The sequence below is a fragment of the Ruegeria sp. AL3 genome (genome assembly GCF_056536065.1).
In genome coordinates this window covers 2289653-2403145 of sequence record NZ_JBQFJG010000001.1, presented here as the reverse complement: position 1 = coordinate 2403145, position 113493 = coordinate 2289653, and the positions used below count along the sequence as shown (strand labels likewise).

108 protein-coding genes and 1 tRNA gene (2 of these 109 only partly in view) are annotated in these 113493 nt (G+C 56.9%); 54 read left to right on the top strand and 55 right to left on the bottom strand.

The features are described from left to right. A protein-coding gene (locus tag ACR3E6_RS12155; protein ID WP_171633005.1) for an HlyD family secretion protein crosses the window boundary here: on the top strand, positions 1-922 show its 3' portion. Its footprint begins 224 nt before the window's first position; only the last 922 of its 1146 coding nucleotides appear in the window; its start codon lies beyond the left edge, outside the window; it ends in the stop codon at positions 920-922. A gap of 11 nt (positions 923-933) precedes the next feature. Further along, entirely contained in the window at positions 934-2484 is a 1551-nt protein-coding gene (locus ACR3E6_RS12150; protein WP_245217982.1) for an efflux transporter outer membrane subunit, read from the top strand. Positions 2485-2487: 3 nt separating this feature from the next. Here ACR3E6_RS12150 and mprF read toward each other — a convergent pair whose 3' ends face one another. Together mprF and ACR3E6_RS12140 are read right to left on the bottom strand one after the other, a co-directional pair. Continuing rightward, entirely contained in the window at positions 2488-5097 is a 2610-nt protein-coding gene (gene mprF, locus ACR3E6_RS12145) for a bifunctional lysylphosphatidylglycerol flippase/synthetase MprF (protein ID WP_480487319.1), read from the bottom strand. A 117-nt stretch (positions 5098-5214) separates the two neighbouring features. After that, positions 5215-5643, bottom strand: a complete 429-nt coding sequence (locus ACR3E6_RS12140; RefSeq protein WP_171633011.1) for an Lrp/AsnC family transcriptional regulator — start codon at positions 5641-5643, stop codon at positions 5215-5217. Between the two features lie 86 nt (positions 5644-5729). On the opposite strand from ACR3E6_RS12140, the gene rocF reads away from it, so the two are divergent. Genes rocF through ACR3E6_RS12125 form a run of 3 tightly spaced genes read left to right on the top strand, consistent with a single transcriptional unit; the run spans position 5730 to position 8620 of the window. Continuing rightward, complete coding sequence (rocF, locus tag ACR3E6_RS12135; protein ID WP_171633014.1) at positions 5730-6650, top strand: arginase; 921 nt, start codon at positions 5730-5732, stop codon at positions 6648-6650. Continuing rightward, complete coding sequence (ctlX, locus tag ACR3E6_RS12130; protein WP_171633016.1) at positions 6650-7570, top strand: citrulline utilization hydrolase CtlX; 921 nt, start codon at positions 6650-6652, stop codon at positions 7568-7570. Before rocF ends, ctlX begins: the two co-directional genes overlap by 1 nt. A gap of 9 nt (positions 7571-7579) precedes the next feature. Beyond that, positions 7580-8620 (top strand): ornithine cyclodeaminase, encoded by a 1041-nt coding sequence (locus tag ACR3E6_RS12125; protein WP_480487317.1) that lies wholly within the window; start codon positions 7580-7582, stop codon positions 8618-8620. A gap of 137 nt (positions 8621-8757) precedes the next feature. On the opposite strand, the gene ACR3E6_RS12120 is transcribed toward ACR3E6_RS12125, so the two are convergent. The 3 genes from ACR3E6_RS12120 to ACR3E6_RS12110 are packed head-to-tail and all read right to left on the bottom strand — an operon-like array spanning position 8758 to position 11868. Further along, positions 8758-10161, bottom strand: a complete 1404-nt coding sequence (locus ACR3E6_RS12120) for a TRAP transporter large permease (RefSeq protein ID WP_171723428.1) — start codon at positions 10159-10161, stop codon at positions 8758-8760. A gap of 3 nt (positions 10162-10164) precedes the next feature. Next, positions 10165-10794, bottom strand: a complete 630-nt coding sequence (locus ACR3E6_RS12115; RefSeq protein WP_152457727.1) for a TRAP transporter small permease — start codon at positions 10792-10794, stop codon at positions 10165-10167. A gap of 57 nt (positions 10795-10851) precedes the next feature. Next, positions 10852-11868 carry a C4-dicarboxylate TRAP transporter substrate-binding protein gene (locus ACR3E6_RS12110; RefSeq protein ID WP_171723430.1) on the bottom strand — a complete coding sequence of 339 codons (1017 nt, stop codon included), beginning with the start codon at positions 11866-11868 and terminating at the stop codon, positions 10852-10854. A gap of 428 nt (positions 11869-12296) precedes the next feature. Between ACR3E6_RS12110 and acs the strand changes: the two genes are divergently transcribed. The 8 genes from acs to ACR3E6_RS12070 all read left to right on the top strand — a co-directional run bounded on the left by acs (position 12297) and on the right by ACR3E6_RS12070 (position 21687). Then, positions 12297-14261 (top strand): acetate--CoA ligase, encoded by a 1965-nt coding sequence (gene acs / locus ACR3E6_RS12105; RefSeq protein ID WP_171723431.1) that lies wholly within the window; start codon positions 12297-12299, stop codon positions 14259-14261. A gap of 7 nt (positions 14262-14268) precedes the next feature. Beyond that, positions 14269-14952 (top strand): adenylate kinase, encoded by a 684-nt coding sequence (locus tag ACR3E6_RS12100; protein ID WP_210092234.1) that lies wholly within the window; start codon positions 14269-14271, stop codon positions 14950-14952. A gap of 181 nt (positions 14953-15133) precedes the next feature. Further along, on the top strand, positions 15134-15415 hold the full coding sequence (locus tag ACR3E6_RS12095) for a DUF4212 domain-containing protein (RefSeq protein ID WP_170344753.1): 282 nt from the start codon (positions 15134-15136) through the stop codon (positions 15413-15415). Between the two features lie 5 nt (positions 15416-15420). After that, positions 15421-17205 (top strand): sodium:solute symporter family protein, encoded by a 1785-nt coding sequence (locus tag ACR3E6_RS12090; protein ID WP_171633032.1) that lies wholly within the window; start codon positions 15421-15423, stop codon positions 17203-17205. A gap of 108 nt (positions 17206-17313) precedes the next feature. Continuing rightward, on the top strand, positions 17314-19137 hold the full coding sequence (locus ACR3E6_RS12085) for a DUF294 nucleotidyltransferase-like domain-containing protein (protein ID WP_480487314.1): 1824 nt from the start codon (positions 17314-17316) through the stop codon (positions 19135-19137). 27 nt (positions 19138-19164) lie between these two features. Further along, positions 19165-19683 (top strand): hypothetical protein, encoded by a 519-nt coding sequence (locus ACR3E6_RS12080; RefSeq protein WP_171633037.1) that lies wholly within the window; start codon positions 19165-19167, stop codon positions 19681-19683. A gap of 2 nt (positions 19684-19685) precedes the next feature. Next, the gene (locus ACR3E6_RS12075; RefSeq protein ID WP_171633039.1) at positions 19686-21098 is read left to right on the top strand and encodes a 3'-5' exonuclease; all 1413 of its coding nucleotides are present in this window, start codon (positions 19686-19688) and stop codon (positions 21096-21098) included. Between the two features lie 88 nt (positions 21099-21186). After that, positions 21187-21687, top strand: coding sequence for a flavin reductase family protein (locus ACR3E6_RS12070; RefSeq protein WP_152457720.1), 501 nt, complete (start codon positions 21187-21189; stop codon positions 21685-21687). Here ACR3E6_RS12070 and ACR3E6_RS12065 read toward each other — a convergent pair. From ACR3E6_RS12065 to ACR3E6_RS12055, 3 genes are read right to left on the bottom strand one after another with little or no spacing between them, the layout of a single operon-like run. Beyond that, complete coding sequence (locus ACR3E6_RS12065; protein ID WP_171633041.1) at positions 21684-22163, bottom strand: DUF6505 family protein; 480 nt, start codon at positions 22161-22163, stop codon at positions 21684-21686. The genes ACR3E6_RS12070 and ACR3E6_RS12065 overlap by 4 nt on opposite strands. Continuing rightward, a complete protein-coding gene (locus ACR3E6_RS12060; RefSeq protein ID WP_171633043.1) occupies positions 22160-22858 on the bottom strand; it encodes a biotin/lipoate--protein ligase family protein in 699 nt (232 codons plus the stop codon). Before ACR3E6_RS12060 ends, ACR3E6_RS12065 begins: the two co-directional genes overlap by 4 nt. Next, positions 22855-23916, bottom strand: a complete 1062-nt coding sequence (locus tag ACR3E6_RS12055; protein WP_152457717.1) for an Mrp/NBP35 family ATP-binding protein — start codon at positions 23914-23916, stop codon at positions 22855-22857. Before ACR3E6_RS12055 ends, ACR3E6_RS12060 begins: the two co-directional genes overlap by 4 nt. A 122-nt stretch (positions 23917-24038) precedes the next feature. Between ACR3E6_RS12055 and ACR3E6_RS12050 the strand changes: the two genes are divergently transcribed. After that, positions 24039-24767, top strand: coding sequence for a c-type cytochrome (locus ACR3E6_RS12050; RefSeq protein ID WP_480487311.1), 729 nt, complete (start codon positions 24039-24041; stop codon positions 24765-24767). Here ACR3E6_RS12050 and ACR3E6_RS12045 read toward each other — a convergent pair. Beyond that, a complete protein-coding gene (locus tag ACR3E6_RS12045; protein WP_480487309.1) occupies positions 24761-26713 on the bottom strand; it encodes a 4Fe-4S binding protein in 1953 nt (650 codons plus the stop codon). The two genes, ACR3E6_RS12050 and ACR3E6_RS12045, sit on opposite strands and share 7 nt — an antisense overlap. 263 nt (positions 26714-26976) lie before the next feature. Here ACR3E6_RS12045 and ACR3E6_RS12040 point away from each other — a divergent pair, with 263 nt between their 5' ends. From ACR3E6_RS12040 to ACR3E6_RS11990, 11 genes are all read left to right on the top strand, one after another. Then, on the top strand, positions 26977-27531 hold the full coding sequence (locus ACR3E6_RS12040) for a DUF3305 domain-containing protein (protein ID WP_171723437.1): 555 nt from the start codon (positions 26977-26979) through the stop codon (positions 27529-27531). Then, the gene (locus tag ACR3E6_RS12035; protein ID WP_480487307.1) at positions 27528-28109 is read left to right on the top strand and encodes a DUF3306 domain-containing protein; all 582 of its coding nucleotides are present in this window, start codon (positions 27528-27530) and stop codon (positions 28107-28109) included. Before ACR3E6_RS12040 ends, ACR3E6_RS12035 begins: the two co-directional genes overlap by 4 nt. Positions 28110-28113: 4 nt before the next feature. Next, a complete protein-coding gene (locus tag ACR3E6_RS12030) occupies positions 28114-28725 on the top strand; it encodes a TorD/DmsD family molecular chaperone (RefSeq protein WP_480487305.1) in 612 nt (203 codons plus the stop codon). Positions 28726-28782: 57 nt separating this feature from the next. After that, entirely contained in the window at positions 28783-28971 is a 189-nt protein-coding gene (locus ACR3E6_RS12025) for a ubiquinol-cytochrome c reductase iron-sulfur subunit N-terminal domain-containing protein (protein WP_171633057.1), read from the top strand. Between the two features lie 105 nt (positions 28972-29076). Further along, positions 29077-31971: a formate dehydrogenase subunit alpha gene (locus ACR3E6_RS12020; RefSeq protein ID WP_171633060.1), complete on the top strand. Its 2895-nt coding sequence runs from the start codon at positions 29077-29079 to the stop codon at positions 31969-31971. Between the two features lie 12 nt (positions 31972-31983). Further along, positions 31984-32577, top strand: a complete 594-nt coding sequence (fdh3B, locus tag ACR3E6_RS12015; RefSeq protein WP_010439472.1) for a formate dehydrogenase FDH3 subunit beta — start codon at positions 31984-31986, stop codon at positions 32575-32577. Between the two features lie 111 nt (positions 32578-32688). Then, entirely contained in the window at positions 32689-33039 is a 351-nt protein-coding gene (locus ACR3E6_RS12010) for a putative quinol monooxygenase (protein ID WP_171633062.1), read from the top strand. 27 nt (positions 33040-33066) lie between these two features. Continuing rightward, positions 33067-34263, top strand: coding sequence for a formate dehydrogenase subunit gamma (locus tag ACR3E6_RS12005; RefSeq protein WP_171633065.1), 1197 nt, complete (start codon positions 33067-33069; stop codon positions 34261-34263). After that, positions 34264-35526 carry a c-type cytochrome gene (locus tag ACR3E6_RS12000; protein WP_171723440.1) on the top strand — a complete coding sequence of 421 codons (1263 nt, stop codon included), beginning with the start codon at positions 34264-34266 and terminating at the stop codon, positions 35524-35526. A 13-nt stretch (positions 35527-35539) separates the two neighbouring features. Then, a complete protein-coding gene (locus tag ACR3E6_RS11995) occupies positions 35540-35665 on the top strand; it encodes a hypothetical protein (RefSeq protein WP_256367747.1) in 126 nt (41 codons plus the stop codon). Next, positions 35666-36538: a helix-turn-helix transcriptional regulator gene (locus tag ACR3E6_RS11990; RefSeq protein WP_171633070.1), complete on the top strand. Its 873-nt coding sequence runs from the start codon at positions 35666-35668 to the stop codon at positions 36536-36538. 49 nt (positions 36539-36587) lie between these two features. On the opposite strand, the gene ACR3E6_RS11985 is transcribed toward ACR3E6_RS11990, so the two are convergent. The 10 genes from ACR3E6_RS11985 to ACR3E6_RS11940 form a co-directional block, all read right to left on the bottom strand. After that, positions 36588-37403: an ABC transporter substrate-binding protein gene (locus ACR3E6_RS11985; protein WP_480487302.1), complete on the bottom strand. Its 816-nt coding sequence runs from the start codon at positions 37401-37403 to the stop codon at positions 36588-36590. A gap of 22 nt (positions 37404-37425) precedes the next feature. Continuing rightward, positions 37426-38160, bottom strand: coding sequence for an ATP-binding cassette domain-containing protein (locus ACR3E6_RS11980; RefSeq protein WP_209833355.1), 735 nt, complete (start codon positions 38158-38160; stop codon positions 37426-37428). Beyond that, a complete protein-coding gene (locus ACR3E6_RS11975) occupies positions 38153-38866 on the bottom strand; it encodes an ABC transporter permease (protein WP_480487300.1) in 714 nt (237 codons plus the stop codon). The genes ACR3E6_RS11980 and ACR3E6_RS11975 overlap by 8 nt, the downstream gene beginning before the upstream one ends. A gap of 156 nt (positions 38867-39022) precedes the next feature. Continuing rightward, positions 39023-40012 (bottom strand): ABC transporter substrate-binding protein, encoded by a 990-nt coding sequence (locus ACR3E6_RS11970; RefSeq protein ID WP_152457702.1) that lies wholly within the window; start codon positions 40010-40012, stop codon positions 39023-39025. Positions 40013-40071: 59 nt separating this feature from the next. Continuing rightward, a complete protein-coding gene (locus ACR3E6_RS11965; RefSeq protein ID WP_171231810.1) occupies positions 40072-40917 on the bottom strand; it encodes an ABC transporter permease in 846 nt (281 codons plus the stop codon). Then, the gene (locus ACR3E6_RS11960) at positions 40914-41831 is read right to left on the bottom strand and encodes an ABC transporter permease (RefSeq protein ID WP_170344671.1); all 918 of its coding nucleotides are present in this window, start codon (positions 41829-41831) and stop codon (positions 40914-40916) included. The genes ACR3E6_RS11965 and ACR3E6_RS11960 overlap by 4 nt, the downstream gene beginning before the upstream one ends. Then, on the bottom strand, positions 41828-42169 hold the full coding sequence (locus ACR3E6_RS11955; protein WP_480487297.1) for a GNAT family N-acetyltransferase: 342 nt from the start codon (positions 42167-42169) through the stop codon (positions 41828-41830). Before ACR3E6_RS11955 ends, ACR3E6_RS11960 begins: the two co-directional genes overlap by 4 nt. 91 nt (positions 42170-42260) lie before the next feature. Next, positions 42261-43058 carry an ABC transporter ATP-binding protein gene (locus ACR3E6_RS11950; protein ID WP_480487295.1) on the bottom strand — a complete coding sequence of 266 codons (798 nt, stop codon included), beginning with the start codon at positions 43056-43058 and terminating at the stop codon, positions 42261-42263. Between the two features lie 55 nt (positions 43059-43113). Next, the gene (gene hydA / locus ACR3E6_RS11945) at positions 43114-44568 is read right to left on the bottom strand and encodes a dihydropyrimidinase (RefSeq protein ID WP_152457698.1); all 1455 of its coding nucleotides are present in this window, start codon (positions 44566-44568) and stop codon (positions 43114-43116) included. 92 nt (positions 44569-44660) lie between these two features. Next, entirely contained in the window at positions 44661-45911 is a 1251-nt protein-coding gene (locus tag ACR3E6_RS11940; protein WP_171633086.1) for a Zn-dependent hydrolase, read from the bottom strand. Between the two features lie 172 nt (positions 45912-46083). On the opposite strand from ACR3E6_RS11940, the gene ACR3E6_RS11935 reads away from it, so the two are divergent. Then, complete coding sequence (locus tag ACR3E6_RS11935) at positions 46084-46692, top strand: TetR family transcriptional regulator C-terminal domain-containing protein (protein WP_171723449.1); 609 nt, start codon at positions 46084-46086, stop codon at positions 46690-46692. Between the two features lie 47 nt (positions 46693-46739). Here the strand turns inward: ACR3E6_RS11935 and preA are convergent, their stop codons facing one another. Genes preA through ACR3E6_RS11920 form a run of 3 tightly spaced genes read right to left on the bottom strand, consistent with a single transcriptional unit; the run spans position 46740 to position 50280 of the window. Then, positions 46740-48044 (bottom strand): NAD-dependent dihydropyrimidine dehydrogenase subunit PreA, encoded by a 1305-nt coding sequence (gene preA / locus ACR3E6_RS11930; RefSeq protein WP_171633091.1) that lies wholly within the window; start codon positions 48042-48044, stop codon positions 46740-46742. Between the two features lie 18 nt (positions 48045-48062). Beyond that, the gene (locus tag ACR3E6_RS11925) at positions 48063-48899 is read right to left on the bottom strand and encodes a methyltransferase domain-containing protein (RefSeq protein ID WP_480487292.1); all 837 of its coding nucleotides are present in this window, start codon (positions 48897-48899) and stop codon (positions 48063-48065) included. 46 nt (positions 48900-48945) lie between these two features. Further along, positions 48946-50280, bottom strand: coding sequence for an NAD(P)-dependent oxidoreductase (locus ACR3E6_RS11920; RefSeq protein WP_171723451.1), 1335 nt, complete (start codon positions 50278-50280; stop codon positions 48946-48948). A 442-nt stretch (positions 50281-50722) separates the two neighbouring features. Between ACR3E6_RS11920 and ACR3E6_RS11915 the strand changes: the two genes are divergently transcribed. From ACR3E6_RS11915 to ACR3E6_RS11905, 3 genes are all read left to right on the top strand, one after another. Then, entirely contained in the window at positions 50723-51718 is a 996-nt protein-coding gene (locus tag ACR3E6_RS11915) for a hypothetical protein (protein ID WP_480487290.1), read from the top strand. A gap of 71 nt (positions 51719-51789) precedes the next feature. Then, positions 51790-53082: an O-acetylhomoserine aminocarboxypropyltransferase/cysteine synthase family protein gene (locus tag ACR3E6_RS11910; protein ID WP_171633102.1), complete on the top strand. Its 1293-nt coding sequence runs from the start codon at positions 51790-51792 to the stop codon at positions 53080-53082. 2 nt (positions 53083-53084) lie between these two features. Continuing rightward, positions 53085-53795, top strand: a complete 711-nt coding sequence (locus ACR3E6_RS11905; RefSeq protein ID WP_171633105.1) for a GNAT family N-acetyltransferase — start codon at positions 53085-53087, stop codon at positions 53793-53795. Positions 53796-53797: 2 nt separating this feature from the next. Here the strand turns inward: ACR3E6_RS11905 and ACR3E6_RS11900 are convergent, their stop codons facing one another. Continuing rightward, complete coding sequence (locus ACR3E6_RS11900) at positions 53798-54502, bottom strand: SIMPL domain-containing protein (RefSeq protein ID WP_480487287.1); 705 nt, start codon at positions 54500-54502, stop codon at positions 53798-53800. 155 nt (positions 54503-54657) lie between these two features. Between ACR3E6_RS11900 and ACR3E6_RS11895 the strand changes: the two genes are divergently transcribed. Beyond that, positions 54658-56607, top strand: a complete 1950-nt coding sequence (locus ACR3E6_RS11895) for a hypothetical protein (protein ID WP_480487285.1) — start codon at positions 54658-54660, stop codon at positions 56605-56607. A gap of 89 nt (positions 56608-56696) precedes the next feature. On the opposite strand, the gene hppD is transcribed toward ACR3E6_RS11895, so the two are convergent. Then, positions 56697-57794 carry a 4-hydroxyphenylpyruvate dioxygenase gene (hppD, locus tag ACR3E6_RS11890; protein ID WP_480487283.1) on the bottom strand — a complete coding sequence of 366 codons (1098 nt, stop codon included), beginning with the start codon at positions 57792-57794 and terminating at the stop codon, positions 56697-56699. A 147-nt stretch (positions 57795-57941) separates the two neighbouring features. Between hppD and ACR3E6_RS11885 the strand changes: the two genes are divergently transcribed. Together ACR3E6_RS11885 and ACR3E6_RS11880 are read left to right on the top strand one after the other, a co-directional pair. Further along, positions 57942-58397 (top strand): Lrp/AsnC family transcriptional regulator, encoded by a 456-nt coding sequence (locus ACR3E6_RS11885; RefSeq protein ID WP_171633115.1) that lies wholly within the window; start codon positions 57942-57944, stop codon positions 58395-58397. 20 nt (positions 58398-58417) lie between these two features. Beyond that, positions 58418-60298 carry a monovalent cation:proton antiporter-2 (CPA2) family protein gene (locus ACR3E6_RS11880; protein WP_209833366.1) on the top strand — a complete coding sequence of 627 codons (1881 nt, stop codon included), beginning with the start codon at positions 58418-58420 and terminating at the stop codon, positions 60296-60298. Positions 60299-60328: 30 nt separating this feature from the next. Here ACR3E6_RS11880 and cobT read toward each other — a convergent pair whose 3' ends face one another. Beyond that, positions 60329-61339, bottom strand: a complete 1011-nt coding sequence (cobT, locus tag ACR3E6_RS11875) for a nicotinate-nucleotide--dimethylbenzimidazole phosphoribosyltransferase (RefSeq protein WP_210092215.1) — start codon at positions 61337-61339, stop codon at positions 60329-60331. A 78-nt stretch (positions 61340-61417) separates the two neighbouring features. Here cobT and cobS point away from each other — a divergent pair, with 78 nt between their 5' ends. Beyond that, on the top strand, positions 61418-62182 hold the full coding sequence (gene cobS, locus ACR3E6_RS11870) for an adenosylcobinamide-GDP ribazoletransferase (protein WP_480487281.1): 765 nt from the start codon (positions 61418-61420) through the stop codon (positions 62180-62182). Here the strand turns inward: cobS and ACR3E6_RS11865 are convergent. The 6 genes from ACR3E6_RS11865 to ACR3E6_RS11840 all read right to left on the bottom strand — a co-directional run bounded on the left by ACR3E6_RS11865 (position 62179) and on the right by ACR3E6_RS11840 (position 68082). After that, entirely contained in the window at positions 62179-62940 is a 762-nt protein-coding gene (locus ACR3E6_RS11865) for an ion channel (protein ID WP_171633123.1), read from the bottom strand. The two genes, cobS and ACR3E6_RS11865, sit on opposite strands and share 4 nt — an antisense overlap. A gap of 117 nt (positions 62941-63057) precedes the next feature. Continuing rightward, the gene (locus ACR3E6_RS11860) at positions 63058-63567 is read right to left on the bottom strand and encodes a CarD family transcriptional regulator (protein WP_171116428.1); all 510 of its coding nucleotides are present in this window, start codon (positions 63565-63567) and stop codon (positions 63058-63060) included. A 282-nt stretch (positions 63568-63849) separates the two neighbouring features. After that, positions 63850-64188: a ferredoxin FdxA gene (fdxA, locus tag ACR3E6_RS11855; protein ID WP_152457680.1), complete on the bottom strand. Its 339-nt coding sequence runs from the start codon at positions 64186-64188 to the stop codon at positions 63850-63852. A 66-nt stretch (positions 64189-64254) separates the two neighbouring features. Beyond that, positions 64255-64620, bottom strand: coding sequence for an RNA-binding S4 domain-containing protein (locus ACR3E6_RS11850; RefSeq protein WP_171633125.1), 366 nt, complete (start codon positions 64618-64620; stop codon positions 64255-64257). Positions 64621-64626: 6 nt separating this feature from the next. Then, on the bottom strand, positions 64627-67452 hold the full coding sequence (locus ACR3E6_RS11845; RefSeq protein ID WP_480487278.1) for a helicase-related protein: 2826 nt from the start codon (positions 67450-67452) through the stop codon (positions 64627-64629). Positions 67453-67473: 21 nt separating this feature from the next. After that, positions 67474-68082 (bottom strand): tetratricopeptide repeat protein, encoded by a 609-nt coding sequence (locus ACR3E6_RS11840; RefSeq protein ID WP_480487276.1) that lies wholly within the window; start codon positions 68080-68082, stop codon positions 67474-67476. Positions 68083-68112: 30 nt separating this feature from the next. On the opposite strand from ACR3E6_RS11840, the gene ACR3E6_RS11835 reads away from it, so the two are divergent. The 4 genes from ACR3E6_RS11835 to ACR3E6_RS11820 all read left to right on the top strand — a co-directional run bounded on the left by ACR3E6_RS11835 (position 68113) and on the right by ACR3E6_RS11820 (position 71516). Then, positions 68113-68403, top strand: coding sequence for an SCP2 sterol-binding domain-containing protein (locus ACR3E6_RS11835; protein ID WP_170344693.1), 291 nt, complete (start codon positions 68113-68115; stop codon positions 68401-68403). Continuing rightward, on the top strand, positions 68403-69377 hold the full coding sequence (locus tag ACR3E6_RS11830; protein WP_480487273.1) for an alpha/beta fold hydrolase: 975 nt from the start codon (positions 68403-68405) through the stop codon (positions 69375-69377). Before ACR3E6_RS11835 ends, ACR3E6_RS11830 begins: the two co-directional genes overlap by 1 nt. A gap of 85 nt (positions 69378-69462) precedes the next feature. After that, positions 69463-71283: a M3 family oligoendopeptidase gene (locus tag ACR3E6_RS11825; RefSeq protein WP_480487271.1), complete on the top strand. Its 1821-nt coding sequence runs from the start codon at positions 69463-69465 to the stop codon at positions 71281-71283. Next, positions 71280-71516, top strand: a complete 237-nt coding sequence (locus tag ACR3E6_RS11820; protein WP_171633140.1) for a hypothetical protein — start codon at positions 71280-71282, stop codon at positions 71514-71516. The genes ACR3E6_RS11825 and ACR3E6_RS11820 overlap by 4 nt, the downstream gene beginning before the upstream one ends. 405 nt (positions 71517-71921) lie before the next feature. Here ACR3E6_RS11820 and ACR3E6_RS11815 read toward each other — a convergent pair whose 3' ends face one another. From ACR3E6_RS11815 to ACR3E6_RS11800, 4 genes are all read right to left on the bottom strand, one after another. Then, a complete protein-coding gene (locus ACR3E6_RS11815) occupies positions 71922-72191 on the bottom strand; it encodes a DksA/TraR family C4-type zinc finger protein (RefSeq protein ID WP_170346639.1) in 270 nt (89 codons plus the stop codon). Between the two features lie 58 nt (positions 72192-72249). Continuing rightward, positions 72250-73224: a Gfo/Idh/MocA family protein gene (locus tag ACR3E6_RS11810; RefSeq protein ID WP_480487269.1), complete on the bottom strand. Its 975-nt coding sequence runs from the start codon at positions 73222-73224 to the stop codon at positions 72250-72252. A gap of 249 nt (positions 73225-73473) precedes the next feature. Then, complete coding sequence (gene rpoH, locus ACR3E6_RS11805; protein ID WP_171116444.1) at positions 73474-74370, bottom strand: RNA polymerase sigma factor RpoH; 897 nt, start codon at positions 74368-74370, stop codon at positions 73474-73476. A gap of 145 nt (positions 74371-74515) precedes the next feature. After that, positions 74516-75550, bottom strand: coding sequence for an RluA family pseudouridine synthase (locus ACR3E6_RS11800; protein ID WP_480487267.1), 1035 nt, complete (start codon positions 75548-75550; stop codon positions 74516-74518). On the opposite strand from ACR3E6_RS11800, the gene ACR3E6_RS11795 reads away from it, so the two are divergent. After that, positions 75549-75851: a DUF6476 family protein gene (locus tag ACR3E6_RS11795; protein ID WP_480487265.1), complete on the top strand. Its 303-nt coding sequence runs from the start codon at positions 75549-75551 to the stop codon at positions 75849-75851. The genes ACR3E6_RS11800 and ACR3E6_RS11795 overlap by 2 nt on opposite strands. Positions 75852-75900: 49 nt before the next feature. Here ACR3E6_RS11795 and ACR3E6_RS11790 read toward each other — a convergent pair whose 3' ends face one another. The 4 genes from ACR3E6_RS11790 to ACR3E6_RS11775 all read right to left on the bottom strand — a co-directional run bounded on the left by ACR3E6_RS11790 (position 75901) and on the right by ACR3E6_RS11775 (position 81548). Further along, the gene (locus tag ACR3E6_RS11790) at positions 75901-77796 is read right to left on the bottom strand and encodes an ATP-grasp fold amidoligase family protein (RefSeq protein ID WP_480487263.1); all 1896 of its coding nucleotides are present in this window, start codon (positions 77794-77796) and stop codon (positions 75901-75903) included. Between the two features lie 27 nt (positions 77797-77823). Beyond that, positions 77824-78876 carry a glycosyltransferase family 2 protein gene (locus tag ACR3E6_RS11785; RefSeq protein WP_171723464.1) on the bottom strand — a complete coding sequence of 351 codons (1053 nt, stop codon included), beginning with the start codon at positions 78874-78876 and terminating at the stop codon, positions 77824-77826. 22 nt (positions 78877-78898) lie between these two features. Further along, positions 78899-79570, bottom strand: coding sequence for a class I SAM-dependent methyltransferase (locus ACR3E6_RS11780; protein WP_171723465.1), 672 nt, complete (start codon positions 79568-79570; stop codon positions 78899-78901). A 94-nt stretch (positions 79571-79664) separates the two neighbouring features. Next, entirely contained in the window at positions 79665-81548 is a 1884-nt protein-coding gene (locus ACR3E6_RS11775; protein WP_480487261.1) for a glycosyltransferase family 2 protein, read from the bottom strand. A gap of 387 nt (positions 81549-81935) precedes the next feature. On the opposite strand from ACR3E6_RS11775, the gene ACR3E6_RS11770 reads away from it, so the two are divergent. Genes ACR3E6_RS11770 through ACR3E6_RS11760 form a run of 3 tightly spaced genes read left to right on the top strand, consistent with a single transcriptional unit; the run spans position 81936 to position 82959 of the window. Further along, positions 81936-82346, top strand: a complete 411-nt coding sequence (locus ACR3E6_RS11770; protein WP_480488134.1) for a hypothetical protein — start codon at positions 81936-81938, stop codon at positions 82344-82346. After that, positions 82262-82735: an acyltransferase family protein gene (locus ACR3E6_RS11765; RefSeq protein ID WP_480488132.1), complete on the top strand. Its 474-nt coding sequence runs from the start codon at positions 82262-82264 to the stop codon at positions 82733-82735. The genes ACR3E6_RS11770 and ACR3E6_RS11765 overlap by 85 nt, the downstream gene beginning before the upstream one ends. Then, complete coding sequence (locus ACR3E6_RS11760) at positions 82735-82959, top strand: hypothetical protein (RefSeq protein WP_480487259.1); 225 nt, start codon at positions 82735-82737, stop codon at positions 82957-82959. Before ACR3E6_RS11765 ends, ACR3E6_RS11760 begins: the two co-directional genes overlap by 1 nt. 32 nt (positions 82960-82991) lie before the next feature. On the opposite strand, the gene ACR3E6_RS11755 is transcribed toward ACR3E6_RS11760, so the two are convergent. Then, a complete protein-coding gene (locus ACR3E6_RS11755) occupies positions 82992-83822 on the bottom strand; it encodes a class I SAM-dependent methyltransferase (protein WP_209833387.1) in 831 nt (276 codons plus the stop codon). Between the two features lie 377 nt (positions 83823-84199). Between ACR3E6_RS11755 and ACR3E6_RS11750 the strand changes: the two genes are divergently transcribed. Beyond that, the gene (locus ACR3E6_RS11750) at positions 84200-84952 is read left to right on the top strand and encodes a TylF/MycF/NovP-related O-methyltransferase (protein WP_209833389.1); all 753 of its coding nucleotides are present in this window, start codon (positions 84200-84202) and stop codon (positions 84950-84952) included. 103 nt (positions 84953-85055) lie between these two features. Further along, entirely contained in the window at positions 85056-85265 is a 210-nt protein-coding gene (locus ACR3E6_RS11745) for a hypothetical protein (RefSeq protein WP_480487257.1), read from the top strand. Positions 85266-85560: 295 nt separating this feature from the next. On the opposite strand, the gene ACR3E6_RS11740 is transcribed toward ACR3E6_RS11745, so the two are convergent. Then, entirely contained in the window at positions 85561-86145 is a 585-nt protein-coding gene (locus tag ACR3E6_RS11740; protein WP_480487255.1) for a transposase domain-containing protein, read from the bottom strand. Between the two features lie 782 nt (positions 86146-86927). Here ACR3E6_RS11740 and ACR3E6_RS11735 point away from each other — a divergent pair. Further along, complete coding sequence (locus tag ACR3E6_RS11735; RefSeq protein ID WP_480487254.1) at positions 86928-87638, top strand: eCIS core domain-containing protein; 711 nt, start codon at positions 86928-86930, stop codon at positions 87636-87638. Between the two features lie 38 nt (positions 87639-87676). Here ACR3E6_RS11735 and ACR3E6_RS11730 read toward each other — a convergent pair whose 3' ends face one another. The 7 genes from ACR3E6_RS11730 to ACR3E6_RS11700 all read right to left on the bottom strand — a co-directional run bounded on the left by ACR3E6_RS11730 (position 87677) and on the right by ACR3E6_RS11700 (position 99230). Further along, complete coding sequence (locus tag ACR3E6_RS11730; RefSeq protein ID WP_480487252.1) at positions 87677-87940, bottom strand: hypothetical protein; 264 nt, start codon at positions 87938-87940, stop codon at positions 87677-87679. Further along, positions 87933-88709 carry a hypothetical protein gene (locus tag ACR3E6_RS11725; protein WP_480487250.1) on the bottom strand — a complete coding sequence of 259 codons (777 nt, stop codon included), beginning with the start codon at positions 88707-88709 and terminating at the stop codon, positions 87933-87935. The genes ACR3E6_RS11730 and ACR3E6_RS11725 overlap by 8 nt, the downstream gene beginning before the upstream one ends. Next, positions 88699-89340, bottom strand: a complete 642-nt coding sequence (locus ACR3E6_RS11720; RefSeq protein ID WP_480487248.1) for a hypothetical protein — start codon at positions 89338-89340, stop codon at positions 88699-88701. The genes ACR3E6_RS11725 and ACR3E6_RS11720 overlap by 11 nt, the downstream gene beginning before the upstream one ends. Before the next feature lie 253 nt (positions 89341-89593). After that, the gene (locus tag ACR3E6_RS11715; protein ID WP_480487246.1) at positions 89594-89881 is read right to left on the bottom strand and encodes a hypothetical protein; all 288 of its coding nucleotides are present in this window, start codon (positions 89879-89881) and stop codon (positions 89594-89596) included. Positions 89882-89943: 62 nt separating this feature from the next. Continuing rightward, complete coding sequence (locus ACR3E6_RS11710; protein WP_480487244.1) at positions 89944-91323, bottom strand: hypothetical protein; 1380 nt, start codon at positions 91321-91323, stop codon at positions 89944-89946. 823 nt (positions 91324-92146) lie between these two features. After that, positions 92147-95149 carry an SIR2 family protein gene (locus tag ACR3E6_RS11705; RefSeq protein ID WP_480487242.1) on the bottom strand — a complete coding sequence of 1001 codons (3003 nt, stop codon included), beginning with the start codon at positions 95147-95149 and terminating at the stop codon, positions 92147-92149. 88 nt (positions 95150-95237) lie between these two features. Further along, positions 95238-99230, bottom strand: a complete 3993-nt coding sequence (locus ACR3E6_RS11700; RefSeq protein WP_480487241.1) for a hypothetical protein — start codon at positions 99228-99230, stop codon at positions 95238-95240. 747 nt (positions 99231-99977) lie between these two features. On the opposite strand from ACR3E6_RS11700, the gene ACR3E6_RS11695 reads away from it, so the two are divergent. Further along, entirely contained in the window at positions 99978-100208 is a 231-nt protein-coding gene (locus tag ACR3E6_RS11695) for a hypothetical protein (RefSeq protein WP_480487239.1), read from the top strand. A 60-nt stretch (positions 100209-100268) separates the two neighbouring features. Here ACR3E6_RS11695 and ACR3E6_RS11690 read toward each other — a convergent pair whose 3' ends face one another. From ACR3E6_RS11690 to ACR3E6_RS11680, 3 genes are all read right to left on the bottom strand, one after another. After that, positions 100269-100520 carry a hypothetical protein gene (locus ACR3E6_RS11690; RefSeq protein ID WP_480487237.1) on the bottom strand — a complete coding sequence of 84 codons (252 nt, stop codon included), beginning with the start codon at positions 100518-100520 and terminating at the stop codon, positions 100269-100271. A gap of 32 nt (positions 100521-100552) precedes the next feature. Next, on the bottom strand, positions 100553-101836 hold the full coding sequence (locus ACR3E6_RS11685) for a DUF6538 domain-containing protein (protein WP_480487236.1): 1284 nt from the start codon (positions 101834-101836) through the stop codon (positions 100553-100555). A gap of 44 nt (positions 101837-101880) precedes the next feature. Further along, positions 101881-101967: transfer RNA gene (locus tag ACR3E6_RS11680), tRNA-Leu, on the bottom strand. A gap of 141 nt (positions 101968-102108) precedes the next feature. Between ACR3E6_RS11680 and ACR3E6_RS11675 the strand changes: the two genes are divergently transcribed. Then, entirely contained in the window at positions 102109-102768 is a 660-nt protein-coding gene (locus tag ACR3E6_RS11675; protein WP_171723470.1) for a DsbA family oxidoreductase, read from the top strand. 39 nt (positions 102769-102807) lie between these two features. Beyond that, positions 102808-103464 carry a lipoyl(octanoyl) transferase LipB gene (gene lipB, locus ACR3E6_RS11670; RefSeq protein WP_171633236.1) on the top strand — a complete coding sequence of 219 codons (657 nt, stop codon included), beginning with the start codon at positions 102808-102810 and terminating at the stop codon, positions 103462-103464. Positions 103465-103779: 315 nt separating this feature from the next. On the opposite strand, the gene ACR3E6_RS11665 is transcribed toward lipB, so the two are convergent. Further along, on the bottom strand, positions 103780-104721 hold the full coding sequence (locus ACR3E6_RS11665; protein ID WP_480487233.1) for a cation diffusion facilitator family transporter: 942 nt from the start codon (positions 104719-104721) through the stop codon (positions 103780-103782). 82 nt (positions 104722-104803) lie between these two features. On the opposite strand from ACR3E6_RS11665, the gene ACR3E6_RS11660 reads away from it, so the two are divergent. After that, positions 104804-105226, top strand: coding sequence for a MerR family transcriptional regulator (locus ACR3E6_RS11660; protein WP_425078056.1), 423 nt, complete (start codon positions 104804-104806; stop codon positions 105224-105226). Here the strand turns inward: ACR3E6_RS11660 and ACR3E6_RS11655 are convergent, their stop codons facing one another. Beyond that, positions 105227-105646, bottom strand: coding sequence for an HIT family protein (locus tag ACR3E6_RS11655; protein ID WP_480487231.1), 420 nt, complete (start codon positions 105644-105646; stop codon positions 105227-105229). A 305-nt stretch (positions 105647-105951) separates the two neighbouring features. Between ACR3E6_RS11655 and ctaD the strand changes: the two genes are divergently transcribed. The 3 genes from ctaD (at position 105952) to ACR3E6_RS11640 (ending at position 108868) form a co-directional block, all read left to right on the top strand. Then, positions 105952-107610: a cytochrome c oxidase subunit I gene (gene ctaD / locus ACR3E6_RS11650; RefSeq protein WP_257600497.1), complete on the top strand. Its 1659-nt coding sequence runs from the start codon at positions 105952-105954 to the stop codon at positions 107608-107610. A gap of 122 nt (positions 107611-107732) precedes the next feature. Continuing rightward, the gene (locus ACR3E6_RS11645) at positions 107733-108332 is read left to right on the top strand and encodes a 2-hydroxychromene-2-carboxylate isomerase (RefSeq protein ID WP_171723474.1); all 600 of its coding nucleotides are present in this window, start codon (positions 107733-107735) and stop codon (positions 108330-108332) included. Positions 108333-108376: 44 nt separating this feature from the next. Beyond that, positions 108377-108868, top strand: a complete 492-nt coding sequence (locus ACR3E6_RS11640) for a DUF2244 domain-containing protein (RefSeq protein ID WP_171633245.1) — start codon at positions 108377-108379, stop codon at positions 108866-108868. Positions 108869-108873: 5 nt separating this feature from the next. On the opposite strand, the gene ACR3E6_RS11635 is transcribed toward ACR3E6_RS11640, so the two are convergent. Further along, positions 108874-109359: a GatB/YqeY domain-containing protein gene (locus tag ACR3E6_RS11635; RefSeq protein WP_171633249.1), complete on the bottom strand. Its 486-nt coding sequence runs from the start codon at positions 109357-109359 to the stop codon at positions 108874-108876. A gap of 183 nt (positions 109360-109542) precedes the next feature. On the opposite strand from ACR3E6_RS11635, the gene carA reads away from it, so the two are divergent. Both carA and ACR3E6_RS11625 read left to right on the top strand, forming a co-directional pair. Next, the gene (gene carA / locus ACR3E6_RS11630; protein WP_171633252.1) at positions 109543-110709 is read left to right on the top strand and encodes a glutamine-hydrolyzing carbamoyl-phosphate synthase small subunit; all 1167 of its coding nucleotides are present in this window, start codon (positions 109543-109545) and stop codon (positions 110707-110709) included. Between the two features lie 81 nt (positions 110710-110790). Further along, positions 110791-112668, top strand: coding sequence for a glycosyltransferase (locus ACR3E6_RS11625; protein ID WP_171723476.1), 1878 nt, complete (start codon positions 110791-110793; stop codon positions 112666-112668). Positions 112669-112671: 3 nt separating this feature from the next. On the opposite strand, the gene ACR3E6_RS11620 is transcribed toward ACR3E6_RS11625, so the two are convergent. Then, a complete protein-coding gene (locus tag ACR3E6_RS11620; RefSeq protein WP_171633258.1) occupies positions 112672-113319 on the bottom strand; it encodes a GntR family transcriptional regulator in 648 nt (215 codons plus the stop codon). A 100-nt stretch (positions 113320-113419) separates the two neighbouring features. Between ACR3E6_RS11620 and ACR3E6_RS11615 the strand changes: the two genes are divergently transcribed. Beyond that, positions 113420-113493, top strand: partial view of a pyrimidine 5'-nucleotidase gene (locus ACR3E6_RS11615; RefSeq protein ID WP_171723477.1) — the 5' end (the start) only. It continues 571 nt past the right edge of the window; 74 of the gene's 645 nt are visible here — the first part of the coding sequence; its start codon is at positions 113420-113422; its stop codon lies beyond the right edge, outside the window.

The window sequence follows — 113493 nt, the reverse complement described above, 5'->3', positions numbered from 1 at the left end:
ACCGACGATCCTGACCGAAGTTCTTGTGGAACCGAACACACCTGTCACCAAGGGCGATCCACTCTACCGCTTTGATGACACGGTGTTTTCACTGGCGGTGGACAATGCGCAGGCGCAATTGGTCGCCGCTGAACAGAATTCCAAGATTCTGGAACAGGATGTGATCGCGTCGACCGAAGCTGTTGAACGCGCAAACGCGCAGCTGGCCTATGCGCAGACTCAGCAAGCCCGGTATGAAACTCTTGTGCCCGCCGGTGGAGCGCGGCAAGACGAACTGGACCGCTGGAACGAGCAGGTGACCGAAGACCTTGCTGCCGTCAAACAGGCCGAAGCAAATCTGGAAAAGGCGCAACTGGCTGTGGAGTCCCAGATAGACGGTGTTAACACGGGTATTCTCCAGGCAAGGGCGCAGTTGGCCGAGGCTGAGTATTTTCTTGAAAACACAACGATCTACGCGCCTGAAAACGGCATGATCGTATCGCAGCAAGCCCGCCCCGGGCTGGTCGTCGGCGATGTTCGACTGGGCGCGATAGCCAGTTTCGTGACCGAGGACAGCCCCTATCTTCTTGCGACCTTTCGCCAGCAGAATCTGAAATTCGTGGAACCGGGGCAAGAGGTCGAAGTGGCGCTGGATCTTTACCCGGGCGAAATCCTGACGGGCAAGGTCGAGGCGATCTGGTGGGCCACACGCCAAGGGCAACTGATCCCTTCAGGCCGCCTGCCCGGCTTTGAACTGCCGAAACTGCCCGGTCGAATTGCCGTGCAGATCACCGTCGATATCCCGGAAGGGCACACTTTCCCGGCTGGCGGCCACGCCGCAGTGGCGATCTACACCGGCATGGGCAAAAGCTTTGAGTTCCTGAGACGCATCAACATCCGTCTCTATTCCTTCGCCAACTTCATTCGACCGCTGGATATCTGAGGATGCGCGCCATGACACTTAGCCGGTTGATGGGAACTGCACTTTGCGCCGCCACTTTCGCGGCCTGCACGCCCGTGGGGCCCGATTTCGTGCGCCCGAACTCTCCGGTCGTCAAGCAGTGGATCGAGGTAAACAGCCCCAGCGTCGGTCAAAGCGGCCTAACATCGCGCAGCGCACCCGTGGTCAAATGGTGGGAGACATTCAATGACCCGACCCTCAACCGGCTGATTGCCGAAGCTTATGCCCAGAACCTGACGCTTCAGGTCGCGGGCGCGCGCGTGCTGCAAGCGCGGGCACAGCTGGGGATCGCTTTCGGCGAATTGTACCCGCAATCCCAGGCCATAGGCGCGTCTTTGCAGCGGCGGCAAATCAGCGACAATCTTGGGCCTGTTGCCGATATCAACCGGATCATCCCCCTGGATACCGAATTCTCGACGTCTCAGGTTGGGTTCGATGCCCAATGGGAGCTGGATGTCTGGGGCGCACAACGGCGCGGTGTGCAGGCGGCGCGGTCGAATCTGGCTTTGCAGGTCGCAAATTATGATGACGCATTGGTGACACTGACCGGCGACGTGGCCGCGCTCTATGTCAATATCCGCGCGTTGCAGGAATCGTTGGCGGTCGCCCGGGAAAACATCAAATTGCAGCAGGAATCGGCGGACCTGACCCAGCTGCGGTTCAACAATGGGGTCACGACCGAACTGGACGTTCAGGAATCCACTGCCCTGCTCAACAATACCAAGGCCTTGGTGCCCGAGTTGGAAAGCGACCTGCAACAGACCAAGAATGCGCTGGCCGTGCTGCTGGGGGCCACGCCGTCCCGGATGACCAACCTGCTGGGGAATTCCGGCCGTATCCCGTCAGCGCGAACAAATGTGGCCGTTGGAGTGCCGGCAGAATTGCTGCGCCGTCGCCCGGATGTCCGCGCGGCGGAACTGGCCGCTGCGACTCAATCGGCGCAGGTGGGCATCGCAATGGCTGACCTGTATCCTCAGTTCGTGCTGTCGGGCGCGATCGGTTTGCAGGCATCGGGCGGGCGCGATTTGTTCAGCGGCAACAGCACCACCGGTCTGGCCAGTGCCGGCGTGGTCTGGAACGTGCTCAACTATGGCCGCATCAAAAACAATGTCCGCGCGCAGGATGCGGCATATCAAGCGCTGATTGCCAACTATCAGAACACCGTTCTGACCGCGTATTCCGAGGTGGAAAGCGCAATGGTCGCCTATGCGCAAGCGCGAAAACAGGTTGGGTTCTATCAGAAAAGCGTCGAAGCTTCGCGCAAGGCCGCAGATATCGCCGTAAGCCAGTACAGGGATGGCATCGCCAGCTATTCTCGCATTTTGAACACGCAGACCGCGCTTTTGCGGTCGCAGGCAAATCTGATCGAAGCGCGGCAGCAGGTGTCCAGCAATCTTGTTGCCGTTTACAAGGGTCTGGGCGGCGGATGGCAGATCCGGCAAAACCAGGAATTCCTGCCTGAAACCGTGCTGGCGGAAATGGCCTATCGCACCGATTGGGGCGATCTGCTTGAAAAAACCCCGACCCGGGCCAGCCTGAACTAGGCGCTACTTGGTCAACCCGCGCAGACCGCCCGAGATCAAAATATTGACCTCGTAAAGGATGCGGGGCGCGGCCAGCCCGCCGGGGCTGGCCAGATAGTTGGGGCTCCATTCCGGATCGAATTTCTGTTTGAAGGCGCGCAAACCTTCAAAATGATAGAACTGCTCGCCATGCTCATAGACAAAGCCGCCGATGCGGTTCCAAAGCGATGCAAGCTGACGGTTTTCGATGCCTGAGAACGGCGCCGCACCCAATGAGAACCAGTGGAAACCCTGCTGCGATCCCCAGTTCATCATCTCGGCAAAAAGCGCATCCATGACAAAGCTCGGGCTGTCAGGCTCATAGCGCATCAGATCCAGCGACAGCTCGGATTTGTTGCCGCCCTGAAACAGGTTGGCAAAGGCCATGATCTTGCCTGTTTTACCGTCACGCAGAACCGCATGATCGAAATATGACAGGTACTGATCGTCAAAGCCCCCCAGCGCAAAGCCCTTTTCGGCACCCGCCTTTTGTGCCAGCCAATGATCTGAAATCGCGCGCAGTTCCGGCAATACCGGGGCCAGGTTTTCTTTCGGGATGATCTCGAAAACATAGCCCTCCCGCTCGGCCCGGTTCCTGGCCTGCCTGAACCGCTTGCGCGACTTTCCGTCCAGCGAGAAATCCCTGAGCGGAACCCGCGCGACCTCGCCGATCTTCAGGATCGACAGGCCCAGATCCAGAAATGTCGGCAGGTATTTGGTTGAAACACTGTAGAAGGCACACAGTTTTCCTTCTCGGTCCGCCATTTCCCTGAGTTGCCAGATCAATTGCCGCCCCGCCGATTCATCGCCGACCGGCTCTCCCTTCGAGATCAGAGCGTTGCCCGTGTCTGCATATGCAATGAATGCGGTCTCATCCGGTGAGATGAGGAACTGCTTGTCACCGGTAAGCGAGATTTGGGATTCGGTGTCCTCGCACTCCATCACAAGCCGTTCAACGACCTCGGGGATTTCCGTGCGCACAGGCGTCGGAATATCTCGCCCGAACAGAGAGTTCACGGCCACGACGCCCACGATCACCGCCACGATGAGGCTGGAGCGCAAAAAGCGCGAAGCGTCACCGTTCCAGGCAAATTCCCACCACAGGGCGTTCTGGTACTCGACATGGGAATAGGCGAACAATCCGATCCAGAATATCACCGCCAGCAGCGCCACGACACTGACCAACCAAGGAATATTCAGCCTGAAGATCGACGCGCCACTGACCCGGTAAAACGCCCCGCGGAACATCGCCAGAAGGCCAATCGTGCCCAGCATCGACAGCGCTTCGTGAGTGTCCAGCCCCTTTGCCAGCGAGGCAAAGAACCCGGCCACCATCAACAGCATGGCCACCACCCATGCGCGGTAGAGCTTTCGAAACAAACCGCGGGACACCAGCAAAAGCAGCACGCCGACAGCACTGCCGGCAAGGTGCGATGCCTCGACAAACGACAGCGGCAAGACCTCTCTCAGAACGCCAAGGTTCTGCGTGCCCACTGGCAATGCGCCGGATATCAGCAGGACCACCCCTGCCACGGCCGCAACCCCGGCTGCCACCATCGGAACAATGGGGCGGATAACCCGATAGACCCATGTCGCGGCGCCGCCGATCCTGTGCCTTTGCGTCAGTGCGGACGCGATCGCAATGGACACGCTGGCGATACCGAACGGCAAGAAGGTGTAAACGACGCGATACAGCAACAAGGCTGCGATCACATCCGAACGTCCCGACGCTCCAAGCCCCGCGATCAGCGTGGCTTCGAATACCCCAAGCCCGCCCGGCGCGTGGCTGAGGATTCCAACGGCGATGGCGGCGATGTAGATCGTGAAGAAATAGGGATAGCCAACGCCCAGATCGTCCGGCATCAGGACATAGAGCGCCATGGACGCGCCAACCAGATCTCCGATGGCGGCCAGTGTCAGAAGGCTGGCCAGTTTGCCACCCGGCAAGTCGAACCCGATACCGGCGACGGCCAACCGCCTGCCGCCGCTGGACAACCATATGAACATCGCGACCAATGCCCCCAAAAGGCTCAGCCCGATGGCGGTTTCCACCGTTTCGCTGACAGGCATCACTTTCGAGATCCCATCCGGATGCACGGTCAGCAACACACCCAGAACCAGAACAAGCCCCATCCAGAACGCGACCCAGGACGTTGCGATAACCCCGGCCACCCGCCCCAGATCCAAGCCCAGCGACGCATATATCCGATACCGGATCGCCGTTCCGGTAATGTAGGAAAAACCCAGACAGTTCGACACGGCATAGCCGCTGGCTCCTGCCATTCCGGCAACAGGCAATGGCACTTTGCCGCCCGCCACGCTTTGCACGGCAAACACATCATAGAGCGACAGCGACAGGAAACTGAACGCGGTCCAGCACAATGCGAAAAACATCAGTTTCCACGACGTCGTTGCGATATCGGTCTGGACATCTGACCATTTCACATGCGCCGACAAATCATGCAGAACCGTCAGCGCGATCCCGGTCACGAGAACCGGTATTGCAATCCGCAGCCACGGTTTTTCCAACATGGCCGTAAGCTTTTCGGCCCAGTGTACGGCCAGAGGTTCACCGTCACTTTCCGCATTGGTCATGCTGCACGTCCCCGCCAGTTTCTGATCGCAGATACCACGCGCGGCTCACCCGCCCGTCGACGATTCAGACATCATCTGCCAACGGACTCTGGCACATTTTGGTTTTATCTCAAAGCGCTAGAGCCGCCCCTTGCGTGTTGACAGCAAAAGGTTCGTTTCCGAACGCGTCACGCCGTCGATCCGTCGGATCTGAAACAGAACCTCATCCAGTTCGGCCAGGGTTTCCGCGCTGATCTCGGCGATCAGATCCCAACTGCCATTTGTCGAATGAACTGCCGTCACCTGACGCATGGCACCGATCCGGGCCATGACGCGTTCCGTCCCGCGCCCCTCAATCTCGAGCATCATCAACCCGCGCACCGGGCTTTGCGCCAGGTCGCGACGCGTCAGGACGGTGAAGCCGACGATTTCACCGGACTGTTTCAGCCGCTGCAACCTGCTGCGGACCGTGGTGCGTGTCACGCCCAGTGTTTCCGACAGCTCTGACAGGCTTGCCCGTGCATCCCGTTGCAACGCATTGAGCAGCCGATTGTCCAATTCGTCCATAGCATCTTCTCATAAAGGAACTTCCAAGACCATTTTGAGCATTTTGCCGACTTCACGCAAGACAGTCCGACGGCCTAAATGAACACATGGAAATCAAGGATATCATACTGGTCGGCGCCCCCATGGACGCCGGGAAACGTCGTCAGGGATGCCGGATGGGACCTGATGCGTATCGCGTGGCAGGGTTGGATGAGGCGCTGTCTGATCTTGGTCACACCGTCCAAGATTGGGGCGACGTGCAGGCCGAAAACGTCGACATTCCCCGACACCCGCACCTATTCGCCCTGCCCGAATGCGTGGGGTGGACGCACGCTCTCAGCAAAGCTGCGCAAGACGCGGCGGGTCAGGGCATTCCGATTTTCATGGGGGGTGATCACGCCCTGTCCATGGGTACGGTGGCCGGGATGGCCGCCCATGCTGCTCGGATCGACCGCCCTCTTTTTGTGCTATGGCTTGACGCCCACAGCGACTTTCACACTCCGGACAGTACCGGCAGCGGCAACCTGCACGGAACGCCGGTGGCGTATTTCACCGGCAGACCCGGATTCGAGGATTTCCCCCCTTTGCCGGCCGTCATACCGACGGATCGCGTCGGCATGATCGGATTGCGCTCTGTCGACCCGGCTGAACGGGCAGCGCTGGAGCAAGACCGTGCCATGCTGGCGGATATGCGCAGCATTGATGAAAACGGAATCAAAGCCCCCCTTTTGGCCTTTCTTGATCGCGTGAAGGCAGAAAACGCTCTGCTACATGTATCTTTGGATGTCGATTTCCTCGACCCGGCAGTGGCGCCCGCAGTCGGCACGACCGTGCCCGGCGGTGCAACCGAGCGCGAAGCCCACCTGGTAATGGAACTGCTCCATGAAAGCGGGCTTGTCTGCTCGCTGGACCTGGTCGAACTGAACCCGTTTCTGGATGAGAGGGGCCGAACCGCAAAACTGATGGTCGATCTGGCCGCCTCGTTGATGGGTCGCCGTATCTTCGACCGTCCCACCCGGAGTTTTTGATGCTGTCTCTGCAAGCGCCATCTGCCGCCGTCATGATCCGGCCGCACGCTTTTGCGTCCAACCCGGAAACACGCGATGACAATGCCTTTCAAACGCTGAGCACCGCATCCGCCCAGGCCACGTCGGAAGCGGCCAGGGATGAACATGATCGGGCGGTACAGCAATTGCGCGACGCCGGTGTCACTGTTCATGTGTTTGACGATTTCGGGGACCTCAACACACCTGACAGCGTTTTTCCAAACAACTGGTTCTCGACGCATCCCGGCGGCCATGTGGCGATCTACCCGATGTACGTGCCATCGCGCAGACGCGAACGCCGGACCGATGTAATCGAACTGCTCAAACAGGAATACCGTGTGCAGGATGTCATCGACTATTCCGGGCTGGAACAAGACAACCTGGCCCTCGAAGGAACCGGCGCGATGGTGTTGGATCATGTGGCCCGTATCGCTTACACGGTGACGTCCAATCGCGCCGATCCGGTCCTGTTGGAACGGTTCTGCACACATTTCAACTATGAACCAATCGCCTTCGAAGCCCGCGATGCCAAGGGCCGAGACGTTTATCACACCAACGTTTTGATGGGTATCGGAACGCATTACGCCCTGATTTGCCTCGACATGATTTCGGACCCGGCCCGCCGCATGACCGTTCGCAATCGGCTGGAAGAATCCGGTCGAACGGTCATTGACCTGACGCACGACCAAATTGCCGAGTTCGCAGGTAACGCCATTGAACTGACCGGACGGGATGGGTTGGGTCTGGCCCTGTCCAGCAGGGCACTTGCCGCCCTCACACCAGACCAAATCGCAACAATCCAGGACAGTGCAACACCGTTGCCGCTGTCCGTTCCTACAATTGAAACCGCCGGTGGGTCCGTGCGCTGCATGATTGCAGGCGTTCACCTTGCCCGCCGATAGGAGAGCACCATGCAACCTTCAGACAAGGCCCTGGTACCATTCGTTTCCGTCGACAACATGATGCGACTGGTACACCACATTGGCGTCGAACAGATGATCACGCAGATTGCCGCTCAGATCGAGGCCGATTTCAAACGATGGGAAAGCTTCGACAAGACACCTCGCATTCCGGCGCATTCTCCTCATGGCGTTATTGAGTTGATGCCAACTTCGGATGGTGAGGCGTACGGGTTCAAATACGTAAACGGCCATCCCAAGAATACCTCCGAGGGGCTGCAAACAGTAACTGCATTCGGTCTGTTGGCAGACGTCTATACAGGATATCCGACGCTGTTGACCGAAATGACAATGCTGACCGCGCTGCGCACGGCTGCGACTTCGGCATTGGTCGGGCGCTATCTGGCCCCGAAAAATGCCAGGACAATGGCCATGATCGGCAATGGCGCACAGTCCGAATTCCAGTGCCTTGCCTTCAAGGCAATGTGCGGAATCGACACCGTTCGGCTTTATGACATCGACCCGAATGCCACGTCGAAATGCGCTGCGAACTTGCAGGGCAAGGGCCTGACAGTCATCCCTTGCAAGACGCCGGAAGACGCCATTGAATGTGCCCAGATCATAACCACCTGCACGGCAGACAAGAAATACGCAACGATCCTGACCGACAACATGGTCGGGCCCGGCGTGCACATCAACGCCATCGGAGGCGATTGCCCCGGCAAGACCGAGCTGCATCGCGACATCCTGTTGCGTTCGGACATCTTCGTCGAGTACCCTGAACAAACCCGGATCGAAGGCGAAATTCAGGCGCTGGACGCGGATCACCCTGTGACCGAGATGTGGCAGGTCATCACCGGCGCCGCCAAGGGGCGCATCGATGAGCGGCAGATCACTTTATTCGACAGTGTCGGCTTTGCCATCGAGGATTTCTCGGCCCTGCGCTATGTGAAACAGGCGATTGAAGGCACAACCTTCTTTGAACCTCTGGACATGTTGGCCGACCCGGACGATCCGCGCGATCTGTTCGGAATGTTGATGCGAGCTGGATAACACGCGATCTTGGGGGCTCTGCCCCCGCCGCGCTGCGCGCGCCTCCCCCGGGATATTTTCAGCCAGATGAAGCAGGGGATCCGAACTTCATCTGGCCACAAACATCCCGGAGCGCGAGGCAGAGCCTCGCTTCCGAGCTATCCCGCAAGCGATGGCAGGTAGAGGACAATACCCGGGAATGCCACAAGCATTGCGATGGTCAGGGCGTCCGCGATGAAAAAGGGCGTGACGCCTTTGAACACATCTTGAACACTTAGGTCCGGGCGCACACCGGCAACGACAAAGCAGTTCAGCCCGATGGGCGGTGTAATCAGGCAAAACTCGGCCATTTTGACGACCAGAATGCCAAACCAGATCGCGCACATCGGGCCGGACATTCCAAACGCGCTGTCGGCGGCACTGACGGTTTCACCACCATTCAAGGCCATTACCGCCGGATAGACGACGGGCAAAGTCAAAAGCAGCATCCCGATCGCGTCCATGAACATGCCCAACACCGCATATGCCAGCAGAATGCAGATCAGGATCATCATGGGCGACATCTCGAGCCCCGTGATCCAATCCGAGAAGGCACCCGGCAGGTCGGCGAACCCAAGAAAGCGCACATAGATCAGAACGCCCCAGATGATCGAAAAGATCATCGCCGTCAGTTTGGCGGTTTCCAAAAGCGCGGATTTGAGCTCGGCCCAGCGCATTCCGTGGAACAAGGCGAAACAGAATACGATGAAGGCGCCAATGGCACCGCCTTCCGTCGGAGTGCCCCATGCTTTTTCTCCAAACGGATTGTAGACAAAGCAAATGATGATCAGGATGACGGCGACAATCGGAATAGCACCGGGAAGAGCGGCAAAGCGCTGTTTCCAGGAAAACCCCGTGACAGGCGGACCAACGGATTTGAATATCACTGCAATCCCGACGATCAGAAGGCCGTATACAATTGCGGAAAACGCACCCGGAATGAACCCCGCCAACAGCAGCTTCCCGACATCCTGCTCGACGATGATCGCGTAGATCACTAGAATGGCCGAAGGCGGGATCAGGGAGGCCAGCGTCCCGCCCGCGGCAACCACACCTGCTGCAAAGCGTTTGTTATAGCCCACCTTCAGCATTTCCGGAATCGCGATACGGGCGAAGACGGCGGACGTCGCAACCGAAGCTCCGGACACCGCGGCGAACCCGGCTGTGGCGAAAACGGTCGAAACCGCCAACCCTCCGGGCACCCATGCGACCCAACGTTTTGCGGCCTCGAACAAAGCGCGGGTAAGCCCCGCGTAATAAGCCAGATACCCGATCAGGATAAAGGTCGGAATCAGGCTGAGAGTGTGGGACGCGACCTTGGAATGTGGCACCTGCCCCGCGGTCTTGACTGCCACTGTCAGCGCCTTGCCAAACCGTTCCGGATCGTAACCGAACTTGGCCCAGAAAATCCAAACCAGTCCGACAAGCCCTGCCAAACCCGCTGCGAAGGCAACCCGCATGCCCGCCACGACAAGGACCAGAAGGCCGCCAGTGACCCAAAGGCCAATCTCAATCGTGTCCATGTATCAGTCCTGCCCTTCGAACTGTTCGGCCTCGGCCGCCGCCTGCGCCGCTGCATCCTGTATCAACGGAACGGCCGCCGGCGCGTCCAGCCCCAGCCAGAACGCCCGACCATACCCCCAGACTTGCAGCGCAAGGCGCAGGCAGAGAACGGAAAATGCAACGGGTGCCAGCAGCTTGGCCGGCCACAAGGGTATGCCGATGTCGATCGAACTGTCCCGGCTCCACATTGGGGCGCCAAAATCAAAGGACCGGTCGAAATGAGACCAACTGCCCCAAACCAGAGCCAGCATCAGGATCAGGATCAGAACCACCGAGAGCAATTCGAACAGCCACAAAGCCCGACCGTGCAAGCGGGATATGACTATATCCATCCGGATATGCCCCCCATCACGCTGAACATATGAAATGCCCAGAAAAGCGATGAGAGGCATCGCCTGTTCGATCCAGTCCACATAGCCCGGCAAAGGAGCATTCAGTGCATTTCGACCACTGACCGATACAACGGCCAATACCATCAGTGAAAAAACCGCCAATCCGCTGATCAGTGCCAGAAACCGTTCGAGCACGAGCAAACGCTGATCCAACTGGCTCAGACGGCTGCCGTCTACCAGAACCGTGGCTTGTCCTGCCATTCCGGTGTTTCCTTGTTGTTTGTTGCCGGGCGCCTTGAAAGCACCCGGCCTTGTGGATCAGTTGCCGCCGCGCTGTTGCTTCAGCGTCGTCTGGACAAGATCGTAAAGGTCCTGCGCCGGCAGGCCCTGTGCGGTCATGTCCGCAATCCATTTTTCACGGATCGGATCAGCGGCCTTCGTGCGGAACTCTTCGATTACCGCGTCGTCGATCATGACCTTCTGGACACCCTTTTCTTCCAGGACACTGTCCCATTGTTCGAGCAAGCCGCCGTAATTCGCAAGGTAGTGATCGATCGCCTCGTCAATCGAGCTGTCCAGAGCCTCACGATGTTCGGCTGGCAGCGCCTCGTAGGCATCGATGTTGACGACAACCGGGCAGTTCACCGTTCCTGGATTCAGGTTCGCGGTCCACCAGTCCGCTTCGTTGATCGTTCCGAATGACAGGTGCGCGTGCTGGGCAAAGGCCACGGTGTCGACGACGCCCGATTCCATCGCATTGAAGGCTTCGGTCGCCGGAACCGATGTCGGCACCCCTCCGACCGCCTCGAAGGCCTGACCAAGGCCACCGGTCGCCCGGACCCGCATTCCGTCAAATTCAGCAAGTTCATCCCGCGGCTCGCCCGTGCCGACAAGGTTATACTGCGGCATTGGCGAAGTCATGATGATGCGGGCGTTCCATTGCGCCATCTCTTCCTTGACCGCTGGATGGTCGTATACTGCATGGCTTACCGCAACTTCTTCCTGCAGGTTGTTCACACCCAGAAATGGCAGTTCCAAAACGGTAATCGCCCGGTTCTTGTCGCGGTGATAGCCGGCACAGAACTGCGCCATCTCAAAGGCGCCGATTTCGATCCCGTCCAGGTTTTCCTTAGGTTTGGACAACCCGCCATAGCTGACATTGATGGTGAATTCGCCACCGGTTTTCTCGCTGACCAGTTCGGCCAGTTTTTCAACATGTTCCGTAAAGGCGCGGCGCTTGCCCCAGACGGATGCGTTCCATTCTGTCGCCGCGGCTTCGGTCACAAAAGCAACGCCAAGGGCGGCGACTGCGGCACCGCTCAACATCTTTTTCATAGTTTTGTCTCCCATAGGTGCGCCCCCTACCGAGGCGCTTGCCGATCAAGCTAGCGCCAACAATCGGTTGTGCCAACCCTAACCGGGATTTGCGTATTTTGCAGAATAAGCCCCAGAAATGACTCAAAACGACAGAAGCCTTGAGGTCACATGTCGTTGCAACCACAATTGACACACAGCGCCCTCAATTCTCGTTACTTTTAAGTGACTGTTTTTGTTTTATTTTAGCGATTCTTTTGCCAATTTTTTTACTAATATGGCCGTATTGTTAAAATTTCTTTACAAAGAAATTCAAGGATTACACCAATTTATTTATTTATTTTCAGAACGCGGTAATATTCAAACTTGGGGAGGAACAGGATCGACATTGCCTGAATGACAGGCAAAGAATCCACAAGCAATCCAGTCCAGAGGGAGGAGCCTCAAAGATGACCACCGCTGCCCAGGCAGATGCCAAGACTTATCCGCCATCCGCAGAAACCGTCGCTCGTGCGCATGTCGATGCGGCAAAGTATGCTGACATGTACGCAGCCTCAATCAGCGACCCCGACGCGTTCTGGGGCGAGCAAGGCAAGCGCATCGACTGGATCAAGCCCTTCACCCAGATCAAGGACGTCAGTTACGAGTTTGGCTCGGTCAAGATCAACTGGTATGCCGATGGCACGTTGAATGTGTCGGCCAACTGCCTGGATCGTCATCTGAAAACCCGCGGCGACCAGACCGCGATCATCTGGGAGCCGGATGATCCGAATGACCCGGCCCAGCATATCTCTTACGCAGAATTGCACCGCCGCACCTGCCGGATGGCCAACATTCTGGAATCCCTGGGCGTGCGCAAGGGCGATCGCGTGGTCATCTATCTGCCGATGATCCCCGAAGCTGCTTACGCCATGCTGGCCTGTGCGCGGATCGGCGCAATTCATTCGATCGTTTTCGCGGGCTTCTCGCCCGACGCTCTGGCAGCGCGGATCAATGGGTGCGACGCCAAGGTCGTGATTACGGCAGATGAGGCCCCGCGTGGCGGCCGCAAAACGCCGCTGAAATCCAACGCAGACGCCGCCCTGCTGCACTGCAAAGACACGGTAAAATGCCTTGTGGTCAAGCGCACCGGCGGTCAGACCACCTGGATCGACGGTCGCGACTTTGACTACAACGAAATGGCGCTTGAGGCGGACGACTACTGCGCCCCTGCCGAAATGAACGCCGAAGATCCTCTGTTCATTCTTTACACGTCGGGTTCGACCGGTCAGCCCAAGGGCGTTGTGCACACCACAGGGGGGTATCTTGTTTACGCCTCGATGACGCACGAGATCACATTCGATTATCACGAAGGTGACGTGTACTGGTGCACCGCTGACGTGGGCTGGGTCACCGGGCACAGCTATATCGTCTATGGCCCGCTGGCCAATGGCGCAACCACGCTGATGTTCGAAGGCGTGCCCACTTATCCCGACGCCTCGCGCTTCTGGCAGGTCTGCGAAAAGCACAAGGTCAACCAGTTCTACACCGCACCGACCGCGATCCGCGCGCTGATGGGTCAGGGCAATGAGTTTGTCGAAAAATGCGACCTCAGCGATCTGCGCATTCTGGGCACCGTGGGTGAACCGATCAACCCCGAGGCCTGGACCTGGTACAACGACGTTGTCGGCAAAGGCAAATGCCCCATCGTCGACACCTGGTGGCAGACAGAAACCGGCGGCCACCTGATGACGCCGCTGCCCGGTGCACATGCGATGAAGCCCGGATCGGCGATGAAGCCGTTTTTTGGCATCGAACCGGTGGTTCTGGACCCGCAATCCGGTGTTGAAATCGAAGGCAACGGTGTCGAGGGCGTTCTGTGTATCAAAGACAGCTGGCCCGGCCAGATGCGCACCGTCTGGGGCGATCATGAGCGGTTCGAGAAAACCTATTTCTCGGATTACAAAGGCTATTACTTCACGGGTGACGGCTGCCGTCGCGACGAAGATGGCGACTATTGGATCACCGGTCGTGTAGACGACGTGATCAACGTGTCCGGTCACCGCATGGGCACGGCCGAGGTGGAAAGCGCGCTGGTTGCGCATGCTGCTGTGGCCGAGGCTGCCGTGGTTGGATACCCTCATGAAATCAAAGGGCAAGGCATCTATTGCTACGTCACGTTGATGAATGATCGCGAGCCGTCGGACGAGTTGATGAAAGAGCTGCGCACATGGGTCCGCACCGAAATCGGCCCGATTGCATCTCCGGATGTGATACAGTGGGCACCTGGCCTGCCGAAAACGCGCTCGGGCAAGATCATGCGCCGTATCCTGCGCAAGATCGCCGAGAACGATTTCGGATCGTTGGGCGATACTTCGACACTGGCCGATCCGTCGGTGGTCGAAGACCTGATCGAAAACCGTGCGAATAAGTGAGGGTGTGATGGACGCTGCCACGATCACCACGCCCGCCGTTCTCATCCTTCTCGGCCCTCCGGGTGCCGGGAAGGGCACGCAAGCCCGGATGTTGGAAGAGAAATTCGGACTTGTACAACTCAGCACCGGTGACCTGCTGCGCGAAGCCGTCGCGGCCGGAACCGACGCCGGCAAAGCGGCAAAAGCCGTTATGGAAGCCGGCGATCTGGTCAGCGACGAGATCGTCATCGCCATCCTGCGCGACCGCATGGCACAGCCGGATTGCGCCAAGGGCGTCATTCTGGACGGTTTCCCGCGCACGACGGTTCAGGCCGAAGCGCTGGACAGTCTGCTGGCATCGAACAACCAGAAGATCAACGCCGCGATAAGCCTTGAAGTGGAAGACGCGGAAATGGTGACCCGTATTTCGGGCCGCTACACCTGCGCCGGCTGTGGTGAAGGGTACCACGACCAGTTCAAGAAACCTGCCGAAGAAGGCAAATGCGACAAGTGTGGCCATACCGAATTCAAGCGCCGCGCGGATGACAATGCCGAAACGGTGGCCTCGCGCCTTGCGGCGTACCACGCGCAGACGGCACCACTGATCGCCTACTATGACAGTCAGGGCGTGCTGCAGCGCACAAACGCCATGGGCAGGATCGAAGACATTGCCAATGACCTTGAAGGAATCGTTGGCGAAGTCATGAATTAGGGGGTGGATTTAGGGCCGCAAGGCTCTGATCCCAAACAGAATACTTCAAAAGACCGCTTTGGCGGACTGGAGGAGTTTTGCCTGACGTCACATGGCGTCCGGCACAAGTGAGAAGCGGCCCGACGCACTGGAGGATGTGGGCATCGGGCCGTCCAACGAGGAAGCGAAGGAGGAACCCGCGATGGCGGATCATTCAACAAACTCCGCGCAGACTGCCGAGTCCGACAAGGGCTATTGGCAGGCCAACCTGCGCCTCATCTACATCAGCCTCGCGATTTGGGCGCTGGTGTCGTTTGGATTCGGCATTCTGCTGCGTCCGATGTTGTCGGGGATCGCCGTCGGCGGAACCGATCTGGGCTTTTGGTTCGCACAACAGGGATCGATCCTGGTCTTTTTGGTGCTGATCTTCAACTACGCCTGGCGCATGAACAAGCTAGACGCCGAATACGGTGTTGAGGAGTAAACCCCATGGATCAGTTTACCATCAACCTGCTGTTTGTTGGCGCGTCCTTTGCGCTATACATTGGCATCGCGATCTGGGCCCGGGCTGGGTCCACATCTGAATTCTACGCCGCTGGTCGCGGCATCCATCCGGTCACCAACGGCATGGCAACGGCGGCGGACTGGATGTCTGCGGCTTCGTTCATCTCGATGGCGGGTCTGATTGCCTTCACCGGCTACGACAACAGCTCGTTCCTGATGGGTTGGACTGGCGGCTATGTGCTGTTGGCACTGCTGCTTGCGCCTTACCTGCGCAAGTTTGGTAAATACACCGTGTCGGAATTCATCGGCGACCGCTTTTACAGCCAGACTGCGCGTATCGTTGCCGTGATCTGCCTGATCGTGGCCTCGGTGACCTACGTGATCGGTCAGATGACCGGCGTCGGCGTGGCCTTTGGCCGCTTCCTCGAAGTGTCCAACACCTCGGGCCTGTTGATCGGTGCAGCGGTTGTATTTGCCTATGCGGTATTTGGTGGGATGAAAGGCGTGACCTATACTCAGGTCGCTCAGTACTGCGTGCTGATCACTGCCTACACCATCCCGGCTATTTTCATCTCGCTGCAGCTGACCGGCACGCCGGTTCCGGCGCTGGGTCTGTTTGGTGACACCGCCAGCGGTGAACCCCTGCTGACCAAGCTGGATGCCATCGTGACCGAGCTGGGCTTCAATGAATACACGGCCCACCACTCGAACACGCTGAACATGGTACTGTTCACCCTGTCGCTGATGATCGGTACTGCGGGTCTGCCGCACGTCATCATGCGCTTCTTCACCGTTCCCAAAGTGGCTGACGCACGTTGGTCGGCTGGCTGGGCGCTGGTCTTCATCGCTCTGCTGTATCTTACCGCGCCTGCGGTTGGTGCCATGGCGCGTCTGAACATCAGTGACATGATGTGGCCCAATGGCGGCATCGAAGGCGGTGCTGTGACTGTTGAACAAATCGACAATGACGCACGCTATGACTGGATGGCCACGTGGCAAAAAACCGGTCTGCTGGATTGGGAAGACAAAAACGGCGACGGCAAGATCCAGTACTACAACGACAAGAATGCCGACATGCAGGCACTTGCCGAAGAAAAAGGCTGGGTTGGAAACGAGCTGACCAAGTTCAACCGTGACATCCTGGTTCTGGCCAACCCCGAGATTGCCAACCTGCCGGGTTGGGTGATCGGTCTGGTCGCAGCCGGCGGTCTTGCGGCTGCTCTGTCCACCGCTGCGGGCCTGCTGCTTGCAATCTCGTCGGCTGTGTCCCACGACCTGATCAAGGGTGCCATCAACCCGCAAATCTCGGAAAAGGGCGAGCTTCTGTCAGCGCGTATCGCAATGGCCGTGGCGATTGTGGTTGCGACCTATCTAGGTCTGAACCCACCGGGCTTTGCGGCACAAACCGTGGCGCTTGCGTTCGGTCTGGCGGCAGCTTCGATCTTCCCGGCGCTGATGATGGGGATCTTCTCGACCCGCATCAACAACACCGGCGCGGTCGCAGGCATGCTGGCTGGTCTGGTCGTCACTCTGGTCTACATTTTCCTGCACAAGGGCTGGCTGTTCATTCCGGGCACCAACTCGTTCACTGATGCAGATCCGCTGCTGGGTCCGATCAAGTCGACCTCGTTCGGTGCGATCGGTGCCATGGTCAACTTTGCAACGGCCTACATCGTTGCCGGTATGACCAAGGAGACTCCGCAGGAGATCAAGGATCTGGTCGAAAGCGTACGCATTCCCCGTGGTGCGGGCGCAGCTCAGGATCACTGAGTATGATGCGGTTGTCGGCACTTGCCTTCGGCCGCGTCTTTCGATCCACTGTTCCCGCCCGGCACACCACCGGGCGGGATTTTTTCACCAGAATACCGGAGACATCAGATGCCCCTATCCCACGATGAAATTACCCGGTTTCTGAAATCCGTTCATCCCTATGACGCGCTGCCGTCGGACACCCTCGATCAGATCGTAAAGCAGATCGAGGTCTGGGAGGTTGAGGAAGACGCCTCGGTCTATGAGCTCGGCCATTCCCTGCCCGGGGTCTTTGTGATTTATGAAGGACAGGTTGAGATCACCGACGAGAACGGCGCAGTCGTTTCTCATCTGGGGTTGCGAAATTCCTTCGGTGAACGCGGCCTGTTGAAGGACGGCAAGGCTGCGACCAAGGCCCGCGCCCATACACCATCTGTCCTGATGGTTCTGCCTCCGGATTTGGTCCGGACTTTGATCGACAACCACGACGTTGTCGCCAAATTCTTCAATCGAACCCGCGGTAATCGCAGCGGCCCTCAAAGCCTTGCGACCAGTTCGATTGACGTTCTGATGGCGCGCGATCCCGCCACCTGCCCTGCGGACACGACAGTTCAGGAAGCGGCACGCATCATGCGTGACAAACACATCTCGTCACTATGCGTGACAGATGGAGAGACGTTGCAGGGTATCGCCACCCTGCGGGACATTTCGGGCAAATTTGTTGCCGACGGGTTGCCCGTAACAACACGGATATCCGAAATCATGACTGAAAATCCCGTAACCCTCTCGCCCAGCGATATCGGCTCGGACGTTCTGCATATCATGATGGAGCGCGGCATTGGCCACATCCCGGTTTCCGAAGGCGGTCGTCTGGTCGGGATCGTGACGCAGACCGATCTGACCCACTATCAGGCCGTCAACTCGGCCGAGTTGGTTGGTCGGATCGCAAAGGCCGACAGCGCAGAAGAGATGGCGAGGGTGACGGCGGAAATTCCGCAGTTGCTGGTTCAGTTGGTTGCCGGCGGGAACCGGCACGAGATCGTCACGCGGCTGATCACCGATATTGCCGACACGGTTACCCGTCGCCTGCTGAAATTGGCCGAAACTGAACTGGGCCCGCCGCCTGTACCCTATTTGTGGCTGGCCTGCGGCTCACAGGGACGGCAAGAACAAACCGGCGTATCGGATCAGGACAATTGCCTGATGCTGGATGACAGCGCCACCGACGCCGATATGTCCTATTTTACCAAACTGGCCAAATTCGTCTCTGACGGGCTGGATGTCTGCGGGTACTTTTACTGCCCCGGCGACATGATGGCGACCAATCCGCGCTGGTGTCAGCCGGTTCGTGTCTGGCGCGACTATTTCAAGGGCTGGATTGCCAAGCCAAACCCCGAGGCGCAAATGCTGGCCTCGGTCATGTTCGACCTGCGCCCCATCGGCGGCGCATTTGAGTTGTTTGCCGACCTGCAAGCCCACACTCTGGCAGCGGCCAGGGCAAACTCGATCTTCGTCGCACACATGATTTCGAACTCGCTGAAGCATACGCCCCCACTGGGCCTGCTGCGCGGTTTCGCGACGATCCGCTCGGGTGAGCATCGCAATACGCTGGACCTGAAACACAACGGAGTTGTGCCCGTCGTCGATCTGGCGCGCATCTACGCGCTGCAAGGCGAGCTGACCGAGGCCAACACCCGCGCCCGCCTGAAAGCCGCCGAGGCCAGCGGCGTGCTCAGCCCTTCTGGTGCGCGTGACCTGCTGGACGCCTATGATCTGATCGCGGAAACCCGGCTCGAACATCAGGTTCGGCTGGTTAAGTCCGGAGCGATGCCCGACAACTATCTGCCACCGTCTGAATTGTCGGACTTTGAGCGAAGTCATCTGCGTGATGCTTTTGTGGTGGTAAAAACGATGCAATCGGCAGTTGGCCACGGCAAGGGAATGCTGGGCTGACATGCGACTGACCAACGGAGAGACCACATGTTTCTGGAACTGATCGGCACGGTTTTTGCGGGGATCGCATTTGCCGGAATCGTTCTTCTGCTGAACAAGCTGACCGGAGGGCGCCTGCCGAAATGGACAACGCCGGTTGCGGCCGGTCTTGGAATGATCGCGATGACCATCACCAGCGAATATTCCTGGTACGATCGCACGCGCGACCAACTGCCTGAAGAGATGACCATCGTGCAAGAGGTCGAAAGCCGCGCGTTTTATCGCCCCTGGACCTACGCGGTGCCGTTCGTTGACCGGTTTGCCGCAATCGACACCGTATCGGTGCGCACAAACGAAAACGTTCCGGAACAACGGCTTGTCGATCTTTACTTCTTCGGCCGCTGGGCTCCGGTTTCGAAACTGCCGGTGGCCGTGAATTGTGCAGAAGGCCGCCGCGCCAACCTGGCGGATGGTGCCGAATTTGCCGAGGACGGGCGTCTGGTGAACGCTGACTGGATTGCAGCCGGAACCAATGACCCCGTCATCGCAGCCACTTGCGGGGTTTGATCATGCTGACCGGATTGAGTTTGAGGCTCAGGATTTTTCTGTTTTTCTGCCTCCTCGCCCTGGGCGGGGTTGCCATCAGCGCCACCGCTCTCTGGATCACCTATTCCCGTGCGGGAAACCCCGGTCTGCTGAATGATTTCGTCTTCGCCGAAATCCTGATCGGATTTGGATTTCTGGCACTGGTCGCGGGTGTTTGGCTGCTGTTCGACGACAACGTCGCCAAACCGATCGAACGGCTTTCCGCCCAGTTGCGTGCCCGTGCACATGCCGGTGTAAGCACCGACCTGGACATGCAGGCCGCGCGGTATCTGGGCGATCTTGCCCCGGCTGCGGCGGGATTGGCGGAACAACTGGCCTCGAACGCCATGCGCACAGCCGAGGCCGTGGCCGCCGAAACCGCGCATCTGGCCGCAGAAAAACAGCGCCTGACCGCGCTGCTGACGGAAATTCCGGTGGCCATGCTGCTGGCCAGTCCGAAACATCAGATCGTTCTGTACGACGGGCAGGCCGCCGAGGTTCTTGCCCAGATCGCGCATCCTCGTCTGAACGCATCTCTTTTCGAATACCTCGAAGCCACCGGCCTGACAGACGCATATGCCAAGATGTGCAAAACCGGAAAGGACGTCTATTGCACCCTGTCCAGCGTGGACGGGCGGCAGACATATTCCGCCCGGATGAAACCCTTGGGCGATGCACCCGGATATATGCTTGTCTTCGAAGACAGCGCGACACATATGTCGCCGGACGATGCCCGCCCGCTGGTCTATGATTTCGAACTTCTCAATAAACCGGGGGATGATGCGTTCGAGAACCGCCCCCTGACGGATCTGTGTTTCGTGGTTTTCGACACGGAAACAACCGGTTTGCTGCCTCACAAGGATGAGATCGTACAGATCGGCGCAGTGCGCGTTCTGAATGGTAAAATCGTTCAGGGTGAGCATCTGGACATGCTGGTTGATCCCGGCATTCCGATTCCCCCGGCCTCGACCAAAGTACACAAGATCAGCGATCGTATGGTTCAGGGGGCGCCCGATATCGCCGAAGCCGGACGCGTATTCCATCAGTTTTCGCGCGACGCCGTGATCGTGGCGCATAATGCCCCGTTCGACATGGCGTTTCTGCGCCGCCATGCCAAACGGATGGGTGTCGAGTGGGATCATCCGATACTCGACACGGTCTTGCTGTCTGCGGTGCTGTTCGGGGCAAGCGACACGCACACACTGGACGCCTTGTGTGAACGGTTGGAAATCACGATCCCCGAAGCGTTGCGCCATACCGCACTTGGCGATGCGATTGCCACGGCCGAGGCATTGATCAAGGTGCTGCCGATCCTGCAAGCACGCGGCCTGACGACTTTTGGCGAGGTGATTATGGAAACCCGCAAACACGGTCGTTTGCTGGAAGATCTGAACTGACGGTATAAATTGCACCCGGCAGTCAGCTTTTCATGGACAATCCGGGCCACGCATGGCACCTGATGCGCGGCCAAGGATTAAGCGCGCAATGACCGAAAAGACCTTTAGACCGACCCCGGATCAAAGCCCCGCCTTTCGGGAAGCGCTGGGATGCTTTGGCACCGGTGTCACGGTGATTACCGCGCAATCCGACAATGGCCCGCGTGCCATTACGGTGAATTCATTTGCCTCAGTCTCATTGGACCCGCCACTGGTCCTGTGGTGTCTGGCCAAGGAATCATTTCGATTCGATACGTTCAGTACCTGTGATCTCTATTCGATCCACGTCATGGCACAGGATCAGCAGGATCAGGCGTTGCGGTTTGCACGCGATGGGGCGGATTTCTCACATGCAGACTGGACCGAGGATGAGGCCGGGCGCCCACATCTGGCCCAGTGTCTGGCCCGGTTCGATTGCCGCCTTCATGCCCGTCATGACGCCGGGGATCATCTGATCATCGTGGGTCAGGTAGATCAGGTCATGTATCGCACCGGCAAAGGGCTGATCTTCAAACGCGGGCAGTTCGGCGGGTTTGTCGACCTGATCTAATCGTCCAGCGACCCGTGAACCGCCAACGCCTCCAACTCCGCGTCCTGCGGAGTGATCACGCGAAAGGCTTCGTGCACGCCTGTCTCTGTCAATTCCCTTGCGACGGTCAACAGCGTGTTGGCCGGATGGTCTTCACACAACTCTGACATGTGGTCGATTTCAGCTTGCGCAACGCCCAATGCGGCCTCGACCGAGGGTGCGCCATAGAACTGCACAAAATGTTCGGCCAGATTACGCGTAATCTGATCTTTCTCTGCGGCTTCGATCTGCGTCACGGCGACAAAAGTCACCCGGCCAAAGGTTTCCAACCCCAGCCAGCCATTCGCAAATGCCTGTCGTGCCTTGCCTTCAAGATCGCCCTGCCCCCAGTTGGAAAACTCAAACCCACCCGAAACGCACCACTCTCCGGTGCGCGCCGGCGAATGAAACACGTTCATGTCGCTTTCGTCGAAATGGATCGCTCGGGCCAGTTTCATTCTCGGTTCTCCAACATGTCAGTCAGGGGGCGCAGATGTGTATCGACCCCATCGCGGATCAGCATCCCGAAACGTTCATCCGTTCCAAGGAATACGCCACCAGCGATCAGCGGTTCGCCCACGCCGCGCAGCAGGCCCATCCATTCGGCGTGCAAGGACGCGTTGCCATCCTCTTGCCAACGGTTGAGCCAGGTCAACATGTGTCGTGACCAGCTTTCCACCAGCTGCGTTGCAGAAACCTCGGCACAGCCTTCATCGTACAGCGCTGTGATATCAGGGGTTTCACCCGGCGCATCACTTGTTTGCAACAGCGTCAGCTCCCAACCGACGACCAGCCAGTCCGGCTCTTCCTCGGGCATTGATGTTGACGCAGCCGCGCGGAACCGGCCGCACCGCGCCCCGTTCACGCAAATCAGACCATCCCAACCCAGATGCACCGCAACCTCTGGCGGGGCCAAAGCGCCCAGCGCGTTCTGGAATCCCACAGCACAAAGCGGCAGCATCGCCACCGCATCTTGCAACGGTACCTCGGGGGCAAAAACAATTGCCACGCGCAGGAAATCCGCCTGAATATTGTAGACAACCGTACCCGCATCACAGCCCAGCGCAGCCATGGCCTGCGCGCGCTCGAACGGGTCTTCCCCACCCTGAACCGGGTGGCCCGTCAGCAAGGGTGGGAAAACCGGCTGGCTCATGCGTTGCCTTTGGCGATCATGTCGCGGGCGATCTTGCGGAATGCCTCGGCCTGCGGGCTGTCAGGTTTGCTGACCACGATGGGCGCGCCTCCGTCAGCGGCGACACGGATGTCCAGATGCAAGGGGATTTCACCCAACAATGGCACGCCCAGCGCCTCTGCCTCGGACTTGACACCACCATGACCGAAAACATGTTCTTCGTGCCCACAGTTCGAACAGATATGCGTGGACATGTTTTCGATCATCCCGACAATGGGTGTCTTGAGCTGGTTGAACATGTCGATCCCCTTGCGGGCATCAATCAGGGCCACGTCCTGCGGCGTTGAAACGACAATGGCACCATCCACCTGGAACTTCTGGCTCAGCGTCAGTTGCACATCACCGGTGCCGGGCGGCAGATCGACGATCAGAACATCCAGCGCGCCCCATTGCACCTGGCTCATCATCTGTTGCAGCGCACCCATCAGCATCGGCCCGCGCCAGACAACCGCCTGACCTTCGTTGGTCATCAAACCCATCGACATCATGGTGACGCCGTGGTTGCGCAGCGGCAGGATTGTCTTGCCGTCAGGGCTGGCCGGACGGCCCGAGACACCCAACATCCGGGGTTGCGACGGCCCGTAAACATCTGCATCCAGCAGACCTACACGCCGGCCTTCCGCAGCCAATGCGCAGGCAAGGTTGGCCGAAACGGTGGATTTGCCAACCCCACCCTTGCCGGAGGCAACGGCGATGATCCGATCCACACCCGGCACTGCCTGCGGCCCGGTTTGCGATGGCTTGGGTTTCGGTTTCAGATCCGGCGGTGCCTTGTCGGAATGCGCGGTCATCAAGGCCGAAACATTTGCCACGCCTTCCACCATCTGAGCGGCCTTTTCAGCCGTGGCGCGGACGGGTTCCATCTTTTCCGCATATTTCGGGTCGACCTCAAGCACGAAGCGTACCGTGTCGCCTTCCACATTCAAGGCGCGCACGATGCCTGCGCTTACGATGTCCTGCCCGGAAACCGGGTCGGTGATCTTTTTCAGGTTCGCCAGAACCGCGTCACGAACACTCATGCTTGTTCCCCTTGATCCGCCCTGCTGACAGGGGCGTGCGTATCGACTCGCCGCTCATTGCACGTGTCTCCGTCTTTGTCTGTACATTTGACGCATCCCGCCCCGCGAAGTTACGTTGAGCCATGCGCTTTGTCCTCTTGTGCCTGAGCCTGACGCTCTCTGCCACCCCCTCTTGGTCACAAGAGGCGATTGGCCTTGCGGCCCCGGCAGAGGTTAAAGACTCTGGCCTGTTGCAACATATCCTTCCTCGCTTCTCTCTCAAGACCGGGATCCGTGTTATTGCAGACGACGCCGGGGTCATGGCGCTGGAAACCGCGCCGCCCGGTGATCCGGTCTTTGCCCGCGACGGTGTGATCTATCACCTGCGTATCGAAGACAGTGACCGCCAGGCCCGTTTTCTTGAATGGCTGAAGTCGGATATCGGCAAGCGCACGGTGGAAAGCTTTGCCCCGGCAGACGGAGGGCCCTACTCTGCCAATTTTGATATTGTCGAGGTCGAGTCCGGTGACATCGTCGAGGGCGACACCCAACTTGGCGAAGAACTTTCGATGACTCATTGCGGGCGCTGTCATGTCATCGGGCCAAGGAACCGCATGAATGGCCTGGGGTCGACGCCCTCTTTCGCCGTTCTGCGCGCAATGCCCGACTGGTCGCAGCGATTCGAAGCGTTTTTCGCCCTGAACCCCCACCCCGCATTCACACAGATCGACGGTTTGACACCGCCTTTCGATCCCGAACGCCCATCTCCTATTCACCCGGTTGAGATGACATTGGACGATCTTGACGCGATCCTGGCGTTCGTATCGCGCATCGACGCTGCGAATCTGGGTGCACCCTTGAAACTTCAGTGATCCTTTCTGTCTGAATAGTAATCCTCGGTCGTGACGACCCGGGGCTTGGGTTTTGATTGGAAAGGATTGTCTTGCTGTTGGAACTGCACGTTCACCCGACAATTGTCACACATCTGGATCATCCGCGCCTGATCCGACGTCGCGAACATCGGATGTGTGCCCGACAGCTTCTCCATGATCCGCTCAACCGTGGATTTCACGCCGAACAATGCCCCGCATTCCACGCAGGCAAAAGGTTCTTCTTCGTTCAGAACCTGTTGTGACAGGGCCGCATCGCTGAGATCAAGTTGTGGAACAAGCGTGATCGCATCCTCGGGGCATATGGTTTTGCACATCCCGCATTGCAGACAGGCATCTTGCTGGAAGTTCAATTGCGGCTTGTCCGGATTGTCGATCAACGCACCGGATGGGCACAGCGACACACAGCTGAGACACAGGGTGCAGCTGTCGGTATTCACTGCAACCGCCCCGTAAGGCGCATTTTCGGGCAGCGGCAAAGGCGATTCAGCCTGCGGGTTCAGCGCCTGTGCTGCCAGCCGTGCGATTTGCCGGCGATTGCCCATAGGCAAGACCGGATCGGACAAAGGCCGGGGCACCGCTTGCCCGTACAGCAGATCGGACATCGCATCGGGGTCCGCTTCGTCAATCAGGCCTATACCCTCGGGGCCTGCAATGGCATGTGCCAATTCAAGCTCGCGGTTCAGCGCCTCGCGTTCAGTCGTCGGCGCCAACAGCACATCCACCCGAGCAAACCCATGCGCCAGAGCAGCCAGCATCTCGGCATGGCCAAAGCCAGATATCACGTTCAATTCCAATGGGATCACGTCCGAAGGTAATCCACGCCCGAAACGCGCCGCCAACCGGATCATTTCGGCCCCGTGGGCGTCATGTACAAGCAGCCGAGGCGCGGTGCCGCCGGCCCGTCGATAGGTACGGGCCAGAATATGCATCCGCGACAGCAGCGCCGAAACAGGCGGGTCTTCATAGGTTATGGCCGTTGAAGGGCACAGCGCGGCGCAAGCACCACAGCCTGCACATACCATCGGGTCAATCGCCACATGCTCGCCCGCCGGGGAAATCGCACCGGTTGGGCAGATATCCAGACAGTTGGTACAGCCCACCTGCTCGGCCCGGGAATGGGCACAGAGGGTTTCTTCCACGCGCACATAAAGTGGCTTTTCGAATGTCCCCACCAATTGCGCGGCTTCAAAAGCCAGGCGTTCAACGGAAACCGCATCCCTGGGATCAGCCCGCAGATAGCCTTCACGCTTGGCCGGGGCCTGAACAAAGGGCGTTTCTCCTGCCAGATCGATGACAATGTCACACGATGAAAGCGCACCGTCCTTTGGATCGGTCCAAGCAAACGCGCCGCGCCCACCGGGCACGACCTGCTGAAGCGCGTCCAGACGCAACGAAAACCCACCAAGCGCACCGGAAACCGATCGAAGCTGCCCCCGTACCACGTCATAGGCGCGCGAGAGGGGCTCTGACAAATCGGTCGTCATGACGGTCACTGCCAACGAATCCGCCAAACGCTCTGCCAGATCAAAGGCCACCGCACCGGGCCCGATGATGAAACAGGTGCCTTCACTGAAGACATCCACGCTGGGTGTGACCGGTTGCGCCAGAACGGCCTCGGCCGCCAATGCCGCCATCTTGGGGGTCGCATCCGCACCTTGGTCAGACCACCCGGCCCGATCGCGCAGATCGACAAATCCGGGCACGTCGATATTCAGGTCTTCGGCCAGTGACCTGAAAACGTCATCCTCTTGCGCACAAGCGATGACGGTATCACCTTCTTTCATCAAGGCAGCGGCGGACTGCAACTCATCGGTACAAAGCGCGGTATGCAACCTGGAACAGGCAACGCCGCAGGCGCTTTCGATCTTGTCCGGATCGATTGCCTGTGTTCCGGCGCAATCACATAGCAGTAGTTTCGTGGCCATATCCTCTCCTCGGGCAACCGCCCCGGTTCCATGCACACTAGGCTGTACCCCTGGGAAAGCAACTTCAACCCCTTGCCACGTTTCCTGCACAGGGTTGAATTTCGGCAATAAATGCCACGAAACACAAGCATTCGCAGGACCTGCTCACGCAGTTGCTACCCTGGACTACGACCAAAGTCGTAGAGCTTAGGCTTGGCACACAGCTAGTTTGTGTACCATAGTGGACTTGGAAAGGCAGGGGAGAGCCTTTCGGGGAGGAGCCAGTGGCGAAGGCCGCAAGCCAGACTGAAATGCCGGTTGGCGTCATCGTGCGCAAGACACCCGGGGTCACACGGTGGGCCCGGTGGAACTGGAGCGCTGTGGCCCTTTTACCCGGCGCAGGGCCGGCCGACTGGCAGGAACTGCGCCGCGAAGGCGATGCCGTCGAGTATCACGCGGCCACCCTGCCCCTGACGCTCTGGGCAGATGAAACCGAAGCCTACATGGTTAACTTGTCGGATGGGCAGCCTTCGCTGTACCTTGTGCTGCGGGACGAACTGAAAGGCGAAACTCCCCTGAATGCAGTTTTGATCACCGCCTCTCCGTTCGAGGGGCAGGATTACGCGGATACCGGTGAAGAAATTGTCGAGAAGATCCCGATGACCGAAGGGCTGATTGCCTGGGTTCGCGATTTTACTCTGAAACATCATCAGCACGAAGTGTTCGTCAAGCGCCGCCGCGACAAGAAGCGGACAGATCTGGTTGAAGACGGCAAGGGTGATGCTCGTATCCGGCAGACGTCGGACGTGTATCGCGCCCCGAGAAAGGCGCTGCAATGAACCGGCCCGATGATTTCTGGTCTCGCCGAAAGGCCGCCGTTCAGGCCGAAGCCAAGGCCGAGGCACTGGCCCTTGAAGAACAGGTGATCGCAGAACGGCAAGCGGAGCTGGAAGAAAAGGATGACGCCGAGATCCTCGCCGAGTTCAACCTTCCTGACCCAGAGACCCTGCAACCCGGCGACGATGTTTCGGGCTTCATGGCCAAGGCCGTGCCTGATCGCCTGCGTCGTCGTGCTTTGCGTCGGCTGTGGCGGCTGAACCCGGTTCTGGCCAATGTCGACGGGCTGGTTGATTACGGCGAGGACTACACCGATGCGGCCTGCGTGATCGAAAACATGCAAACCGCCTATCAGGTTGGGAAAGGTATGCTGGCACATATCGAAGCACTGGCGGCCGACGCGGAAGAGGCCAAAGACGATGCTGCTGAAAGCGAAGCCGATACGCGCGCTGAACCCGAGGCCGCGCCGGTCGAACCCGATCCCCGGCCCGAACCGGTTTCCGTCGCCCGCGCGGACGAGCCGGAAGAAATCGACCTTCCCCCGGCGCCACGTCGAATGACATTTGAATTTGAAGGATGACCGAATGACCGCAAGTGACGCGCACGCTCTGGACGTTTCAGCCGAGGATCGCCTGCGCGCGGATTTCTACAACTTTCTGGGCTTGCTGCTGGCCGGTCCACCCGACCAGATGCTGTTGGATCAAATGGCGGGCCTCAGCGGTGATGACACTGATCTTGGTCAGGCCATCCAAGCCATGGCGCGGGTTGCAAAGGTCACTAAGCCCGCCGCCGCTGAACGGGAATTCAATGCATTGTTCATCGGTTTGGGTCGGGGCGAACTGCTGCCCTATGCCAGCTTCTACCTCACTGGTTTTCTGAACGAGAAACCTCTTGCGCAGCTCCGCAATGACATGGCCGTGCGTGGGATCACACGCGCCCAGAACGTGTTTGAGCCCGAGGACAACATCGCCTCATTGATGGAGATGATGGCAGGCATGATCGTTGGGCGTTTTGGCAGCCCGGCATCGCTTGAAGACCAGAAAGCGTTCTGGAGCAAACATATCGGCCCATGGGCCGCACATTTCTATTCGGATTTGGAAGCTGCTGAAAACTCGGTTCTCTATGCATCCGTCGGCACCGCCGGTCGGGTATTCATGGAGATCGAGCGCGAAGCGTTCCGGATGACAGCGGGGTAGCCCGCAAATCGCCGGTGCCCCGTGGGCACCAAACCGCAATTGGGACAGGAGGAGCCCATGAGCAAGACCAAGGAAGAAGGCGCCACACGCCGCGACTTCCTCAAACTGGCCGGAACCGCAGCACCTGCTGCCGTTGCCGCCGCCAGCCTGACCGGAAAAGCCGAAGCGGCCGAAACGCCGACAGACGACACCCGCATCCAGGATACCGCGCATACACGCGCCTACATCGAAAGCACCCGGTTCTAGGATCGGACGTTTTCACACCCGACTGACGGTTGCGATTGGCCCCGACGTCGGCTTCAGCAGTACCAAGCCAGCCGTGGCATACACGGCGCGCAAGGGAGGAAACAAATGCTTAGGAAAAAGACCAACGGGGTTGCGAGACGCCCCCAGCGGACAAGTATCCTGTCCCAAATCGGCGAGAATACCGTCGATCGCCGCGCATTCCTGCGTGGCTCGGGCCTGACGATCGGCGGCCTTGCCGCGATCAGCGCCACGGGTGGAACCGTGACGCCAGCCAACGCCCAGACCGCAGCCAACACGGCAGTCGAGAACATCAAATCCGTCTGCACGCATTGTTCGGTCGGTTGCACCGTGGTTGCCGAAGTTCAGAACGGCGTCTGGATCGGGCAGGAACCCGGCTGGGACAGCCCGTTCAACCTGGGCGCTCATTGCGCCAAAGGGGCCTCGGTTCGCGAGCACGCCCATGGCGAGCGCCGCCTGAAATACCCGATGAAAAAGGAGGGCGGAGAGTGGAAGCGCATCAGCTGGGAAGAGGCGATCAACGAGATCGGCGACGGCATGATGAGCATCCGCGAAGAAAGCGGGCCTGACAGCGTCTACTGGCTGGGTTCCGCCAAGCACAACAACGAACAGGCTTATCTGTTCCGCAAGTTCGCCGCCTACTGGGGCACGAACAACGTGGACCATCAGGCCCGGATCTGCCACTCGACCACTGTTGCGGGCGTTGCGAATACATGGGGCTACGGCGCCATGACCAACAGCTACAACGACATGCACAACAGCAAGGCGATCTTCATCATCGGCGGCAACCCTGCCGAGGCGCATCCCGTCTCGCTGCTGCATATTCTGCGCGCAAAAGAGCAGAACAACGCCCCGCTGATCGTCTGCGACCCGCGCTTTACGCGCACTGCGGCGCACGCGGATGAATATGTCCGTTTCCGCCCCGGCACGGACGTTGCGCTGATCTGGGGTATCCTCTGGCACATCTTCGACAACGGTTGGGAAGACAAAGAGTTCATCCGCACCCGTGTCTGGGGCATGGATCAGATCCGCGAAGAAGTTGCCAAGTGGAACCCGGATGAGGTGGAACGTGTCACCGGCACTCCGGGGTCGCAGTTGAAGCGGGTTGCCCGCACGATGGCCAACAACCGTCCCGGAACGGTTGTCTGGTGCATGGGCGGAACGCAGCACACCAACGGCAACAACAACACCCGCGCGTATTGCGTACTTCAGCTTGCACTGGGCAACATGGGCACCTCGGGTGGTGGCACCAACATCTTCCGTGGTCATGACAACGTTCAGGGCGCAACGGACCTTGGTGTTCTTTCCCATACCCTGCCCGGGTATTATGGCCTGTCCGCAGGCGCATGGGGTCACTGGGCCCGTGTCTGGGGCGAAGAACCTGAATGGCTGGCCGGTCAGTTCGCCACGATCAAGGACAAGGACGGCAAGGACAAACCGCTGCAGAACGAGCGCGGCATTCCCGTTTCCCGCTGGATTGACGGTGTTCTGGAAGACCCGGCCAACATGGATCAGGACAACAATGTCCGCGCCATGGTTCTGTGGGGCCACGCGCCCAACTCGCAGACCCGGATGACGGAAATGAAGACGGCGATGGAAAAGCTGGACATGCTGGTCGTTATCGACCCGTATCCCACCGTTTCCGCCGTTTTGCATGACCGGACCGATGGCGTTTACCTGTTGCCGGCCTGTACGCAGTTCGAAACCCGTGGCTCGGTCACGGCCTCGAACCGGTCGTTGCAGTGGCGCGACAAGGTGGTCGATCCGTTATTCGAAAGTCTGCCGGACGAGGTCATCATGGCCAAGTTCGCCAACAAGTTCGGCTGGGCGGATCGGTTCTTCCGCAATATCGAGATGGAAGACCCCGAAACCCCGAATGTTGAAAGCATCACGCGTGAATTCAACTCGGGCCTCTGGACCATCGGCTATACCGGTCAGTCGCCGGAACGTCTGAAAAGCCATATGGCCAACCAGCACACGTTCGACAGAACCACGCTGCAAGCCATTGGTGGACCAAACGACGGCGAATATTACGGTCTACCGTGGCCCTGCTGGGGCACACCGGAAATGGGCCATACGGGGACACCAAACCTCTATGACATGTCCAAACCGGTGGCCGAAGGCGGCCTGACCTTCCGCGCCCGTTTTGGCGTGGAACGCGACGGCGACAACCTGCTGGCCGAAGGGGTCTATAGCGTTGGGTCGGAAATTCAGGATGGCTATCCAGAGTTTACGATGCAGATGCTGATGGATCTTGGCTGGGACGGTGATCTGACGGCCGAGGAACGCGCGGCCATCGACGCCGTGGCCGGACCAAAGACCAACTGGAAAACCGACCTGTCCGGCGGCATCCAGCGGGTCGCGATCGCACATGGCTGTGCGCCCTTCGGGAACGCCAAGGCCCGCGCGGTTGTCTGGACCTTCCCGGATCCGATCCCGCTGCATCGCGAGCCGCTCTACACGCCGCGGCGCGATCTGGTGGCCGACTATCCCACCTATGAGGACCGGCATGCCTATCGCCTTCCGACCTTGTATGCCTCGATCCAGAAGAACGACTTTTCAAAGGATTACCCGATAATCCTAACGTCTGGTCGTCTGGTCGAATATGAAGGCGGCGGTGATGAGACACGGTCCAATCCGTGGTTGGCTGAGCTTCAGCAGGACATGTTCGTCGAGATCAATCCGCGCGATGCCAACAACCTTGGCATTCGGGACGGATCACAGGTCTGGGTCGAAGGCCCCGAGGGCGGCAAGGTCAAGGTGATGGCGATGCTGACCAACAGGGTCGGTGCCGGCGTGGCCTTCATGCCGTTCCACTTCGGCGGCCATTTCCAGGGCGAGGACCTCAGGGAGAAATACCCCAAAGGTGCAGACCCCTATGTGCTGGGTGAAAGTACCAACACCGCCCAGACCTATGGCTATGATTCAGTGACCCAGATGCAGGAGACCAAGGCGACTCTCTGCAAGATCTGGGCAGCGTAAGGAGGACGATTAATGGCTAGAGCAAAGTTTCTCTGCGACGCTGAACGCTGCATCGAGTGCAACGCCTGCGTAACCGCGTGTAAGAACGAACACGAGGTGCCGTGGGGCATCAACCGCCGCAGGGTGGTGACGATCAATGACGGCAACCCGGGCGAACGCTCGATCTCGGTCGCCTGTATGCATTGTTCGGATGCGCCCTGCATGGCGGTGTGCCCGGTCGACTGCTTCTATCAGAACGAAGAGGGGGTCGTGCTGCACTCCAAGGACCTGTGCATTGGCTGCGGCTATTGCTTCTATGCGTGCCCCTTCGGTGCGCCGCAATACCCGCAGGCGGGCAACTTTGGATCGCGCGGCAAGATGGACAAGTGCACCTTCTGCGCCGGCGGCCCCGAGGAAACGCACTCGACCGCAGAGTTCGCCAAATACGGTCGCAACCGGATCGCCGAGGGCAAGCTGCCCATCTGCGCCGAAATGTGTTCCACAAAGGCCCTGCTCGCCGGTGACGGCGACGTGGTTTCCGCAGTTTACCGTGAACGCGTCGTGGCGCGCGGTTTCGGCTCGGGCGCCTGGGGTTGGGGCACGGCCTACGACCAGAAAGACGGTTGAAATCCGGCTTTTGACAAAACAGCCTCCCGCCCTTTGCGGGGGGCTTTTCAGGTGATGTGATCGGGGATCCGTTTCCTGTAACGTCACAGCAAACAAATTTGAGAGGCGCGCATGACCAATGATGTTTACTGGCTGCTGAAGCTTGACCTCGATCTGGATAAAAAGGATGAGTTCGAAGCGCTTATGGCGGAAATGGTCGCGGCCACACTGCAAGAAACCGGCGCCAGAAGCTATGAATGGCACATGACCGGTTCGGCCGTTCATATCTATGAACGCTATGCCAGTTCCGAAGATGCCATGATACATATGCAAAATTTTGGTGCTAATTTTGCGGAACGGTTTCTGGCGCTTCTGACGCCAGTGGGGTTGGACGTGTATGGTCCGGCCAAGGATGATCTTCGCGAAGCGCTCGCACCGGTCGGCGCCGTTTTTCACCAGCAAATCGGTGGATTTGACCGCTGATATGAAAATGCACAGGAGGATATCCCTATGCGTCTGATTCAGTTTCTGCTCGTTTCGATTTTTCTGACCGGAGCCGCATGGGCGCAAGAGACCTCTGAACCCACGACGGATGAGCGCACCTCGACCGGCGGAGCGACAACGCTGGAAGACATTCTCGCCCGGCAGCGTGGTGAAACCGTCGACAACAGCTATCGTTCCGAGAACACTGGTCAGGGCAACGCCGAGGGGTTGCTGGGTCAGCTTGGCACGCGTGGTGTGGCCTCGGACAGTGACGTGTATCGCGCTTTGCGCTATGGCTCGGCTGATGTGACGGTGTCTTCTCATGGTCCGGCAGACAGCGTGCTGATTCAGGATGGCGGCATGTGGTGGCTGACCTTCCGCACCGGACCGCTGCGCGAATACGGCACCTATATCATTGCCGGGATGCTGGGCATCATCCTGTTATTTTTCTTGATCCGAGGCAAAATTCGCATCGATGGTGAGAAAACCGGCCGTACGGTCACGCGTTTCAACGGGTTCGAGCGGTTCGGGCACTGGTTGTTTGCCGGGTCATTCCTGATCCTTGGCGTCACGGGCCTGCTGACGCTTTATGGGCGCGACTTCCTGATCCCGGTTTTCGGGAAAGAGGGCTTTGCAGCCCTCGCACAGGGCTGCAAGTGGTTGCACAACAATCTGGCCTGGGCCTTCATGCTGGGCCTGATCATCGTCACGGTAAACTGGATTGCCCATAATATCCCCAACCGCGTCGATCTGAAATGGCTGGCCGCGGGTGGCGGGTTGTTTACCAAGAACAGCCATCCACCGGCAAAGAAATTCAACGCTGGTCAAAAGATCATATTCTGGGCCTGCATCCTGCTGGGCGCCTCCATCAGCCTGTCGGGTCTGTCGCTGTTGTTCCCGTTCGAGATGCCCTTGTTTGCCAAAACCTTCCAGATCGCCAATGCGACCGGTATTCCGCAAATGATGGGCCTGAACCTGCCGGTGCAGATGTCGCCGCAGGAAGAAATGCAATATGCCCAGGTCTGGCACGTGATGGTTGCTTATGTGTTCATTGCGATCATCGTGGCGCATATCTATCTCGGCTCTGTCGGAATGGAGGGCGCCTTTGACGCCATGGGCACCGGCGAGGTCGAAGAACAATGGGCCCGTGAACACCACTCTTTGTGGCTGGAAGAAGTTCAGGAAAAAGAGGCAGGCAAAACCGCCGCCTCGCCCGCTGAATAGATGCGGGGGCTGGTACTGGCCCTGGCGCTGATCCCTCTGCCCGCCTTGGCCGAATTCTTCACACTCAAGGGACACGGCGGCCCAATCATGGGGATCGCCACAGCCCCGGACGGGCGTATCGCAACAGCCAGTTTCGACAATTCCGTCGGGCTGTGGGATGATCGGACCCCCGAATGGCTGGAAGGTCATGAAGCCGCCGTGAACGCCGTTGCCTTCAATGGCACGGCCATCTACTCGGCGGGAGATGACTTCACCCTGCGCAAGTGGCCCGGTGGCGACGTGGTTGGGCGACATCAGGGCAAGATCGTGGGTCTGGCAGCGTCCAAGACCCACGTCGCAACCGCCAGTTGGGACGGAATGATTGGGCTTTGGCCCGTGAACGGAGCCGCGCCCACAACTCTTGGACCGACGGGAAGCGGTGTGAACGCCGTAGTTTTTTCTTCTGACGGCACACGGCTTTATTCAGCAAGCATGGATGGGTCGCTGCGCATTTGGGATATCTCGACTGGGCAAGAGATCAACCGGCTCATCGAACACGGGTTCGGTATCAACGAGCTGGTCCTGAATGAACAGGACAACTGGATCGCTTACGGTGCCGTCGACGGAGTGACCCGAATACTGGACCTTTCCACCGGTGAAGAGCGCGATTTCACTCTGGATCGTCGCCCGATCCTGGCCATGGCGCTCAGCCCGGATCGTCGGTTTCTGGCCGTGGGCGACGGCGAAGGCTATATAATGGTCATCGATACCTCGGACTGGCGCATCGCGCAGGACTTTCGCGCAACGTTGCGGGGGCCAGTCTGGGCCCTGGCCTTCTCGGTCGATGGTGAAAACATCCATGCTGGCGGGATCGACGAGGCCATGTACAGTTGGCCGGTCACCGCCCTGTCCGATCGGCAACAGATGGCTTTTGCCGAGCCAAGTTTTCTGCAAAACCCCGACGAGATGGACAATGGTGAGCGTCAGTTCGCGCGGAAATGCTCGATCTGTCACAGCCTCACCCCCAACAGCCAGCGCCGCGCAGGCCCCTCCTTGCACGGGGTTTTCGGCAGGCGCGCGGGCACGTTACCGGGATATTTGTACTCGGATACGCTGCAAGGCTCTGATATCATTTGGAATGACGAAACGATAAATGCTCTTTTCGACGAAGGGCCAGACCATTACATTCCGGGGTCCAAGATGCCGATGCAGCGAATTACACAAGCTCAGGATCGTCAGGATCTTATTGTTTTTCTGCGCCGCGCAACGGGTGCCCGGAACTGAACTGGAGGAGACCATGAAAGCCTTTCTTGCCGCGGTCGCCGCAATGGTCGTCATTGCAGTGGCAGCCCCTGTCGTGCTGGATCGGATCGGGTTCACCGCCGCCGACGCCACGTCCGGCTCTGCCGTGCGCCTCGACTGAATGTCGCAATACCTGACCACCCGCGAACTGGCCGATCTGCTGCGCATCGGCGAGCGCAAAGCCTATGATCTTGCCTCCTCGGGCGAGGTGCCCTGTGTTCGCGCCATGGGCAAGCTGTTGTTCCCGCGGGCCGAAATCATTGCCTGGCTCAACGCGTCGCGATCCGGCCCGCAGGTGGCCGAACCGCCTCTGCCTCCGATTGTAGCAGGCAGCCATGATCCTCTGTTGGACTGGGCGCTGCGTGAAAGCGGATCGGGACTTGCCACCTATTACGACGGCTCCTTTGACGGGCTGACACGGCTGAGCGAACGCAGCGCACAGGCGGCCGTGTTGCATATCCACGAAGACGGAGGGTTCAACGAAAAATCCCTGCGTGACGCCTTGGGCGAAGGGCCGGTGGTGTTGTACGAAATCGCCCGACGCAAGCGCGGGCTGCTTCTTGCCCCGGGCATATCGGATATCAAAACGTTTAAGGATCTCAAATCGCGCCGCGTGATCATGCGTCAGGACAGTGCGGCCAGCCAACACCTGTTCGATAGCCAGCTGGAAGCCCATGGCATGAGCCGAGACGATCTGGACGCAACCCCCGGCTGCGCACGCACCGAAGAGGAACTGGCCATCGCCCTTCACGGCGAAAAGGCCGAGGCCGGCTTTGGGCTGGGGGCTTTGGCAGGGCTTTACAACCTGGGTTTCGTCCCCACCCATTCCGAGAGGCTGGATCTGGCGATTTGGCGCAGGTCATATTTTGATCCGCCAATGCAGAAACTGATAACGCTGCTGCGCTCGGATCAATTTGCGCAAAGGGCCCGTGAATTCGGTGGCTACGACCTGTCGGGCCTGGGCACGATACACCACAACGGTGCCAGCGGGTGAGCCCTCACCCGCCTTTTACCTTGTCAGGATGCGCCCGCCGCAGGCCGGCTTAGTCGGCGTTCGGAAAGAACACCTGCTGTCCGTCCAGCCTGAACGACGCAATCGCTTCCTGCCCGTCCGGCCCCGTCAGCCAGTCGATGAAACGTTGGCCGGCTGCCGCCCGCACATGCGCGTGCTTGTCAGGGTTCACAAGAATCACACCGTATTGATTGAACAGGCGCGGATCCCCTTCGACCAATACCTCAAGATTCCCCCGGTTTCCAAAAGACAGCCACGTGGCTCGATCCGTCAGCGTATAGGCATCCATTCCACTGGCCACGTTCAGCGTCGCGCCCATACCAGATCCGGTCTCGCGATACCAAGCACCCGAAGCCTCGGCAGGGTCCAGCCCGGCTGCGGACCAATAGCCCAGCTCGGCCTTGTGTGTTCCGCTGTCGTCACCGCGTGATGCAAACGGCGCTTCCACCTCGGCGATTTTCGACAGCGCGGCCAACACATCGACGCCGCGGCGAATTCCGGCAGAGTCAGACTTGGGGCCGACCAGAACGAAATCATTGTACATCAGATCCTTCCGCTCTACGCCCCAACCATCAGCAACGAATTTCTCCTCGGCCGGTTTGGAGTGAACCAAAAGAACATCCCCGTCCCCGTTGACGGCGTTCCGAATGGCTTGACCGGTTCCAACCGCCACGACACGGACATCGATACCTGAATCGGCTTCGAACCACGGCAGGATGTAATCCAACAGTCCCGAGTTCTGTGTAGATGTGGTCGACTGCACCACAATAAACGGTTCTTCCGCCGAAACCGCGCTGGTCAACAGGCCCACAGCCACCACCGCTGCCCGAATTGATTTCCGGAACATCACACTCTCCGCTTTCTGTATTTCATGTAACCAACCCGCCCGCCAAATAGCGGCGCGACGCATCGCTTTCGGGTGAATTCAAAACCTGTTTTGCCACACCGTGTTCCACGACATGCCCGCCCTGCATCATGACCACGTCCGAGGCCAAACGACGGGCCTGACCGATATCATGCGTCACCATCACGATCCGCACGGCCCGAGCCGATGCCCGCAATATCATTCGTTCGATCATCTGGGTCGCGCTGGGATCCAGAGCGCTGGTGGGCTCGTCCAGAAACAAGGTCTCGGGGTCCAGCGCCAGCGCACGGAGAATCGCCAATCGCTGCGCTTCTCCCCCGGACAATGACCGCGCGGGTTGTCTGGCCTTGCCGTCCAGCCCGCCTTCGGTCAGCAATTCGGCGATACGGGCCTTACGGGCCCTTCGCCCCATGCCTTGACGCTTGAGAACGAAGTCAAGGTTTGCCGCAACAGATCGGCGCAGCAGAACCGGTTTCTGAAACACCATGGCCTGGCGGGCTTTCTGTGCCGCGCCCAGCGGTTTTCCACCCTGGACGACCTGCCCCCGATCCGGCGTGATCAGCCCGTGCAGACAGCGCAGCAACAGGCTTTTGCCTGCACCGTTGGGGCCAAGAATCAAGGTTGGCCCCGGCCCATCCAAAACCAATGACGAGACGTCCAATAACGCCTTGCCGTTACTGCGGATTTGCAGGTTCTCGACCTTGAGGCAGTTCACCCTGTCGCAGAGCAGGTCACGCATGACGCACCCCTTCCCGTTCGGCCCGCAGGCTGATCGCGCTGACCATCGCGTTCACGGCCACCGCGATCCCGATCAGGATTGCCCCCAGCGCCAGAGCCAACGCCAGATTTCCCTTCGACGTCTCCAACGCGATCGTCGTCGTCATTACGCGGGTCACATGGTTGATGTTGCCGCCCACGATGATCACCGCGCCGACCTCGGCAATGGCGCGCCCAAACCCCGCAAGCAAGGCGGTAACCAGTGCCAGCCGCGCATCCCAGAGAAGCACGGGAACCGATGCCAGCCGCGACACGCCCAGTGATCGCAGCTGTTCGGAATATTCCTCGGCCAGCATTTCGACCACCTGCCGGGTCAATGCCGCGATAATGGGAGTGACCAACACGACCTGCGCAATGATCATGGCCGTCGGGGTATACAAAAGCTCTAGCACACCCAACGGGCCGGAACGGGACAGCATCAGATAGACCAGCAGCCCCACGACCACGGGCGGGAACCCCATCAGGGCATTCATCAGAACGATCAGCATCCGCCGCCCCGGAAACCTGGCCACAGCCAGAGCGGCACCGACGGGCATGCCGATCAGGGCGGAAATCAGAACCGCAAACACGGATACTTTCAGGGACAACAGCACAATCGCCCACAGCTCTGAGTTTCCCTCAAAGATCAGCGCGATGGCAGAGCTGAATTCTGATGCAAATGCCTGCATTTTATCCCGTGAGGTTCACAATTCGTATGAAATGCGTTCGTTTACAGGTAAATACTACTCTGATTTCAGGTCGAGTACAGACACATATCCGGCATTTAGAATGAAAAACGCGGCCCCGATTGGGACCGCGCCTCAATTCCCAAGGAAAGGCTGAGATCAATTCAGTGCAGCATCGGTGATCTGATGTGTCCAGGCCCCTTCGGGCTTTTTGGTAATAACCGGATCGGACCCGCCTGCCAGCAATGTGTTGACGGTGCGGTCGAAATCAGCCGGGTCCAGCGCGCCGTTCGACCCTGCGGTCAACTTGGCGATCTCACCCATCATACGCTTTTGGTGCTCTTCCGTCTGAGCACCGGTTGCATCGTTTTCCAGAACGATTTCCGCCGCTTCGTCCGGGTTCTCCTCGGCATATTTCCACCCCTTCATCGACGCGCGAACGAACCGCTCCATCTTGTCGGCGAAGGCCGCATCGCTCAGGTTCTCTTCCAGCACATAAAGACCGTCTTCCAGCGTTGCCACGCCCTGGTCTTCGTATTTGAAGGTCACCAGCTCATCCGGGCTGACACCGGCATCGATGACCTGCCAGTATTCATTGTAGGTCATGGTGCTGATGCAATCCGCCTGACGCTGAAGCAACGGGTCGACGTTGAAGCCCTGCTTCAAAACTTCCACTCCGTTTTCGCTTTTGCCATCGGTACTGATGCCCAACTGGCTCATCCAGCTCATGAAGGGAAACTCGTTGCCAAAGAACCAGACACCCAGCGTGCGGTTCTTAAGGTCTTCGGGCGACGAGATCCCGGCGTCTTTCCAGCAGGTCAGCATCATGCCCGAGCTTTTGAAAGGTTGCGCGATGTTCACCAGCGGCAGCCCTTTTTCACGGGCAGCCAGCGCGGCAGGCATCCATTCGACGGTCACATCGGCACCACCGCCTGCAATCACTTGCGTCGGAGCGATGTCAGGCCCGCCGGGCAGAATGGTGACGTCCAGCCCCTCTTCTTCGTAAAAGCCCTTGTCCTTGGCAACATAATAGCCCGCGAACTGTGCTTGCGTGACCCATTTCAGTTGCAATGTCACCTCATCCGCCGCCAGCGCCGCACTGGCTGCCAGGCTAAAGGCGGCAACCGCCCCGCTGAGTAGCTTGTTCATCTTCATTTCTCCTAGTTGCTTGTTGTGCCCCAATTTCGGGGTCTGTTGATTTCTTTGTTTTATCCGCGCTGTGACGGGTGCCAGAAGGTCACCACTTTTTCGATCCCCGCCACCAGCCCATAAAAGGCCGTGCCGGCCAGTGCCGCAACAACGATTTCGGCCCAGACCATGTCCAGCGACAATTGCCCGACACTGGTAGAGATCCGGAACCCCATACCAAGTGTCGGTGAACCGAAGAACTCGGCCACGATAGCGCCGATCAGAGCCAAAGTGGTGGAAATCTTCAACCCGTTGAAAATGAAGGGCATCGCTGCGGGCAAACGCAGTTTCATGAAGCTCTGCCAATAGGTTGCGGCATAGGTCTCCATAAGATCGCGCTGCATCGAGGTGGCTTCCCGCAGGCCCGCCACGGTGTTGACGAGCATCGGAAAGAACACCATCACAACCACCACCGCCGCCTTGGAGTGCCAGTCGAACCCAAACCACATCACCAGAATGGGGGCGGTTCCGACAATCGGCAGGGCGGCCACGAAATTGCCGACCGGCAACAGGCCCAGACGCAGGAAATCCCAGCGATCCACCGCAATCGCCATCAGAAAGGCCGCGATGCACCCGATGACATAGCCGCTGAGCGCGCCCTTGATGATGGTCTGCACAAAATCAGCCCACAGGATCGGAAGGCTGTCCGCAAACCGTACCGCAATTACCGACGGCGCTGGCAGGATGACCAGAGGAACCTCAAGCCCGCGCACCAGAAGCTCCCAGATCCCGATGACCGTCAGGCCAAAGATCAGCGGGGCCAGAAATCGCACCATTCGGGTGTCGGCATAAGGCCCGCTGGCCAACCGGCTGTTCAACCACCAGCCCAAAAGCCAAAGCAGGACAGCACACAAAACCAGTATCATTGCGCCATCCCCATCCGTTTCAATACGGCACGTTCAATCAGCCCCAGCAACCCGACCAGGCATGCCGCCAGAATGGCAGCCGCGAACAGAGCCGACCAGATCTGTACCGTCTGACCGTAATAGCTGCCGGCAAGCAACCGCGCGCCCAGACCGGCAACAGCCCCTGTCGGAAGCTCACCAACAATGGCGCCGACCAGCGACGCGGCAATCCCGATTTTCAGCGAGGTGAACAGATACGGCATGGATGCCGGCAGGCGCAATTTCCAAAAGCCCTGAGACCGGCTGGCGTTATACGTCCGCAACAAGTCCAGCTGCATCGCATCGGGGCTGCGCAGGCCCTTGACCATGCCGACGACAACCGGAAAGAAACTCAGATAGGCCGATATGATCGCCTTGGGAATGATGCCCTGGATACCAACGGAATACAGCACCACAATGATCATCGGCGCCAGCGCGATGATCGGAATGGTTTGACTGACAATGGCCCATGGCATGACCGACAGGTCCATAACGCGGCTATGCACGATACCCACGGCCAGAAGGATCCCCAGGCCGGTGCCAATCGCAAATCCCAGCATCGTCGCGCTGAGCGTGACCCAGCCATGATAGATCAGCGACCGTTTCGAAGTGATCTTTTTCTGGACCGTCGTTTCCCACATCTCGATGGCGACCTGATGCGGGGCCGGCAGTCGAGGCCGGTCCTGTTCCCATGTGGCCGGGATGGCGAATGTGTTGTTCAAAACAAGACCAACCTCGGACATGTCACGCCGGTCCTTGGCGGAAGGCGGCTGCACGACGGCCCCGGCACGTTCCTGTTCGGTCAACACGCCCTTTATGTTCATCGGAATACAGGCCACGTACCAGAACAGAACAATTGCGGCGATGACTGTGAATACGGCGATGACTTGCTTCATGCACGCCACTCCATCCGATAGACGGGCACGGTATCCGGCGGCACAGGGGGTTCCTCGGCCGTCACTTCAAACCCTTCACGGCGATAAAAACGTTGCGCCGCCGTATTGGGCCGGTGCGTCGTCAGCCAGAGAAAATTTCGGCCCTCTTTTGCTTTGTCGACAAGGCGCTTGCCGATACCCTGCCCCGTCCGGCTGCAATACAGCGCGCCAATTTTATTCTGTGCCGGGTCCACTGACATGTAGCAATCGACCGGATCACCGGCGACCCACATTTCACGGCTGTCGAATGCGTCGCTGATCAGCTTCGCCAGTTCATCAACCGGCAGTTCGTCGGGCATCCAGTCCGTTTGCGTGGCCCAGTCATGAACAACCCTGGCGCAGGCAGGCACATCGCCTGGCGCCGCGCGCCGGATCTTATCCGCATTCAACTCAGCCGTCATTGGAATGCCCACCCCGCAAACCTTCGCGCACACGGTGCGCGACCTCGATGAATTCCGGGGTATCGCGAATGTCCAGCGGCCGTTTCTTGGGCAGCGGGCTGTCAATCACATCGGCGATCCGCCCGGGCCGTGGGCTCATCACCACAATCTTTGTGCTCAGATAAACCGCCTCGGGAATGGAATGCGTCACAAATCCGATCGTCTTTTCCGTACGCGCCCAAAGCTCAAGAAGCTGCTCGTTCAGATGGTCCCGCACGATCTCATCCAGCGCCCCGAACGGCTCGTCCATCAGCAGGATATCCGCGTCGAACGCAAGGGCCCGAGCAATACTGGCCCTCTGCTGCATCCCACCGGACAACTGCCAGGGAAACTTGCCGCCAAACCCTTCCAAATCAACTAGTTCCAGGACTTTTCTCACCCGTTCATCCTGTTCGGCAGCAGGGTATCCCATGATCTCAAGAGGCAGTTTTATGTTCTTTGCAATAGTACGCCAGGGATATAGGCCCGCCGCCTGAAAGACATACCCGTACGCCCGGTTTCGACGCGCCTCATCAGGCGTCATGCCATTGACGGTCAGCGTCCCGCCCGTAGGTGTCTCCAGGGCTGCGATACAGCGCAGAAAGGTGGTTTTGCCACAGCCGGACGGCCCGATGAAACTGACGAAATCGCCCTTGTCTATTGTCAGGTTCACGTCTTTAAGCGCGTGTACAGGCCCATCATTGGTCTGGAATGTCAGGTCCAGCTGCCTTGCCTCGATGACGGGCTGGGTCGTGCTTTCAGTGTTCATTTTATTGCCTTGAAAAGAGTGGTGTCAGGGCCGCCAGCAAAGCGGCCCCAACCGATCAAACACCGGTCGCCGGAATTCCTGTCCGCTCGACGGGTCTTGGGGCGGTCAGCTCTTTCCAGGTGCTCAGCGCCTTGTTGACGGTGGTGTTCGCCTCACGCGCGACAAAGTCCCCATGACCTTCCTGCGTCCGGATTTCACCGTCATGCACCGCCACCTGACCCCGCGTCAGAGTAAAGCGCGGCAGACCTTTGACCTCTTTGCCCTCGAACACATTGTAGTCGATCGAAGATTGCTGCGACGCGGCGCTGATTGTCTTGCTTTTCTCAGGATCCCAAACAACAAGATCAGCATCCGCCCCGACCAGAACCGCACCCTTTTTAGGATAGCAATTCAATATCTTGGCAATGTTTGTTGAAGTGACAGCCACGAATTCGTTCGGTGTCAGACGTCCAGTGTTGACCCCATGTGTCCACAACATCGGCATCCGGTCTTCCAGCCCGCCGGTGCCATTCGGAATCTTGGTGAAATCCCCTACGCCAAAGCGTTTTTGTTCGGTTGTGAAGGCGCAATGATCGGTTGCAACCACGCTCAGCGTTCCCGATTGCAGGCCATTCCACAGGCTGTCCTGATGCTGTTTGTTGCGGAACGGAGGGCTCATGACCCGTCGCGCCGCATGGTCCCAATCCTGATTGAAATATTCACTTTCGTCCAATGTCAGGTGCTGGATCAGGGGTTCTCCCCACACCCGTTTACCCTGCATCTTTGCCCGGCGGATGGCTTCATGCGCCTCTTCACACGAGGTGTGTACAACATACAGCGGCACACCCGCCATGTCCGCGATCATGATCGCCCGGTTGGTGGCTTCACCTTCCACCTGCGGCGGGCGCGAATACGCATGCGCCTCGGGGCCGGTATTGCCTTCGGCAAGCAGCTTGGCACTCAGCTCTGCCACCACATCTCCGTTCTCGGCATGCACCAGGGCGGTACCGCCAAGCTCGGCAAGACGCTTGAACGAGGCGAACAGCTCATCATCATTCACCATCAGCGCGCCCTTGTAGGCCATGAAATGCTTGAAGGTGTTGATACCGCGCGTCTCGATCACGGTTTTGATGTCGTCGAACACCTGTTCCCCCCACCAGGTCACCGCCATGTGGAACGAATAGTCACAATTGGCCCGTGTCGACTTGTTGTCCCAACGTTTCAGCGCATCCAGCAGGCTTTCACCGGGGTTCGGCAGTGCAAAATCAACAACCATGGTAGTGCCGCCCGCCAGGGCCGCCCGCGTCCCGCTTTCAAAGTCATCGCTGGAATAGGTGCCCATGAACGGCATTTCCAGATGGGTATGAGGATCAATACCGCCCGGCATCACAAAACAGCCGGTTGCGTCCAGTTCCTTGTCCCCCGTCAGGTTCATGCCGATTTCGGTGATCACGCCACCCTCGACCAATACATCCGCCTTGTAAGTCAAATCCGCGGTGACAACGGTTCCGTTTTTGATGACAGTACTCATTTTGAACTCCCTGATGCGGTCTGCGCCGCTTGCTTCATCTGGCCAAAAATATCCCGGGGGAGTCGCCCTTGGGGCGACGGGGGCAGCGCCCCCTATTCCACGATTTCGGCAGTCTCGACCACGGCATGCAGCAGAACATCCGCCCCGGCTGCGGCCCATTCCTTGCTGATTTCTTCGGCTTCATTGTGGCTCAGCCCGTCAACACAGGGGCACATGATCATCGCGGTCGGCGCAACCCGGTTGATCCAGCAGGCATCATGCCCCGCGCCCGAGATGATATCAGTGTGCGAATAGCCCAGCCGTTCGGCTGCGTTTCGCACGGCCGATACGCAAGCATCGTCAAATTTCACCGGATCGAAACCGCCGACTTTCTCGAATTCGATCTGAAGACCCATCTCGTCAACGACGTCCTCGGCAGCCACCCGCAGGCGGTTCTCCATGTCGGTGATTACCTCCAGCTCGGGCGAGCGGAAATCGACCGTAAACACCACCTTGCCCGGAATCACGTTGCGTGAGTTCGGGTAGACATCGATATGCCCTGCCGCACCCACCGCATGCGGAGCATGAGACCATGCGATCTCGTCGACTTTCTCCAGGATCCGCGCCATGGCCAGCCCGGCATTCTTGCGCATCGGCATCGGTGTCGATCCGGTATGCGCATCCTTGCCCGTTACCGTGATCTGCGTCCAGCTCAGCCCCTGACCATGGGTGACGACGCCGATATCCTTGCCTTCGGCTTCAAGGATCGGGCCCTGTTCGATATGCAGCTCAAAGAACGCATGCATCTTGCGGGCGCCCACCTCTTCATCACCACGCCAGCCGATCCGGTTCAGCTCATCCCCGAACTTTTTGCCTTCAGCATCTTCGCGGTTGTATGCCCAGTCTTGCGTGTGCATCCCGGCAAAAACGCCCGAAGACAGCATCGCCGGCGCGTAACGCGTGCCTTCTTCGTTTGTCCAGTTGGTGGCGACGATCGGATGTTTCGTCTTGATCCCCAGGTCGTTCAGCGTCCGGATCAGTTCCAGCCCTCCCAGGACACCCAGCACACCATCATATTTGCCGCCGGTCGGCTGCGTATCCAGATGCGAACCCACGTAAACCGGCAGCGCGTCCGGGTCAGTGCCTTCGCGACGGGCAAACATGTTGCCCATCTGGTCAAGCCCCATGGTGCACCCTGCTTCCTCGCACCATTTCTGGAACAAGGCGCGGCCTTCCGCGTCCTCATCCGTCAAGGTCTGGCGATTGTTGCCACCGGCGACACCCGGGCCGATCTTGGCCATCTCCATCAGACTGTCCCACAACCTGTCGCCATTGATCCTGAGATTCTGCGCCGGAGCTGCCATGTTCATCTTCCCTGTTTGCTGGCGAGTTGGCTCGCTTTTGATGTCTTGATTTGACCATATGGTCAAACTCACGCTATCACGGGTTCGGTATCAGTCAAGAATTTGCGCGGTTCAGCTGAAATTTTCAGTAGGTCCCGCACCTGTTCGACGAAAAAAGAGACACGCTGAAAACATGCCAAAAGACCGCGCACCAACCCGTATTCAGAAAAAGAACCGCGCCGCGATTCTAGAGGCCGCCCTGAACGTGTTTTCATCCCACGGGTTTCGCGGCGCAACCGTAGACCAGATCGCAGCAGAAGCAGGTCTGAGCAAGCCGAACCTGCTGTACTATTTCCCATCAAAAGAAGCGATCCACACTGAATTGCTGTCCGGCCTGCTGGATACCTGGCTGGCTCCGCTGCATGATCTGGACGCCAATGGCGATCCGATGGAGGAAATCCTGGCATACATTCGGCGCAAGTTGCAGATGAGTCAGGAGCTACCACGGGAAAGCCGCCTTTTTGCCAACGAGCTTGTACAGGGCGCGCCGCGTATTCACGATGCATTGTCCAATGATCTCAAGACACTGGTCGACGAAAAGGTCACGATCCTTACCGGCTGGATGGATCAGGGAAAAATCGCGCGGGTGCACCCCTACCACCTGGTGTTCTCGATCTGGGCCTTGACGCAGCACTATGCAGATTTCGATGTTCAGGTTCGTGCAATTCTGGGCAACGAAGATCCGTTCGAGGGTGCAGAAGCCTTTGTTGACACGTTGTACCGCAAACTTCTGAGCCCCTGAAAAAAGGGGCCGCAATAACGGCCCCTTGACAATCTGTCGCAATCCCCTCATTCGGCCGCCTTGGCCATCGGGTTGTTCGGATGCGTCGTCCAGTTCGCATAAGTTGGCTGAACTTCTTTTCCGGTCCGGGGATCAACCTCGCCCGCTGCCATCGGCACCATATCGATGCAGCCTTCGATCGGACAAACATCGACGCAGAGGTTGCAAGCGACGCATTCGTCATCCATCACCTCAAAGACGCGGTCCTCGGACATGGAAATCGCCTGGTGGCTGGTGTCTTCGCAGGCAGCATAACACCGGCCACACTTGATGCACTGATCCTGATCGATCTTCGCCTTGGCGACGTAGTTGAGGTTCAGATACTGCCAGTCGGTGACATTGGGCACCGCACGTCCGATCACCTCATCAATGCTGGAATAGCCTTTCTCATCCATCCATTCCGACAGCCCTGCCGTCAGTTCGTCAATGATCTTGAAGCCATAGGTCATCGCAGCGGTGCACACCTGAACGTTGCCGCAACCCAACGAGATGAACTCGGCCGCGTCACGCCAAGTGGTGACGCCGCCGATGCCGGAAATCGGCAGGCCCCGCGTCGCCTCGGCCCGCGCGATCTCGGACACCATCGACAATGCAATGGGCTTTACTGCCGGGCCGCAATACCCACCGTGGCTGCCTTTGCCGTCAATGGACGGTTCAGGGCTGAACGTGTCCAGATTGACGCTGGTGATCGAATTGATGGTGTTGATCAGCGACACCGCATCCGCACCACCGTTTCTGGCGGCCGCAGCCGGTTTGCGGATATCTGTGATATTCGGCGTAAGCTTAACGATGACCGGGCGGTCGTAATACTGTTTGCACCAGCGGGTGACCATCTCGATATATTCCGGCACCTGCCCCACGGCCGAGCCCATGCCGCGTTCGCTCATCCCATGAGGGCAGCCGAAGTTCAGCTCGATCCCGTCCGCACCGGTTTCTGCCACGCGTGGCAGAATGGCCTTCCATGCTTCTTCCTCGCACGGAACCATGATCGACGCGATCAAGGCGCGATCCGGGTAATCGGATTTGACCCGCGCCATTTCCTCGAGATTCACCTCGAGAGGACGATCCGTGATCAGTTCGATATTGTTCAGGCCCAGCAAACGGCGGTCGGCCCCGTAGATTGCGCCATAGCGCGGGCCATTCACGTTCACGACCGGAGGCCCCTCGGACCCCAGCGTTTTCCAGACAACTCCTCCCCACCCGGCCTCGAAGGCGCGGCGCACATTGTATTCCTTGTCCGTCGGCGGCGCAGAGGCCAGCCAGAACGGGTTGGGGCTGGAAATGCCCAGAAAGTTTGTCGTCAGATCGGCCATGGCTTCTCCCTTCCCGGCTCAGCCGGATTTTTTGAATATCATTTCGGTCGGGCGAATACGCCCGGCCTTGAGGTTTTTGACGTAGTTTTGGAACTTTTCAGGCGCCGTTTCGCCCATCATCAGGTGGATTCCCAGCGGCGCTGGTCCGGTCTCGGCTATCTTGGCAAATACGTCTTCGAAGAACTGGATCGCAAACGCGGTGCGGTCTGTTTCGGCAACCAGCTCAAGACCGGCCGCGGCCGCGGCGTCCTTGTATACATCCGGCGCGTGAACAAATGAGGTTTCCGGCAATGTGGACCAGGGAAGCGGAAAAGCCAGCGGCTCATCCACCTCTCCGCCCATGACGTCGAACAAGGCAAAGGTGCCACCGGTGGCCAGAACCCGTGACACTTCCGCGAACAGCCCCGCTTTGTCTTCGATATTCATGCCCACATGCATCATGACGGCAAGGTCGAACCCGGCATCCGGCACAGGCATGTCCAGAGCACTGCCAACAAGAAAGCTGGCCTTTTCGGAATGTCCGACCAGATCGCTGAGCGCAGTTGCGGTTTCCACGAACTCGGGCGTCAGGTCGATCCCTGTCACCGTTGAGTCGTATTTGTCCACTATGTACCGGGATGTGCCTCCGATGCCGCATCCGATGTCCAGAACGCGTGTCGCATGGGTCGGAGAAAGTTGCGCAAACAGGTTGTCGGTCGCAAGAACGCCGCCGGTATGGAATTCATCCCCCGCCTTCAGATCAGCGACAGTGGCCGCATCCGGGTCGATGCCGCTGGCCTCCAGCGCCGCGCGGACGCGTTCGGTCAGTGCACCGGTGGTATAGTGTTGAGCAACAGCTTGTTCGATCTGGGACATGGGAATACCTCAGCAGCGAAAGGAATGGGGTGAATACCCCACCCTATCACGAAACGAGCGTCGCGTGGATGTCCATCGCCGCGTCCCGACCTTCGGCAACGGCCGTTACGGTCAGATCTTCACCGCCCGCAGCGCAGTCACCACCAGCCCAGACACCAGCCAAAGAGGTTCGGCCAGCGCCGCTGACGGCGATCTTGTTGCCATCCAGCGTCAGGCCTTCGGGTGCGCCCTCCAAGGTCTGTCCGATGGCCTTGAGAACCTGATCGGCCGGCAAGCGGATCGTTTCTCCGGTTGCGATGAGCTGACCGTTCTGGCTGGAGGTATATTCCAGCTCGATCTCGGTCGCGGCGCCATTGCCGTGGATGGCCACTGGCTGAACATTGGTCATGATCCGAACGCCATGCGACGCTGCCAGGTCCTGCTCGTACCGGCTGGCCCCCATGGCATCCCGGCCGCGGCGATAGGCAATCGTGACGTTTTCGGCGCCCAGAAGCTTGGATTTCACGGCGGCATCCACAGCCGTCATGCCCCCGCCGATGACGACCACATTCCGGCCAACGGGCAGATCGGCAAGGTCGCTGGCCTGCCGCACGTCCGATATGAAATCAACCGCGGCCCGCACACCGTCCTTGTCAACACCGCCTGCACGCAAGGCGTTGACGCCGGCTAGACCGATGGACAGAAACACCGCGTCGTAGTTTTCGACCAGCCCATCCAATGAGATGCTTTCGCCCAAAACCGAACCGGTCTCGATTGCAATCCCGCCGATTTTCAGAAGCCAGTCCACCTCGGCCTGTGCAAAATCGTTGGTCGATTTGTAGGCCGCGATACCATATTCATTCAGGCCGCCGGGTTTGGGCTTGCTTTCATGGATCACCACGTCATGGCCCAGCATCGCCAGCCGATGGGCACAGGCCAGACCCGCAGGCCCGGCCCCTACAACGGCAACTGTCTTGCCGGTCGAAGGCGCACGTTCAAACGGATGCACGCCCGAGGCCATGATTTCATCGGTGGCGAAACGTTGCAGGCGCCCGATCTCAACCGGTTTGCCTTCGGCGGCCTCGCGAACGCAGGCCTCTTCGCACAATGTTTCGGTTGGACAGACCCGAGCGCACATTCCGCCCAGAATATTCTGTTCCAGAATCGTGCGCCCTGCTGATTGCGGTTGACCGGCTTGAATCTGGCGAATGAACAACGGGATATCGATATCCGTTGGACAGGCCGTCACGCATGGCGCGTCATAGCAGAAATAACAGCGATCTGCGGCTACTGCGGCCTCGTGCTGCGCAAGTGGCGGATGCAGATCGGTGAAATTTGAGGTCAGCTCATCGCTTGAAAGCCGCCCGGCTACGATGCCGGGTGCCATCTGGCCCTGTGCCATCACTCTACTCCCTGTAGATATGTTTGTTATGCTCTCAGCTTGCCACAAATATTTTTTTTATCAATTGGTAAAATTTGCCAAATGGTCAAAAAATGAAAAGCCTTGCAAAAACAACCGTGTTTTTGGGCACTTCGCTTAGGGATTAAGCACAACAAGCGTTGAATCATTGGGTCCGAAGGCAGGATTTGCCCAGGAAAGGGCTGTGCGGGTATGGGCATACAAGGTTCGGTCAGCATCGCACGCCACCGATTTTCCCTTACGACATGAACCGGGCCAACCTCGGAAAATCCGCAAAATGACCTTGCTCAGCCCTTTCTCGGCGCGATGAGAGGAATGCCATAGATAACAAGAAATCAAACTTTCGGCTTTTGACGCCCCACCCCGCTTGCTGTAACCCGGATCAAAGGGTGCCGGTTCCGGCAGCTTTCAGGAATGGGCATAGATGCAGGCAAGTTCTCGGAAATTCAACATCGCGGTTGTCGGGCAAAACAACCGCCTGCAATATGAGGCCCTGTTGTTCGCGGCCTCGCTTCGCCATTGTTCGCCCGGGTTCAAAGGCCGGCTGTTTGTCGCCACACCCAACCCGGGCCCGCGCTGGACCCACAACCCCAGCATCCAGGACGAAGACGTTCTGAAGGCCCTGAAACAGTTGGATGCCGAAATCCTGCCCTTCGACTCGCATGTTTTTGGCGAAAGCTACCCTTATGGCAACAAGATCGAGGCCTTGTTGGCCCTGCCGGAAGGTGAACCCTTTGTGTTCTTCGACACAGACACGCTGATCACCGGCGACATCACAAGCGTCCCGTTCGATTTCAACCACCCCGGAGCCTCACTGAAGGTCGAGGGCACATGGCCAAAGCCGACGCTGTACGGCCCCGGCTTTGACGGTATCTGGCGGGCGCTTTATGCGCGCTTCGGGCTGGATTTCGAAAGCTCGGTGGATCCGGGCCAACCCCATGATTACTGGCGGCGATACCTTTACTTTAACGCAGGTTACTTTTTCTTCAAATGCCCCAGGATGTTCGGTGAACGGTACCTGGACTACGCAAGAACGATCCGGGATGAGAACATTCCCGAACTGACGGGCCAGAACCTTGACCCATGGCTGGATCAGGCGGCCCTGCCGCTGGTCATTCATTCTTTCGGCGGCGGGCGGGACGCTTTGCCGGACGGGCTTCTGGATGGGTCCGTCAGCTGCCACTATCGCCTGTTCCCTTTGCTTTATGCCCGCGAAAGCGATCACGTGATCGATGTGCTGGAAACCGTCGTGGCCCCCAACAAGGTCAAAAAAGTGCTCAAACAGTATGATCCGTTGAAAAAACTGGTTCTTCAGGGCAAAGGCGAAAAAATCCGTGCGCTCTTTGATCAGGACAATCTGCCGCGGCGGGAACAGGCACTGCGCAACGCGATCAAAAGCAAAGGACTCTGGCTGCGCTGACAGGATCGTTGTGCGCAGGCGGGCAATGGCCTACAGATTCCGCAAGACAGATACCAACAGGAGATTTTCACATGTCTGACGGCCCGACCTACGGTTTCGACACATTGCAAATTCATGCGGGTGCCCGCCCCGACCCGGCGACCGGAGCACGCCAGACACCGATTTATCAGACCACGGCCTATGTGTTCCGGGATGCGGACCACGCAGCGGCCCTGTTCAACCTGCAAGAGGTGGGCTTTATCTATTCTCGCCTGACCAACCCAACCGTCGCCGTTCTGCAGGAACGCGTGGCGACGCTTGAAGGCGGCGTCGGGGCGGTGTGCTGCTCGTCCGGGCATGCGGCACAGATCATGGCGCTGTTCCCGCTGATGGGGCCCGGCTGCAACGTGGTCGCCTCGACCCGTTTGTATGGCGGCACGGTCACGCAGTTCAGCCAGACGATCAAACGCTTTGGCTGGTCCGCCAAATTCGTGGACACCGATGATCTGGACGCCGTGAAGGATGCCATCGACGAAAACACCCGCGCCGTGTTCTGCGAATCCATCGCCAATCCGGGCGGTTATGTGTCTGATATCCGCGCGTTGGCGGATGTTGCTGATGCTGCGGGCATCCCGCTGATTGTCGACAACACCTCGGCCACGCCCTACCTGTGCCGTCCGATCGAGCATGGCGCGACACTGGTTGTGCATTCCACCACCAAATACCTGACCGGCAACGGCACCGTCACCGGCGGGTGCATCGTGGATTCTGGCAAGTTCGACTGGTCCGCGAATGACAAATTCCCGTCACTGAGCGAACCCGAGCCTGCCTATCACGGCCTGAAATTCCATGAGACTTTTGGCCCGCTGGCCTTCACCTTCCACGGCATTGCCATCGGTCTGCGTGATCTGGGCATGACCATGAACCCGCAGGCAGCTCATTACACGCTGATGGGGATCGAAACACTGTCGCTGCGTATGGAGCGCCACGTGGAGAACGCCCAGAAAATCGCAACGTGGCTGGAAGCGGATGACCGGGTGGAATACGTCACCTATGCGGGATTGCCGTCATCACCTTACAAGGACCGGGTCAAATCGCAGTATCCACGTGGCGCTGGCGCATTGTTCACTTTTGCGGTGAAGGGCGGCTATGACGCCTGTATCAAACTGGTCAACGCGCTGGAAATCTTCAGCCACGTGGCCAATTTGGGCGATGCCCGCTCGTTGATCATCCACTCGGCCTCGACCACCCACCGACAACTGACGCCGGAACAACAGGAAGCCGCGGGCGCAGGCCCCGGTGTCGTGCGGGTGTCAATCGGCATCGAAGACGTGAACGACCTGATCGCGGACCTTGATCAGGCCCTCGCCAAGGCCAGCGCCTGACTATGGCCGGGCACGACACAAACGACCTTGGCCAGCCCATCGGTTTGCCGGTGTCGGGTGACTTTCCGCGCCCGACGCCGCCTTACACACCGATGGAAGGCCGGTACTGTTCTGTCGTGCCACTGGATGTGAATCGCCATGCGCCCGGACTTTTTCGGGCGTTTGCCAATGACAGGGATGGCCGTAACTGGACTTACCTGCCCTATGGCCCGTTTGTCAGCGAACCGGAATTTGAAGACTGGGCCCGCGCCAACTGCATGGATGCGGACCCGATGTTTCATTCCGTATTGGATGCGGACGAAGTGCCAGTCGGCATGGCCTCTTATCTTCGGATCGAACCCGCAGCGGGTGCCATCGAAGTCGGCCACATCCACTTCTCGCCGCTGCTGCAACGCAAGCCGCAATCGACCGAGGTCATGTACCTCATGATGAAGCGGGTTTTCGACGAGCTCGGCTATCGCCGGTACGAGTGGAAATGCGACGCACTGAATGCACCGTCACGCAATGCCGCTGAACGGCTGGGATTTACTTTCGAAGGGGTGTTTCGACAGGCGACCCACTACAAGGGCCGCAATCGGGATACGGCATGGTACGCGATCATCGACACTGAATGGCCGCGCATTCGCGATGCATTCGAAGCCTGGCTGTCGCCCGACAATTTTGACGGCACGGGCCAGCAGCGCAAACCGCTGATGGCCCGTGTGAAAGCGTGATCTTAGTCTGAAATCTCGAATTCCATCGAGACACTGACGGAAACCGACACCTCGCCGCCCGCGACGGGAACACCACCCGCATCCGCCATGCTCAGCGCGCGCATTTCTGCCATCGGACGAATGCCAGCTGTTTGCTCCGAGATCGACTGAACCGGACCAAGCGTCACGCCCGCTGCCTCTGCCAACTGCTGTGCTTTGGCCGTGGCTTCGCCAACGGCCTTGGCACGCGCCTGCGCCTCGATCGGTTTGGGATCCTGTACGCCAAAGCTCAAGCCCCCGAAATCATTGGCGCCGTCCTGAATGACCGCGTCCATGATCTTCCCCAGTTGGGTCAGGTCGCGTACGCGCACAAACACGCGGTTGGACGCCGTAAAGCCGGTGATTTCGGGCGTCTCCCCATTCTGTCCATGACGACCCGACCAGACGGGCGACAATGACAGGTCCCGTGTCTGGACGTCACGATCTTCGATACCCATCTCGGTCAGGCGCGCCAAGACTTTGAAAACGGCATCTGACGTCGCCTGCATCGCAGCCGAGGCTTCGGCGTCTTCGTTGGTCACGCCCAAGGTTATCGTCGCCATATCAGGCGCAATCTGCACTGTTCCGGTTGCATCAACGTTGATGCGACGTTCTTCCGCATGAGCGGCCCCGGCAGCCGTAGCCGCCATCATCGCGGCCAGAAAAGCGAATGTCTTCAAGGTTATCACTCCAAATTACTCTGCTTTTAGATGGGTTGACGGGCCCTTGCGATACAAGAGGAGATACCGCCTTTTTCTTTCCCTCGGCGGGTTCCTGCTTTAATGTCGGTCTGCAAACGCAAAGTCGTTTGCATTGACATTGATAATTATGGTTCCTCCGGAATATGAAACCCGCCTTTGCGCTGTCTTTTTCTGCGACCGGAATAACACTGCACCACCGTTCCGATGACGACTGGTTTGTTGTCGGTACGATTCCGCTGGATGTTCCGGACTTGTCCGCACAGATGCAGGCGTTGCGGGAAAAGGCATTTGCGCTGGAAAATGATCTGAGCTGCAAGCTTGTGCTGCCAGAGGATCAGATTCGGTTTCTAGAGCTTTCGACCGATAGGTTGCCGCCGGAAGACCGGGCGGAACGTATCGAAACTGCTCTGACCGAGGCCACGCCTTACGCCCTGTCGGAACTGAGTTATGACAGCCAGACCGAAGGCGACACGACCTTTGTTGCCGCCGTGGCGGTTGAAACTCTGGCCGAAGCGCGGACCTTTGCCTCGGAAAATGGTTTTGTGGTGGTGGCGTTCACCGCCGAAGACAAAGAGGGCGCGTTCCCGCGTGAGGCGTTGTTTCGCGAAACCTCGGACGCTTCCGATCTGTCACACCCGGAGAACCAGCCATCTCCGGTGGAAACGGACGCAGTTGAACAGGCTGATGATTCCGACCTGCCCACCCATCCGATTGCCGGAACCGCCGCGCCCGAGGCTTTCCGAGCACCCCGGGAAACAACGAACAATCTTGATGCATCTTCAGGGGTAAACCGGTCTGCCATTCCGCTCTTTGCCGCCGTGCTTCTCGTTGGTGGACTTGTTGGCGTTTGGCTGGCATCGGGGTCCGACCCTGAACAGGATCAGGCCGAACAGAGCCCGGCTCAGGTTGCGGTTTCCGCCACTGAACCCGCCGCAGAGCCCCTGCCTGAATCGGAGCTGGACACGGCGGCGCTGGAAGCCCCGCAACAAACCGTTCCGGACCTTGCGACCGATGACGCCGAAGTGCCTGCGAACGAGGCCTCGGAAACCGAGACCGGCACCCAGCCGGATCTGACTGCCACAGATGCAGCCATTCTGGAGGCCCTCAAAGTTGCCCCTACCGCGGTGGACTCCGTCGCTCAGGACCCCGAAACACTAAAAGGTGTCGAGGCCGTTACGGGCATAAGCACGACAGCGCCTGCGGCACCGGAAATACCTGAGACCGCGGAACCGCAGGAATTGTATCTGGCATCGCTGGACCACGCCGATCTGTTCGAGGATGCGGTTGCCTTACCGCCCGACCCCAGTTTTGACACCGACGCTCCTTTTGAACCCGACGTATCCCCCAACATTGCGGGCACTCGGTTTGATCTGGATGAGAACGGCCTGGTCGTGCCTACACCGGAAGGCACCGTTAATCCGGCGGGGGTCGTTGTTTATCTGGGGCGCCCTTCCAAGGTTCCACCTGAAACTCCGGTTCGTTTCGAAGAAGAACCTGTGGTTGACGAGGTCGACGACAGATTGGCAGGCATTCGACCCAAGCCGCGCCCCGCTGATCTGGTCGAGAATTTCGAGCGCGGTCAACTGGGTGGCCGGTCACTGGAGGAATTGGCATCCAAGCGACCGAAAGCGCGCCCGGAAAACCTTCAGACCGAACCACAGGTCGATGAGGCACCAACGGCCTTGGCTGTCGTAAGAGTCCCGCGGCCCAAATCCCGCCCTGCCGGATTGGCCCCTGCCAAATCACCTGCTTCAAACAGTTCGAATCTTGGGTCCACAGCAGCATTGGATCAGAAATCCGATGACGCAGGATCGTTCCAACCAAAGACCGTCGCGCCCAAAATCCCTTCGACCGCGTCGGTCGCACGACAAGCCACGATCGACAACGCAATCAACCTGCGCAGGCTGAACCTGATCGGGGTCTACGGAACGCCGGCCAACAGACGCGCATTGGTGCGGCTTCCCAGCGGGCGTTACAAAAAGCTGAAAGTCGGAGACCGCCTTGATGGCGGGAAAGTCATCGCGATCAGCGACAGTGAGCTCCGATATCAGAAAAAGGGCCGCAACGTGACCCTGGCGATGCCGCGCAGCTGAAAACCGGCAATCGATCTTCTGACGCACCAACCGTCACATAAAAGCGCCGAAGGCAGATGAACTGCCCCCGGCGTGTCAGTGCGTTGCAATCAGGCTGCGGAAATCTCGCCGCTTTCGATCTGTTCGCGTTCGATGGATTCGAATAGCGCCTGAAAATTTCCCTCGCCGAAACCGTCGTCGCCCTTGCGCTGAATGAACTCGAAGAAGATCGGTCCGATGACGGTTTTCGAGAAAATCTGTAGCAGAATCCGGGTCTCACCACCGTCGACAACGCCTTCACCATCGATCAGGATGCCGTGTTTCATCATCCGGTCCAGCGGCTCCTCGTGGCCGGCCACGCGGGTCTTGGACATCTCGTAATATGCCTTGTTCGGGCCCGGCATGAATTTTAGACCGTTTTCCGCAATTGCATCGGTCGAGGCGTAAATATCGTCACTGCCGACAGCAATATGCTGAATGCCTTCACCTTTGTATTTCTTCAGGTAGGATACGATTTGCCCCGTCTCACCGCGGTCTTCGTTGATGGGGATGCGGATACGACCGCAAGGAGACGTCAACGCCCGGCTGTACAACCCGGTGAACTTGCCCTGAATGTCAAAGAAACGAATTTCACGGAAGTTGAACAGGTCGCCGTAGAACTTGAACCACTTGTCCATATTGCCCTTGTAGACGTTGTGCGTCAGGTGATCGAGATAGAAGAAACCCACACCCCGTGGTTTGGATTCTTTGATCCACTCGAATTCCTGATTGTAAGGCGATGTGTCGTAATATTGATCGACGAAATAGATCAACGATCCGCCGATGCCCTTGATCGCAGGCACATTCATGGTTTTGTCAGCGCCGTCGTAAGGTTCCGCACCTTTTGATACGGCATGGTCATAGGCCTTTTGCGCGTCAACAACTCGCCACCCCATGGACGGCGCGCAAGGTCCGTGCTCGTCCACGAACCTCGCGGCAAAGCTGTCGGGATCCGCGTTCAGGATATAGGTGACATCCCCTTGCTGCCACAGCTCGACGGCGGGCTTTTCCTTGTGGTGGGCCACCAGGTCAAACCCCATCTTCGCGAACAGATCACGCAGCTCCTGCGGCTCAGGATGGGCAAACTCGACGAATTCAAACCCATCGGTACCGGCAGGGTTTTCTTCGCTGATAACAGATTTCGGGGCGTTGTGTGGGAAAGGACCCATGGCGCGTCTCCTTCGAAAACAGGAATTTCTTTGCTGATTCAAAAATATGACTTTTATGACGCTGTTTCTGCGCATTGTTTTCGTGTAAACTGCCGATAGGCGCGCAAAACGCGCATAAAAGTTAATAAAGGCAGGATTTTTCCGCACATGCTGGACGCGACCGACAAGCGATTGCTTTCCGCCCTGCAAAAGGACGCACACCTGACCGCGCACCAACTGGGCGAAATGCTGAACCTGTCACCCAGTCAGGCAGGACGCCGCCGCCAGCGGCTTGAAGCCGAAGGGTACATAACCGGGTATGCCGCGCGGCTGGACCCGTTGAAACTGGGTCTGCAAGTGCAAGGCTTTGTTCAGGTCCATCTGGGAACTCATGGCCCTGAACAATCTGCAAGCTTCGCCCGCATGGTCGACACCCGCCCCGAAATTACCAGCGCATGGACGATGACCGGTGAGGCAGATTACCTGCTGCACATCTATTGTGACGATCTTTCCGCGCTCAACAGCTTGCTACATTCGGTCATCCTGCCGCATCCTGCCGTTGCAAGAGTTCAGAGCCAGATCGTAATGGACCAACTGAAACGCGACGCCCCCCTGCCCACCTGAACGGGCCCGAGAGGACACCTATGGACGTATTCCTATATCAGGCTTCAATCTATCTGGCAGCCGCAGTCATCGCCGTTCCCCTGTCTGCACGGCTGGGGTTGGGGTCGGTTCTGGGGTATCTGGCCGCTGGGATTATCATTGGTCCTGTTCTTGGACTTGTCGGCGCGGAAACGGAAAACCTTCAGCACGTTGCCGAATTCGGTGTGGTGATGATGCTGTTCCTGATCGGTCTGGAACTGGAGCCGCGCGCTCTTTGGGATATGCGCGATAAGTTGCTGGGGTTGGGCGGGTTGCAGGTTGCGTTGTCGACGGCTGCGATTGCTGCCGTGGCAATGTACGCCAACCACCCCTGGTCGGTCGCCCTGGCCGTAGGGCTGACTTTGTCGCTGTCATCCACGGCAATCGTTCTTCAGACCCTTTCCGAAAAGGGCCTGATGCGAACAAATGGCGGTCGAGCTACGTTTTCGGTGCTGTTAACGCAGGACATAGCGGTCATTCCGATCTTGGCCTTGCTTCCACTTCTGGCCTTGCCGGCCATGCCTCAGATCAAATCGGATGGTTCGATTGACCGCGGGGCCGGAGGACTTCACGGCGCGGACCATCACAGCCTTTCTCTGGTCGAAGGTCTGCCGGGTTGGGCCGTCACGCTGGTTACGATCGGGGCAGTGGTGTTTGTCATTCTGGCCGGTGTCTACCTGACCCGTCCGCTGTTTCGCTTCATTCACGCGACCCGCCTGCGCGAGATGTATACCGCTCTGGCGCTTATGATCGTGGTCGGGATTTCCTTCCTGATGACCCTCGTCGGACTTTCCCCTGCCCTGGGCGCCTTCCTGGCGGGCGTGGTTCTGGCCAGTTCCGAGTTCAGACATGAAATGGAAAGCGACCTTGAGCCATTCAAAGGGCTTTTGCTTGGGCTTTTCTTCATCACGGTCGGTGCCGGGATCGATGTTGCCTATTTCTTTGATGACCCCCTTGACCTGATCGGTCTGGCGCTTCTTTTGATCCTTGCAAAAGGGATCATCCTGTATCTTGTGGGCAAGGCCTTCAAGTTGCGTGGGCGCGATCACTGGCTGTTTACCTTGGGCTTGGCGCAAGCGGGTGAGTTTGGCTTTGTTCTGCTGGCATTTTCCACGCAACAGAATGTCATCCCCCCCGACCTGTCCCAAAAACTGCTGATGATCATCGCTTTGACGATGCTGATCACACCGCTTCTGTTTATCATCTACGATCTTCTGTCGCGAAAGATCGGCGACACTTCCAAAGAACCCGTGCCGGATGAAATTGACGAAAAAGGCCCCGTCATCATTGCCGGGATCGGTCGGTTCGGGCAGATTGTAAACCGGCTGGTGCGGGCCAGCGGGTTCAAGACGGTTGTGCTGGACCACAACATCGAAACTATTCAGCTGATGCGCCGTTTCGGGGTCAAAGGGTTTCTGGGCGATCCAACACGCCCTGAATTGCTGCGCGCTGCGGGATTGGAAAAAGCGTCGGTCCTTGTCGCTGCCATGGATGACCACAAACAAGTCACGCGGCTTGTCGGGTATGCCAGACGGCAGCGCCCTGACCTGCACATCATCGCACGCGCCCGCGACCGGACTCATGTGTACGAGCTCTATCAGGCTGGTGCCAACGACATCGTGCGGGAACTTTTCGACAGCTCATTGCGCGCAGGCCGCTATGTTCTGGAGAATATCGGGCTGAGTGAGTACGAGGCCGCACAGGCGGAACAGACTTTTTATCATCATGACCGGATGTCTGTTCGCGATCTCGCCGAGCTGTGGGTCCCGGGTCTGCCAACTGCCGAAAACAAGAAATACATCGAGCGTGCACAGCAGCTGGAAAAGGATCTGGAAACCGCGCTGCTGGAACTGGCCGAAAAACACGCCAAGAAGTCCGCCTGACCCAAGCCTGTGCCCGGGTCAGGCAATGAATCAACCGTCAGACACTCCTGCCTCGGCAAAGGTTGCCATACCGGAATGGCAGGCCACGGCGCTTCTGAGAATATTGATCGCCAGCGCCCCGCCCGAGCCTTCGCCCAGCCGAAGACCAAGGCTCAGCAGCGGTTCCTTGCCCAGCTTCACCAATACGGCACCGTGTGCGGCCTCGGCGCTTTGGTGGCCGGCCACGGCGTGATCCAGCGCGGTGTCCGACAGCCTCCACAGGCAGGCAGCGGCAGCGGTACAGATGAAACCGTCCAGGATCACAGGAATGCGCAATATCCGCGCGGCGGCAATCGCCCCGGCCATCGCCGCAATCTCACGACCTCCGAGGCAGCGCAGAATTTCAAGGCCATCCTCTGACCTGTGCAACGCTACACCTTCGGCAACAACACGGGTCTTGTTGGTCAGCCCTGCATCATCGACGCCCGTCCCGCGACCTGTCCAATCGGCCGCGTCACCACCGAACAGCGCGCAGGCAATCGCGGCTGCCGGGGTGGTGTTGCCAATGCCCATCTCGCCCACGACCAACAGATCAGCCTGCGGATCCACGGCCTGCCAGCCAGTGCGCAGCGCGTCCAGCAATTCGGCTTCCGTCATGGCCGGTGCCCGGGTGAAATCTGCGGTCGGGTTATCCAGATCCAGCGCGTGAACATCCATCGTTGCGCCCGCCGCCCGGGCCAGCTGGTTGATCGCCGCACCGCCATGTTCGAAGTTCATCACCATTTGCACGGTCACTTCCGACGGAAAAGCCGAGACCCCCTGTGCGGTGACTCCGTGGTTTCCGGCAAAGACGATGACCTGTGGCGCCGCGATCTTTGGACGGGCATCTCCGCGCCATCCTGCGTACCAGATTGCCAAATCTTCAAGTCGCCCCAGCGCGCCCGGGGGTTTCGTCAGTTGTCCGTTTCGCTCTGCCGCGCCCTGCGCCGCGGTGGCATCCGGCCCCGGAGCCGCTGCAAGCGCAGCACGGAACGCGTTCAAATCATTCAGTTCAGGCAACATGAAAGCCTCATTGCATCAGAGTGGTCCTGTGTGTTTAACCGAAGCATCGAAACCAACAAGACCCCGAAAGGCACGGGCGTGCAGAAAAACGACACCAATCCCTTTTCCCTGTGGGATATTCCGCTGGCTCTGGTGCTGTTGACCCGCCTGCCCCTGCCCCGATTGCCGGAACCTGTATTCAAGCGGCAGGCACAGGCGGCATGGGCCTTCCCCATCGCCGGGCTGGCCGTCGGAGCGATCGCCTGTCTGGTCGGATGGTTGGCAATGGTCTTTCATCTGCCCCCTTTTGTTGCCGCGACACTGTTGGTTGCAATGTTGATCATGACGACGGGCGCAATACACGAGGACGGTCTGGCCGATACGTTCGACGGCCTCTGGGGCGGGTTCACCGCTGAACGTCGACTTGAAATCATGAAAGACAGCCAGATCGGAACCTATGGTGTTCTCGCTTTGGTTGTTTCCCAGCTTGCTCGGGTTTCGGCAGTTGCCACGATTTTGGCAACCGGGTCGATTTGGCCGATTCTGGCAGCCTGCGTGTTCTCACGCGCCCTGATGCCGGTTTTGATGGCATCCCTGCCAAACGCCAGAAAATCGGGGCTGAGCCATTCGGTGGGAACCCCCGGCGCGATTTCGGTCAGCATGTCCTTGGGCCTGGCCGTTACAATCGCCGTTTTCCTGTGCGGGGGTGCGGCGATCACCGCCATATTCTCTGCTGCCTTGGTTGCCGCCATCTTGGCGCTGACAGCGCGCAAGAAGATCGGCGGCCAGACCGGGGACATACTTGGGGCATCGCAACAACTGGCCGAGATCGCGTTTCTGCTTGCCATCAGCGCGCAGATTTAGGACGCGCCGCCTGTTTCGATCCGCAGTGTTCCACCGCAGTGCTTGCAATGCACGGCATCCGGATCATGCCGATACAACCCGCAGCTTGGGCATTTGTGACGTACCTTCTGCGGCATGAATATCGCCTGCGCCAAACGGACAAACAACGCGACGCCCACGACCATGATGAAGACCGAAAACAGCTTGCCCCAAGGTGTGCTCAGCGTGATGTCGCCGAACCCGGTTGTGGTCAGGGTGGCCATGGTGAAATACAGCGCGTCTATGTAAGGCGTCTGGGCGTCTTCCGGAATGAAGAACACCAATACCGCCGTAGAGGTGGCAAAGACGAAAACCATCAGATTGATTGCTGCAATCACCGCGTCTTCATGGGTGCGAAAAAAGGTACTGTCGCGTCGCAAGTCCCTGAGCAGGTGGTATGAATGGATCAGGCGCAAGGCCCGCAGAATCCTCAGGAAAGCCAGGTTGCCCGTCAGAAACGGATCCAGAACCAGCGAGACGATAACGACAATATCCGCCAGCGTATAAATCTGGCGCAGCAGCTTCCAACGATCCTTTGAAATCCAAAGCCGCGCTGAAAAGTCCAAGAAAATTAAAAAACCGATCAACTGGCTTGCAAGGATCAAGCCGGGACCATGAGGGACGTGAGCCGTTGCGACAAAGAAAATGATTGTCGCAACATCGAACAGGATCAGAGCGTACCGAAACCAGACCGAAATCGGGTCATGTCCGATATACAGATATCTAACTGTCTGCTTCATGTCCGCCCTGTAGCTTGCTGCATATACAGTAGAATTAGCGGTACTTGCGGAATTCACCAAGCCACGAAAAAGGCCGCCCCGATGGTGGAGCGGCCTGTTGTCATATCGAACTCGCTGTCAGGCAGCGCGAGAGGTCAGAACTTCGTCCACCTGTTTGGCGGCGGATACTTCGCCGGTGCCGGAAACCGCCGCAACCTCGCGGGTCAGGCGTTCCAGCGCAGCTTCGTACAGCTGACGTTCGGAATAGCTCTGCTCGCGCTGGTCGTCCGTGCGATGCAGATCGCGGACCACTTCCGCAATCGAAATCAAATCGCCCGAGTTGATTTTCTGCTCGTATTCCTGAGCACGGCGCGACCACATGGCGCGTTTGACCTTTGCCTTTCCCTTCAGCGTTTTCATTGCCTGACTGATCACGTCGGGCGAGCTGAGCGACCGCAGACCGGATTCGGTAACCTTGTTGGTCGGCACGCGCAGAGTCATCTTGTCTTTCTCAAATGAGATGACGAACAGCTCCAGAGAGAATCCCGCGACTTCCTGTTCTTCGATCGAGATGATCTGGCCTACGCCATGAGCGGGGTAGACAACATAGTCGTTCGGGCGGAACTCGAGCTTTTTCGACTTTGTCATTCAGTTTTTTCCTTGCTTGCGGACGGGACACAGACAACAAAAGCACCACATGCGGGGACTTTCTCAGCCCCGACAGGCGGCGATATTGTCACAAATTCAAATCTCCAAAGCGAGCATACTTGTGGAGCGCATCCCAATCTCGGTCATCATACAAGAACCGAGTATATCACAAAAATACGACACCCGAAAGTTTACCCGGCGGTAAATTTTCATATTAAACCTGTTTTCAACAGGTTGAGCCGCGTTCTTTTCGCATCAAACAGAGGTTTGAGCGCGAATCGTTCAACCACCCTCGCCCGGTGCTTCCGAGAAATACTTCTCCATCTTGCCTTCTTCACCGTCGCGTTCTTCCGCATCGGGAAGCGGATCTTTCTTGGTGACGATCACGGGCCACATTTCCGAGTACTTGCGATTGAATTCGACCCATTGATCCATGCCCGGTTCAGTATCGGGGCGGATCGCGTCGGCCGGGCATTCTGGTTCGCAAACACCGCAGTCGATGCATTCGTCGGGATGGATGACCAACGTGTTCTCACCTTCATAGAAACAGTCCACCGGACATACTTCGACACAGTCGGTATATTTGCAGGCGATACAGTTTTCGGTGACAACATAGGTCATGATCGGATTCCCGTTTGCGGTTTGAGCGTTTAGCTAATTCAGTCTGGCCTACTCTTCAAGATATGATCAGCGATCTTCGGTGCGAGAAAGATCAAGAGAACGGCGATCTTTCTTTGTCGGGCGACCTTTTCCCTCAAACCCCGGATTTTTGGGCGGAACGTCCTGTTTTTCGGTCATATCGAAATACAGCGTTTGCGCTTCGGGGGCCGGACCACGGCGATCCCCGATTTTTTCGATGCGCACAACGCGGACGATACGGCCCTGAGGAAAGGTCAGAACGTCGCCCGGGGCCACGGCCTGCGCCGGTTTTTGCACCCGGCTTCCGTTCAACCTGACATGGCCCCCGCTGACCTGTTTGGCGGCCAGGCTGCGGGTCTTGAAGAACCGCGCCTGCCACAACCATTTGTCAATCCGCAGCTTGGCCTCGGCCATTTCGGATCAGTTGCCGTCCTTCAAACCCATCAGCGCGGCTGCAAACGGGTTGTCGGGATCAATCGCCTTTTCCTTTTTCGGCGGCCGGGACGAGAAGGTCTTGGCGCCCTGAGGCTTGCCGCCCTTCTTGCCATGCGGTTTGCCACGGCCATCCTGCGGCTTGCCGCGCGGTTTGCCCTTGCCCTGCCCCTGCTCGCGGCGCGGACCTCGGTTGGGCTGTCGCTGACGGGCCCAGGTGAAGGTGTAGAACACTTCAACCTCGGGTTCGTCTGACACTGGTTCTGCGGGAAGGCTGTCCGCACCAGCCTCGGCTGCCGCCTCGGTGCCGTCGGTGGCCTCGGCTGCCGCCTCGGCGGGTGCGGCGACGTCTTCTGCCGCGACTTCACTTGCCGGGGCTTCTTCGGCGGTCGGTTTGTCCGCTTCAGCTGCCGCCGGCTGTTCGGCCGGTGCAGGTTTGACTTTCGGCCGCTCGCCGCGTTCCGCCTTGTATCCCAGCCCCTGCATAAGGTCTGCGAACTGATCCAGCGTCATACCGGTGATCGACAGCATATCGGGTTTGGCTTCGAAACCGCCGCGGCTGTCTTCTGCGCGCAGCATGTCCGCCAAACGTTCCAGCATGTCGATACGGATCGAACGCTCGCCTGCATCGCGGTAGCCACACATGGTGTCATAGCCCTGCGGCGCATCCTTGGCGACCGGCACGGTCACCAGGCCCGGAGGCGGCGCTTCGGGGAATTCCTGCAACCCGCTGGACAGCGCCCAAAGCACGAGACGCAGACGCGTCGGGGCCGGTTTCAGCAGCAGCGGCATGAAAATGGTGAACTGGCCGAACCGGATACCATGCTTGCGCAAGGCGCCGCGGGCGTCCTGATCAAGATCCTTGACCTCTTGTGCGACCTGTGCGCGGGGCAGGATACCCAGCGCTTCGACCATGCGGAAAGCAAAGCCTTTGGCAAGGCCGCTGAGTTCCTCATCGCGGGACAGGTTCAGCAGCGGCTCGAACAGAGCGGCCACCTTGCGGTCAATGAAGTGCTGCAAACGGCGCTGCACTTTCTGCTCGACATCCGGCCCCGCCGCTTCGTCAACGAACACTTCGACCATAGGTTTGAGAGGTTCCGCCCCGGCAACCAGCTTGCCAACGGCGTATTCACCCCACATCAGGCCACCCTGATCAGTGAAATCAATTTCAGTATCGGGCGCGTTGTAGAAGCGATCGGCGCGCAGATGGAATTGCGGCGCGAGTGCTTGCAGAGACGCCGATTTCAGAGCTTTTGCCTCGGTTCCCTGCGCGCTTTTGTCCGGGATGAACCGGAACCCTTCCAGACGACCGACGAATTCGCCTTCGACGGTCACTTCACCCTTGTCATTTACTTCGGCCAAAAGGGCCTCCTTCTGTTTGAGCCGGCGCAACAAAACGGATGTGCGCCGATCCACAAATCTTTGCGTGAGACGCTCATGCAGAGCGTCGGACAGTCTGTCTTCTACAGTGCGGGTTTCGTTACGCCAATGTGATTCGTCACGAACCCACCCTTTCCGCTGCGCAACATATGTCCACGTGCGAATATATGCCAATCTTTTAGATAAAGCGTCGATACCGCCGTGGGTCTGATCGATCCGTCTGATCTGCCGTGCCATGAACTCGTCGGGAATGGATCCCCGTTCATGCAGATGGCCATAGATCACCTCCAGCAAGCTGGCATGTTCCGCATGGCTGATACCGCGAAAATCAGGGATTCTGCACACATCCCACAGCAACCGGATGGACGGGCCGTCGCTTGCACGGGCGACAACTTCGGTCACTTGCGACAGCGATTTCAACGCGTTCAGGTCATCAGCAGGGCGGGCCTTGATCAGGTGTTCATCATCCGGGCCGACCTCAAGCGAGTCGATCAGCGCATCAATCGAGCCGAACCGAAGGGCGGCATTTCGCCAGTTCAGCTTTTTCATCGGCGTAAACCGGCTGTCCATGATCGCCTGCGCCACGCCCTCGTCCAGCGGCGGGGCCTCTCCGGTTACGCCGAATGTGCCATCCGACATCCCGCGACCTGCCCGGCCCGCGATCTGCGCCAGCTCGTTCGGCGCAAGCGGACGCATCCTGCGCCCGTCGAATTTGGACAGGGATGAAAACGCAACGTGGTTCACATCCAGGTTCAACCCCATCCCGATAGCGTCCGTGGCAACCAGGTAATCAACCTCACCGTTTTGGTACAGGTCCACCTGTGCATTCCGGGTCCGCGGGCTGAGCGCCCCCATAACCACCGCAGCTCCACCTTTCTGGCGGCGCAACAATTCGGCGATGGCATAGACGTTTTCAACCGAGAACCCCACGATGGCGCTGCGCGCAGGCATCCGGCTGATCTTTCTGGAGCCCGAGTAAACCAGCTGTGACATCCGCTCTCGCCGCACGAACTGTGCCTGGGGGACCAGCGCCGAAATCGGGCCACGCATTGTGTCCGAGCCCAGGAACAGTGTCTCGTTCGTGCCGCGAGACCTGAGCAGACGGTCGGTGAAGACGTGACCCCGTTCCGGATCGGCACAGAGCTGAATCTCATCGATGGCAACAAAATCAGCACCCATGCCTTCCGGCATCGCCTCAACCGTGCACACCCAATACTGGGCGCGGGGCGGTACGATCCGTTCTTCGCCCGTGACCAGCGCCACCACCGACGGACCACGGATCGCAACGATCTTGTCATAGACCTCGCGCGCCAGCAGGCGCAGCGGCAGACCGATCACGCCTGTCCGATAGCCCAGCATGCGCTCGATAGCGTAATGGGTTTTGCCGGTGTTGGTCGGGCCAAGTACGGCCACGATTCGGGATGACCCGCTCACATTCGCCCCCTGCCCCGAGCCTTACAGCGCCTTGCCTTCAACCTGAGGCTTCAGCCGATTCACGGCATTGGTTACTTCTTCGTGATGGGGATGTATAGCCAAGGCCCGAGAATATGCTTCGTAGGCTTTCCGAGGTTCCCCGACAACTTCGAAGATCAGCCCCAGACCGTAAATCGCCTCATAGTGATTTGGATTCAGCGTCAGCACATGTTCCAGATCGGCGGCCGCCATACCAAACCGCTCGACCCCGAAAAAGGCAGATGCGCGCAGATGCCAGCCTTCGGCAAAATCAGGCGCGTGATCCGTCAGCGCCGTCAGGTGATCCAGAGCAGCGTCGACATCGCCCTCGTCCAAGGCCTCGCGTCCCCGCTCCAGCAGCAGATCAGCCGACGCAGACCCCGATTGCGACCACAGCGCCTGCAACTGCCGATCCAGTGCAATTGCCTGTTCCGGGGTCGACTGCGCCAGTTTTTGCAGCAACTCATCCTCGTCCCGTGAATCCGCCTGCTGCGCGAAACAACTGGTGGAAAACGTGACTAGGACAAAAAGTGCCGCAACGGTACCTTTGAGATTGTGAATTGCAATGCTCATAACAATAGTCAGTGTAGCGTTGCGACCGGGGATGTCCATTCACGGCGCACTAACAATATGAGGAAAAGCATGAGCGAGACTCTTGAAAAGGCGGCTGCCGCGCTGAACGAAAAACTGGATGGCGGCGCGTTTGATGACACGGCCAAGTTTGCCATCACCGATCTGGGTTCGATCGTTCTGGACGAAAACGGTGCGCGGGTCAGCGATGAAGAGGCCAATGTCACCATGAGCGCTGACGTAGAAACGTTCGAACAGATCCTCAGCGGTGAACTGAATCCGACCGGCGCGTTCATGTCCGGAAAGCTGAGCATTGATGGCGACATGGGTGTTGCCATGAAGCTTGCCTCGGTGCTGGCCTGATGGAGTTGTCGCCGGCCCCCTTTTTTGAAGACGTGGCCGGCGGACCTGCCGGTGGACAGGCCCATTGGTTGATGACGTCTGACCAAAAACGCATTCGCGTGGGTCACTGGCGTCCGGTTGGTCGCGCCCATGGCACCGTCATGGTGTTTCCCGGACGCACCGAATACATCGAAAAGTATGGCAATACCGCCCAAGAATTCGTGAATCGTGGCTTCGCGGTGCTGGCCGTCGACTGGCATGGTCAGGGTCTTGCGGATCGGCTTCTGGAAAACCCACGCATCGGCCATGTCGATCATTTCACCGATTACCAGCACGATGTTCAGGCAACCCTGGACCTTGCAGACGCTTTGGATTTGCCGAAACCGTGGTACGTCGTGGGGCATTCGATGGGCGGCGCCATCGGGTTGCGTGCCGTCATCGAAAAAGGGTGCTTTGCCGCTTGCGCGTTCACGGGCCCGATGTGGGGAATTTTCTTCACTCCGGTGATGAAACCTCTGAGCCGCGTTACGGCCTATTGGGGCACGGCGCTTGGCCTTGGCGAACGCACCCCCCCGACCACAACGCTTGAAAGCTATGTCCTGTCGCAACCTTTCGACGGGAATATGCTGACCCGCGACCCCGACATGTACCGGATGATGCAAGATCAGCTGAATGCGCATCCCGAACTGGCACTTGGTGCCCCCTCAAACCGCTGGCTGCGCGAGTCGCTGGACGAATGTGAATGGTTGATGGAACAGCCCGCGCCGAAGACACCCTGTCTGACTTTTCTGGGCAGCCACGAACAAATCGTCGATCGCAAGGCCATACGGGCACGTATGGCCAATTGGCCGAACGGCACATTGATCGAAATCCCCGACGGAGAACACGAGGTACTGATGGAAGCACCCGACGTTCGGGGGCCGGTTCTGGACCAGCTTGCCAAGCATTTCCTGGCCAACCAATCAAATGGGGCGTCCAGGCTGGTTTCCTCGTAAACCTTTTCACCTTCGGGACTGGCCGCTTGTGATCCGGGCGCGCCAGCCCTAGATGTTTGCAAAAGCAGTCTACAAAAGGTGATCCATGCGCGACCTTCCCTTTCCCGTCCGTGACGCAAACGCAATGGGCGGTGCCGACAATCTGGGCAATCTGCCCGAATGGGATCTTACGGATCTCTACGCATCCGAAGAGGCGCCCGAACTGGCGCGCGACCTGGACTGGCTGGAGGGCGAATGTGCGGCTTTCGCTGCTGACTATGAAGGCAAGCTGGCAGAACTGGACGCCGCGGCCCTTTTGACCTGCGTTCAGCGCAATGAAAAGATCAACGCGGTCGCGGGCCGGATCATGTCCTTTGCCGGTTTGCGCTATTATCAGCTGACCACTGACGCAGAGCGGGCCAAGTTCCTGTCGGACATGCAGGAAAAGATCACCGTTTTCACAACGCCTCTGGTGTTTTTCACGCTCGAGATCAACCGGATTGAAGATGATGTGCTTGGGGCGCATTTTGCTGCCAACCCGGATCTTGAACGATACGAACCCGTGTTCCGCCGCATCCGCGCGATGAAGCCCTATCAGCTGTCTGATGAGCTTGAGAAATTCCTGCACGATCTGGGCGTTGTCGGCGACGCGTGGGAGCGTCTGTTCGACGAAACCATCGCCGGTCTGACGTTCAATGTGGACGGTAATGAACTGAACATCGAAGGCACCCTGAACCTGCTGACCGAACAGGACCGCTCCAAACGCGAGGCTGCGGCGCGCGAACTGGCCCGCGTGTTACAGGAGAACATCAAAACATTTGCCCGAGTCCACAACACGCAGGCCAAAGAGAAAGAAATCGTCGATCGCTGGCGCAAGATGCCGACCGCGCAAACAGGGCGTCACTTGTCGAACGATGTCGAACCCGAAGTGGTCGAAGCCCTGCGCGAGGCGGTCGTGGCCGCCTACCCCAAACTCAGCCATCGGTACTATGAGCTCAAGCGCAAGTGGCTGGGGCTGGATGTGATGCAGGTCTGGGACCGCAACGCGCCGCTGCCGATGGAAGACACCCGCACCGTGTCGTGGGAGGACGCCGAGAAAACCGTGATGGAGGCTTACGCCGCCTTCGATCCCCGTATGGCCGACATCGCGGCGCCGTTCTTCTCGAAAGGCTGGATCGACGCGGCGGTGAAGCCCGGCAAGGCCCCGGGCGCCTTCGCACATCCCACCGTGACCGACGTGCATCCTTACGTGATGCTCAACTACCTGGGCAAACCGCGCGACGTGATGACCCTGGCGCACGAGCTGGGCCACGGCGTGCATCAGGTGCTGGCTGCCGATCAGGGCGAGATGCTGTCCTCGACGCCGCTGACGCTGGCCGAAACCGCCAGCGTCTTCGGCGAGATGCTGACCTTCCGCAAGATGCTGGACCAGGCCGAAACGCCCGAACAGCGCAAGGTTCTGCTGGCCGGCAAGGTCGAGGACATGATCAACACGGTGGTCCGCCAGATCGCCTTCTACGACTTTGAATGCAAACTGCACGCCGCCCGCCGCGAGGGGGAACTGACCCCGGACGACATCAACGCCCTGTGGATGAGCGTTCAGGCCGAAAGCCTTGGCCCCGCGTTTGAATTCATGGACGGGTACGAGACCTTCTGGGCCTATATCCCGCACTTTGTTCACTCGCCCTTCTACGTTTACGCCTATGCCTTCGGCGACGGGTTGGTGAACGCGCTCTATTCGGTCTATGAAAGCGGCGCCGAAGGTTTCGAGGACAAGTATTTCGAAATGCTGCGCGCAGGTGGATCAAAGCACCACACGGAATTGCTGGCCCCGTTCGGGCTGGATGCCAGCGACCCGAACTTCTGGGACAAGGGCCTGTCGATGATCTCGGGCTTTATCGACGAGTTGGAGGCGATGGAGGGGTGACTGACCCGGGCGACAAGGGGCGCTGGCGGGCCATCCAGCACCGCCTGCACCCTGTCTTGGCCCGGATCCGCCGCAACGTCCCGCGGGGGCTGCGGTTTGTCGTGGGGCTATTGTTGATCGTCGCGGGCGTCTTCGGTTTTCTTCCTGTCCTGGGCTTTTGGATGATCCCTTTGGGCATCATGGTGGCCGCCATGGACGTCAACCTGCTGCGACGTTGGTGGCGCCGCCGGTAACTCCAGTTTGGCTTTCACCTAGTTTTTCCCGGTCGCCAGAAACACTGCGAAACGATCAAAGTCGCCCCCAGAGCGGCCACTTGGGATGATCGGTGCCCGCAGAAAAATAGCCGGATTGACGAAGGTGAACACCACTGAGGTGGCGACCAATCAGGTGGCCGTCAGGATCGAGACACGTGCGGCGGCCTCGTACCAAAGCAAATAGGCCAGCGCAGTCGACAATACGCCCAGAAAGGTCAGGAAGACCACGTCGTTGACGGTTGGTTTTTGCTGCTAAAAAGCGGGTGGGTGGGATCATGCAGGTTAGCAATGATCATGCATCGATGTGACAGTTCTGTTTAAAGTCTTGATTACTGACGCGATCGAAGCCCATGTACGTTTGGCTCATCGCGGCCATACCCAAGATCACTTCAACTGACTGTCCTTCGACCCCCGCCGATTGACGCCGCCGCGCGCCTTGAACGCGCCGTCCCGTTCCTGCTGGCAATCCAGGCAGAGCTTTACTCCGGGCAACGCGACGCGACGCTTTTCCGGGATAGGTTCCTCGCATTCGGCACAATGGGTCAAGCTTTCGCCCTGGGGCCGCTTTTGCGCCTGCATCCGCGCCAGTTCATCTGAGATCGACGCTTCGATCTGTTCGCTCACAGCGCCGTCGCGTGCCCAACCTCCGGCCATCGGTCATCTCCTGAAATTGTGACACTCAGGATAGCTTAGCCGTTGGCCGCAACGCAAGTTACAGCGAAATCGCGCCTTCGAATACACGATCAATCACCTCTTGCGTCCCGCGTGAGAATTCCAAAGGACAGGGATACTCCGCCCCGTCCCTGATTGATCGGCAAAAGGCCTCGACCTGCAACTTGTAATGGTCTGCTCCGGGGAAGCAGGTGACCTGAACTTCAAGCCCCGGCTGGTGCAGCTCGACCCGAGCCTCTCCGAACACACGTGCATTGAACGGGGTCGTCAGACGGATCAAACCGCTTTCGCCGTGAAACACCATCTCCTGATGGGGATGCATCCGTATGGAAACATAGCTGGAATAGGTAAATCCGGGGAACTGCGCGCGAATTTCAGTGAAGATGTCGATATCATCCTGCCAACGGATCGCGGATTGCACCGACACAGGCTCTTGCCCGGTTGCAAAGCGCGCCCCGCCGATCACGTAGACCCCGATGTCACGCAATCCGCCGCCGCCCGTTTCAGCGCGGTTTCGAATATTCTGGGTATCTGCCCGATTGTCGAAACTGAACGCCCCGGTCACATGTACCAAATTGCCGATGGCACCATCAGCGATCAGTTTCCTTGCAAGCTGCCATTGAGGGTGATGGACGATCATGTAGGCCTCGGCGGCCAGCAGGCCGCTTTGGTCCCGCTTTTGGATCAATGCGTCGAATTCATCCGCCTTCATGGTCATGGGCTTTTCGCACAGAACATGCTTGCCAGCGCTCAAAGCCTTAAGGCTCCATTCCGCATGCATATGGTTGGGCAACGGGATGTAGATTGCGTCGATTCCGGCGTCTGCCAACAACGCATCATAGCTGTCAAATACTTGCAAATCCGGGCAAAAGGACTGAAACGGTTCTGCTTTCGCTGCATCCGAGGTTGCCAGCGCGGCCAAGCGCGCCCCATTTGCAGCATGTATCGCCGGGGCCATGTATTCGCGGGCAAATTTCGCGGCACCCAATACACCAAATTGAACCGGTCTTTGCATTGCGCCCTCCGTACTCGGCTTGTTTCAAATTACGCGCTTCCCGAGGGGTCACCAGCGCTCGTTCTGCTGCGAAATCAAAGACAAAACACGTCTTTTCCTAACACAGCTTTCGACCTTCAGCCATTGATTTAGGCCTTTGGTTCAGTTTCCGCCAACATTCGCAAAAAACGCCCCCTGATCATCAGAAGGCGTTTTCCGTCATTGCTTGAACGCGAAGAATCTTCCTGCGAGGCAAGAAGGGCGCAACTGTTAGCTGACGCCCAACATGCCTTTTTCCCGCGCCAGATCCCGCATTTTCTTTTGCAGCTTCTCGAACGCGCGCACTTCGATCTGGCGAATGCGCTCTCGACTTACATTATACTGAGTGCTCAACTCTTCGAGCGTGACCGGCTGATCCATCAAACGACGCTGGGTCAGGATATCCTTTTCCCGATCATTCAGCACATCCAGAGCCGCCGCCAGCAATTCCCGACGCGCTTCCAGTTCATCGCGTGCTTCGTAGTCACCGGCCTGATCAGCATCCTCATCCTCAAGCCAGTCCTGCCATTGCATGGTGCCTTCGCCTTCGGACCCGACCGTGGCGTTCAGGGACGCATCGCCACCGGACATCCGGCGGTTCATGCTGATCACTTCTTCTTCGGTCACACCCAGATCAGTGGCGATCTTCTTGACGTTTTCAGGGCGCAGGTCGCCCTCTTCCAGTGCACCGATGCGGGCCTTGGCCTTGCGCAGATTGAAGAACAGCTTTTTCTGCGCCGAGGTCGTGCCCAGCTTCACCAATGACCACGACCGCAGGATGTATTCCTGGATCGAGGCACGTATCCACCACATGGCATAGGTCGCCAGACGGAAGCCTTTTTCAGGGTCAAACCGTTTGACAGCCTGCATCAGGCCCACATTGGCCTCGGAAATCACTTCGGCCTGCGGTAGACCATAGCCGCGATAGCCCATGGCGATCTTGGCCGCCAGACGCAGGTGAGACGTCACCATCTTGTGCGCGGCTTCGGTGTCCTGCTCTTCGACCCAGCGTTTGGCCAGCATGTATTCTTCTTCCGGCTCCAGCAAAGGAAACTTGCGGATTTCCTGCATATAGCGATTCAGGCCGCCCTCGGGCGTCGGTGCGGGAAGATTTGCGTAGTTTGCCATTATTGTGTCCCTCCGACAAATGTTTAGATGTTTAACATAGGATATGGGTAAGGAACCCTTCCCATTCAAGAGGTGCTGCTAACAGTCTGGAATTAATCTTCCGTTAAGGAAAGGTAAAAAGCCCTTTTTCACAGGAGTTTGCTTATTATGACAGCGGTGCGCGCAGACGTTCAACAAGGTTTTGCATATCTTGCGGTAAACCGGCCTCGAACCGCAGGGATTCACCGGTGACAGGGTGCTCGAATCCCAAAACGGCGGCATGAAGTGCCTGACGGGGAAAAGCGCCTGCAAAACCGGCGGCAGCGGCAGAGAACGCTTTGGCGGACAGCTTGCGCTTGCCGCCATAAACCGGGTCGCCCACCAGCCCGTGCCCTGCGTGGGCCATATGAACGCGGATCTGATGCGTTCGGCCGGTTTCAAGCCAGCACTCGATCAGGGCAAGACCCGCAGGCACTCCAAATGTCTCGACAACGCGCGCGCGTGTCACGGCATGCCGCCCGCCATGGAACAGAACCGCCTGTCTCTGACGGTCGGTCTTGTGTCGCGCAAGTTGCGTCGTAACGCGCATGATGTTGCCGGGTTCAAAGCTGATCCCTTTGACACCGCGCAACCGAGGATCGTTGGCATCCGGCACCCCGTAACACACCGCACGGTAATACCGCTCGACGCTATGCGCCGCGAACTGCTCGGCCAGCCCGTGATGCGCCGCGTCTGACTTTGCGACCACCAGAAGGCCACTGGTTTCCTTGTCGATGCGATGCACGATACCGGGGCGTTTCACCCCGCCGACGCCCGACAGATCGTCTCCGCAATGGTGGAGCAAAGCATTCACCAAAGTCCCGCTGGGTGATCCCGGCGCGGGGTGTACGACCATGCCTGCGGGTTTGTTGACGACGATTACGTCCGCATCCTCGAAGACGATCTCGAGCGGGATGTCCTCGGGGCCGATATGGCTGTCTTCGGCCTCGGCCACGACAATCGTGACACGCGCCCCTTCGGCCACCTTGGCCTTGGGGTCGCGTATCTCGGCACCGTCGATCTGTACCGCGCCCTCTTCGATCAGACGCGCAAGTCGGGTGCGCGACAGGCTTTCCCCGTCTGGCACATCGCGGGAAAGCGCCTTATCAAGGCGAGGCGGCGGATCGGCCGCGATCTGAAACTCAATCTGGCGGGTGCCCATGACTGTCCCTTCCGAACCTCAAGAACCGCAGGAAACTCCGCAACTGCGATTGCTGCGGCGGATGGTCATGCTGTTGACCACGGTGATGATTGGCGGGGTTCTAGTGACATTCGCCCTGATTGTCATCCGCCTATCGGACCGCACACCCACCTTGCCGGATCAGATCGCGCTGCCCGACGGCGCCCGGGCGCAGGCCCTGACCATCGGATCAAACTGGTATGCCGTCGCAACCGATGACAATCGCATTCTGATCTTTGACAAAACAACAGGAAAACTGCGCCAGGAAATCGCGGTCGAATAGGCCCTGCCGCCTGTTCCGGCGGCATGAAAGATCCGGGGATTGTCCAGCCTCAGCCGGGGAACAGCCGAGTTCCGGTCCACGCAGCACCCAGACGCTGATCCAGCGCATCCGAGCGCATCTTGTGCTTGCCTGACACCGGCGCCAACATGATGTCACCCAAGCAAACTCTGTCACCAACCGGGAAAAGCTCTACGCTTGCGCATTCAACGTCTTGCCCCAGGGTTTCAGCGATCCGGATCATGTCTTCAAAGCGGTCGGGCCGGGGTTCAACGGTGCTGCTGGTTGGCGAATACAGCTCATCTGCAAGGTAATTGTAGTCGCGATCATGGAGCATCTGGATGCGCCCACGCCCCCGGTCACGGTCAACCTGCACCAGCTGCACGCGTCCGGCGATCACCCAGAATTTCCAGGTGCCGGCCTGTCGATCCCCGGCGGTCAAGTCTTCTTCGATGTGATAGAGGGGCTTTTGCTTGGCGCGCCACCATTCGCCTGTCCAGAACCCTTCGGACGTTTTTGTCTTGTGCCACGCTGCCAGCTTCTGGTTGGCATCATCGCGCTGCGTGGCATCCAGCGGGAACGACAGGGCCAGCTTGTGACCATGGCTCATCGTTCCTTTCAACCAATACTGGCCGGGCCCGAGGTCGAGTGTTTCGGGCAATGCCGGAATGTGCGCCTCCCACATGCGCTGTGGGCAGGCGAGCAATTCCGAAGCGCTGCCCACGTATTTGGACCGGTCAGAAATCAACGCATCAGGGACTTCGCCAAACAGCTTCATGACCACCAGCTTTTCGGCAAATGTCTTTGGCGCGCGCAGGTCGGGTAAAGATCGATGACTATCCGCATAGTTGTACACAGCCATACCAAGCGCATTCAGCCTAGCAGGGTCACTGTCATAGTGTTCCCAACCGCGCGAAAAACCCACGCGCGGCGGGGTGTTGGCACCGTACAGATTGTCAGCTGCAATTGCGTCGAGATCAGCCTGTGCCGCCTTGAGATAGTCTTCCCGGTCAGAGAGCAGAGCAACAGAAACAACGCCGCCGGTGGCGTCGTGGATTTCTTCGGTCGTAGCGCGCAAGGTGGGCAGGTTTGCGGGAAACTCCACCGGTTTGAGGCCCCCTCGGCCGTGGCGCGGCAAAGGCGCGTCGCCCGGTCTAACCCCCAGGTTCCGCAAACGTCGATCCAGAAACGAATGCCGCTTGATTCCGTTTGCAATCCACCACCGCATCCGGCGTCCCCACAGATGCACGGCAAGCGTTTCCTCTTTGATATACGCGTCCCTGAACTCTCGGACGTGAATGTCATTGGCCTGCCCTGCCCGTCTGAACGGCAAAGGATAAAAGACCGGTATGGGGCTGGCATGCTTCAACTCGTCAAAATGGCGCAGAAACCATGTCATGACACCGGGGCCGTAAACACTGTGTTCCTGATCTGACGCATGAGGCAACTCACCAGCCTGTTTCAGGCGTTCCAGTTCCTTCCGCTCCTCCCCTTCAACCCAGGGGCGGATCGGATAGGGGTCCTGGCAGTATTCGGAATACGCGTTCAACGTGGGGCTGTCGAAAGGCAGCCGCATAACAGCATTGCAGATGGTATCGCGGTTGAAATACCCAAAAACATGATCGGCCCTTGGGATCGGGGCAAGCGCCAAAACATCCGTGTCGCACCACAGAAAATCCGTTTTCTTCATCAGGTGCAATCTGAAGATATCGGATTGGGGCACCGGCGTCTTGAACTGGTTGTTCACGATGAACTGCCTGGGTTCGTGGATTTCATTTGCCGACACCAGTTCGATACCATCCGGAACGTTGTCGACTTGCCCATAGTGGAACAAAACGACCCTGTGACCGCATTCGACGAATGACAGCATGCACATCTGCTCCAGAAAGCTCAGGCTGCCTTCCATCCACAGCATCCCAATCGTCGGAAGAGAGTGATCCGCAACCATTCGTCTATTTCTCCAGGGGCTGTTTTGTCAGGACTCTGTCCGGTTTTCGTCAGTCGAAGACGGCGCGCTGGCCGACAGGCGTTCCCTTACGCCACGGTCCTTTGCGACAAAATCCACGGCCGGTTTTTCAAGAAGTTTCTGGTACAGCTCATCATACTCTGGCAGTTTCAGCAGATCGTTGATCAGGGCCTTGTGCCAGCGGAACGCTCTTCTATGTAGCCGTCGAAGCCTGTCGTCAGCGCGAAACTCTTCCAGCACCGCATCCACTTCGTCCTTGTACCGCAGGATTGTTTCATCCTTGGCACCGCCACGGTTCCAGCGGTCCCAATATTCGGTTCCAAGTGTCTGCGCGGAATGATTTGCCCGACCTCGGCTGCGCTTGGCCAAATAGGCCTGCGTGGATCTGACGGCATAGTGGTTGATCTGTGCGACTTCAAATCCAAACGGAGGCGAGACATGGTTGCCGAAGGGCGCAGGTTCCGTGGCGTGCCCTCCGGGCACGGACCGGAACACGCCGGCCTGAAGTTCGGGACGGGGGTGCGGGTTGTGCAACCCGAAACGAAGATAGAAATCGCCCTGCCTGAACAGGGATTTGACAAACCGGCGCCCTGCCCCGCCTTGTTCGAAATCCAGCTCACAATCGAAGAACTGCCGCGTCACCAGCGTATCGCGCATAACATGCCGACCACCGTTCGAGAATATCTTCCAGGGTATGGAAATAACGTCAACGCCGGGCGTTGCCTCGATCAGATCATCAACCCTGTTATTTCCAACGTGAATATTCAGGAACTCATCCGCGTCCCCGACGTATATCCACTTTGCGTCTTTCACTACCGGCAAGCGCCGTGCCTGCCTCAGCGCAGACCGGTGTATCCCTCCGGTTCCAACCCGGTTCCTGTGAAATTCCACATGGCCCAAGTCCTGCAACCGTCTCAGAATCTGGTTGGTGCCGTCTGTACAATCATTGGTGTAGACAATGATCCGGTCAAACCCCAGCACCTTGTGATGGGCCACCCATTCCAGAATATAGGGACCCTCGTTCTTCATCGCGGTGATGAGGACTTTTTCAGGCTTTTCCATCGCTGCCACTTATCCCCGCCGCCTAGTCGTTCTGACCTTTGCTGTCATCTTGCGGGACGATCTTTTCGATGGCGATCTGCGCGCCGGCAATCGCGCGGATGCGCAACTCTCGGGGGTGCTGGCCCAGAAACTCGTTGACCGCACGGATCACCCCGTCGCCCCACCAGCCGCGGCGGTGGTAGTCGTCGAATGCCATGATCCCACCGGGTTTGATCTTGGGAAACAAAGCGGCCAGATCAGCGGTCACGCCTTCGTATGAATGGTCTCCGTCGACATAGGCGAACGAGATGCTTTCATCATCAAAAAGCTTCAACGCAGGTACCGAAAAATCGCGTATAATACCAACCTTGCCTTCTTCGATCTCGGCCTCGAAAGTCTTTACGACCTTCTGGAAGATGGCCTCCATCTTTTCGTCTTCGGTCCGACCCACAAACGCGGTTGTGTGCGATTCCTCACCGATATGCTTCCATGGATCGATCAGAAAAAGCTGACTGGGCTCGATCAGTTTCAGAATGGTCGGAGAGAACTCACCCTGCCAGACACCGATTTCTACGGCTAGGCCCCCCTTTGGCAAACGGGAAAGGAATGTGCGGCGGATTGCGTCTTTGCTGTTTTTGCGCTTGGTCGCTTTGTCAGCCTTCGGTTTCTTCTGGCTGCCGGGCGCAACACCGATAACCTTGGATTCGTTTGACATCTCGACCTCACTCGCAGACGGGTATCCCATTTACTCAGAACCCGTTTTGTTCATTGCGCCATGGCTACCACGCCACAGCCTCAAGAACCAGAAGCTATGTGTCCTTTTTGCCAAGCGGTGGCAACTTGTCGATGCCAAGCCACGGTGGCTGCAAGCTGGTTATCCGGTATCGTGCAGCATTACGCCCGAGGAAACTGTTTATCGCCGCATTCATACCCGTATACGACCCGCCTCCGTGACGGCGATAAGATGTGAACGCGATACTCCCCCCGGGCGCAAGAACCCGGTCGATCCGACGCAACAGCTGGTTCATCACCTGCTCTGCCCGCACCCCGCGGATGATGACGACGCCGACGCTTTCGTCTTCAAACAGCTTCAGCATCAAGGGGGGCAGCGCCCGGTAGACACGCAATTGTCCGGCAAGAATGGGGGCGCGGAAGTATTCCAGCAATGCATAAAACGTGCGATCCAAAGCCTGTAGCTCGGGATCCTGAGTTGCATCCGGACATGTGAAACCGTCCCATGACAGCCCCCACGGTCCTATGACCGTCAATTTCTCGACAGCGTTCAGATCAAGTATTTCTTCGATGATTTCAATCTCAACATGTCCGATCAGCACCCAATTCTTCTTACCACTGATTGATCGAAGAAAACTCTGCCGCTGGTCTTTTGTTCTTTCAACCTCCGGAGGGGCAGAAGGCAGGTAGACAGGATCCTTGGGGTCGAACGGCACCGAAACCTGTTTGGCATCCGTAATTTGCGCATGCTGCGCGGCGGCCTCTTCGTAATCAAACGAGGTTTCGAGGGCATCGAGCCGAACGAACCAAGGAAAATTGTATGGCTTGGAGTTCTCGGGCTTGGACATCTTGCCGAGCCGCGTCCATTTCGCGACCTGGGCAAATGTGATGCCCGGATCCTTGTACATTTCGGCGTTGAAAGACAGATCGCCATCTTCCATCACGCCGAGTTCCAGCGCCTTGACATAGCGCCCGCTGCGAAAGCGGCTGAACTTAGCGATAAAATCCTGCGCCACCTCGGTTTTTCTGAGGCTTGCGATGCGTTCCTTGTGAAATGCAACTGCCTGATGATGCAATTGCCCCAGAACAGTATCGGATCGCAGCTTTTCATAAACCTCCCGAAGTCGTGCAACTTTGGACAGGATCGAGGTTTCTTCGATGTCGTTATAGCAATGCAGCTTCCAGTAGGCCTGACCTGTTGCCTCCATCTTCGGATGAAAACTCGAGGTATTCACATCCCCACGCAACCGCTTCATCAGATAGCTTTCCACGGACCTCACCGCATAGTGGTTCATCCGAAAAAGCCTGCGCCCAAACCCGGCGCCCGTTGATGAATACGCCCACCCTCGTCTTCGCATGGCCGGCGGCAACGGATCACCGTCCCCGTCGACCCAGGCAAATCGATCCGCCTTGTTGGGTATCGGGCCGCGCGGTCGATGCGTGCTGATTGTGCGATACGATCCGTTGTTGCGAAAGAGCGATTTGAACGCCCGCAAGTTATGGGGGCTGACGGCGCCAAGCTCGCCCGCACGGGTGAATTGCTCGACAACGAACCTGTCTTCGAACTCGACGATTCCGTTGTGTCCGAACAACTGCCAGATTGCGGCAAATCCGTCCGCATGCGGCAATGCACGAAACAAATCGTCCAGTGTTCCGTCGCCGACGCGAATATCAAGAAATTCATCCACGTCGCAGACCAATATCCATTCGGCTTCTTTGCACCAGGGGTGTTCCATGGCGTTTACATAAGCTGAAGCCTGAGGTCCAAATTCCCACGGGCCGGGATTGTCGATATGCGCCAGAAACCCCAGTTCCTGGCACCGCTGAAGGATCGTGTCGGTGCCATCGGAACAATCGTTCGAATTGACGATAAAATGGGTGAAGCCGATCGAAAGATAGTATGCAATCCATTCCAGGATGAACGGCCCCTCGTCTTTCATCGTGGATATGACAAGTCTCATCGCGTCTACCTGTACCCGTGGCCCGCAAATTCAGGATAGCGGGAAAAAACGCATCTTTGCAGATGTATAGCGCGCATCCCTGCCTGCGGCTTTGTTACGGGCCCCGGAAATGCATTGCAAGTGGACGAGCCCGCCGGTTCAGCGACTGCCAACTCCAGATCCCGCAGACGGCCACGGCCCCGCAGGCAGCGATCACCAGCGTGTCTTCGCCTTGAAACCGTCATTCGGATTGCCATCGCGCGCCAACCATCTATAGCTGGTATTCACTGCTGCCGAAGTCATATGGCAGCAAAGGCGCGGCATCTCGAGTGGATCATGACAGGTAATCTTAAAGATTAAAGGGCGCATGGCCTTGATGCATTGCGCGGTATCGCTGCGTCTGCGGTCGTGTTTGTACACGCGGTGCAAATTCATCCGCTTGGTGTCAGCTACAATAAGTGGATTGTCGACTATTTTTTGATGGGAGTGCCGCTGTTCTTCATAATCAGCGCAATGTCCATGTCGCTGGCTTATCCAAAAGGGATTTCTTTTGATCGAAGCTGGGCCTATGCCTTGCGCAGGTTTTTTCGAATTGCCCCACTCTTCCACGTGATGCTCTTTGCTTGGCTCTACGTAGGTCTCCAAGCTGAAACGGGTACGATCATCAGGAATATGACATTTTTGTTTGGTTTTTCCCCAGTGAACAAACCAGTTTCGTTCCTGCGGGATAGTCAATTGGCGTCGAAGCTATCTTCTATCTTCTGTTCCCCTTCCTTTGGGTTTGGCGGAACATATGGGCGGCAGTGTTTCTCTTATTAATCGCCTGCTTGGGATGGACGGCAGTAAACGCAAATGGCCAGGGCGAAGTTCCCGACTATTACTATTGGACCAGCTTTTTCACGAACGCCCCATATTTTGCGTTGGGCCTGATCATCTGGTGCATCTACCGTTCGACACCCACGTCGTTAAAGCGGCTAATTGGCTATTTGACCCTCGCTGCGGGAATGGCCGGATTGATTTGCCTATACTTGTATGGGCCAGTCGTTGATCAGACGCAAACGCAATACAAACCGGTTTCGCTCATACTGGTTCTGGGTTGGGGCTTCGCCTTTGCAAGCCTTGCGCTATCGCAGGCACTTCGACCTGTTTTTTTCTCTATAACCCTTTTACCCTCTTTCTTGGAAAGATCAGTTACAGCCTATATCTGATGCATCCGTTCCTTATCTATAACACAAACCTGACCCGATGGGCCGCAACGCTAACGGACAACCCGGATCTTGTGGTGCCCGTGGTCTGCGCAGTTACCCTTGCCGTAGCGATACCCATTGCAACTGTTATCTATTATGCTGTCGAAGTTCCGTTCATGCGTCTGGCCCGCCGGATAACCAAGCCAGATCTGAGAGAGACAATGTCACAACAACAGACCTCGTGACGGCAGAGCACACCCGCCGACACAATGCGGATCTATAGTACCAGGGGAATAATCTCGCCTCGATTGCGGGCGATCTCGGTAATGTCAAAAGCACCGCTTTGCAGTTCAGCCTCGCCCCGAACAACCATTGCAGAGTGATTTTTCACGATGACTTCGCGAACGATATCTGGCCGGCAGGCGCAGGACATGACGCATTGAAGCACCAGATTCGCCAGCGCCTTTTTCCCTTCGAAATAGTCGGAATTGTAATGTTCTTCCATCGTGGACCATTGCCAGTCTTCAAGGACGAAGACGCCGCCTTCCGACATGCGCGGAAAAACGAGGTTGAACGACAACAACGTTTCCAAATACTGGTGCGATGCGTCATCTATGACGAGATCAATCTTCTCGTCGCCGAACTCTGCGTCCAGCAATTCTCCGAACCGATTGATGTCCGCTTGACTTATCCCCTTGTACAGCCGCACGTTATCCTGCCGCGAGTACCTTTCGATATAGGCGTCAAGGTGAGGCAGTTCGCGCGTCGAATATTCAACTGCAACCAGTTTGTCAGGCTGAAATACACGATCGAGAAGCGCCACGCTCCCACCCTGCCATACTCCGATATCGACGATATTGTTAACATCGATCTTCGAGGTGCAATCCAGTTCAGCCTCGATCATTTCGCGGGTTTTCACCAGCAGAAACTCGTTATCGTTCGATGTGATTTCGTGGTATTCCGCAATATCGACCGTGGCAAAAAAATTGACGCCATCAACGGTACATCTGTTCCGCTCGGACCAGACTATCGGTTGAATTTTCTTCTGTTGCGAACCGCCTGAAACTGAGCGCAAGACAGTCGAGACAACTTCCGTAAATTTGCTCACCACTATGCCCTTACCTGATGGCTTGTGTGCTTCATCTCCTGAAAGGCACGGGTTTACACGCTTCCTTTACATCAAACGCAGAAAGAAGCGCGAGGCAGCCGTTTCACGGCCTAACAAATGGGTTGGGTCCGACCATATTCGCCAAGACTGATGCTGAAGTTGGCGCAAACATTCGCGTAATTCGTAGCGTCAAAAAAGATATGTTTCACTTTGGACGTCAAAGCTGAGAGTTAAGGCACGTCTGAGTTGAAAAAACGCAGTTCACAGGAAATTTGCCTCCATTTATCCAACCCTATAGGCGATTTCCAGCGAATCTTTTTGAAACTTCACAGCTGAGAGGTCAGAACCAACCCGACATCTATGCAAGGTTATAATTTATGCTCGCGGAACTTCGGGAACAATATCTGACCACGGTTGCCCGTGCCCTGGATGGCACGATCTATGAAGACCCACCAATTCTGTTTGGAGACACCAAACCGGATTACAACTCCAAAAACCGCGAATACGGCTGGGATTGGCCGTCTGTTGCTTTCACTATGGTGGGCAGCAAGAGATTGGCCAATGTTCGCGCCATGGTGGAATCCGTCATCGGCAACCAGATTCCCGGCGACTTTGTAGAAACCGGAGTATGGCGTGGCGGTGCCAGCATCTTTGCGAAAGCGGTACTCTTTACATATGGCCAGAATGACAGACGTGTCGTTCTGTGTGACTCTTTCAAGGGGTTGCCCGAGCCGAATGAAGAACTGTATCCTCACGACAAGGGGTCTGATTTCCACAAGTACGATGCCCTGGCCGTGTCAGCCGTTTCTGTAAGGGCAAATTTTGAAAAGTTCGGGCTTTTGGACGATAATGTCGTGCTCATCGAGGGCTTTTTCAAGGACACCATGCCACTGGTGCCCAGTGAGCAGATTGCAGTGCTGCGTCTTGACGGCGACATGTATGAATCAACCATAGATCCTTTGCGGCACCTTTTCGGCAAGGTCTCGAAAGGTGGTTGGATCATCGTTGACGACTATCACGTGGTTCCCGCAGCCAAAGCTGCCGTTCATGACTATCTTGACGAAGTGGGCTATCAGCCACCCGCGATCAACGAAATCGATGGTGTGGGCGTCTATTTCCAAAAGGTCTAGAGAGGACCGGGCCTTGGGTTCAGGTCACGGGTCAGGTTGCGCCCGTCACCTGAACACCTGAAATGTCACACTCAGCGAGACTGCGGCCTGTTCGTGTTTCAGAATGGCCGACCAAGAAAATACCCTGGGGGTGCTACCGGGCAGAAACCTCGGCATTCCGATGAACGTCCAAAATGCGGAACTGATTCAAGTTCTGAAAGCGGATCTTTCACATGGCACCTCTGTCTTCGGCAACCCTTTCGGACGTCGCACAGTGGGCACCACACCGAATGCAATCTTCGCACCCGCCCTCAACCACCTGTTCTTTCACTAAAAGTTGGTGCGGTCGAGAAGACTCGAACTTCCACGGGAGTTACCCCACAGCGACCTCAAGTAAACCGCGTGTCAACATTCCGTCTAACGCACTGTAAACTTGGTGTCTTTGACCGCGTGACCTTCTCAGGTTCTTCGCACAGTTAGGTACTGCGAGTACGATTGTTACTGTAACGGAATCGGGTCGGTCAACCCGTACATGTAAGGGTGAGTCAGATTGACTCAGATTGAGTGGTACTGAATTGAATCTTCAGTTCCCTCAGCTAGCGAACTTTAAGTCGGTCATCACTGGCAAGTTAAAACTTAATTAGCAATTCTGGATCGCTGCACTCCACGACAAGTTCGTCAAACTTCGCACTGTCGGCTGGTTCATTGTAAAAGAGGAACTCACCTTCAAACTCTCCAACCAATTGAAAACCATGCGAACCAAGAAACTCTTTATGTTTCCGAGAAGGTTCGTCCACCGTCCAAAAACAGGTTCCAGCCAGATTCGGCAAAACTGCAACTACTTTATTCAATGTTTCTTCAATGGACCGTTCTTTTTCGAGTGACATTTCACCAAAGCCAAGTGAAGGTAAGTTTCGATATCTCAATTGTTGCGCGGCTTCGGCCGTTAGTACCGGTGGGTTATCGGGGGATTGAAGAACTGAAATCGCCCAATCTCGAATGTAGTCATCTGCGACAACACTTTTGTCCGCAGGGTTCGCTTGGAGAATCTCCACTGCAACTTCAGTCATCTTGGCGAATTGGCTCTGCTTTGTGCGCTCACTATTCCAGTGCCAACCTAGAATCCCGATAACGATTGGCACAAGCACAGCGCCCGCGATTTTACCCGCAATTTCCGCCTTTTCCCAATAGTCTTTCTGCGCATTCTCAGACATGATTTCCTTGGGGCAGGTCACTAGCCGTGATCAGAATCAAGGTTGCTCAAATACTTGCCCTAGCTAGAGTGTCGTTTGTGAAAGCCACTCGGTCACAACGTTCCGCTTGCCAGTATATCAGCACTAAACTGTTCTAACACCTAGCCTACCATTCTGAGCGAATCAAACTAGCGCTAGTTTATTCAACAACCAAGTCCCCCTTATACAACCCTAAGTCCTCCCTCAGCACACTCGCCAAAAACTCAAGCTCCCCACTCGCCCAACCATCTTCGAACGCTTGGTTTAACCGCTGCCTCTCAAGGTCCGACTTGGTGCATGGGTAAACCAAGCCGACTATGTTCTGGTACATGTGTCGCGCCCTACTCTCTTCGTCGCGGTAGAAAAACCGCATGTAGCCATCAATTGCTTTAAAGATTTGACCGCTTCGTTCGTTATCTGCTCTCGTCTGCGGTGATCGGTTCAGTTCCCTGTTGGCCTGATCGAAAAGTTCAGGACCAAGGATGGGCAATGCTTCGTCTGGTAGCGCCTCCAGAGAGACTCTGAGAGACTCACTGAGCGGGGTTAAGGGATTAGTGATAGGTTGGGGCTTGGGGACGTCATTAGATGACTCGGGACCCGCACAGGGCCTCTGATCGCCGTTACGAACATTAGGCTCCATTATATTTCCTTTATCGATAATTACTTAGCACACAAAGTTCTTGCATCTATAGGTTGTTCCATTCAGATTTTCCGCGAGATGGGAGTTATTCGCCATCCGAGAAACGTATTTTTGGGACACGCATATGAAGATACAAATTTTTCTAGCTATCACCGCAGCTATTTCGGTCACAGCTTGTAGTAGAGACATGACAGACGGTGAAATTGCTTATGGTCAACAAGTGTTCACCAGAGACTTGGATTTTGAAGTAGTCCGGTTTTCGGGAAATGAACGCAACGCACAAAGAAAAGCCAAAAGGCAATTGGAATCAGAAGCAGAGCAACTAGCTGGGGCCCAACCCAAAGACGCTGGCTCGGAAAAACTCCTTTCCATCCTGCCTTCTCTGTTTGGCGCGGACGCAATGGCAATCGCAAACACAGTGTATTACGATTCAGATGTTTACTCGCCGGACTTCTCAAAGAGTACCTATGACAGTGACCGTTGGCTTATGGCCCATGAACTGACTCATGTGTGGCAGTGGCAAAACCGGGCGAAAACAGGATACAGCTTTACGAAGGTGGTTTCCGAACACTTGAAGTACGGTGACGCTGTTTATGACTACAAACTGGTCAACGGTAAAAAGTTCACAGAATACCGTTTCGAGCAACAAGGCGAAATCGTTGAATGTTACATGAAGCTGCGTCAATTGAGCCCCAACTCTCCGCTCACTATCCGGCATGAGAAGCTTATTCGGGCGGAGTTCCCGCTGGACAGTGTAATTGAAATTGTCGGATCACCATCCAGCGATGAAGTAAGTATTCGTCCCGAAGCGAAGTCGGAAACCTGTGGGGCATAGGACTATAAGGATTCTAGCTAGACGAAGGACTACCGGCTTTACGTGTCCACAGCGTCCACATCGACCGGGTAGTCCAACTGTACCGCTGGAATTTGACTATGATAGGAAGTCGCTGGAACCCTAGGATCAATAGGTTGAACCTTATGTTCCTTGACCAGCTTAGCGGCAGTAGAAAGGTCGGTACCGGTGGCGGTACCTTCCTTGATCTTCCCAATCAGTTTCCGAACGAGTAACCCGTTGAGTTCTTCAAGTTCGTCTTGGGTGGCGTTTTTGATGCTTTCTTCGTTCATGGGATCACGCATACGGCTCTACAAGATTGTCAAAGGCATCTATGACAGCATCACGAGTGATCTGACCAGTTGCAGCTTTGAACCAAATGTTTCTTACCGCCGCACGTTGTTCGCGCGTCCCTGTTTCCGCCAGATCGACGAGGAAACCCACACGGTCCGCTTCATGTCCGTCGCCGTTGTTTAAGAAATCTTGAATGACCCTACCGCCAACTTCCTGCATCTCTGTGAAAGTCTCTTGAGCGTGTTGTGGTGATACGCCCATGTTCCGCTGCAAATAATCAATACCCTGTTCGCTGATCTCACCATTCAACGCAATGTCCTGACCGACAACCTGCAGAACGTCTCCGGCTTGTTCACCGAAAGCCAACTCGAATTGGTCATTGAGCAGTCTGGCTTCCTCGGGGCGATCATCCACTGGCTCTGCTTCTGAGACGCTTTCGCTGTCCCGCTGGAAATCCTCTTGGGGCGTGGTGAATTCGGACCCACTGATTAATCCAAGGGATTGTGCCATTTCGTAGGTCACTTCCATCCCGCCAATCATTAACAGATCAGTCGGTTGGTACTCACCTCCTGCGTGAATACGCATACCATCACGGGTAACAATATTTGTGTTGTTGTTGGCTTCGGCATCAGGAATGTGGGTCGATGCTGTATTGAAGTGCCCCTTTGCTCGTGCCTCTGCGGTTACATCACGTGTTGTGGCGATGAAGTCATCCGAGTTTCGGAGATTGCTGTTTGGGACCGCTGCAATGTCGTCAGCGTAAGAGTTTTCAATTGTCATTTGTGATATCTTCTTTCTTCGAATTTGTGAGTGTGAGGCCAAGAGCCTCGTGCGCCTTCGCAAGAAGGCGATGGTCGGAACACCACGATTTGCCCATCGCATGATCGACAGCGCCGTGGAGTTCTTCGCCAATAGCTCGGACAATGGGTCCGGCTTTAAATCGGTTGATGGTGACCTTCTTGGTCACCTTCTCTGTGATAGGTCGGGGTTGGTTCAGAATAGGATCATCGGAGACATACCAAGGCTTCTCCCAACGGATGATCTTTTCCTCGGTCTTGGTCTTAGTGAACCCTGAGTTTGCCAAGACAAACTTCCCTGCCCATGTATCGACAAAGAAGTTCCGCGTCTTGACTGCCCCGCGTTTACCCTCGGGCATCTGCCAGTGGAACTCTGACCAAAGACGACAGGCCATATACCTGACCATCGCATCAGACAGAGAGTTCTTTTCTCGATAAACGTAGTTGGAAATTATCACCCAGGCTTTGGCCCTTTGGGTGTAGCCCATGTCCCCTTCAAGCCCAAAGAAAGGCAGAGCATAGGAAGGACTATGCGTAATGGTGCGCTGGGCTGAACCCCAAGAGGACTTAAAGGACCGCTTGGTAAAGTCCGAAGTGAGATAGTCCTCTTCCAACCAATCTTTGATCGCACCCTCTAGGGCTCTGAGTTCACCTTGGATTGGCAATCGGCCTGTAGGGTGCCCGTATCGCCTATTTCGCTGAAAGTGCTCTTGGCAGTAGCGGGACACGCCGCGCCTCGGATTGTCACACCCCGAGACTGAACAAGATCGTGTTTTGTTAACTCGCTCCTGTTGAACCCGCCTTTGCCTCAACGCATCTTTGGAAGCCTTACTTCGCCTTCCCGCAGGGATGGTAGAGAGGGGTAACTTAGCTACCATCTGCCCGGTCTTTGAGGAACAAGGAATTGACCCTGACCTTACCGTTTTTGAGCCGCTGCAAGGCTTCCGGGATCACATCCACACCAACTGAAGCCAGTGCTTTTCGACCTTCACTATCCTCGGGGTAAACAAACGACTTCATCGCTACGCGCCAGAAGTTCTGCGACAAGTTCAGGTCGTTGCGAACTTGAAGTGGGTGATAGGGGCCAGCCTTGGCCAGTGAGAAGTACTGAACCAACAATGGGATAATGGTTGAGTATTTTGAAACATGTTCCATGTATTAATTTCCAATTATTTTAATGTCATATGAGGATTAGAGAGGGAGCAAAAATCGCCTCATCAGTTGACTGAGGCCCAAACGTGAGAAGGGATATTGTCCTCCCACAGCCAACACAGAAAAAGGTTCTGCATCCTTCGACTTGGTAGATACAGAGTGATAGGTTTCTTGTCCCTAATCCGGGATCGCCACACCCACTGGATCAATTCCGTTAAAGCATAATCATCCGGACCAACCGACCCCGCCCCAAGAAATCTGAGGATGTTCGGGTTGATGAACTGATTGTAGAGGTAGATCAGGTGAGTGGCGTTCTTGTAGTCGTTTGTCCCTCGCGTCGTGTTTGGCAACCAATGCACACGACCACTACGCCCCTGTAGCCTAGAGTTCTTAGCGTAAGGACCAGGACGGAATTTACCAACTTCGATACCATTAGGATCGACCTTCGGGCTTTTACCGTTGGCGAACCATTTGTTCTTGGGACAGGTCAACAGGATGTTTTCGAGGGGAACGTCTTTAAGAGGGCGTCTGGCTAAAGAGCATAGAGCCTTAGGAACCAGCCGGTCATACTCACGTGACTTCCCCTCTTTTCGATGAGTTTGGTCGTTATGGCCAAATGAAAGCTTGGACAGTGACGGAATACCTTTAACGGTTATGAGATCCCGTGCCTCTCTAATAAACGCCTGTTCTACCGAGGGATCACTTTTGTCGTGCTTAGGGTCCAACCCGATACGCTTAAGATAGGCCGCCATGATCGACCCCTCTGCCTTATAAGTATAGAGTGTCAACGACTGTCCAGCCCTCAACAACCTCTCTGGCATAACTGCAACGTTGTAGCCGCCTTGGATATTGAAGAGACGACCAGCCTTTGCGGCTTTGTAGTACTTCAAGCTCACATGTTCGGTTAGGTCAGAGCACTCTTCATCCCAAGCAGTTGTAGGAAGGATCTGTGAGGTCTCCGGATCGACAGTGCACAAACCCGCCTTGATGAACAGACGATCCCATGCACTTGCCTTCACCTTGTAGTTGGCATCAATGACTGAAAGGACCTCATCAATGTGCAGATGATAGGGATCAATCAAACCCTCCCTCTCAACTTCTGCCAAGGTGTCGAACATGGCGTGGGTCGTGACTAGGTTCTGCCCTTCCGAGAGAAGACGCCTAAGTGAATGGACTTTCTTAGTGGTGACAACCTCATCACCATTCTCATCAAATTCAATATCAGCCTCAGCCTCGGGTTGCTCAAAGGTGATACCCCGTTGTTGTGTCGCGGCTATCACTCGGTCGCATTCGCTCAGTAGAGGAACGACGACCAAATATTGTTTGTGATGTTCAAATGAGTTGAGCATCCCGGTTGTCTTACCGAAACCGCAGGGTCGATCCTTGATGACAATGGGTCGAACTTGGGTTGCTGTCTCAAGGTCAAAATTAGGGTCATACTTCAATGAAATGATCCTTGTCGTGAATGTCAAAATTATAGAAGTGTTATTAACAAAGGGGGATGAAACCCCTTATTTTTATGACTCAAAATGATGTGTGTACCACTTCTTAGTGGCACGACTAGTTTCCGGGTCGTCGTGATTGAGCCGCGAAAAGGTGTGGTCTTACTCTGGGTTCAACTATTGGAAACACAGAGGCGTTTTGTCATTTGGCGTCTTTTGTTTCGAACAGTCCCTAGGAAACCGGAGTAGCGTTCACGAAAAAAGAAAGAACGGGAAAGAACTCCGAGCGCAGTAGTCCATATGCAGTGTTAATTGATTGCCCCTAGGAGCCCACAGAAGGCCCCTCAGAGTCCCAGAGCGCACCACCCGCACCAACCCACCCAAAATCCAAAGGTGGACTCAGTGACTCTCTCAGCGGCTCTACGAACATCTTCAACTCGGAACAGTCAGCGACCAACCACAAGATTTAGTGGGACTATGATCCTGCTGACTTGGGGTATCATCAACCATCACAACACCCATACCCGTACAATCCACACGTACAGATAACCGTAACTCACTGAAAGATATAAGGTTGCTACGAGTAACAATACCCGAAGCAGCGATCATCAGGTGTGTTTCCATGCCAATTGAGCATCGGGCTCCCCTGCCCCGCCTCACAGTGGATCGAAGGTGGACGGTCGGTTGGTCCGGGTGGACGGGCGGCTGGGCTGTGAGTGTACTGTAGGGGTACCGGGGGTAGACGGGAGCGCACCTACTGATAACACCCTCACAAATATTTTTGGAAAATCGACAGCACCAACTAAAGGGAGCTTTACAATTCGCTTCACTGAGCCTCGTCCTTTTCTCTACTCCAGTAGTCGGAATCATCGAGCTTACTGATCGCTTTCTTGATAAGTGCTTTGTTTGGTGATTTCACGTTCGTATCACGCCTTACACGAATGGACGCTATCAAGTCCTTAAGCTCACTTCGTTCAGCTTCGGTGTTTATTTCTCTCCGATATTGGTGAAGTGCTGCGTTTAGCATGTGACGAAGATAAATGTCATCTCTCTTAGTCTCACTTACTGCCTTTTTGGCTATGGCTAGCCAACCCTTCGGCTTGCTACTAATTATCAGAACAAAGAGCATGTAACAATCAAGCGGTCGCTCTGGGTTACTCTGGAGAATTGCAGAGAACACCTTACCATGCTTGCGGCTTCCCAACCTGTTGGCTGCTCCTCTAGCCATTGAACCAGGAAGAACAAGGGTAACCATACCCTCCATTCGGACTCTATTTTCTTCCGCGTCAGAAGTTTTGAACTCCCTATCGTTTATAAGGTTTATGTAGGTAAACCCATTCCACGATACGTATTTACGTTCAGCAATTAACGGCACAAAGATAGTCGCAACTTCATATGCTAGTTTGTGGCTATCGATCGATGCTTTCATTGCTCTGATTTTCGCGTCAGCGTCAGCGAACTTTGCACTGTTTAATGCGACATTGAGCTCATGCCTCATTCTGGAAACACTATGCTCAGATGCGATGAATTTGATTATTGATACTTTTTGATCTTCTGTCCTGCGCTCTGCGTGAATAGATGTTTTTAGCTCATCAAGCTCCGAGCCTTCGACTGGCCCTTCGTCAACCTTGTCGGAAACAGAATCCCATATTAGTGTTTCGTCTTCTTCCCTCTCCCATACGACTCCATCATGAAGGTCTAAATTGGAAATTGGATAACTCTCGTAAAATGAAAGCAAAGCCGCTTCTAGTTTTTCGGAGATATCATTCAAGACCCCGCTCGAGTCGGGCAACAGACCACACAGGACTTCAACCAACCCATCCAGTTCTAGGTGCCTATTGTCCGCAATACACGCATTCAGAATTTCCGGGTGTGCAGCCACTTGCTTACCGACAAAATAGCTAAAGAACATTCTGTACCTAAAATAGTGAAACTCACCATCTCGGACAACTATCTTTCCATGGATAAGGTCCCCAAGTATTTCGCTTGAGCTAAAATCGTCGAGAGTTTTCTTTTTGTATTCCTCGCAGAAATTCCGCCAATCAGATCTAGTGAACGCCCACGCATTTTTCTGAAAAATCTGAAAGCAAAAAGCTGAAATCAAATCCACTTTATTCGCGGCATTGAATGCGTCCGCATAGGCATCACTTGCTCTTTGCAAAGCGCCGATTACAAACCTTTCGATAATGTGCAAGCGCGATACAGGCGAAAACGCTCCGTCTTTGCAAACAACACTCGCGTACATCACTACATTAGAGGGGGTGAGTGGAATGCATAACTGCAAAAGATCCGAATAAACTTTATCCACAATCGCGGAAGTTGCATCTGAATTATTTTCAGGTGCAGTCACTTCCACAACGCGCCGAATATCTAACCTAGAAAGTCCCCTCAGCTGAAATCGGCGGAATCCTAGTTCTGAAATTTCGTCGTCGAATGTATCTGACCCAAGAGATTGCCTTTGAAGAACGACAATACGAATTCCACTAAATACAGCTAGCAACTCGCGTAACATACGCTGATGTTCAACGGATGAAAAATTGTCTATAACTAGAGTGAATTTCTCACTGTCGGTCTTCTTTGAAAGTAGCTCATCCTGAGCGATCTTCTTTCGATAGTTCGGAATGTCCCCCGCATCCCTGAACATAACGGATTGACTTAAGGCCTCTAGTTCATTTGCAATACGGCGACCCAAATTCGAAAGACCATATTCATGAGGAGCACTGATAGAGCAATGATCGTTCAAGCTAACCAATTCAGAGACAGAAATTTTGACCTCATCTGTCGTGGTTGGGTCAGCTGAAATCGACCAAAGGTTTGGCTCGCAGTAAATTTGCCGATCCCCAACCGAAAACAAAGTACTACGATAGGTCGTAGGCCTTTTTTCACTAACCACCACACCAGTTTCATTGCCCACCTCTCGATTGGATATGGGCTCAACCGGACATTGCGCAGACAACTGATCTAGAACAGTCAACAACTCCGAATGATCCGGTGCACCGTTGGAAACATCGACCGGGTAAAACACCACATCCATCTTGTATTTCGTAAGAAATTTCCTTCGCTCCAGGTGAACATTAAAGTTCAGATCATCTCGAACACCAATTATGGCGAAGTGACTATTTGTAGCCGGTAGCGGCTGCATAACGGTGTTCAGCTGCGTCACGATAAACGGATCAGTAAATCCAAACCCGATCATTATTACGCGTTTCGTTCGAAAAATCCCTCTAAGAAACTCAATCTTATTTCTAGATTCGCTATAAAAATTCGAGTAATCATCCCCGCTCAGTACAATACTGCTAGTTTCGCTTATATTTCCGTGCCAGTGAAGGATACGCGGGTATTTAGAGAAGCTCTCCTCTCTCTCCCAGTTTAACAGCTCTGCTTCCTGCTCTCCGTGAATTCCTTGAACGTGTTGCCCAAACAATTGTGATGCGGCCATTTCAAGGCCGTTATCATAGTTTAGAGTCATGAGCTTTGTGTAGTTCGTCCGCATTATTGCACTGTGAGCCGCTGTGGGCCCGGTCAACCCGGAGAACAGCTTCACCACCTTCGCCCTCACATGGGCAGCGCTAGTCGATTTTGAGATTTCATCTACAACGTACAAGTAGTCAGAAGTTTCGCCACGCAATGCAGCGATGGTACTAGCGTCGAACAAGCCATCTGCTTCCGCATCGTTAATTAATTGAGCTATCAGCGCACCCCAAGATGGAAGGGCTGGCATGCTCGTACCAGCCCCAGTTAATGCAATCACAGTTTCTGAGGATATAGCGTTAACAATTTTCTCCAACGACGAGGTGTTTCCGGGGAACTGTTTTTCAAAGAAATTCATTGTCAATCTTACACTTGTTGAGTCCGTCTTGAAGCTACACTTATTCCTAGAATGTTCAATCGAAGACTCCCGCAAGAGGAAGCCAAACTTACTTTGTGAGGAAGGCTTTTATCTCAACATTCTCACGGTCCCTCTGCATTCTCTCAAAGAACGCCTGACGCCCCTTGAGTACCGCAAAGCCCTTCGAATGGTTGTCCATCCATGTCTCTGTGGCTTGCTCGTAGTCCCGCTTGAGGCCTGCAATCATCTCAGCTTTGGTACCCGCAGTTCTCGTACGGTTACCCCAAGGCATCGCGTTGAACACTTTGTTGTCTGCCAGTTCCTCTAGGGCCTCACGGTAGGTCTTACCATTGAGCTTCATGGTGCTGAAAACATCCTGGTACTGGTCATACAGTGATCGCTTACCGTCATCGGCCTTGTAGTTCCTCAGGTCCTCATTGCGGATGAACGAGCCGGGACGCCTCAAGACGTACTGTCTACCAGTGTGTTCGTTTGCATCAATTAGCAGCTTCATCGCCTTGTCGGTGGACACGGGTCTCCCAACAAATAGATGATTACCCGCCAAGTCGTCTTGGTCGGTGTAGACATAGGGTTCACCGGTGAACTGGTTACGTTCAAGATCAACTTCATCCATATTGACGACAGATGAGAAATGACGAGCAAACGCATCTAACGTCAGCGGTTCAGCTTTGTATTTATGACCGCTGTCATCTAGGGATTGATTAGCTTTCCTGAGAATATTCGGGAAATAGCTTTCGGCCATAGTGTGAACCGGGCGCTTCCAAGCTTCGCCAGTTTCAAACGAACCGCCAGTAGCCTTAACGAGACTTTCCAAACCTTCCATGAAGGAGTTGTTGGTCACGGCCTCTGAGAATACATAAGCCATAGCACCAATCTGAGCTTGGAGCATCTCGCCCTCTCGCTCGAACTCTCCCCGGTCTTTGCTTTCTTCGATCTTCCTCATGCGGATCATGGTGTTCGCAAAGAACTTCATTGGGAAAGCGAATGGCTCAAAGCGCTCATAGCTATGCCATTCTCCATTGATGAAGATGCTGTAAGGCGGAATGACTTTCCGACGCATCGCTGCATCGACATAGTTTCGTTCTTCGCCCCCAGTGATCTTACCTTCAGCCACCAGAGCCATAGTCCAACCAACAATACTCAAGCCGACTGCATACTCACCTGCGGCTCTAGCCTGGGAAGCTTTACCGTTATGTCCCATGAGGTCATCCCAGAATTTCGAGCTACCATGCTTACCCTGAGCAACATTGGCCACTTTAGAGGCAATGGCGATACTCTCTCGGACACCGGGCGTCATTCTTATACCTTCGTCAGTGAGGCGAAAGAAAATCCGCATGAAGGGAAACAGGAAACGTCCAGCCATTGAGCCGTTTGTGATCTCCGACGCTTTAGCCATCAGCTTTTCGCCATGATACCGGCTATTCGGATCGAATTGCTTCTGGAAGGTGACCTCCTGAGCCCTCGTAATCGCCAGCATGTCCAGCCCCGCCCCGGTCTCCGGGTCGAATGCTTTGTTCATACGGCCTTTGATGAAGGCTTCCTTCTGGTTACCCTTTAGCCCCTGCAGGTCTGCATCAAGTGCAGCTGAGGCTCTCACCTCTCCACGGTAGGCCAACTGCTTGATGAACTGGTCAGTGCCAATCATCAAACGGGATGGGTAGGTCAGGATATGGTTCTTGTAGACAGGATCGAGACGCTCAAATTGGGTGATATCGTCAAGGACCGGCTTCATCTGCTTATACGCTTCGATTGCGTAGGTCAGACTGTCCTTCATCCCTGAGGCCATCCCAATGACTTTCTGAGCAGCCATCTTGGTCATCTGCTTGTCACGCGACAGTGTACCCCAAGCCGCCTCATAGGCGATCCGAGAAGTCATCTGAGCAAACGACGACAAGAAGTTGGTTTCATGTGTCTTGATACCGGAGAGCATGGCGTTGTAGCGCCACTGTTCCAGACCTCGAAGAGCTTTGTTGAGGTTACCCTCATCTTCGATCTTGGCCTTGGCATCTTGAAGTTGTTGCTTGCTCTTAGGATTGAGGATTGTTCCAGATCGGTGAGCTTCATCACCCATCGCCCTGACACGCTGGAAGGCTAGTACAGGATCAACACCTTCTTTGGTGAGTTCCCGATACCTTTCTGCGAGGAAGGCACCATTACCGCCACCCTCAGTTTCCCTCAGGCGCTTTGTGATCTTCTTCTCGACTATCCTAGCTGCGTCCCGAACGACTTTCTTGGTTTGGCGTTTAGTCAGCCCTTGAGCTTTTGCTTCATCCTCAGCCGCTTTCGCAGCCGCAGTGATTTCGTCATAGATGTTCATGTGACCGGCACGTTGTCCCAACAGCGCACCCGCAGCGGACCCTAGGTTCGCATTGAGCGCCTCAACTTCCATCGAAAGCTGAACCTGCTTATGGAACATTTCCCTCATCACAGCTTCTTCGTGAGGCGTCAGGCGCCCACTGTTCAAAGCTGCTTCAACAAGACCAGCCATCCGGTTTGTCTGAGAGCGTACTGACCGTGAAGCCATCTGTACGGCGTAAGACCGCAGACGGAAATCAGCAATGGTCAGACTTTCGGCATCTGCCCACGATCTGAGACCCTGAATATCACCAGAATCCACCATTTTCATGGCTTGCTGGAAGGGCTTCATGATCGCCCCTTTCAGCTGCTCTTTGGTACGAATACCGTGTTCAGCAAGTGTATCAGTAGCGTCCTTTAGGTAGCCCTTGGCTATATCCCAAGCAGTACCGTTGTCCGTCACCTCACGGGCAGCATTGAATATCTTCTCTGCACGATCGATTGCCAGTTTGTGTTCCTTAGCGGAGACAATAGGCTTGGCCGGTTTCCCGGTCAGGTCCTCAGCCACAGCCTCAAACCTAGGCGGGATGGACTCGATTACTGCGGTCTCAGCTTCCTTGGCGATATCCTCGGCAACCTTAGCCGCTGCATTTGTTGGCTGTGTCTCAGCCAAAGCGGAACGAGCGGCACGTTCGGCATCGAAATGCCAGAGCTTGTGTTGGGTACTAAGGGTGGACCTTGGGTCTGCCTTTGGTTCCTGCTTAATGGTCTGAGCGAGATCCTCTGCATCGACATCGTTGATGATCTTTTGGATCTCAGTGGCGGCATCGTCAGGCTGGATTTTACCAGTCTTGACCTTACGCATGACGCGCATAGCGCCCATCATTACAACGTCTAGGCCGACGCCAACAACACCACCTTCCAACGAACGCCTGAAACGTTTCTCGGCATCAGTATCGTCAACGTCGTGCCGGAAATACTCGTCAATGATCTCACTCTCTACACCGAAATAGTCAGCAACCGCAGTGGTCATTAACGGATCATCTTCATCGAAGAAGTTGTAGTCGGTAACCATTCCGGCAACAGTTGCCATCGCCAACTGACCTTTTGGACCAGCATTAGCCATAACCTGTAACTTCGACGCGGCCCCTACCCCGGTAAAGAAAGGTGCTGCGAATTGGACAGCACCCTCAGTGAATTTACCGGTTAGAGTTTCAGGCTGCTCGATAGCACCACGAAGGATCGTATCGGCGTTCCACTCTTTACGTTCATAAGGTTCAACCGGAGTTGCCTCGGGGATTTCCTCACCACGCTTCTGTGCCAAGTATACATCATATGCGTTCTTGGCCTCTTGAGCTTCCACCATGGCTTCGCCGTTTGAATTGAAGGCGTTCTCACCGAACTCTGCGACAGCACCAAAGAGGCCACGTGCAGCGGCCCCCGGTAATTCTGAAATATGCTCAAAGAGACCATGAGGTTGCTCTAGGGTGCGGTAGTGTTCCGCCGCCCCGGCTCCCCAAACCTTGTCGAAGTCTTGATGGATACGGTCGCTCTCGTCAGCGTCTTTTAAGGCCGCAATCATATCTTCGTGCGGACCCGCAAGGATCATTTGAGTTAGATCCATATCATTGCCAGTGACCACTGCAATGTCGGCCTGAACAGTCAGATCATCCTCTGCGTATTTTCGAATTTTCTCAACTTGTTCAAAGGTGAATTCACCATACCATTTGTTCTCACCTCTTCGGGTGTTTCTGTTGTCATTCATTCAATCTGTTTTCCTAAAATATGTTTCCTTGGTCGGCGCAAAAATCGTCGCGCCAATAAGTGTGTTTCCCGGCTCAGCGACAGCGACCATCGAAATTGAAGTCGCTATCGCCAGCACAAGGAAAGGTACCGCCTCCCCCATGATTGGGGCGGCATCTATAAAAACTAATTTGTTGAGTTACGGTCTCTGCCTTTGACCCTCAGGCTTCTGTGCGTCCCGTCGCAAAACACAATGAGGAAGCCCCCATGCCGCGATGGTTAAACACACGTCCCCCGTCAGGTATACCCAGAGGTGATAGGTTATAGATCATCATTCACGCATTATCGGCTCAACGCGCATTGCGCTGACGCCTAGCTACCCCACCATGCAGCCTAGTAACTGCACGACACATATATCCCGTGTGTCTGGTCAAGGGTGATGACCTTCATATTCAATTGTCAAAGAGCATGGCCACGTTGAAGTGACCAATCAGCAAGAAGTTTTCCCTTCCGCCAAACAATAAATTATCTATCCGTTATCGGATCATTTGTAAACAGCAAATACAATAATCCAATACAAACAAAACGATTATTTTCCCGTATAAGGATTGCTTTTCACTCCGCTATCGATTTTATTATCAACATGCACAAAGACATACAGCCCGGAATTGACTTCCTTCAACGCTTTTCGCAGTTCGATTTGAAGATGCAAATCAGCACCGCGATGACACTGCTATACATAGCTCGACACCAAGATCGACCAGAAGGCGTGACCACCGCCGACATACAGAATTGGGTTGGCTTGAAAACTGCGGCAGCCAGCCGGAACAGCAATTATTGGGGAGATGGAGCGGCGGACATGCCCAACTCTGGCTACGGGTTGATCACGGTGACTGAACATCCCACTGACAGACGCAAGCGTGAATTGCGGTTAACCCCGAGGGGTGAAGCATTCATCAATCAACTAGAAGAGATATTGACCGGCCCCAAGGGCGATTGACCCCGCAAACAAAAAAGGGCCAGTCTTTTAGCTGGCCCCTGCTTCTAACTTTGGGAAAATTTAGACAATCAGAGTGTCCAACTCTGCGTCCACAGGATGCCTGTCACCAGTCACTTCCTCATACGCATGGAGCGCATCAATGAGGCGCTTTCTGATGCTCTCTCGGTCATATTGGTTGTTCAGTCCCCACCCTGTTTCAAGCTCAAGACCCGCAATTAAGTCAGTGTTTTTCTGATCTACCAGCATCAAATAGCTCATCATGACTCGCTCGTGAAGCGCTTGAGCAACCGACAATGTTCCGACACTTTTCATACTAACTTCCTCTTCTACTTACTTGTTTGATTTCAGTTTGCCTCAAGTCGAACCGAGGGAGACACAAGGCTTCCTCCGAGTTCCACATACAGTGCCTTGAAGGTTGAAAGGATAACGTCATCCAACTCTGCTCTCTTGGCGTAGACGCTAATCCCAATGTCATCTTTGTTCGAGTGACCAACTGCGAGATTCCTAGCTTCTCGGGCAACACCAGCATTGACCAGGGCGGATACAGCGGTGCGACGAAACGAGTGCATGTCCCACTTGGAATTGTCACCTTCGATACTCTTTCGCGCTTTCTCCAAGGCTTTCCCAAGATAGTGACTTGTTTGCTTGTCGTATCCTCCAAGGTTGATCCTAGGGAACAACCGCCCTTCGTTCTCAGGGCAAGCTGGCTCTACAACATCAGCCCACTTGATGGCCTCTCTCAGCAACGCACAATCATCGTCACCTACGATCATGACTGTCCTCTTCCCCGCCTCAGTTTTACTCTCGGGGATATGGATGCAGATGTGATCACCCCTGTCTTCTATGTCAGATATGTAACGCCCACAGATTTCATTCAGTCGGCATCCGGTGACCCAGAGTAGACGCACAGTGACGAACATCTCGAATTGGTATTTGAGGGCGGAGTTACCTGCGATGTAGGTCAGAAGGCTTTCAGCTTCCTCTCGGGTTACTGGTCGCAATTTCTTCTCTCTCGGATCGGTCTTCTTTTTCTGTCCTGCGACACGCCTCAAGAGTGACGAAAAGGGATTGCGCACATCAGGATCGACCAAACCCCAGTGATCCAAGACACGCCAGTATGACGCGAGACAACACTGATAGGACTGTAGGGATCGCGCAGAGAGAAGTTCACCGGTCCGCTCAGACGGTGTGACTTTGAGATAATCCATGAAGGAAAGAGCCAACGCCCTGTTGATCTCTGTGACCTCGATATTCCCCGCGAACGCCTCAAAGCCCTCAAGGTGCTGCCGATATCGAGCTTTGGTGGCTTCCTTGATACCATCCGCCTCCGCCAGCCAGCGATGCGCCGTATCTCTAACGGTCGTCCCCTCTTGCGGGGTATGTCGCGCCACCTGTTTTACCGTCGGCTCCGGTGTAGAGCCCTCACCTATCGACGCAAGAATCTCCGGCAAGACCTCTTTTCGCCGGACCAAAGCCTCAGCTAAATCCTGCGTTCCGAGACCACGCACGATCTCTTTCTTACCGATTATTGCTTGATACTCGTGGGGAACTGCGACTCTGACAGCGTAGCCTTTGCCTCGCTTGAAGAGACCCTTCGGCACCCGTACATCCATCTCAAAAGGCTCCATTTACCGTTACATTCGGTGAAGAAACCTGTTGAAAATCAAGTACTTGGTGCGGTCGAGAAGACTCGAACTTCCACGGGAGTTACCCCACAGCGACCTCAACGCTGCGCGTCTACCAATTCCGCCACGACCGCACTGCCAATGACTTGGTAACGCGGCGTATAGACGTTGGTGCGCGCGATGTGAAGAGGCAAAAACGCAGTGGTTTAAATTCCTTCGCCACGGGCATATCTCTCCAGTGGACAACACGCTATTGACCTGACAGGAGCCACACAATGCCACCGCCCGATAACCGCCCGATCGTTCAGATCGATATCGTCTCGGATGTTGTGTGTCCCTGGTGCGTTGTCGGGTTTCGACAGCTTGACATGGCGTTGCAGCAACAAGGTGTCCTTGCCCGGCTTCGCTGGCATCCGTTCGAGTTGAACCCGGACATGCCACCCGAAGGCCAGAACCTGCGTGAACATATCATGGCGAAATACGGCTCGACCGCCGAGCAAAGTCAGCAGGCACGGGACAAGCTTACCTCGATCGGGGCCAAGCTCGGCTTTGCCTTCAACTTCGACGATGACAGCAGAATGGTGAACACATTCGCGGCGCATCAGTTGCTGGATTGGGCGGAATCAGTCGGCCGACAGCATCCTTTGAAACTGGCTCTGTTCGACGCATATTTCACAGCGCAGCGGGATGTTTCCGATATGGATGTTCTGCTGGAGGCTGTTCGATCCATCGGGCTGGACGCGGATACGGCGCGACAAGCGCTTGAAAGCGGAGAACACATGGCCCCGGTGCGTGAAAAGCAGCTGTTCTGGACCAGCCGGGGCATTTCAGGCGTGCCATCCATGGTTTTTGGCGGGAAATACCTGCTGACCGGCGCGCAGGGGTCTGAAACCTATACCCAGGTGCTGCAACGTTGCCTGTCCGAGGCCGCCTGACCCCTTTTCTTGACCGATCCAGACGGATATGAGACCGGCATGGAATGGAAAATCACCGATGGTCTGACCAGCTATGACGACGCCGTTGCCTTTATGGAGGCGCGCGTCGCCGCAATCGCAAATGGCGAAGCCGAAGAATGTGTCTGGCTGCTGGAACACCCGCCGCTGTATACGGCCGGCACTTCGGCCAAGATCGAGGATCTGACCGACCCCGATCGTTTTCCGGTTTACGCAAGCAAACGCGGCGGCGAATACACCTATCACGGGCCCGGTCAACGTGTGGCCTATGTCATGCTGGACTTGAACAAACGTGGTCGCGACGTGCGTCAGTTTGTGAAACAGCTGGAGACCTGGGTGATCTCGGCGCTGGCAGAATTCAACGTGCAAGGCGAGATCCGTGATGGGCGCGTAGGGGTTTGGGTTCGGCGTGATGACAAGCCGTTGACAGTGACCGGCAAACCGGCAGAAGACAAGATCGCCGCCATTGGACTGCGCCTGCGCAAATGGGTCAGTTTTCACGGAATCTCGGTGAATGTCGAACCGGATCTGGAACATTTTTCCGGCATCGTCCCTTGCGGGATCAGCGAATACGGCGTGACCTCATTGGTCGATCTGGGCTTGCCGGTAACGATGGCAGACCTTGATGCCGCGCTGAAAAAGACATTCGCAGACGTTTTTGGCCCTGTGGCGCCCTGAATCCATCTGTCGATCACTGCGCAGCGAATCGCTGCGCGCCTCTGTTGCAAACAACAATCCCTGTGGCCGGCTGGCTCTGTTTCCCATGCGTAAGGCAATTAACCCTGAATTCGATGGATTTATGGAAGTCTTTAAGCATTTTTTAACTCAGGTAGATACAAAGACCCTGTTAACGAGTAATATGGAACTGCCAATCAAGAGTGAGTGGTATGTTAACCGGTGATCCAGGGCTCGCCCTCGAAATCCGAGAAGTGTTTGGTTACGAGTCTGCCGTTCCGACCCCAAATCGGAACGGCAATTCTCTTTCAGACACTGCTATTCTTCCTGATGGCCAAATCGGGACGAACCGACGCAGGCGCGGTCGGCCTGTTCCAGTTCGAGCGTCGCATGCCCCACCCCGAAACGAACTTGCAGCGTCTGCCTGACACTGTCCCGTACCATTTCGGCATCTGCCCACGCGTTCGCATCGATGACCAGATGCGCCGTCAGCGCGGGCTGCCGTTCCTGCATGCTCCACAAATGCACGTGATGCACTTCGACCACCCCATCCGTTTCTTCGATCGCCGCGGCAACCTGCTCTGGCTCCAGGTCGGGCGGAGCGCCCAGCATCAGAACGCGGACCGTCTCGCCTATCTCTTCTTTGACATGCCACATGATGTAGACCGAGATCAGGATCGTCACCGCCGGGTCCACCCATGTCCAGCCGAACAGGATCACTGCGGTGCCCGCTACGATCACGGCGATTGATCCCAAGGCGTCCGCAACATTATGGATGAATGCGGCCCGGATATTCATGCTGTCCTTGGCCATGGTATACGTCAGAGCAGCGGTTATGAGATCGACCACCAATGCCAGCGCGGCGACCCAGACCACAAGCCATCCGTTGATCGGCTCGGGTTCAAAAAACCGCATGACGCCTTCGTAGAACAGATAGACCGACAACACGATCAACGTGGTGTAATTGACCAAGGCCGCAACGACTTCGGCCCGGCCATAGCCAAAGCTCATCCGTGGATCGGCCGGACGCCGTGCAATCTTGCGGGCAAACAACGCGATGATCAACGCAACAGCATCCGAAAAATTGTGCAGCGCATCGGCAATCAACGCCAGAGAACCCGAAATGATGCCCCCGATGACCTGAGCCAATGTCAGGAACATGTTCACCGCAATCGCCCAGGCGACGCGCGCATCGCCAGCGTCTGGATCAATGTGGTTGTGCTTGTGACCATGCCCGGTGTGGGGATGCTGGTGTGCCATATCGTTTCATGTCCCTTGTTACGGCTTCCCAGAGCATGTAATTTCTCTAGCCACTAGAGGTTCAAGAGGTCGCAACGAAAAAATGTACTCGATCGGGGACTTATCGCACCGAACCGGAGTGAAAATTCCCACAATCCGGTTCTACGAAGACAAAGGCCTGTTGCCCAAGCCAGAGCGAACCGCGGGCAATCAACGCCGGTATGACGATGCCGCTTTAAAACGGCTGATCTTCATTCGCCATTGCCGTGATCTGGGATTGCCACTGGCCGACGTCGTGGGCTTGCTGTCCCTTGAGGGCGCATCTGGCAGCGATCTTAACCGGGCGCACGAAATTGCCGAAAAGCAACTGGCCGACCTCCGGGATCGTATTGCCCGCCTGCAAAACCTCGAGGCGGAACTGACCCGAATTTCAGCGGCCTGCGACGGGCAACACGACCATGTCTGTGCCGTGCTGCACGCGTTTCAGGATCACGGCGAATGCATGGGGCCACATGGCGCCGAATGATCAGGCGAGTGCGGCGCTGATCTTTTTCGCGTGCTCTCCGATAAGCTCGAAATCCCCCATCTTGCCCGGCGGGCGCATGGAAACCCCTTCGTGGCGCGGCAGGACGTGAAAATGCAGGTGAAAGACTTCCTGCCCGCCTGCCGCCTCGTTGAATTGCTGAATCGTCACCCCGTCCGCGTCAAAGGCGGACTTGACCGCCCGGGCCATCTTCTGCACCGTTTTCACAACCGCCGTCAGTTGCTCGGGCGTAGCATCCAGTACGTTGCGGCACGGTGTTTTGGGGATCACCAACAGATGCCCGTCCGTGCGCGGCATGATATCCATGAAAGCCAGCGTTTCATCATCCTCGTACACGCGCGTGCACGGGATTTCTCCGCGCAGGATTTTCGCAAAGATATTGTCGGGGTCGTAATCAGCCATCTCAAACCTCTGGATTGCGGGTGTTGGCACAGTTCTGAGACGCGTGCGGGCAAGGGTCAAGGCGGAACTCTGCCAGCGCCCGTGCCGCATCGGCAGGCCGGGCTTGAATTCTCATCCGCCATGCCCAGATAAACCACGTTCAAGGCCGGAAAATCGTGCGGCACCCGCCTGCCCGCGACAATTAATCTTGATCCAGATCAAACTCGGCCATTGAAGGTGCCCTCGTCACATTCTAAAAACAGCAGGAATCCCGCGCGTTGGAGAGGTCCGACTGCGCGGTGCAGTTGCAACAGGAGGCACCTATAATGGCAGACGCAGCCATTCACGGTCACGACCATGAAGATCAGCGCAGCTTTTTCCAGCGCTGGTTCATGTCGACCAACCACAAGGACATCGGGATTCTGTACCTGGTCGTTTCGGCGCTGGCCGGTCTGATCTCGGTTCTGATGACCGTATACATGCGGCTCGAGCTGATGCACCCGGGCGTTCAGTACATGTGTCTGGAAGGCTTCATGGCCGACCCATGTACACCCAACGGGCATCTGTGGAACGTCATGATCACCTATCACGGTGTTCTGATGATGTTCTTCGTTGTCATCCCGGCCCTGTTCGGCGGATTTGGCAACTATTTCATGCCGTTGCAGATCGGCGCGCCGGATATGGCGTTTCCGCGGATGAACAACCTGTCCTTCTGGCTGTATGTCGCCGGCACCTCGCTGGGTGTCGCGTCGCTGCTGGCGCCTGGAGGCAACGACCAGGCCGGCTCGGGCGTGGGCTGGGTTCTGTATCCGCCGCTGTCGACGACCGAAGGCGGCATGTCCATGGATCTTGCGATCTTTGCCGTGCACGTATCGGGCGCCTCCTCGATCCTCGGCGCGATCAACATGATTACCACCTTCCTGAACATGCGTGCCCCGGGCATGACCCTGTTCAAGGTGCCGCTGTTCAGCTGGTCGATCTTCGTCACCTCGTGGCTGATTCTGCTGTCGCTGCCGGTTCTGGCGGGCGCGATCACCATGCTGCTGATGGACCGCAACTTCGGCTTCACCTTCTTTGATCCGGCCGGTGGCGGCGATCCGATCCTGTATCAGCACATCCTGTGGTTCTTCGGCCACCCCGAAGTGTACATCGTGATCCTGCCCGGATTCGGCATCATCAGCCATGTCATCGCCACCTTCTCGCGCAAGCCGATCTTCGGTTACCTGCCGATGGTCTGGGCGATCATCGCGATCGGCGTGCTGGGCTTTGTCGTATGGGCGCACCACATGTACACCGTCGGCATGTCGCTGCGTCAGCAGGCCTATTTCATGCTGGCAACGATGGTCATCGCGGTTCCGACGGGGGTCAAGGTGTTCTCGTGGATCGCCACCATGTGGGGCGGCTCGATCGAGTTCAAGACACCGATGCTGTTCGCCTTCGGCTTCCTGTTCCTGTTCACCGTCGGCGGTGTGACCGGTGTGGTTCTGTCGCAGGCCGGTGTCGACCGTGCCTATCACGACACCTACTACGTGGTTGCGCACTTCCACTATGTGATGTCGCTTGGTGCTGTTTTTGCGATCTTTGCAGGCGTATATTTCTACTTCAGCAAGATGACAGGTCGTCAGTATTCCGAGTTCTGGGGCAAGGTTCACTTCTGGATGTTCTTCATCGGCGCCAACCTGACCTTCTTCCCGCAGCACTTCCTGGGCCGCCAGGGCATGCCGCGTCGCTACATCGACTACCCCGAGGCATTTGCCCAGTGGAACTTTGTATCGTCGATTGGCGCGTTCATTTCGTTCGCCTCGTTCCTGCTGTTCTTCGGCATCGTGATCTACGCCCTGATGCGTGGCGCGAAAGAGACACGCCCGAACCCGTGGAACGAATACGCGGACACGCTGGAATGGACCCTGCCCTCGCCGCCGCCCGAGCACACGTTCGAGCAGCTGCCCAAGCAGGAAGACTGGGACAAAGGCCACGCCCACTGATCCCGATCTGATCCAAGGAAACCCCGCCCAAGTGGCGGGGTTTTTCGTTTTCACCTCTGCCGGTTCGCCAAGTGTACCAAAATCCGCTATGATGCCCCCACAGAACAGTCGGAGGATCGGCAATGCCGGAAATCGACTTTTGGTATTCAATCGGCAGCACTTACAGCTTCCTTACCGTGATGCGTCTGGACGACTGGTGCGCTGAACATGACGCCACCGTTAACTGGCGGCCCTTTAATGTGCGCACGGTCATGTCAGCCCAGCAGAATATCCCGTTCGCCGGAAAACCCGAAAAATCCGCATATATGTGGCGTGATATCGAACGGCGCTGTGCCAAGTATCACATCCACGCCAGCCTGCCCGCACCCTATCCGATTTCCGATCTTGCCCTGGCCAATCAGGTCGCTTTGCTTGGTATGACGGATGGGTGGGGCAAGTCATTTACCCAGAACCTATACCGCATCTGGTTCGAGGATGGCGTCGAGGCGGGCAGCGAAAGCGCCCTGTCCGAAGCTTTGCTACGGTGCCAGCAGGACCCTCGTCTGACACTGGCCCGCGCGCGCAGCCCGGATATCGTCACCGCGCTGGAAGCTGAAACAGACATCGCCGTGAAACTGGGTGTTTTCGGCGCCCCCAGCTTCGTGGTGAGGCAAGAGGTGTTCTGGGGCGACGACCGTTTGGATGACGCCTTGTCCTGGGCGCGTGTGGGCCACGTGGTCTGATCAAAATCCGTCGACATGAGGCGGCACTGCGATATGTTTCCGGTATGCCGTACAAATGGAATCAGACATCCGAAACCGAACAGGAACTGCGCCTCTGGCCGCATAACTCTCTGCCGCGACGTGGGGCAATGATTGCCATCCTGTCTGTATTTCTGTTCGGTTTGATCCCATTGTTGGCCGTGCTTGGGTCGGTCGTGTTGTGGGGCCTGTTACCGTTTCTGCTGTTGACGGTGCTTGGGCTTTGGCTGGGGATTCAGGCGAACTATCGCGCGCGCAGTGCGTTTGAGGTTTTCACCTTGTCCGGTTCACAAGCCCGCCTGGTGCATCACACCCCGGGCAAGGACCAACAGGAATGGTCGTGCAATCGCTATTGGGCACGACCTGAGATGTACGAAAAAGGTGGTCCGGTGCCACACTACGTCACGCTCGTCGGAGACGGGCGTGAGGTCGAAATCGGGGCGTTTTTGTCGGAAGACGAGCGTATCACGCTCTACGACGACCTGGCCAGAAAACTGCGCGATCCTGTCGCGCAGTAGGTGTCTCAGCAGTCGCCGTTTGATGCGGCGCAGAGTTGGTCCTTGACCATGGGTCCGACCTTGCCGAAGTCCATCTGTCCGGTATAGCGGGTCTTCAGCTCGCCCATGACCTTGCCCATGTCCCGAATGGAACCGGCACCGGTTGAAGTAATCGCGGCATGAATCGCCTTTGACACTTCATCATCATCCAGCTGCTTGGGCAGAAACTCTTCGATGACGGTGACTTCCTGCATCTCGCGCTCGGCCAGGTCCAGGCGTCCGCCCTCTTCATAGGCGCGCGCACTTTCCTTACGTTGCTTGGTCATTTTACCAAGTATTTCAAGCACCTCTGCATCACCGCAGCCCTTGACCTCTTCATTGTCCGAGGCGCGCGCGGCGATGTCGCGGTCCTTGATGGCCGCGTTGATCAACCGCAGTGTCGACAGACGCTCGGCTGCTTTGTCTTTCATTGCTTGCTTCAGGGCGGCATTCACCCGTGATCGCATGTCCATTTGGCTTGTCCATCCCCATGACAACGGAACCCCGAACATATCTAAACAAAAAGCGTGTTACAACCGGGGGCGACCAAGCTTAACCCATTGAAAAATAACAATAGCCCAAAAATTGAACAGACTTGACCCAAGCGCTTAACCCCCTTAGGTATGCGCCGGTTTACCTTGCAGGAGAGTCGCGCCATGGCCCAGAACGCCCCGTCCAAGCCCACCGCATGTCTGGCTTTGGCCGACGGAACGCTGTTTTACGGCATCGGTTTCGGAGCAACCGGACAGACCGTGGCTGAGCTCTGCTTCAACACAGCGATGTCCGGATATCAGGAAATCATGACCGATCCATCCTATGCCGGGCAGATCGTCACCTTTACCTTCCCCCATATCGGCAATGTTGGCGTGAACCCGGAAGACGACGAAACCGGTGATCCGGTCGCCGCTGGAATGGTCGTCAAATGGGATCCGACCGAGCCGTCAAACTGGCGCTCGGCCGAAGAACTCAAGGGCTGGCTTGCCCGCCGTGGACGCATCGCCATAGGCGGCGTTGATACCCGCCGTCTGACCCGCGCCATCCGCCAGCAGGGCGCGCCGCATGTGGCGCTGGCTCATGATCCCGAGGGCAATTTCGACATCGAAGCACTGGTTGCTGCGGCCCGCGGCTTTGCCGGGCTGGAAGGTATGGACTTGGCCAAGGAAGTCACCTGTGCCCAAAGCTACCGCTGGGATGAAATGCGCTGGGCCTGGCCGGAAGGATACAAGCGGCAAGAGGCCCCCGCCCACAAAGTCGTGGCTGTCGACTATGGTGCAAAGCGCAATATTCTGCGCTGTCTCGCCTCGGCTGGATGTGATGTAACCGTTTTGCCAGCGACGGCGACGGCTGCCGAAGTGCTGGCCCATCAGCCGGATGGCGTTTTCCTGTCGAACGGCCCCGGCGACCCGGCCGCAACGGGTGCCTATGCTGTGCCGATGATCAAGGAAATTCTGGATACAACCGATCTGCCCGTCTTTGGTATCTGCCTTGGCCACCAGATGCTGGCGCTGGCGTTGGGCGGTCAGACAGTCAAGATGAACCACGGCCACCACGGCGCGAACCACCCGGTCAAGGATCTGGAAACCGGCAAGGTCGAAATCACGTCGATGAATCACGGTTTCGCCGTGGACGCACAGTCTTTGCCGGAGGGCGTGGTCGAGACCCACAGATCACTGTTTGACGGCTCGAACTGCGGGATCCGCATGACTGACAGGCCTGTATACTCGGTACAATACCACCCCGAAGCGTCGCCCGGACCCCAGGACAGTTTTTACCTGTTCGAACGTTTCGCCGATGCGATGGAAAAGAAAAAAGAGCAGGCATAAACTCTTAAGTTACCAGAGTTAACGGCGCATTAACCTTGTTTGATCAACCCTGAGCGCAGGTAACTGTGCCAGGGTTTCTTTATGGTTGAACTTAACCTTCAGAATTTTACAACCGCCACCCCGATCCCCGCGCCCGGTTTTCGCAAACCGCTGGGCGCTTGCCTGCTGGAAACCGAGGTTATCACGCGCTCGCAACTGGACCATGCGTTGAGCTTGCAGACCAGGCAGAAAGCGCCGCTTGGCGAGATTCTGGTTGGCGAGGGGTATGCTACCAGGCAGGACGTTCTGAAGGCCCTATCGACGCAGTTCGGGTGGCAGATCGCGGACCTCGAACAAATTCCACCGATGCCCGGATTGTGCAACCTGAAGCCGGTAGATTTCTGGCTTGAGAACAATGTCATTCCTTGGATGCGCATCGGCCCTCTGGTTTTGGTCGCCACTGCCCGGCCCGATCGTTTTGCAACCGTGGCAGCCGAGATGCAGGATTGCGACTGTGCCATCCTGCCGGTTCTTGCGGATTCTCATCAGATCGACAGGGTCATTGCACAGCACTTCGCGCGGACGCTCGCAAAAGCGGCCGAAACCCGTGTGAACGCGGCACAAAGCTGCCGCAACTGGACCGCCGGGTCCCGGCTCGTATCATCAGCAACAACGCTGGGTGTGCTGTGTCTTTTCGCCCTGTTCCCTTCGTTTGGATTGATGGTTTTGTTGGGCGCGGCCGTAGGTAGTTTGGTTCTTTTTGCAGCCTTTCGGATAATGGGCGCCCTGGCCTGTCTCAGCGACCGCATGAAAAAGCCGACCCAGCCAACAGAGGCGGCGATCGCGCTGCGTCACCCCTGCGTGTCCATCATGGTGCCGTTGTACAAGGAGCGAGAAATCGCGAGTGCTCTGGTGCAACGGCTTCAAAGGCTGACCTATCCCAAAGCGCTGCTGGACGTCATTCTCGTGCTCGAGGCGACCGATGACGTGACGCGCGACGCCCTTGCGCGAGTGGCTCTGCCCAGTTGGATGCGTGTTGTTGAAGCCCCGGAACTGAACGGGTTGACCACCAAACCGCGCGCCATGAATTACGCGCTGGATTTTTGCCGTGGTGACATTGTTGGCGTTTGGGATGCCGAAGACGCACCACAGCCAGATCAGATTGAACGAGTGGTTGCGCATTTCACCCAAGCTTCGCCCGAGGTGGTTTGCCTGCAAGGTGTTTTGGACTACTACAACCCTCGCACGAACTGGCGGTCACGCTGTTTCACCATCGAATACAACGGCTGGTTTCGCGTGATCCTACCGGGCATCGCACGTATGGGGCTGGTCGTCCCGCTTGGGGGAACGACGTTCTTTTTCCGCCGCGAAAAGCTGTTGGAACTGGGCGGTTGGGACGCCCACAATGTCACCGAAGATGCCGATTTGGGCGTGCGGCTTTGCCGGGCGGGTTACCGGACCGAGATGGTGGACACCGCCACCTTCGAAGAGGCGAATTTCCGTGCCTGGCCGTGGGTGAAGCAACGCTCACGCTGGCTCAAGGGGTTCATGGTCACCTATCTTGTGCACATGCGGGACCCGCGGAAACTGTATGCAGATTTGGGTGCGGCCCAGTTTATCGGCCTACAGGCATTCTTTCTGGGCACTCTGGGTCAGTTTCTGCTGGCCCCTGTTCTATGGATTTTCTGGTTGTACGCCTTGGGCATGCCCAATCCGATGGAGCAGATCCTGCCGCAGCAGATCACGACGGCGCTGATCTGGCTGTTTCTGGCAACCGAGGCCCTGAACATATGCGTCGGGATCATCGCTGTATCCGCGCGTGAACGTCGGTTTTTGCTGCCGTGGGTCCCGACGATGTGTCTGTATTTCCCGCTGGGGGTGGTCGCCGGTTACAAAGCCCTGTGGGAACTGGCGACAAATCCGTTTTTTTGGGACAAAACCCAACACGGGCAGGCCAGCGAAGACGTTCCGCTGGCCTGACGTTCACTTGTCGCGACGACTGGCATCCTGTTTCAGACGTGTCATGAAGGCGATTGAAATATGTTCCTTCAACGCCTGCCCTGCGGCTTCTTCGTCTCGGGCCGCGATGGCCTCGACGATTCCCTTATGCTCACTTTGCGCAATCTCGCCACGACCCTGAACAGCCAGCGAAGTGGTCGCCATCAAAGCCATGGTCCGGTGAACCAGATCAAGCTGCTGAACCAGATAGCGATTGTGTGACGCCAGATGAATCTGTTCGTGAAACCGCCGGTTGGCGCGCGACAAAGCCGTTGGGTCATCGATCAACTTGTCGTCTTCGACGACCATATCCTGAAGAACCTTGATTTCTTCCTCAGTGGCGTGCTTTGCGGCAAGGCGCGCAGCCAGCCCTTCAAGTTCCCGGCGCACGATGTAAAGCTCGGCCATCTGGTTGTGATCCAGGGACGCGACGATCAACGACCGCCCGTCCCGTTCCAGCAAAGACTGGGTTTCCAACCGTTGCAACGCTTCGCGGATCGGGGTGCGTGACACTCCGAAACGCTCTGCCAGTTCGCTTTCCACCAACCGATCACCGGGTTTGTAGACACCCACATCGATGGCTTCCAGGATAAGGCTGTAGGCGTCCTTGGTCGGGGATCGGGTCTGGCTCATGGGATCGTTTGTCTCCTCGTTCGGACATGTCTAGCCGTGACAGGGGGCGGCGATCAAGTACAGCATTGAAAACCGACCGACTGCGCCCTAAACCCAAGCCATGGTCAAACCTTCGTTTAGTCATGTCACACAATGGGTGTTCGATCTGGACAACACCCTATACCCACCGCATAT

Coding starts and splice junctions, on each gene's coding strand:
- ACR3E6_RS12150 (WP_245217982.1), top strand. CDS start 934: ATGACACTTAGCCGGTTGATGGGAACTGCACTTTGCGCCGCCACTTTC.
- mprF (WP_480487319.1), bottom strand. CDS start 5,097: ATGACCAATGCGGAAAGTGACGGTGAACCTCTGGCCGTACACTGGGCC.
- ACR3E6_RS12140 (WP_171633011.1), bottom strand. CDS start 5,643: ATGGACGAATTGGACAATCGGCTGCTCAATGCGTTGCAACGGGATGCA.
- rocF (WP_171633014.1), top strand. CDS start 5,730: ATGGAAATCAAGGATATCATACTGGTCGGCGCCCCCATGGACGCCGGG.
- ctlX (WP_171633016.1), top strand. CDS start 6,650: ATGCTGTCTCTGCAAGCGCCATCTGCCGCCGTCATGATCCGGCCGCAC.
- ACR3E6_RS12125 (WP_480487317.1), top strand. CDS start 7,580: ATGCAACCTTCAGACAAGGCCCTGGTACCATTCGTTTCCGTCGACAAC.
- ACR3E6_RS12120 (WP_171723428.1), bottom strand. CDS start 10,161: ATGGACACGATTGAGATTGGCCTTTGGGTCACTGGCGGCCTTCTGGTC.
- ACR3E6_RS12115 (WP_152457727.1), bottom strand. CDS start 10,794: ATGGCAGGACAAGCCACGGTTCTGGTAGACGGCAGCCGTCTGAGCCAG.
- ACR3E6_RS12110 (WP_171723430.1), bottom strand. CDS start 11,868: ATGAAAAAGATGTTGAGCGGTGCCGCAGTCGCCGCCCTTGGCGTTGCT.
- acs (WP_171723431.1), top strand. CDS start 12,297: ATGACCACCGCTGCCCAGGCAGATGCCAAGACTTATCCGCCATCCGCA.
- ACR3E6_RS12100 (WP_210092234.1), top strand. CDS start 14,269: ATGGACGCTGCCACGATCACCACGCCCGCCGTTCTCATCCTTCTCGGC.
- ACR3E6_RS12095 (WP_170344753.1), top strand. CDS start 15,134: ATGGCGGATCATTCAACAAACTCCGCGCAGACTGCCGAGTCCGACAAG.
- ACR3E6_RS12090 (WP_171633032.1), top strand. CDS start 15,421: ATGGATCAGTTTACCATCAACCTGCTGTTTGTTGGCGCGTCCTTTGCG.
- ACR3E6_RS12085 (WP_480487314.1), top strand. CDS start 17,314: ATGCCCCTATCCCACGATGAAATTACCCGGTTTCTGAAATCCGTTCAT.
- ACR3E6_RS12080 (WP_171633037.1), top strand. CDS start 19,165: ATGTTTCTGGAACTGATCGGCACGGTTTTTGCGGGGATCGCATTTGCC.
- ACR3E6_RS12075 (WP_171633039.1), top strand. CDS start 19,686: ATGCTGACCGGATTGAGTTTGAGGCTCAGGATTTTTCTGTTTTTCTGC.
- ACR3E6_RS12070 (WP_152457720.1), top strand. CDS start 21,187: ATGACCGAAAAGACCTTTAGACCGACCCCGGATCAAAGCCCCGCCTTT.
- ACR3E6_RS12065 (WP_171633041.1), bottom strand. CDS start 22,163: ATGAAACTGGCCCGAGCGATCCATTTCGACGAAAGCGACATGAACGTG.
- ACR3E6_RS12060 (WP_171633043.1), bottom strand. CDS start 22,858: ATGAGCCAGCCGGTTTTCCCACCCTTGCTGACGGGCCACCCGGTTCAG.
- ACR3E6_RS12055 (WP_152457717.1), bottom strand. CDS start 23,916: ATGAGTGTTCGTGACGCGGTTCTGGCGAACCTGAAAAAGATCACCGAC.
- ACR3E6_RS12050 (WP_480487311.1), top strand. CDS start 24,039: ATGCGCTTTGTCCTCTTGTGCCTGAGCCTGACGCTCTCTGCCACCCCC.
- ACR3E6_RS12045 (WP_480487309.1), bottom strand. CDS start 26,713: ATGGCCACGAAACTACTGCTATGTGATTGCGCCGGAACACAGGCAATC.
- ACR3E6_RS12035 (WP_480487307.1), top strand. CDS start 27,528: ATGAACCGGCCCGATGATTTCTGGTCTCGCCGAAAGGCCGCCGTTCAG.
- ACR3E6_RS12030 (WP_480487305.1), top strand. CDS start 28,114: ATGACCGCAAGTGACGCGCACGCTCTGGACGTTTCAGCCGAGGATCGC.
- ACR3E6_RS12025 (WP_171633057.1), top strand. CDS start 28,783: ATGAGCAAGACCAAGGAAGAAGGCGCCACACGCCGCGACTTCCTCAAA.
- ACR3E6_RS12020 (WP_171633060.1), top strand. CDS start 29,077: ATGCTTAGGAAAAAGACCAACGGGGTTGCGAGACGCCCCCAGCGGACA.
- fdh3B (WP_010439472.1), top strand. CDS start 31,984: ATGGCTAGAGCAAAGTTTCTCTGCGACGCTGAACGCTGCATCGAGTGC.
- ACR3E6_RS12010 (WP_171633062.1), top strand. CDS start 32,689: ATGACCAATGATGTTTACTGGCTGCTGAAGCTTGACCTCGATCTGGAT.
- ACR3E6_RS12005 (WP_171633065.1), top strand. CDS start 33,067: ATGCGTCTGATTCAGTTTCTGCTCGTTTCGATTTTTCTGACCGGAGCC.
- ACR3E6_RS12000 (WP_171723440.1), top strand. CDS start 34,264: ATGCGGGGGCTGGTACTGGCCCTGGCGCTGATCCCTCTGCCCGCCTTG.
- ACR3E6_RS11995 (WP_256367747.1), top strand. CDS start 35,540: ATGAAAGCCTTTCTTGCCGCGGTCGCCGCAATGGTCGTCATTGCAGTG.
- ACR3E6_RS11990 (WP_171633070.1), top strand. CDS start 35,666: ATGTCGCAATACCTGACCACCCGCGAACTGGCCGATCTGCTGCGCATC.
- ACR3E6_RS11985 (WP_480487302.1), bottom strand. CDS start 37,403: ATGTTCCGGAAATCAATTCGGGCAGCGGTGGTGGCTGTGGGCCTGTTG.
- ACR3E6_RS11980 (WP_209833355.1), bottom strand. CDS start 38,160: ATGCGTGACCTGCTCTGCGACAGGGTGAACTGCCTCAAGGTCGAGAAC.
- ACR3E6_RS11975 (WP_480487300.1), bottom strand. CDS start 38,866: ATGCAGGCATTTGCATCAGAATTCAGCTCTGCCATCGCGCTGATCTTT.
- ACR3E6_RS11970 (WP_152457702.1), bottom strand. CDS start 40,012: ATGAACAAGCTACTCAGCGGGGCGGTTGCCGCCTTTAGCCTGGCAGCC.
- ACR3E6_RS11965 (WP_171231810.1), bottom strand. CDS start 40,917: ATGATACTGGTTTTGTGTGCTGTCCTGCTTTGGCTTTTGGGCTGGTGG.
- ACR3E6_RS11960 (WP_170344671.1), bottom strand. CDS start 41,831: ATGAAGCAAGTCATCGCCGTATTCACAGTCATCGCCGCAATTGTTCTG.
- ACR3E6_RS11955 (WP_480487297.1), bottom strand. CDS start 42,169: ATGCCCGACGAACTGCCGGTTGATGAACTGGCGAAGCTGATCAGCGAC.
- ACR3E6_RS11950 (WP_480487295.1), bottom strand. CDS start 43,058: ATGAACACTGAAAGCACGACCCAGCCCGTCATCGAGGCAAGGCAGCTG.
- hydA (WP_152457698.1), bottom strand. CDS start 44,568: ATGAGTACTGTCATCAAAAACGGAACCGTTGTCACCGCGGATTTGACT.
- ACR3E6_RS11940 (WP_171633086.1), bottom strand. CDS start 45,911: ATGGCAGCTCCGGCGCAGAATCTCAGGATCAATGGCGACAGGTTGTGG.
- ACR3E6_RS11935 (WP_171723449.1), top strand. CDS start 46,084: ATGCCAAAAGACCGCGCACCAACCCGTATTCAGAAAAAGAACCGCGCC.
- preA (WP_171633091.1), bottom strand. CDS start 48,044: ATGGCCGATCTGACGACAAACTTTCTGGGCATTTCCAGCCCCAACCCG.
- ACR3E6_RS11925 (WP_480487292.1), bottom strand. CDS start 48,899: ATGTCCCAGATCGAACAAGCTGTTGCTCAACACTATACCACCGGTGCA.
- ACR3E6_RS11920 (WP_171723451.1), bottom strand. CDS start 50,280: ATGGCACAGGGCCAGATGGCACCCGGCATCGTAGCCGGGCGGCTTTCA.
- ACR3E6_RS11915 (WP_480487290.1), top strand. CDS start 50,723: ATGCAGGCAAGTTCTCGGAAATTCAACATCGCGGTTGTCGGGCAAAAC.
- ACR3E6_RS11910 (WP_171633102.1), top strand. CDS start 51,790: ATGTCTGACGGCCCGACCTACGGTTTCGACACATTGCAAATTCATGCG.
- ACR3E6_RS11905 (WP_171633105.1), top strand. CDS start 53,085: ATGGCCGGGCACGACACAAACGACCTTGGCCAGCCCATCGGTTTGCCG.
- ACR3E6_RS11895 (WP_480487285.1), top strand. CDS start 54,658: ATGAAACCCGCCTTTGCGCTGTCTTTTTCTGCGACCGGAATAACACTG.
- hppD (WP_480487283.1), bottom strand. CDS start 57,794: ATGGGTCCTTTCCCACACAACGCCCCGAAATCTGTTATCAGCGAAGAA.
- ACR3E6_RS11885 (WP_171633115.1), top strand. CDS start 57,942: ATGCTGGACGCGACCGACAAGCGATTGCTTTCCGCCCTGCAAAAGGAC.
- ACR3E6_RS11880 (WP_209833366.1), top strand. CDS start 58,418: ATGGACGTATTCCTATATCAGGCTTCAATCTATCTGGCAGCCGCAGTC.
- cobT (WP_210092215.1), bottom strand. CDS start 61,339: ATGTTGCCTGAACTGAATGATTTGAACGCGTTCCGTGCTGCGCTTGCA.
- ACR3E6_RS11865 (WP_171633123.1), bottom strand. CDS start 62,940: ATGAAGCAGACAGTTAGATATCTGTATATCGGACATGACCCGATTTCG.
- ACR3E6_RS11860 (WP_171116428.1), bottom strand. CDS start 63,567: ATGACAAAGTCGAAAAAGCTCGAGTTCCGCCCGAACGACTATGTTGTC.
- fdxA (WP_152457680.1), bottom strand. CDS start 64,188: ATGACCTATGTTGTCACCGAAAACTGTATCGCCTGCAAATATACCGAC.
- ACR3E6_RS11850 (WP_171633125.1), bottom strand. CDS start 64,620: ATGGCCGAGGCCAAGCTGCGGATTGACAAATGGTTGTGGCAGGCGCGG.
- ACR3E6_RS11840 (WP_480487276.1), bottom strand. CDS start 68,082: ATGGACATCCCCGGTCGCAACGCTACACTGACTATTGTTATGAGCATT.
- ACR3E6_RS11835 (WP_170344693.1), top strand. CDS start 68,113: ATGAGCGAGACTCTTGAAAAGGCGGCTGCCGCGCTGAACGAAAAACTG.
- ACR3E6_RS11830 (WP_480487273.1), top strand. CDS start 68,403: ATGGAGTTGTCGCCGGCCCCCTTTTTTGAAGACGTGGCCGGCGGACCT.
- ACR3E6_RS11825 (WP_480487271.1), top strand. CDS start 69,463: ATGCGCGACCTTCCCTTTCCCGTCCGTGACGCAAACGCAATGGGCGGT.
- ACR3E6_RS11815 (WP_170346639.1), bottom strand. CDS start 72,191: ATGGCCGGAGGTTGGGCACGCGACGGCGCTGTGAGCGAACAGATCGAA.
- ACR3E6_RS11810 (WP_480487269.1), bottom strand. CDS start 73,224: ATGCAAAGACCGGTTCAATTTGGTGTATTGGGTGCCGCGAAATTTGCC.
- rpoH (WP_171116444.1), bottom strand. CDS start 74,370: ATGGCAAACTACGCAAATCTTCCCGCACCGACGCCCGAGGGCGGCCTG.
- ACR3E6_RS11795 (WP_480487265.1), top strand. CDS start 75,549: ATGACTGTCCCTTCCGAACCTCAAGAACCGCAGGAAACTCCGCAACTG.
- ACR3E6_RS11800 (WP_480487267.1), bottom strand. CDS start 75,550: ATGGGCACCCGCCAGATTGAGTTTCAGATCGCGGCCGATCCGCCGCCT.
- ACR3E6_RS11790 (WP_480487263.1), bottom strand. CDS start 77,796: ATGGTTGCGGATCACTCTCTTCCGACGATTGGGATGCTGTGGATGGAA.
- ACR3E6_RS11785 (WP_171723464.1), bottom strand. CDS start 78,876: ATGGAAAAGCCTGAAAAAGTCCTCATCACCGCGATGAAGAACGAGGGT.
- ACR3E6_RS11780 (WP_171723465.1), bottom strand. CDS start 79,570: ATGTCAAACGAATCCAAGGTTATCGGTGTTGCGCCCGGCAGCCAGAAG.
- ACR3E6_RS11775 (WP_480487261.1), bottom strand. CDS start 81,548: ATGAGACTTGTCATATCCACGATGAAAGACGAGGGGCCGTTCATCCTG.
- ACR3E6_RS11760 (WP_480487259.1), top strand. CDS start 82,735: ATGCATCCGTTCCTTATCTATAACACAAACCTGACCCGATGGGCCGCA.
- ACR3E6_RS11750 (WP_209833389.1), top strand. CDS start 84,200: ATGCTCGCGGAACTTCGGGAACAATATCTGACCACGGTTGCCCGTGCC.
- ACR3E6_RS11745 (WP_480487257.1), top strand. CDS start 85,056: ATGGCCGACCAAGAAAATACCCTGGGGGTGCTACCGGGCAGAAACCTC.
- ACR3E6_RS11740 (WP_480487255.1), bottom strand. CDS start 86,145: ATGTCTGAGAATGCGCAGAAAGACTATTGGGAAAAGGCGGAAATTGCG.
- ACR3E6_RS11735 (WP_480487254.1), top strand. CDS start 86,928: ATGAAGATACAAATTTTTCTAGCTATCACCGCAGCTATTTCGGTCACA.
- ACR3E6_RS11730 (WP_480487252.1), bottom strand. CDS start 87,940: ATGCGTGATCCCATGAACGAAGAAAGCATCAAAAACGCCACCCAAGAC.
- ACR3E6_RS11725 (WP_480487250.1), bottom strand. CDS start 88,709: ATGACAATTGAAAACTCTTACGCTGACGACATTGCAGCGGTCCCAAAC.
- ACR3E6_RS11715 (WP_480487246.1), bottom strand. CDS start 89,881: ATGGAACATGTTTCAAAATACTCAACCATTATCCCATTGTTGGTTCAG.
- ACR3E6_RS11705 (WP_480487242.1), bottom strand. CDS start 95,149: ATGAATTTCTTTGAAAAACAGTTCCCCGGAAACACCTCGTCGTTGGAG.
- ACR3E6_RS11700 (WP_480487241.1), bottom strand. CDS start 99,230: ATGAATGACAACAGAAACACCCGAAGAGGTGAGAACAAATGGTATGGT.
- ACR3E6_RS11690 (WP_480487237.1), bottom strand. CDS start 100,520: ATGAAAAGTGTCGGAACATTGTCGGTTGCTCAAGCGCTTCACGAGCGA.
- ACR3E6_RS11685 (WP_480487236.1), bottom strand. CDS start 101,836: ATGGAGCCTTTTGAGATGGATGTACGGGTGCCGAAGGGTCTCTTCAAG.
- ACR3E6_RS11675 (WP_171723470.1), top strand. CDS start 102,109: ATGCCACCGCCCGATAACCGCCCGATCGTTCAGATCGATATCGTCTCG.
- lipB (WP_171633236.1), top strand. CDS start 102,808: ATGGAATGGAAAATCACCGATGGTCTGACCAGCTATGACGACGCCGTT.
- ACR3E6_RS11665 (WP_480487233.1), bottom strand. CDS start 104,721: ATGGCACACCAGCATCCCCACACCGGGCATGGTCACAAGCACAACCAC.
- ACR3E6_RS11660 (WP_425078056.1), top strand. CDS start 104,804: ATGTACTCGATCGGGGACTTATCGCACCGAACCGGAGTGAAAATTCCC.
- ACR3E6_RS11655 (WP_480487231.1), bottom strand. CDS start 105,646: ATGGCTGATTACGACCCCGACAATATCTTTGCGAAAATCCTGCGCGGA.
- ctaD (WP_257600497.1), top strand. CDS start 105,952: ATGGCAGACGCAGCCATTCACGGTCACGACCATGAAGATCAGCGCAGC.
- ACR3E6_RS11645 (WP_171723474.1), top strand. CDS start 107,733: ATGCCGGAAATCGACTTTTGGTATTCAATCGGCAGCACTTACAGCTTC.
- ACR3E6_RS11640 (WP_171633245.1), top strand. CDS start 108,377: ATGCCGTACAAATGGAATCAGACATCCGAAACCGAACAGGAACTGCGC.
- ACR3E6_RS11635 (WP_171633249.1), bottom strand. CDS start 109,359: ATGGACATGCGATCACGGGTGAATGCCGCCCTGAAGCAAGCAATGAAA.
- carA (WP_171633252.1), top strand. CDS start 109,543: ATGGCCCAGAACGCCCCGTCCAAGCCCACCGCATGTCTGGCTTTGGCC.
- ACR3E6_RS11625 (WP_171723476.1), top strand. CDS start 110,791: ATGGTTGAACTTAACCTTCAGAATTTTACAACCGCCACCCCGATCCCC.
- ACR3E6_RS11620 (WP_171633258.1), bottom strand. CDS start 113,319: ATGAGCCAGACCCGATCCCCGACCAAGGACGCCTACAGCCTTATCCTG.